This is a genomic window from Vibrio sp. T13N (assembly GCF_032970445.1).
GTDB classification, from domain to species: Bacteria; Pseudomonadota; Gammaproteobacteria; order Enterobacterales; family Vibrionaceae; genus Vibrio; species Vibrio diabolicus.
The window spans coordinates 1-84017 of record NZ_JAWJYE010000016.1; the positions used below are offsets into that span (position 1 = coordinate 1).

The following is an 84017-nucleotide window of genomic DNA, read 5'->3' on the forward strand; positions in this document are numbered from 1 at the left end:
TATCAATCTGTGTGAACACTCATCGCAATAATCATCGTATAAGGAGGTGATCCAGCGCCAGGTTCCCCTAGCGCTACCTTGTTACGACTTCACCCCAGTCATGAACCACAAAGTGGTAAGCGTCCCCCCGAAGGTTAAACTACCTACTTCTTTTGCAGCCCACTCCCATGGTGTGACGGGCGGTGTGTACAAGGCCCGGGAACGTATTCACCGTGGCATTCTGATCCACGATTACTAGCGATTCCGACTTCATGGAGTCGAGTTGCAGACTCCAATCCGGACTACGACGCACTTTTTGGGATTCGCTCACTYTCGCAAGTTGGCCGCCCTCTGTATGCGCCATTGTAGCACGTGTGTAGCCCTACTCGTAAGGGCCATGATGACTTGACGTCGTCCCCACCTTCCTCCGGTTTATCACCGGCAGTCTCCCTGGAGTTCCCGACATTACTCGCTGGCAAACAAGGATAAGGGTTGCGCTCGTTGCGGGACTTAACCCAACATTTCACAACACGAGCTGACGACAGCCATGCAGCACCTGTCTCAGAGTTCCCGAAGGCACCAATCCATCTCTGGAAAGTTCTCTGGATGTCAAGAGTAGGTAAGGTTCTTCGCGTTGCATCGAATTAAACCACATGCTCCACCGCTTGTGCGGGCCCCCGTCAATTCATTTGAGTTTTAATCTTGCGACCGTACTCCCCAGGCGGTCTACTTAACGCGTTAGCTCCGAAAGCCACGGCTCAAGGCCACAACCTCCAAGTAGACATCGTTTACGGCGTGGACTACCAGGGTATCTAATCCTGTTTGCTCCCCACGCTTTCGCATCTGAGTGTCAGTATCTGTCCAGGGGGCCGCCTTCGCCACCGGTATTCCTTCAGATCTCTACGCATTTCACCGCTACACCTGAAATTCTACCCCCCTCTACAGTACTCTAGTCTGCCAGTTTCAAATGCTATTCCGAGGTTGAGCCCCGGGCTTTCACATCTGACTTAACAAACCACCTGCATGCGCTTTACGCCCAGTAATTCCGATTAACGCTCGCACCCTCCGTATTACCGCGGCTGCTGGCACGGAGTTAGCCGGTGCTTCTTCTGTCGCTAACGTCAAACRAYGCCGCTATTAACGACRMCGCCTTCCTCACGACTGAAAGTACTTTACAACCCGAAGGCCTTCTTCATACACGCGGCATGGCTGCATCAGGCTTGCGCCCATTGTGCAATATTCCCCACTGCTGCCTCCCGTAGGAGTCTGGACCGTGTCTCAGTTCCAGTGTGGCTGATCATCCTCTCAGACCAGCTAGGGATCGTYGCCTTGGTGAGCCCTTACCTCACCAACTAGCTAATCCCACCTAGGCATATCCTGACGCGAGAGGCCCGAAGGTCCCCCTCTTTGGCCCGTAGGCATCATGCGGTATTAGCCATCGTTTCCAATGGTTATCCCCCACATCAGGGCAATTTCCTAGGCATTACTCACCCGTCCGCCGCTCGACGCCGTTATCGTTCCCCGAAGGTTCAGATAACTCGTTTCCGCTCGACTTGCATGTGTTAGGCCTGCCGCCAGCGTTCAATCTGAGCCATGATCAAACTCTTCAATTTAAGATTTTGTTCGGCTCAATGAATACTGTTTCATTGAAACCTAATTTGATACCGAGGTATCTAATTGGATTATCATCAACGAGTGCCCACACAGATTGATAGGTCTATATTGTTAAAGAGCTTTCCTGTTGAGCTTTGCTCAAAACAGGACGGCCATTTTAGCGAGTTAAAGTTTAGTGTCAATCACTTTTTTCAAACTTTCTTCAAGCGTTTCCGCTTGGCTAATTTGGCTTGCTAACTTGGCTTCTAACTTTCGAAACTTAAGCTTCGAAGCGTTGCCGTGTCAGCGAGGTGGCATTATAGAGATTGCGATCACATTGGCAAGCCCTTTTTCTCGTTTTTTTTGATTTTTTTATCGTTCGGATAAATTTGCATCAAAAGCAGTCAAAAGAGCACGTTATTTCTACAGTTCTCTGAATTTATCTGCGAAAAGAGCCACTTTTTCCCAATTGGTGTATTCCACTTCTTTGGTCGTATCGGTTTCGCCACCTGTCATCGACATAATGAACCTAATCATAGTTCTGTCGAACCAGCTGTAACGTGGGTAATAAAGTGCACCAGCAAAAACACCGATTAGCGTTGGTTTCCAAGGAGACTTAATTAGAAACTTGCGAATGTAAGCACTACCTTCAGGTGTATCCTTTCCTTGGTCCTCTTTACGAGCGGTTAGGTTTACGCAGAAAAATGCCACTTTATTTTGCTCCAATTGATTGAGGTTTCGCTCAATAAACTGGTATAGCTTTTTATTAAGATGGCCATAGCGAATAGAGGCGCCTATCAATACTCTGTCGTATTGGCTGAAATCAATCGTCTCGACATTATGTAAATCCATCAACTCACAATCGAAGTCTGGAAGTTGTTCATCTATATAGTGGAGAATTTTTTTAGTCTGCCCTTCGCGGGAAGAGTATAGAAATAATGCTTTTGCCACGATTTCCCCTTAGCTACGCCAAAACGTCGGCGTAAGTAGAATAAGTAAGGTAAAGATTTCCAAACGACCAAACAGCATAGAAACTATCAATACCCATTTTGCTTTGTCGTTAACATCACCAAAGTGAAGCGCCACTTCTCCCAAGCCAGGACCGAGGTTGTTCAGAGTCGCAGCCACCGCCGAGAACGCACTGAGCTCATCCATTCCTGTTGCAATTAACCCCAACATACAAACCACAAATACCAATGCGTATGCGGAGAAGAAGCCCCAAACCGCATCGACAACACGTTGCGGTAGGGCACTGCCACCTACTTTGATGGTGTAAACCGCGCGTGGATGGACTAAACGTTTTAGTTCACGCGCACCTTGTAAGGTAAGAAGCAGGATACGGATCACTTTCATGCCGCCGCCTGTTGAACCAGCACAACCACCTATAAAGGAAGAGAACAATAACAGCACAGGTAAGAAGAGCGGCCAATCCGCAAAACCTGTTGTCGTAAAGCCCGCTGTTGTGGATATTGATACGGTTTGGAACAGAGCCTGATCGAAAGCATCGTATGTCGATGTGTAAGAGTGATGTTTCAGTAATAATAGAAAGCAAATGATAAATAGCAGCACTTGAATAAACAAGAAGGCGCGAAACTCAGGATCTTTCCAGTAATACTTGGGATGTACGCCACCTGATGCAAATGCAGCAAAGTGCAGCGTGTAGTTACATGCAGATATAAGCAGAAAAACCACGGTAATCAGGTTAATCGCGTAACTATCAAAGTATCCGATGCTGGCATCGTGGGTAGAGAAGCCACCAATGGCAATGGTGGAAAAGCTGTGACTGATGGCATCAAATGGCGTCATACCAGCTAACCAAAAAGCCGAAGCACAGGCGATAGTCAGGCTCAAATAGATGTACCAAAGCGCCTTAGCAGTTTCTGCTATGCGCGGCGTCACTTTAGTATCCTTGACTGGACCAGGGATCTCGGCGCGGTAAAGCTGCATACCACCGATGCCAAGTACTGGCAAAATCGCCACCGCTAATACGATGATCCCCATACCGCCGAACCACTGCAGTAACTGTCGATAGAATAGAATTGCTTTAGGTAACTCATCCAAACCAACAATAACGGTCGCCCCGGTCGTCGTGAGAGCAGAAAACGATTCAAAAAACGCATCTGTCACTGAGACGTTCGGGTTGTCAGCTATTAGAAAGGGGATCGAGCCTGCGCTGCCAAGTACTGTCCAGAACAGAACGACAATAAGAAAGCCATCTCGAGCTTTAAGCTCGTGCTTATACCTGCGGTTTGGGTACCAACAAACGGCCCCACAAAACAGCAGAACAAAAAATGTCGTGACAAAAGGCACACCTGCACCATCTCGATAGATCAGCGCAACGAGTGCTGGCGCAAGCATAGTGACACTAAAGAGTGCGAGCAGTAGCCCGACGATTCGAATAATTGAACGAAATTGCATGGATAAATTGACTAGCGAAGCTGTCCCTGTTGCTTCCTGTTTTTCATTATTGTCCGTCTAGCGGAGTGACAATTGCCTTTGCCCCGCTTTTATTGATGATTGCTTGGGTAAACGCGCTCACTTCTCGAAGCTCAATTTCCACCACTAATACCACCTGATCGCTGTATTCAGCCTCGACTTCTATCGCACCAAATTGCGGCATGATTGACTGTGCGATCGGCATAAACCCATAGTCTAACGTTAGTCTGAGCTTTGTGGTTATTTTTTTCTCAATAGTTTGAAGCAGCTTGAGCGCTTGTTGTACCCCACCCCCATACGCTTTAACCAAGCCGCCTGTACCTAACTTGATTCCACCAGAGTATCGCGTGACCACTGCCGTGATTTCCCCCACCCCAGAGCCAGACAGCTGCGCCAGGATCGGTTTGCCTGCAGTTCCGGACGGCTCCCCATCATCACTAAAGCCCCATTTCATTGAATCTTCCGGGCGACCAGCAACAAAGCCCCAACAGTTATGTCTGGCATCAGCGTGTTTAGCTTTGATTTGATCAACAAATGCTTTTGCTGCTTCGATACTTGGCGTGTGTGCCAAATAAGTAATGAAGACGCTCTTTTTAATTTCCTCTTCAAATTGAGCGGGCTCTGCTGGAATCAGATAAGGCTTGTCATTCATAGGATTATGGATTCAGGTCTATTTGCCTGAAGTCTATCACGAGTGTGATTTACCCGTCGCATAAGATCTGCCACAGCGCACAATGTTAAACACTTGTTTAAAAAATGTATTGAAATTAGACAATCCACGATCCAAACTAACTTTACTGGTCAAACCAGAACAAAAATAAAACGACTTCCTCGATACCTATTTGCCGAGGTACACGGCGTCGTTGAAATAGGTATACAGACAATCCACGATTGTATGTCATGGAGATAGACAATGATTTACCAAGCCGAAACCCTACAGGTAAAGGAAATACAAGATGGTATTGCAGAGCTAAGCTTCTGCTCTCCAAAATCCGTCAACAAACTCGACCTAGCGACATTGGAATCGCTAGATAAAGCTCTTGATGCGCTCATTGCCCATCAAGGCCTCAAGGGGTTGTTGCTCACTTCAGATAAAGACGCATTCATTGTAGGCGCAGACATTACCGAGTTTTTAGGTCTGTTTGCTAAAACGGATACCGAGCTCGACCAATGGCTGCAATTTGCTAACAGCATCTTTAACAAATTAGAAGACTTACCCGTTCCGACCATCTCAGTGATCAAAGGCCACGCTCTTGGTGGCGGTTGTGAATGTGTACTAGCAACAGACATGCGTATTGGTGACAAAACCACCAGCATCGGCCTACCAGAAACGAAACTGGGAATCATGCCGGGCTTTGGTGGTTGTGTACGCTTACCTCGCGTTATTGGCGCAGACAGCGCAATGGAAATCATCACCCAAGGTAAAGCATGCCGAGCTGATGAAGCATTGAAAATTGGCTTACTCGATGCTGTTGTAGAGACTGATGCTTTATACGAATCGGCACTACAAACTCTTAACTCTGCAATTAATGAGAAACTTGACTGGCAAGCACGCCGAGCACAGAAAACATCTCCTCTAACGCTGAGTAAGCTAGAATCGATGATGAGCTTCACCATGGCGAAAGGTCTAGTGGCACAGAAAGCTGGTCCTCACTACCCTGCCCCAATGACAGCCGTTATCACGATTGAAGAAGGTGCTCGCTTTGCACGTAATGAAGCGTTAGACATTGAACGTAAGCACTTCGTGAAATTGGCTAAATCGGAAGAAGCAAAATCACTGGTTGGCCTATTCCTTAACGATCAATACATCAAAGGCATTGCGAAAAAAGCAGCGAAGTCAGCAAGTAAAGACACGCAACGTGCAGCCGTATTAGGTGCAGGTATCATGGGTGGCGGCATTGCTTACCAATCAGCGCTAAAAGGTGTGCCTGTCTTAATGAAAGACATCGCACAAGCGTCGCTCGACCTAGGCATGACTGAAGCATCTAAGCTGCTGAATAAACGCTTATCTCGCGGTCGCATTGATGGCTTTAAGATGGCGGGTATTTTAGCGTCAATCACACCGAGCCTACATTACGCAGGTATTGAGAACTCTGATGTGATTGTTGAAGCTGTCGTTGAAAATCCGAAAGTAAAAGCAGCAGTTTTGAGTGAAGTTGAATCCCATGTCGGTGACGACACCGTTATCACCTCAAACACCTCGACGATTCCAATCAACCTATTGGCAAAATCACTAAAACGCCCAGAAAACTTCTGTGGTATGCACTTCTTCAACCCAGTGCATCGTATGCCTCTTGTTGAGATTATCCGTGGTGAGCACACCTCTGATGAAACCATCAATCGTGTTGTGGCGTATGCTGCGAAAATGGGCAAATCACCAATTGTCGTTAATGACTGCCCAGGGTTCTTCGTTAACCGCGTATTGTTCCCATACTTTGGCGGCTTCAGCATGCTACTTCGTGATGGTGCTGACTTTACGAAAATCGACAAAGTCATGGAGCGTAAGTTTGGCTGGCCGATGGGACCGGCGTACTTGCTTGACGTAGTCGGCATTGATACCGCGCACCACGCACAAGCTGTGATGGCAGAGGGTTTCCCTGAGCGTATGGGTAAACAAGGTCGTGATGCGATTGATGCACTATTCGAAGCAGACAAATATGGTCAGAAGAATGGTAATGGCTTCTACAGCTACACCATAGATAAAAAAGGTAAGCCGAAGAAAACCTTCTCTGAAGCGATCTTACCAGTACTTGCTGACGTTTGTGCCGATAAGCAGGACTTTGACGATGAGACCATCATTCAACGTATGATGACTCCAATGATCAACGAAGTTGTGCTGTGCCTTCAAGAAGGCATCATCGCTACTCCGCAGGAAGCAGACATGGCATTGGTTTATGGTCTTGGTTTCCCTCCATTCCGCGGTGGCGTATTCCGCTATCTAGACAGCGTGGGTATTGCTGAATACGTTGAAATGGCAAAACAACATGCCGAGCTAGGTGCGATGTACCAAGTACCGCAAATGCTGATTGATATGGCGGCGAAAGGTGAAAGCTTTTACGGTGCACAACAGCAAGGTTCTATCTAAGGAGGGATTCTAAAATGACTAATCAAACAAGAAATGTTGTCGTAGTCGATTGTCTACGTACTCCAATGGGTCGCTCTAAAGGTGGTGCTTTCCGTCATACACGAGCAGAAGATCTATCTGCGCGTCTAATGAAAGGCATTCTTGCACGTAACCCACAAGTGAACCCAAGCGAGATTGAAGACATCTACTGGGGTTGTGTACAGCAAACACTAGAGCAAGGCTTTAACGTTGCACGTAATGCCGCGCTACTCGCGGGCCTGCCGATTGAAATTGGCGCTGTGACGGTTAACCGTTTGTGTGGCTCATCCATGCAAGCGCTGCATGACGGTACACGTGCGATCATGACTGGCGATGCTGAAATCTGCCTAATTGGTGGCGTTGAGCACATGGGGCATGTGCCGATGAACCACGGGGTAGACTTTCACCCTGGTATGTCAAAGAACGTAGCAAAAGCTGCGGGCATGATGGGCTTAACGGCTGAAATGCTTGGTAAATTACATGGCATTAGCCGTGAGCAACAAGACGAGTTTGCCGCGCGCTCTCACGCTCGTGCGCACGCAGCAACCGTAGAGGGTCGCTTTAAAAACGAAATCCTACCAATTGAAGGCCATGCGGCTGACGGTACACTGTTCACTCTGGATTACGACGAAGTGATTCGCCCTGAAACATCCGTTGAAGGTCTGTCTCAGCTTCGTCCTGTGTTTGACCCAGCAAACGGTACAGTAACAGCCGGTACATCATCGGCGCTATCTGATGGCGCATCAGCGATGCTGATCATGAGTGAAGAGAAAGCCAATGAGCTTGGCTTGAAAATTCGCGCACGTATTAAGGGCATGGCGATCGCAGGTTGCGATCCATCCATCATGGGTTACGGCCCTGTACCTGCGACGCAAAAAGCGCTCAAGCGTGCTGGTCTTTCAATTGAAGACATGGATGTGGTTGAGCTAAACGAAGCATTTGCAGCGCAGTCTCTGCCGTGTGCTAAAGACTTAGGTCTGCTTGATGTGATGGATGAGAAGGTCAACCTTAACGGTGGTGCGATAGCATTGGGTCATCCACTAGGCTGTTCTGGTTCCCGCATCTCAACAACGTTGATCAACCTAATGGAAGCGAAAGATGCGAAATATGGTCTAGCCACTATGTGTATCGGTTTGGGTCAGGGTATAGCGACCGTATTTGAGAGGCCTTAACGCTTGGGGTGAAGTAGGCTCAAAACGACGATGGTCGTAGTGATCTACTCAACAACCAGAATGAAATGAATAAATACTAAAATAATTTAGTATTACACTTAAGGGCGACATCAGATGTCGCCCTTTGTTTTACGCCAAACACAGTAAATATGCATACAAAGCATACATGAAATGAGTAACTTTCATTTTATTCATAGATAGAGAAGACATAAACTTATAGACAGTTAATATCTTGCTGTATGTGGCAACTGAGTCACGCTAACGCAATTTCGGAGAACCTTATGTTTAATGCTCTAGTTCTAAACCAAGAAGACAAACGCACTATCGCTAGTATCGAGCAAATCGATGAAACACAACTGCCGGAAGGTGACGTTCTGGTTGAAGTCGATTACTCATCGTTGAATTACAAAGATGGTTTGGCGATCACAGGTAAAGGTAAAATCATCCGTAACTTCCCGATGGTACCTGGCATTGATCTAGCGGGTACGGTTGTAAGTTCTGAAGATTCGCGTTACCAAGCTGGTGACAAAGTGGTCTTAACTGGCTGGGGCGTGGGTGAAAACCATTGGGGTGGCATGGCTCAACGTGCTCGTCTAAAAGCGGATTGGCTAGTGCCACTACCAAAAGGTCTAGACAGCAAAAAAGCAATGATGGTTGGTACTGCTGGCTTCACTGGTATGCTATGTGTTCAAGCACTGCTTGATGCAGGCATCAAACCTGAAGCTGGTGAAATCCTAGTAACGGGCGCAAGTGGCGGCGTAGGCTCGGTAGCAGTAACGCTCCTAGCGCAGCTTGGCTACAAAGTTGCAGCAGTGACAGGACGTGTAGAGAAAAACGGTCCGCTACTTGAAAAACTAGGTGCTAGCCGCATCATTGACCGTACTGAATTTGAAGAACCAGCACGTCCACTTGAAAAGCAAGTATGGGCAGGTGCGGTAGATACCGTCGGCAGCAAAGTACTAGCAAAAGTATTGGCGCAAATGGATTACAACAGTGCAGTCGCCGCTTGTGGTCTTGCAGGTGGTTTTGATCTACCAACTACAGTGATGCCGTTCATCCTACGTAACGTTCGTCTACAAGGTGTGGACTCAGTAATGTGTCCAACAGAGAAACGCATCGCAGCATGGGAAAAACTGGTTGAACTACTACCAGACAGCTATTTCGAGCAAGCATGTACTGAAGTAGAACTAGCAGAAGCACCAAAATACGCAGAAGACATCACCAACGGTCAAGTAACGGGTCGTGTGGTTATCAAGCTGTAAACACTGACTCAGCGTAAACAGACGAAGAGCCGGCATTGCTGGCTCTTTTTGTTAGCAGTTTAGTCCCATATCTTCGATACGCTTAGCTATTAGACGGCTACATTCTTCACGCACAATCGTTCTTAACCATTCTTGAGCAGGAGAATGCTCGCAACGCGCATGCCAAATCATCGAGTATTCAAATGGAGTAAATTGGAATGGTAATGGTTTCACCACCAAGTCATAACGCTCGGCAACCAGATACGCCAAGTCCGCTGGCACTGTGATGATAATTGGCAAGGTATCCATGATCGCCAATGCAGCCTCTAAATGATAAGCCCGCAGAACCATTTTACGCTTAGGTTTCTCCATCAAAGCTTGTTCGATCAGTGCCTTAACACCATCACTGATGGCGATCATAGCATGTGGATGACTCAGATAATCATTCAAGCTCATTTCTTTATCCGCTAATGGATGCTGTTTTGAAAGCATACACAGCACCCCCACTCGCCCCAACACTTCACTGCGTAGCGGCTCCACCGGACCTGTCGGGCGACAAATCGCTAAGTCTGCCCCTTCATAAGTCAACTGATCGGATAAACGGTCATGCTGCAAAGGCAAAAAGTTAAACGACACATTCGGCGCTTCTTGGTAAATTCTCGGCAAAGCGAACGGTAAGATCGTTTGCATGGCATAGTCGGTGGTCACGATGTTGAAAGTCTGTACGCATTGCAATGGGTCAAACTCAACCGGAGATAACAACTGACGTAAAGACTCTAATGGCTCACCTAATGAGCGATCGATCTCTAACGCTTTCTGAGTTGGGATCAAATGCTGTCCCTGACGAGTAAACAGCGGGTCTCCCAATAAGTCACGCAGACGACCAAGCACACGACTCATTGCCGATTGACTCAAATTCAGACGTGTTGCCGCCTTACTGACGCTGTTTTCTTCTATCAGTACTCGCAACGCAACCAGTAAATTTAAATCTCGGCGATAGATGTCTTCCAGTTCCACGAATTAGCCACTTATTTTGTATGTGTTTGGGTAAATTGTACTCTTCAGGCAAAAAAAATCCCGCCTTTCAGCGGGGAAGCCCAAGAAAAATGGGGATAGTGTCGGAATGAAGTGTCGGTAAAAATAGGTGAGCGTTATTAAAGTATTCTGATCGAAGCAAAAAGCGCTAATTTTCTTGCTCAGATGCACCTGACCATTTGCGCATCTCGATCCAAATCCCAATAATAGTGGCAACCATGCCTACAAGAGGCATCAAAGAGGTGTCAGCTGGCGTTCTGAGTACCAAAGCACAAAACGAGATAAAACAAAGTACGGAGTAAATCGTAAGTCTGTCTAACGCTGTTAACATTGCCTCTCCCTTGCTAGTTGTTACCAAATTGTTAATTTAAGGTAAAACAAAAAATTCCGTTTGCCAAGTGGTTATTGAATATTTTTTCAACGAACGTAGAATTCACCGCTAAGTTAGTTACGAGAATCACACTATGAGCTTTAATCCTGAACTGGCAACAAAGACATTAGAGGCGGAAGGACTGCGCTGCCCAGAGCCAGTGATGATGGTCAGGAAGACAATTCGCAACATGCAAGATGGTGAGATTTTGCTGGTCAAAGCAGATGACCCATCCACGACTCGAGACATTCCGAGTTTCTGCCGTTTTATGGACCACCAATTAGTCGCGGCACAAACGGAACAAGTTCCGTATCAGTACCTGATCAAGAAAGGGTTGGAATAATCTGGTCGAATTAAAAACGGCAGCCGATTGGCTGCCGTTTGTTTATTCATCGTATTCGAGTGTGCGAACTTCTGATTGGAGCTTGTTGAGTTGTTTTTTCATTGCCCGCATCTCTTCATGCATAGGAATGATGTGGGCTACGCGAATCCACGCCTCTACTGTTAATCCAGTAAGAACGAACGATCCTGCCACAATCGGCAACCACATATCAGTCAGTACCATCGCTAACAAGCACAGCGCCAAACCAAAGGTGAATAAATAACTCTGACTCTTTGGGGTCATCCCCATGTAACGTGTAAGCATAAACTTGCCCTCTCGCTATCATTCACACCATTAAACTACCATGACAAGTATGACACTAATATGTCATCCGTCACGCTACGGAGCGATTTTAAGTCAGAGTTTGAGCTACGCCACTAATTCGCTAGTTATTGATTATTTGCATCATTTTAACGATTGTTCGCGGATAACATTTTCCATTTTCAGGCTGCGTTATCCGCCTAAAAACATTAAAAGAAGGCCGCACCAATCGCCAACAACACGAACAAAATAGCGGTGACTTTACGAATCAAACCCAGGGGCATCTTGTCTGCTGAAAGCTTACCAATTAACACCACAGGCACGTTAGCCAACAGCATACCAATGGTCGTGCCAAGTATGACCCAACTCAGCGCATCCGCGTATTGCGCGCCTAGGATAGAAGTAGCGATCTGAGTTTTATCGCCAATCTCAGCCACAAAGAAAGCAATAAAGCTGGCAATGAAAGGACCTCGGTTTGAAATCTGTTCGTCATCATCCAACTTATCAGGAATCAACACCCAAGCCGCCATCGCGACAAAACTGACCACCAGCACCCACTTTAAAATATCAGGTGATAAATAATCAGCGACAACCACACCTAACCATGCAGCCAAAGCGTGGTTGGCAATGGTTGCCAAAAAGATTGCTGCAATAATTGGTATTGGTTTGCGGTAACGACTTGCGAGTAATAGAGATAGCAATTGGGTCTTATCGCCAATTTCTGCTAACGCTACAGTAGTAATTGAAATAGCTAAAACGCTCACGACATGCTCATTGGGGCAGGGATTATTATATTTAACCAAAGACAAACCTCACGCCCCTACCCCGGTTCGTGATGATTTGTCTAAGGTCTTGCTAAACTTGAAAGGCTTCAAGTCTCGAACGCCATGGTGATTTTGCACCAATTATGTTGACGGACGAACCAGATGAAACAGAAACTTCATCAGGTAAGCTACTCCCCAAAGACAGGCGCAATTCTAGCCACCTTTGTTGCGCTTCTCAAGAGCCAAAGCAGGCAAAAACTCCCTTTTAAGAAAAATACAGCAGATAACGCGGTAAAAATTCATTAAAGGAGAAAATCGCCCACGAATTAATCAAGATTAGCTCTACTCCCATGCTCAATATCTGGTTATACTAGATTGTTAATTTATTCAACCGTAATTACTCTTTATCGCCGTTGTTAGAGTTGAAAAACTCGGCATAGATGACGAATTAACGAGTAACAAGAGAATCGCGCGAACCTGACTTATGCAAAAATACGATATCAAAACCTTCCAGGGAATGATCCTCGCGCTGCAGGATTATTGGGCTCAAAATGGTTGTACCATTGTTCAACCGCTAGATATGGAAGTGGGTGCGGGTACCTCTCACCCAATGACCTGTCTACGAGCGCTTGGCCCAGAGCCAATGTCGACAGCTTACGTACAACCTTCACGTCGTCCTACTGATGGCCGTTACGGTGAAAACCCTAACCGTCTTCAGCACTACTACCAATTCCAAGTAGCGCTAAAACCATCGCCTGACAATATTCAAGAGTTGTACCTTGGCTCCCTTGAAGTTCTTGGTATTGACCCTCTTGTACACGACATCCGTTTCGTAGAAGACAACTGGGAAAACCCAACACTAGGCGCATGGGGTCTAGGCTGGGAAGTTTGGCTAAACGGTATGGAAGTGACTCAGTTTACTTACTTCCAACAAGTTGGCGGCCTTGAGTGTAAACCAGTCACTGGCGAAATCACTTACGGTATCGAGCGTCTAGCAATGTACATCCAAGAAGTAGACTCGGTTTACGACCTAGTTTGGAACATCGCACCAGACGGCAGCAAAGTGACTTACGGTGATATCTTCCACCAAAACGAAGTAGAGCAATCGACTTACAACTTCGAGCACGCAGACGTTGAATTCCTATTTGGTTTCTTCGAGCAGTGTGAGAAAGAGTGTAAAGAGTTGCTTGAGCTTGAAAAGCCACTGCCATTACCTGCTTACGAGCGTATCCTAAAAGCAGGTCACGCATTCAACCTACTAGACGCGCGTAAAGCGATCTCAGTAACTGAGCGTCAGCGTTACATCCTGCGCATTCGCGATCTGACTAAGTCAGTAGCAGAAGCATACTACGCATCGCGTGAAGCTCTTGGCTTCCCAATGTGTAAGAAAGAACAAGCGTAAGGGGTAGAGAACATGGCAAAAGAATTTCTAATCGAGCTAGGTACAGAAGAGCTACCACCAACGCAACTTCGTACGCTAGCTGAAGCATTCGCAGCAAACTTCGAAGCAGAACTAAAAGGCGCTGAGCTAGCTCACGAAGGCGTAAAATGGTTTGCGGCTCCTCGTCGTCTTGCACTTAAAGTCGCGGCACTAGCAGAAAGCCAGTCTGACAAAGTGGTTGAAAAGCGTGGTCCTGCGGTTTCTGCAGCGTTTGACGCGGAAGGCAACCCAACCAAAGCGGCTCAAGGCTGGGCACGCGGTTGTGGTATTTCTGTTGACCAAGCAGAGCGCATGGTTACAGATAAAGGCGAATGGCTACTGTTCAAACAAGAAGTGAAAGGTCAGCCAACGTCTGAGATCGTTGTTGAACTTGCAGCGAAAGCACTAGCAAACCTACCTATCGCAAAACCAATGCGCTGGGGTAACAAAACGACTCAATTTATCCGCCCAGTGAAAACGCTAACCATGCTGATGGGCAGCGACCTAATCGAAGGCGAGATCCTTGGTGTCGCTTCTGACCGCACTATCCGTGGTCACCGCTTCATGGGTGAGCAAGAGTTCACTATCGATTCTGCTGAGCAATACCCTGCAATCCTAGAAGAGCGCGGTAAAGTTATGGCTGATTACGAAGCACGTAAAGCCATCATCCTAGCTGACGCACAAAAAGCGGCAGCAGAAGTTGGCGGTATCGCTGATCTAGAAGATGACCTAGTAGAAGAAGTCACGTCTCTGGTTGAATGGCCAGTAGTACTTACAGCGAAGTTCGAAGAAGAGTTCCTAAAAGTGCCTTCTGAAGCGTTGGTTTACACCATGAAAGGTGACCAGAAGTACTTCCCTGTTTATGACGAAAACAAGAAGCTACTACCTAACTTCATCTTCGTATCGAACATCGAATCAAAAGAACCTCGTTACGTAATCGAAGGTAACGAGAAAGTGGTTCGTCCTCGTCTTGCTGACGCAGAGTTCTTCTTCAACACAGACCGTAAGCGTCCGCTTATCGACCGTCTGCCTGAACTAGAGCAAGCGATCTTCCAAAAGCAACTGGGTACGATCAAAGACAAAACAGACCGCATCACAGAACTTGCTGGCTACATTGCAGAGCAAATCGGTGCTGACGTTGAGAAATCAAAGCGTGCTGGTCTACTAGCAAAATGTGACCTAATGACCTCAATGGTATTCGAATTCACGGATACTCAAGGTGTTATGGGTATGCACTACGCTCGCCACGACGGTGAAGCAGAAGAAGTTGCAGTCGCACTGAATGAGCAATACATGCCTCGTTTCGCAGGTGATGAACTGCCATCAAACGGCGTTTCAACAGCAGTTGCAATGGCAGACAAGCTAGACACTATCGTAGGTATCTTCGGTATTGGTCAAGCGCCTAAAGGCAGCGACCCATTCGCACTACGCCGCGCATCTCTAGGTGTACTACGTATCATCGTTGAATACGGCTACAACCTAGATCTTGTTGACCTAGTAGCGAAAGCGAAGTCACTGTTTGGCGACCGCCTAACCAACGACAACGTTGAACAAGACGTGATTGAGTTCATGCTTGGTCGTTTCCGTGCTTGGTACCAAGACGAAGGCTTCAGCGTAGACATCATTCAAGCGGTACTGGCTCGTCGTCCGACTAAACCAGCAGACTTTGACCAACGTGTTAAAGCGGTTTCTCACTTCCGTGAACTGGAAGCGGCAGAGTCTCTAGCAGCAGCGAACAAACGTGTTGGTAACATCCTAGCGAAATTCGACGGCGAACTTGCAGAAGAAATTGACCTAGCATTGCTACAAGAAGACGCAGAGAAAGCACTAGCAGAAAACGTTGAAGTCATGACTGAAGCACTAGAGCCTGCATTTGCGACCGGTAACTACCAAGAAGCCCTAAGCAAGCTAGCAGATCTACGTGAGCCAGTGGATGCGTTCTTCGATAACGTAATGGTAATGGCAGACGACGAAGCACTTAAGAAGAACCGTCTGACATTGCTGAACAACCTGCGCAACCTGTTCTTACAGGTCGCAGATATCTCTGTCCTTCAAAAGTAATTCATTACTCTTCGAAGTGATTAAGAAATAAGTAAAAGGGAAGCAGATGCTTCCCTTTTTTGTTGCCTTCAAACCGATGAAGGTGACGCTTATTATTCATTTTGTGAACAAGACTAAAATTTGTAGGGTGAGACGCGTTTAACTTGTTGGTGTAGAGCTCGGATTGTAGAGGCACAGTTTTGCTATAACTGGACTGTTTATTCGGGGGAAGGACACAATGAAAAAAACAATTCTCGCACTCTCTATCGGTCTACTGAGCGCCTGCAGCCAGATTCCAGAAAATGCCATCGTATTAAGCGTTGGTGATGACACCGCAGTTTTTGAGGAAAACTCACAAGGCTTACTTGTCGCCGAGCAAAAACTCGAAAAAGGCAGCTACACCTTTACCATTGCCGACAGTAATCAAAGCTGTGGAAGTAGCTTTGCTTTGGCAGAAGAAAGCCGCATCAAATTCAATCGTCCATTAAAAATGGATAATTGCGCCACAGATGTCCAAATGCCGCTGCGCATCTTCAAAGCCAACACCTATCAATTTACGCTCAACCCAACCACTAACGAGCTAACTGTTAGGCTCAAACCCAAACAGAATCAAGATATTACCTACTCTTGCCCTGTCGCAACCGATACTCCAAAAACCATCAACGTTGCCCAAACCTTCAGTGATGGCACTGTCGTTCGCGATGCCTTAACCGGACAAGCAACTATAGTTACAGATGGCAGCGTAACCATGCAGCCGGGCCCTATGAGCCAAGGTCTGTTGTTACTAGAAGAGGTTGAGCAACAAGCAGAAAAACCTTTCAGTTGGGACAACGCGACGGTGTACTTCGTCATGACTGACCGCTTCTATAACGGCAACCCAGACAACGACAACAGCTACGGTCGCAGCAAAGACGGGAAATACGAGATTGGTACCTTCCATGGTGGTGACTTAGCGGGTCTGACGAAAAAACTCGATTACATCGAATCGCTTGGTGTGAATGCTATCTGGATAACCTCACCACTGGAACAAATCCATGGCTGGGTTGGCGGCGGTGACAAAGGTGACTTTAAACACTACGGCTACCACGGCTACTACCATCAAGATTGGACCAAGCTTGATGCCAACATGGGTACCGAAGATGAACTCAGAACCTTCGTCGATACTGCCCACAAGAAAGGCATCCGCGTGATTTGGGATGTGGTCATGAACCACACTGGCTACGCAACATTAGCAGACATGCAGGAATTCGGATTTGGTCAGCTTTACCTTGATGACCAAGAAGCCAAAGAAGTCCTTGGTGAAAAATGGACCGACTGGCAGCCAAAATCAGGACAAAGCTGGCACAGCTTCAACGACTACATCAAATACAGTGATAGCGAAGCGTGGGATAAATGGTGGGGCAAAGATTGGATCCGCACCGACATTGGTGACTACGATGCTCCGGGCTACAACGACATCACCATGTCTTTGAACTACCTACCGGATCTAAAAACCGAATCGACTCAGAAAACCGGACTACCAAACTTCTTCCGCAATAAAGACACCAATGCGCAAGATGAGCTACAAACCCCACGTGAACATCTGATTACGTGGTTATCCGACTGGGTACGCGACTACGGCATTGATGGCTTCCGCATTGACACGGCCAAACACGTTGAAATGGAAGCGTGGGCAGAGCTGAAAGCCAGCACCACCCAAGCGCTTGCCCAGTGGAAGCAAAACAACCCAGATAAAGCCTTGGATGACCTACCTTTCTGGATGACGGGTGAAGTATGGGCGCACAGCGTGGTGAAAAGCCCGTATTTCGATAACGGCTTCGATTCCATCATCAACTTCGAGTTCCAATCTGATGTAGCACCAAAAGCGCTGAAATGCTTTGCGCAACTCGATAGCGATTATCGCCGCTACGCGGAACGTATTAACTCCGATCCTGAGTTCAACGTGTTGAGTTACCTGTCTTCGCACGATACTCAACTGTTTTGGTCGGCACGCAGCCGCAGCTTCGATGACCAAGCACGCGCTGCCAATGCACTAATGCTGACGCCGGGTGCAGTGCAAATCTATTACGGCGATGAGATTGCTCGTGATTTTGGTATTACCGGTTCCGACCCTACTCAAGGTACTCGCTCTGATATGCCATGGGATAAGATTCATGGCGAACGTGAAGACTTGCTGCAACATTGGCAAAAACTCGGCGAGTTCCGTCAACGCCACCCAGCGGTTGCGCAAGGCAAACACATCACTCGCAATCAAGAAGAGTATTACGCGTTCGAGCGCCAATACCACGACGACAAAGTGCTGATCGTCTACACTGGCGAATAGCCGATTCACTCCACCAGCAAGGGAAGCATTTCGCTTCCCTTTTTTATTCACTGCTCATATCCCCATCATCTGGTCTGATGACAAACTTTTTTCTTCTTCGAGTAAATTCACACTTTGCGTCGTAATAACATTAGGGTAAGGTCAAGTATTACTCTATAAGCTGATGTTTCATCAGCATTCAATACACATAAGCAATCACAATGAATTAGGTATCAGTCAGCATGCAGTTCTCAAAGTTTGGTGAAAAATTTAATCAGTATTCAGGTATCACGCAGTTAATGGACGATTTGAATGATGGTCTACGCACACCAGGTGCCATCATGCTCGGTGGAGGCAACCCAGCCGCCATTCCTGCCATGCTCGATTATTTTCACCAAGCCAGTGAGGAAATGCTCGCCAGTGGAGAGCTCGTCGCCGCCCTAGCCAACTACGATGGCCCACAGGGTAAAGATGCGTTCGTGAAAGCGCTGGCTCAGTTATTCCGTGAAACTTACGGTTGGGACATTTCAGAGAAGAACATCAGCCTAACTAACGGCAGCCAAAGTGGCTTCTTCTACTTGTTCAACTTACTCGCAGGTAAACAGCCTGACGGTTCGCATAAGAAGGTGCTACTGCCTATCGCGCCTGAGTACATCGGCTATGGTGATGCTGGCATTGATGAAGATATTTTTGTCTCTTACCACCCAGAAATCGAGCTGTTAGATAACGGATTGTTTAAATACCACGTCGATTTTGAACAGCTAACCGTCGACGATTCTGTTGCGGCAATCTGCGCATCTCGCCCAACCAACCCAACGGGTAACGTACTGACAGACGAAGAAGTGCGTAAACTGGACAAACTCGCACGTGAAAACAACATCCCACTGATCATCGATAACGCCTACGGCTTGCCGTTCCCGAACATCATCTTTGAAGATGTCGAACCGTTCTGGAATGAAAACACCATCTTGTGCATGAGCCTATCCAAACTTGGCTTGCCTGGCGTGCGTTGCGGGATTGTGATTGCGAGTGAAGAAATCACTCAAGCGTTAACCAATATGAACGGCATCATCAGCCTAGCACCAGGCAGTGTGGGTCCAGCGCTGGCAAACCACATCATCGCTAAAGGCGACCTGCTTAAACTGAGTTCAGAGGTGATTAAGCCGTTTTACAAGCAGAAGTCGCAACGTGCGGTTGAACTGCTGCAAGAAGCGATTACCGATGAGCGCTTCCGTATTCACAAACCTGAAGGGGCGATCTTCTTGTGGTTATGGTTTGATGAGCTGCCAATTACGACAATGGAGTTGTACCAACGCTTGAAAGCGCGTGGCGTATTGATTGTTCCGGGTGAGTACTTCTTTATTGGTCAGAAAGACGAGTGGGACCATGCTCATCAGTGCTTACGCATGAACTACGTTCAAGACGATGAGATGATGCAGAAAGGGATTGCGATTATCGCGGAAGAAGTTGAAAAGGCTTACCAGCAAGGTCAGTAAAGCAAACTCCCACATCAAAGACACAAATTAAAAAGAGCGCCAACTGGCGCTCTTTCTCACTCTATAAGGCAAATAACTTGCTGATTAGTTGCTTTCTAGCAGGTTGTTGCCACCGATAGCAATTTTACGTGGTTGCATTGCTTCTGGGATTTCACGAACCAAATCAATATGTAATAAGCCGTTTTCCATTGATGCGCCAGTCACTTTGACGTAATCCGCTAGCTGGAATTTACGTTCAAAGTCGCGCTCAGCAATGCCTTGGTACACGTAGTTTTTGCCTTCTTCTGCTTTGCGTTCGCCCTTCACAATCAACATGTTTTCGTTTTGAGTCAGATCGAGTTGGTCTTCAGAGAAGCCAGCAACTGCCATAGTAATACGGTAGTTATGCTCGTCTTTTTGCTCAATGTTGTACGGAGGGTAACCGCCAGAAGTATTTTTCGCTGTATTCGCTTCCATCAGGTTTAGCAGACGATCAAAGCCAATTGCATTACGGTATAGTGGTGAGAAATCTACGTTACGCATAAATCTATCCTCTTAATTAAGCAATAGTCTTAGCTCAGATGACGTTCATCTCACAGGCGTGTTTATGCAAAAACCAACGCCGAGCTAAGAGATTCTTATCATTCCGCAGGCCATCATTTGGCTCGGAGACATGATAGGAAGTCTAAAGGTTTAGGTTGTGTGCTAAAACGCCATATCCTCTTTTGAGCGATCTCGTTTTAGCGATTCCAGAGGGCTGTCTTCTAGTCTCTAGCAAGCCAGTCATCCTCTTCACAACTAGATATAAGGTCGTCAAAAATGACTTTCAAGGGAAAAAATAAAAAATTTTAAGTGCGCTTGCTATCTCCCCAGAAAGGTCAGTTTACCCTCGCTTTGCGATCGGTATTAAAAAACCCACCTTTCTGGTGGGCTTAATCTGCACTCTACTTGCGGGAGGATTTACGCGCTTTTACAACGCTCTTTTCTGCCGCTTTTTCCTGTTTTAACTTACGCTTTTCTTTCAGACTCAACTGTGGTTGTTTTTTGTCTTTCTTACTCATGACTTCACCTCTATTTATTGGCACAACAGACAACCACACAGCATTTTCTGAGCTGGTGGCTGCGATTGATGAACAATTTCAGTAATCACAAAGCAGCGTCGCTGATTAAAAATTTCCACTTCGAGCGCATCATTTTTAGCTCGACCTAACAATCGAGACCCCAAATAAGAATCGACCGCGAGCATACCTGTCATCGGTTGCCCCTTGCGCGAGCTGACTAACGTCATGCGATATTGATAGGCGCGTTCAACATCCACTAAGCGAACCGTGTCCCCAACCGCAATACGAGCTCGGTTACGGCAATGGGCTTGTTGCTCGTAAGTTTCAAAGAGTGACAACAACCTTAGTGGTGATTGATAGGTTAAAAAGCGACTGGTTAACCACCAAGTTCGCAGCGCCAAACAGTACGCCGAGAACCAGCGTTCAAACATGATTATTTCCTTCTTAATGCCTTGTCTTACAAATAAATTCAGTGCATTGAACCGGAAGTGCATCACCTCCGGCTTAGTTCAGGAAAGTCATCACCATTTTCTCAACCTCCTTATTCATCAGCTCTTCAGCACTATAGCGAGCAGAAAAAAGAAAGCAAAAGCGCCCAAGCGAACAAAATGGCGAGAAAAAAAGAAAACAGAAATAAAATGGCAAGCTTGATCAGGTTATTGGCAATTAGCACCAGAAAAACCAAAGTCTTGGCAGAAAGTGGCGATTTTCATTGGTGGTTAAAACAAAAAAAGCAGCGATTTCTCGCTGCTTTTTTCTATTAAGACAAGTTGTCGTTACACGTCTAAGTTCGCTACTTTCAGCGCGTTTTCTTCGATGAAGTTACGACGAGGTTCTACTTGGTCACCCATCAGTGTTGTGAACAATTGGTCTGCGCCTACCGCATCCTCAATCGTTACTTGCATCATGCGACGCGTTTCTGGGTCCATAGTCGTTTCCCACAGCTGATCTGGATTCATCTCACCTAGACCTTTGTAACGCTGACGGCTCAGACCACGCATTGACTCTTTAACCAACCAATCAAGCGCTTCTGCAAAGCTTGCTACTGGCATCGTACGCTCACCACGTTTGATGTACGCGCCTTCTTCCAGAAGCCCATCCAGTGCTTCTGATAGATCAGCCAATTTGCCGTACTCTTTCGAGTTTAGGAAATCGATGCTAATTGCATGTTCGTGCGTCACACCGTGAGTACGAACCACGATCTTAGGCAAGTTTAAGCCTAGTTCTTCGTGCTGCTCAACTTCGTAGCTGTATTGGCTCGCGCCCACTTCTTTCGCATTCAGCTGCTCAATAAGCTGCTTCGTCCACGCTTCAACAACTGATGCGTCATGGCATTGCTCAGGCGTTAGACGAGGAGTGTAAATCAACTCGTTTACCAAAGCACTTGGGTAACGACGGCTCATACGTTCCGCCAGTTTAATCCCCGCATTGTACTGTTGAACAAGCTTCTCTAGTGCTTCACCTGCCAATGCTGGTGCTTCTGCGTTTACGTGTAGCGATGCATTATCCAGAGCCAATGATACTTGGTATTGGTTCATCGCTTCTTCGTCTTTGATGTACTGCTCTTGTTTGCCTTTTTTCACTTTGTAAAGTGGTGGCTGAGCGATGTACACGTAACCACGCTCGATAAGCTCTGGCATTTGACGATAGAAGAAGGTCAATAGTAGCGTACGGATGTGCGAACCATCGACATCGGCATCGGTCATGATGATGATGTTGTGGTAACGCAGCTTGTCCGGGTTGTACTCGTCACGACCGATACCACAACCAAGTGCAGTGATCAGCGTTGCTACTTCTTGCGAAGACAGCATCTTGTCGAAACGTGCTTTTTCTACGTTAAGAATCTTACCTTTTAGCGGTAGGATTGCTTGGTTCTTACGGTTACGGCCTTGTTTTGCGGAGCCGCCTGCCGAATCACCCTCCACTATGTATAGTTCAGAGAGTGCCGGATCTTTTTCCTGACAGTCTGCAAGTTTACCTGGAAGGCCAGCTAGATCTAGTGCACCTTTACGGCGCGTCATTTCACGAGCTTTACGCGCTGCTTCACGTGCACGTGCTGCATCGATGATTTTCGAACAAACCATCTTCGCTTCTGTCGGGTTCTCAATCAGGAACTCAGACAGTTTTTCACCCATTGCAGACTCAACAGCTGATTTCACTTCAGAAGAAACCAGTTTGTCTTTTGTTTGGCTTGAGAACTTAGGATCAGGAACTTTCACCGAAACAACCGCAGTTAGACCTTCACGCGCATCGTCGCCTGAAGTCGCTGTTTTTGCTTTCTTAGAGAAACCTTCTTTATCCATAAAGCTGTTCAATGTACGTGTTAACGCAGCACGGAAACCAGCAAGGTGAGTACCACCATCACGCTGTGGGATATTGTTGGTAAAACAGAAGATATTCTCTTGGAAACCATCGTTCCATTGCATCGCCACTTCAACTGAAATGCCGTCTTCACGCTCTGAGTTAAAGTGGAAGATTTTTTCGATGATTGGCGTTTTGTTGGTGTTTAGGTGATCAACGAACGCTTGAATACCACCTTCATACATGAAGTGATCATGTTTGTCCGCTTCACGCTCATCAACCAATTTGATCGATACACCAGAGTTCAGGAATGACAGTTCACGCAGGCGTTTCGCCAGAATGTCATAGTGGAACTCAGTGTTAGAGAAGGTCTCGGCACTTGGCCAGAAACGAATTTGCGTACCGGTTTTATCCGTATCACCCACAACGGCTAGTGGCGCTTGAGGCTCACCATGGCGGTAGGTTTGCGTATGGATATGGCCACCACGATGAATCGTCAGCTCAACTTTCTCAGATAGCGCGTTTACCACTGAAACACCTACCCCGTGAAGACCACCCGATACTTTGTATGAGTTATCGTCGAACTTACCACCCGCGTGAAGTACCGTCATGATTACTTCTGCTGCAGAGACATTTTCCTCTGAGTGGATTTCTGTTGGAATGCCACGACCATCATCGCTAACGGAAACCGAGTTATCCTCATGAATTGTCACAACGATGTCTTTACAGTGACCTGCCAACGCTTCATCAATTGAGTTATCCACCACCTCGAAAACCATGTGGTGAAGGCCGGTGCCGTCGTCCGTATCGCCGATGTACATTCCTGGACGCTTACGTACCGCATCCAGACCCTTCAGTACCTTAATACTCGATGAATCGTAATTTTCAGACATGAGTTTCTCTCTTCTAGTTTGACTCTATCCTGCCATGTTCCACATGAAACAATTTACCGTTATCGTCCAACATATCGGCGATTTGGCTTTCAGTGATAGAGCTTACAAATACTTGTGCGCCCGTCTCTTTTAAGCAGTCAGCAAGACGCTTGCGACGTTGGCTATCTAATTCCGACGCGAAGTCATCAATTAGGTAAATGCATTGTTTACCGGTCATCTCTGTCAGGTGTTGCCCTTGCGCGACACGCAATGCACACACCATGAGTTTTAATTGACCGCGTGACAGAACATCTTCAACGGGCGTTCCGTTCACTTTAATGCGCAAATCAGCTTTGTTTGGGCCACTAAAGGTGTATCCCAATGCCTGATCACGCTCAAAATTCTTTTCTAGTATCTCGTGGTATGGGGTGTCTTTATCCCAGCCACGATAATACTTCAATTGGATCTCAAATTCTGGCAAAAATGTCTGACAGATAGTTTCTGCGACGGTTTTCATCTGCTCGATGTAACTTGCTCGCCATTGGCTGATGTTTTCAGCCAACCCTGCCATTTCCTGATCCCAATAACTGAGCTCACGATAACTATTGGCGGTTTTCAACAGCGCGTTGCGCTGCTTGTTCAGGCGCTTGAACCTTCCCCATGCTTGATAAAAAGCGGGCTCGGTATGAAACACGCCCCAATCAATAAACGCGCGACGATGTTTAGGGCCATCTGTCAGTAAATCAAACCCTTCTGGGTGTATCAACTGCAGAGGCAGAACTTGTGCCAACTGCGCTAATTTTTGTCCAGATTGACCGCCTATTTTAACCTCTGTTGAGCCATCACGCTGCTTATTAATGCCGATAGGTAGCTCAAATTGATCCGAGTTCAAAAAACGACCATGAACAAACAGTTCGTCACACTCATTTTGTATCACTCGTCCGGTGAGAGAGCTCTTGAATGAGCGGCCATGCCCGAGCAGGTAAACCGCTTCTAAGACACTGGTTTTACCGCTGCCGTTCGGCCCGATAAGAAAGTTAAAGCCTGCTGATAACTCAATATCACAGGCTTTAATGTTTCGAAACTGCTGAATGATGAGACGAGAAAGAGGCATTCAGTTGGCTTATAGACGAATTGGCATCACCACGTACATGGCACTGTCATCGTCGGCATTTTCAATCAATGCGCTAGCGTTAGCATCCGACATCGACACACGTACATTTTCACAACGCAACGTGTTCAGAACATCAAGCACATAGCTTACGTTAAAGCCGATTTCGATGGCGTCACCTTCAAAGGTCACATCAAGCATCTCTTCCGCTTCTTCTTGTTCTGGGTTATTCGCGGTTATGCGCATTTCAGTATCAGCCAGATTCACACGCACGCCACGGAATTTTTCGTTGGAAAGAATCGCAGCACGAGAAAAGGCTTGGCGCAACTCGTCACAACTTGCTATTAGGGTCTTATTGGTGCTCTGAGGCAATACGCGGCGGTAGTCAGGGAAACGACCATCAACCAACTTAGAGGTAAAAGTAAAGTTATTCACCTCAGCACGAACATTGGAGCTACCGATCTGAAGTACTACGGGCTGCTCTGGTGCATCCATCAACTTCACTAATTCTTGCACACCTTTGCGTGGCACGATGATTTGCTTCTGCGCAAAATCCGCACCTAGCTGAGTTTGCGATACCGCCATACGGTGGCCGTCCGTCGCCACGCTGCGTAGCGTGGTACCGTCAATTTCAAACAACATACCGTTGAGGTAGTAACGAACGTCTTGATTCGCCATCGAGAACTGAGTTTTGTCGATCAGCGTACGTAGATCGGCTTGGCTCAGTGATACTTCCACTTCACTTTGCCAGTCTTCAATATTGGGGAAATCGTTCGCAGGAAGCGTTGCCAATGAGAAACGGCTGCGACCAGAGCGAACTTGTACGCGATCACCTTCTAAAACAAATGTGATGATCGCATCGTCCGGTAAACCACGGCAGATATCGAGAAACTTACGCGAAGGAACGGTAATGCTGCCCGCTTCAAAATCACCTTCTAGCGTCACTTTGCTTACTAACTCTACTTCAAGATCGGTTGCCGTCATCGACAATACGTTCTCTTCTACTTTAAGAAGTAGGTTACCCAGGATTGGCAGAGTTGGTCGGCCACCTAAAGCGCCCGAAACCTGCTGTAGCGGTTTGATTAAATGACTACGTTCAATGGTAAATTTCATGCTTGGCTCTTTACGCTGTCAGCTCAATAAATGATTTGCTTAGAATACCGTTATTCTAACCGATTACGAGGACAGGGTGCGAATCAAGTTAGAGTAATCTTCTTTAATATCGTGGCTCTCTTCACGCAGCTGCTCAATCTTGCGACACGCATGAAGTACGGTCGTATGGTCACGGCCCCCAAACGCATCACCGATTTCTGGCAAGCTGTGGTTGGTTAGTTCTTTTGCTAACGCCATGGCCAGCTGACGAGGACGCGCTACGGAACGAGAGCGACGTTTGGACAGCAAGTCCGCCACTTTTATCTTGTAGTATTCCGCCACCGTCTTTTGAATGTTGTCGATCGTCACCAGCTTCTCTTGTAGAGCAAGCAGATCGCGCAGCGCTTCACGCACAAAATCAATCGTGATTGGACGACCAGTGAAATTCGCGTTAGCGATAACGCGGTTCAGTGCACCTTCTAGCTCACGGACGTTCGAACGCAGACGCTTGGCAATGAAGAATGCCACTTCATCAGCAAGGTGGATTTGGTGATCTTCGGCTTTTTTCATCAAGATCGCCACACGCGTTTCAAGCTCAGGTGGCTCGATCGCAACAGTAAGACCCCAACCAAAGCGAGATTTAAGACGATCTTCAACGCCATTAATCTCTTTAGGATAACGGTCAGACGTTAAGATGATCTGCTGGTTACCTTCCAATAGTGCGTTGAAGGTATGGAAGAATTCTTCTTGCGAACGTTCTTTATTAGCAAAGAATTGGATGTCATCGATAAGGAGTGCATCCACACTGCGGTAGTAGCGTTTGAATTCTTCAATCGCATTGTTTTGCAGCGCTTTCACCATGTCTTGCACAAAACGCTCTGAGTGCATGTAGACCACTTTCGCGTTCGGGTTATTATCCACAATCGCGTTACCCACCGCATGCAATAAGTGGGTTTTACCCAACCCCGTGCCGCCGTATAGGAATAGTGGGTTGTAAGCTGCACCTGGGTTATCCGATACCTGACGCGCCGCAGCCAAACCCAATTGGTTCGACTTACCTTCAACAAAGTTGTCGAACTTGTGTTTTGGGTTCATGTTTGAGCGGTGATTGATCGCCGCAATCGCTTGAGCGTCGTCATCCCAAGTTTTGTGTACTGGCTTACGCGCCTGTAATTGCGCAGGTGCAGATGACTCCGCAGCCACATCTGCAGGCGTACGTGTCGGCGCAGGTTTTGGAGCAGAGACAGGTCGGCTCCCCACTTCAAAGCGTAAGTTAGGAATGTCGCCACCACAGTATTCCTGCAGTAAGCGAGTAATATTGTTCAGATACTTATCACGCACCCAGTCCAACACAAAGCGGTTTGGCGCGAATAGAGTGAGAGTATTGTCATTGAGCTCCGCTTGTAGCGGACGAACCCACATGCTGAATTCTGTAGCTGGTAGCTCTTCTTGAAGCTGCTGCAAACATTGCAGCCAAAGCGAAGATGACACGGTGCCCCCACTGAGTAATTGAATTATCGGAAAAGACTGGCAATTTTACCTGTTGATAACCAAGATCGCCAGCGATTGATCGACGATCCAGTGAATAAGATCCAAGTTATTCACAATTATTTCTGCAAACTTGATGAGATCAACACACCTTGCCCCAAATTTGCCCACACAACGATCCACAATTGGGCAAAATTCACAAGATCGAGTGATTGGTGATAAGTCTGTGTATTATTTTATTCCCAATGCTGATTTTGTCGATCATTTCCCCTGGTTCAGTTCGCATTTTCGTCACATTTAACATTCTTCTTCTATTATCTAATAACTCACAGGTCTAGGTTATTGCTCTTGGTTATTTATTTAATTGAGCTAACTAACAGTAGTATTTCCAACCATAAAATTATGGAGATGTATTATGAAAAACTGGATTAAGGTTGCCGTTGCAGCCATTGCACTGTCGGCAGCAACCGTACAAGCCGCTACTGAAGTCAAAGTTGGTATGTCAGGTCGCTACTTCCCGTTTACTTTTGTAAAGCAAGATAAGCTACAAGGCTTTGAAGTCGACATGTGGGATGAAATCGGCAAACGCAACGATTACAAAATCGAATACGTAACAGCCAACTTCTCTGGTTTATTTGGTCTGCTAGAAACCGGTCGCATCGATACGATCTCCAACCAAATCACCATGACTGATGAGCGTAAAGCCAAATACCTATTCGCAGACCCTTACGTTGTAGATGGCGCACAAATTACCGTGCGTAAAGGCAACGACAGCATCAAAGGTGTTGACGATCTCGCGGGTAAAACCGTTGCTGTGAACCTAGGATCTAACTTCGAGCAACTGCTTCGTCAGTACGACAAAGATGGCAAGATCAACATCAAAACGTACGACACTGGTATCGAACATGATGTGGCACTCGGTCGTGCAGATGCATTTGTAATGGATCGTCTTTCTGCATTAGAGCTGATTAAGAAAACCGGTCTTCCTCTGGAATTGGCGGGCGAACCGTTTGAGACCATTCAAAACGCATGGCCTTTCGTGGACAACGAGAAAGGTCGTAAGCTGCAAGAAGAAGTAAACAAAGCACTGGCTGAGATGCGCGCAGATGGTACAGTAGAGAAAATTTCCGTGAAGTGGTTTGGCGCTGACATCACGAAATAAGAACTCTTTGTACTTTAGGCCGCAAAGTGGTATCACTCTCGGACTAAAATAAACTTACGTAAAGGTGGAACTTGTTTTCCACCTTTTCTTTTCTCTAGCCTTTAGGTAAGCCGTATGGGATTTGACTTTAATTACATGTTGGAACTGCTGCCGATATTGCTGAAATATCTTGGCACTACCATGGAAATGGCGACGTGGGGATTGGTGTTTTCACTGATTTTATCCGTCATTTTAGCCAATATTCGCGTATTTAAACTGCCAGTTCTGGATCAATTAAGCCAACTGTACATCAGCTTCTTCCGTGGCACCCCACTCTTAGTTCAGCTTTTCCTGCTTTATTATGGCTTACCACAAATCTTCCCATTGATGGTGGGTATTGATGCCTTCTCAGCAGCGGTGATCGGTTTAACGCTGCACTTTGCCGCTTATATGGCGGAAAGTATTCGTGCCGCCATTATTGGTATTGATCGCAGCCAAATGGAAGCGAGCTTATCGGTCGGTATGACGACATCCCAAGCAATGCGCCGAGTGATTTTACCTCAAGCAACGCGTGTCGCACTGCCTTCATTGATGAACTATTTCATCGATATGATCAAGTCAACGTCTCTCGCTTTCACGCTTGGTGTGGCCGAAATCATGGCGAAAGCACAGATGGAAGCCTCATCAAGTTTCCGTTTCTTTGAAGCTTTCCTTGCGGTTGCTCTTATTTACTGGGGCGTGGTGGTGATTCTGACTCGCGTACAAATCTGGGCAGAAGCAAAACTGAATAAGGCGTACGTACGATGATTAAGTTAGAAAATATTCACAAACGTTTTGGTGAGACTGAAGTGCTGAAAGGCATCGACCTCGATATTAAGCAAGGTGAGATCATCGTGATTATCGGCTCAAGTGGCACGGGTAAATCAACCTTGCTGCGTACGGTGAACTTTCTAGAACAAGCAGATGAAGGTCGTATCACGATAGATGACATCTCCGTTGATACTCAAAAACACACTAAAGCCGAAGTATTAGCGCTGCGTCGTCGAACTGGCTTTGTGTTCCAAAACTATGCCCTGTTTGCCCATATGAATGCGCGCCAGAACATTGCCGAAGGTCTAGTGACCGTTCGAGGCTGGAAAAAAGCCGATGCTCTCAAACGAGCTCAACAAATTCTGGATGACATCGGCCTTGGGGATAAAGGCGATAGTTATCCAGCGGCATTGTCTGGCGGCCAACAACAACGTGTGGGTATCGGCCGAGCGATGGCGCTGCAACCAGAACTGCTGTTGTTTGACGAACCAACTTCTGCGCTGGATCCTGAATGGGTCGGTGAAGTTCTCTCATTAATGAAGAAGTTAGCTAATCAGCATCAAACCATGCTGGTGGTGACGCACGAGATGCAATTCGCGAAAGAAGTCGCAGATAGAGTGATCTTCATGGCGGAAGGCAATATCGTAGAGCAAGGTTCTCCACAGGATATCTTCGATAATCCACAAGATCCTCGTTTGAAAAAATTCCTTAACCAAGTAGGAATAGAGTAACGATCAAGTATCAGGATCGATTGATCCTTGAGATTTTACTCACACTACGTATAATCGCCCGGCCGGAATTTCGTACTCATTGAGTCATTGACACATTATGTGAGTGTGATTACAATTCCGCCTCTTTGTTGAGAGGCGTCGGTTGTCCTTCTCTATATAAAGAGCTTCTTTATATAAGAAAGCAAATACCCACGCCGGGTTTAACAAGAACCTAAAACTACTGATCAGTAAAGGTAATTATCATGAAACGCACTTTTCAACCTACAGTTCTAAAGCGCAAGCGTACTCACGGCTTCCGTGCTCGCATGGCAACTAAGAACGGTCGTAAAGTTATCAACGCACGTCGTGCAAAAGGCCGTGCGCGCCTATCAAAATAATCGCTAGTTTATTTTGAACACGTACGCGTTTAATCGGGAGTTACGTTTGTTAACTCCCGAGCATTATCAAAACGTCTTCCAGCAAGCTCATCGAGCTGGCTCGCCTCATTTCACCATCATTGCTCGCAATAACAAACTTTCTCATCCACGATTAGGTTTAGCGGTTCCAAAAAAGCAAATCAAAACGGCTGTCGGTCGTAACCGATTTAAGCGTTTGGCTCGTGAAAGCTTTCGTAACAATCAACATCAGCTTCCAAACAAAGATTTTGTTGTGATTGCGAAGAAAAGCGCGCAAGATTTAAGCAATGAGGAAATTTTTAAGTTGTTTGATAAGCTATGGCAACGCCTGTCTCGCCCTTCACGTGGATAGCCATTGGGCTCGTTTATCTGTATCGCTGGTTTATCAGCCCTTTGATTGGTCCTCGTTGCCGGTTCACACCAACTTGTTCCACTTACGCGCTAGAAGCTTTGAGAGCTCACGGTTTTGTAAAAGGATGTTGGTTATCAGGCAAACGTCTATTAAAATGCCACCCTTTGAATGAAGGGGGGTATGACCCCGTTCCACCAGTCCAAAAACAAGACAGAGATAACTAACGATGGATTCTCAACGTAATATCCTGCTCATCGGTTTGGCCCTGGTTTCTTTTTTGCTGTTTCAACAATGGCAAGTTGCAAAGAATCCAGAACCTCAAGCAGTTGAACAGGCTCAATCAAGCAGCACTCTACCTGCACCATCTTTTGCTGATGAACTTGACCCAGTTCCTGGCCAACAGCAAGCTTCTGCAAAAACTATCACAGTAACGACTGATGTTTTAACTCTGTCGATCGACACCGTTGGTGGCGATGTGGTACATGCCAACCTTAACGAATACTCTGCTGAGTTAGATTCATCAGATTCTTTTGTTCTGCTTAAAGACGCTCAAGGTCACCAATTTATCGCTCAAAGCGGTCTAGTGGGTCCTCAAGGTATCGACTTGAGCAGCACAAATCGCCCTCACTACAACGTAAGTGCAGACAGCTTCACTCTAGCTGACGGTCAAGATGAACTTCGTGTTCCGATGACATTCACTGCAAACGGCATCGAATACACCAAAACTTACATCTTTAAACGCGGCAGCTACGCGCTTAATGTTGAATACGATGTAGTGAACAACTCAGGCAATAACGCAACATTTGGTATGTACGCTCACCTACGTCAAAACCTAATGGACGATGGTGGTAGCATCACAATGCCTACTTACCGTGGTGGCGCATACTCTACAGAAGATACGCGTTACAAGAAGTACAGCTTTGATGATATGCAGGATCGCAACCTGTCTCTAAACCTAGCCGATGGCCAAGGTTGGGCAGCAATGATTCAGCACTACTTTGCCGCAGCTTGGATCCCACGTAACGAACCAGGTACCAACCTATACACTCGTGTAATTGGCAACCTAGGCGACATCGGCGTTCGTATGCCGAACAAAACTATCGCAACAGGCGATCAGGCTAAGTTTGAAGCAACACTTTGGGTTGGTCCAAAACTGCAAGATGAAATGGCAGAAGTGGCACCTAACCTAGACCTAGTAGTGGACTACGGCTGGTTATGGTTCATTGCGAAGCCTCTTCATATGTTGCTTTCATTCATCCAGAGCTTTGTTGGTAACTGGGGTGTGGCAATCATCTGTCTGACCTTCATCGTTCGTGGTGCAATGTACCCACTAACAAAAGCGCAATACACGTCTATGGCGAAAATGCGTATGCTTCAGCCTAAGCTGCAAGCAATGCGTGAGCGTATCGGTGATGACCGCCAACGTATGAGCCAAGAAATGATGGAACTGTACAAGAAAGAGAAAGTGAACCCACTAGGTGGCTGTTTACCTCTTATCCTACAGATGCCTATCTTCATCGCGCTTTACTGGGCACTAATGGAATCGGTTGAGCTACGTCACTCTCCATTCTTCGGTTGGATTCATGACCTTTCAGCGCAGGACCCTTACTACATCCTGCCTCTACTGATGGGTGCGTCAATGTTCCTAATCCAGAAGATGAGCCCGACAACAGTAACGGATCCAATGCAGCAGAAGATCATGACCTTTATGCCGGTTATGTTTACCTTCTTCTTCTTGTTCTTCCCATCAGGTCTCGTTCTGTACTGGTTGGTGTCGAACATCGTAACGCTTATCCAGCAAACTCTGATCTACAAAGGATTAGAGAAAAAAGGCTTACACAGCAAGTAACCTTTTAGGAAATGATTGAGAAAGGCGGCCAAAAGGTCGCCTTTTTGTTTTTGGCTGATTACAATTCAGCTAATTAACTGTGATGGCTCCCTAGGTATCTTCCCTATAGCCCAGCTCAAAAGGCAAAATTATGACTACAGATACGATTGTCGCTCAAGCGACCGCGCCTGGTCGTGGCGGTGTCGGTATTATTCGAGTATCAGGCCCTAAAGCCAACCAAGTGGCGTTAGAAGTCACGGGTAAGACACTAAAGCCCCGCTATGCAGAGTACCTGCCGTTTAAGTCAGAAGATGGCACTGTGCTTGATCAGGGCATCGCTCTGTACTTCCCTAACCCGCACTCATTTACAGGTGAAGACGTACTTGAGCTGCAAGGCCATGGCGGCCCCGTCGTGATGGATATGCTGATAAAACGCATTCTAGGTATTGATGGTATTCGAGCAGCTCGCCCTGGTGAGTTCTCTGAACGTGCGTTCTTGAACGATAAACTCGACCTCGCTCAAGCAGAAGCAATTGCAGACCTCATTGATGCAAGTTCTGAAGAAGCAGCAAAATCGGCGCTGCAATCCTTACAGGGCGCCTTTTCAGGGCGCATTAATACCTTAGTTGAGTCGCTGATTCATTTGCGTATCTATGTTGAGGCAGCCATCGACTTCCCAGAAGAAGAGATCGACTTTCTGGCCGACGGCAAAGTGGCTGGTGACCTACAAGCCATCATCGACAACCTAGATGCGGTGCGCAAAGAAGCCAACCAAGGCGCGATCATGCGTGAAGGGATGAAAGTCGTGATTGCAGGTCGTCCAAATGCGGGCAAATCAAGCCTACTGAACGCGCTATCAGGCAAAGAGTCTGCAATCGTAACCGACATCGCAGGTACCACGCGTGACGTCCTGCGTGAGCATATCCACATTGATGGCATGCCACTGCACATCATTGATACGGCAGGTCTGCGTGATGCCTCCGACGAAGTCGAGAAAATCGGTATCGAGCGCGCGTGGGATGAAATAGCTCAAGCAGACCGCGTCTTGTTCATGGTGGATGGCACCACAACCGATGCCACCGATCCGAAAGATATCTGGCCAGACTTTGTGGATCGCCTACCCGACAATATCGGCATAACCGTGATCCGAAACAAAGCGGATCAAACGGGTGAAGAAATGGGGATCTGCCACGTCAATAACCCTACCCTCATCCGCTTGTCAGCGAAAACTGGTGCAGGGGTTGAAGCTCTGCGTGAACACCTCAAAGAATGCATGGGCTTCTCAGGCAACAGTGAGGGTGGCTTTATGGCTCGTCGCCGTCACCTCGATGCGTTGGAACGCGCCGCACAGCACCTTCAAATAGGCCAGGAACAGCTTGAAGGCTATATGGCTGGTGAGATACTGGCAGAAGAGCTGCGCATCACTCAACAGCATCTCAACGAGATTACCGGCGAGTTCAGTTCTGACGACTTGCTGGGCCGAATCTTCTCTTCATTCTGTATCGGTAAGTAAATAATCGAACGCGCGGTGCTGAGCTTAACTCACACCGCGTTTCTTTTTGTACGGCAAGCCATCCATGAGCTTTAGCCGTCGCATTCAATAAGGAAGAAGTATGATCCACATTATTACAGGCAGCACGCTAGGTGGCGCAGAATATGTAGGGGATCACCTGAGTGATCTACTCAACGAGAATGGATTTGAAACAACGATCCACAATCAGCCATCCCTTGATGAGATCGAAAATCAAGGAACGTGGTTGGTGATCACCTCAACCCATGGGGCTGGTGAGTACCCTGATAATATTCAACCTTTTATCGCGGCATTACAAAATACCCCGCCGAAAATGACCGACGTAAAGTTCGCAGTGATTGCGATTGGTGACTCAAGCTATGATACGTTCTGCGCCGCTGGTCAACACGCTTATGATTTACTAGAGGACATTGGTGCCACACCGCTCGCTGATTGTCTTAAGATTGATGTACTGAGCCATGCAGTACCCGAAGACGCCGCTGAGGCATGGTTAAAAGAGAATATCGAACGCTTTTAAGCTCCCCGCTTTCCCTTCAACAGAGTCGAAATTCGGCTCTGTTTTCCCCAATGTGAATAACTCCCGTCAAATTATTTTGTTTAACTGCTCAAAAACCAACCAAACGAGCTGTGGATAACTACGATAAGATCCAGTTATTTTCCTTTAGTTATCCCAATAACAACTTTGATCAATTTGACCCCCTGTGTATAACTACCACTTTTGATCCCAGGAAATCCTCGATCTGATCCAATCATGATCACAAGATATGATCCAAAGAAGATCCATGATCTTGTTGATCATTTTTAGGTTATCCACAGAAACGGTCGATCCTAATAGTAGATCTAATAAAAGATCATATATATAGATCTTATATATATTTATCTTGAAGCTTAAAACGGATAAAACGAGAAAACGTTTTTCTCTGTGGCATAAAGCAGGTAAAATACTGCTCCTTTATCTGTCCATTAAATCCCTTGAATACCTGAGGTCAGTTCATGCTTTATCACGAAAACTTTGACGTCATTGTTGTCGGTGGCGGACACGCAGGAACGGAAGCCGCGCTCGCATCTGCACGCACAGGACAAAAAACGCTTCTCCTTACCCATAACATCGATACATTAGGCCAGATGTCTTGTAACCCGGCGATTGGTGGTATTGGTAAAGGTCACTTAGTAAAAGAAGTGGATGCTATGGGCGGTTTGATGGCTGAAGCCATCGACCATGCAGGTATTCAATTCCGTACACTAAATGCCTCCAAAGGTCCTGCAGTTCGAGCGACTCGAGCTCAAGCCGATCGCGCTCTGTACAAAGCGTACGTCCGTAACGCATTAGAAAATGCACCTAACTTAACACTGTTCCAGCAGTCAGTGGATGATCTGATTGTTGAGCAAGACCGCGCGGTTGGCGTGGTGACTCAAATGGGACTTCGCTTCCATGCGAAAGCCGTCGTACTAACGGTAGGTACGTTCCTTGGTGGTAAGATCCACATTGGCATGGAGAGCTCTTCAGGCGGACGTGCAGGGGATCCACCGTCGATCGCATTAGCGGATCGATTACGTGAGCTGCCATTCCGTGTGGATCGTTTAAAAACGGGTACCCCACCGCGCATTGATGCTCGCACTGTTGATTTTTCAGTGCTTGAAGCTCAGCACGGTGATAACCCTACCCCTGTATTTTCATTCATGGGTAAACGCGAACAACACCCGCGTCAGATCCCATGTTTTATTACGCACACCAATGAGCAAACGCACGACGTGATCCGTAGCAACTTGGATCGCAGTCCGATGTACGCGGGTGTGATTGAAGGCATTGGTCCGCGTTACTGCCCGTCGATCGAAGACAAAGTGATGCGTTTTGCGGATAAAAATAGCCACCAAATCTTCATTGAGCCAGAAGGTTTAACGACGCACGAGCTATACCCTAACGGTATCTCGACTAGCTTACCATTTGATGTGCAAGTACAAATCGTTCGCTCAATGAAAGGTTTTGAAAATGCGCATATCGTTCGTCCTGGTTATGCGATTGAATACGATTTCTTCGATCCACGTGATTTGAAGCAAACGTACGAAACCAAGTTTATTCATGGTCTGTTCTTTGCTGGTCAGATTAATGGTACGACTGGTTACGAAGAAGCCGCAGCGCAAGGCTTGATGGCCGGTCTAAACGCAAGCTTGTACAGCCAAGACAAAGAAGGCTGGAGCCCACGTCGTGACCAAGCTTACATGGGCGTATTGATTGATGATTTATCGACCATGGGTACCAAAGAACCGTACCGCATGTTCACTTCTCGTGCGGAATACCGCTTGTTGCTACGTGAAGATAACGCCGATTTACGTTTAACGGAAAAAGCACGCGAGTTAGGCTTGATTGACGATGTTCGTTGGGCTCGCTTTAACGAGAAAATCAATAACATGGAAACGGAACGTCAGCGTTTGAAATCAACGTGGATGAATCCGAAATCAGAAGGCGTTGATGAGCTTAACAAGCTGCTGAAAACCCCAATGGCACGTGAAGCGAGTGGTGAGGATCTTCTGCGTCGTCCTGAGATCACTTATTCGCAACTGACGCAACTTGAAGCGTTTGCTCCTGCACTTGAAGATCAGCAAGCGGCTGAGCAAGTTGAAATTCAAGTAAAATACGATGGTTACATCAAGCGTCAGCAGGAAGAGATCGAAAAATCACTACGTCACGAAAATACCAAGTTACCTGCTGATTTGGATTACCGCGATGTAAAAGGTTTATCAAACGAAGTCGTTGCTAAACTGAGTGAAGCCAAACCAGAGAGCATCGGTATTGCATCGCGCATTTCTGGTATTACGCCTGCTGCAATTTCTATTCTACTTGTTCACTTGAAAAAGCATGGTTTGCTGAAGAAAGGTGAGGAAGAATAATGAGCGCATTGCGAACAAAGCTGGATTCACTGATCGCGAAAACCGATTTAGAAGTGTCAGAGCAACAAAGAGAGCAATTGGTCGGTTACGTCGAACTGCTCGATAAGTGGAACAAAGCGTACAACTTAACGTCGGTGCGCGATCCGCTTGATATGTTAGTGAAACATATTCTTGATAGCATCGTGGTGAGCACACACCTGTCCGGTGAGCGATTCATTGATGTTGGTACTGGTCCGGGCTTACCGGGCATACCTTTGGCAATCATGAACCCTGAGAAGACCTTCTTCTTGCTCGACAGTCTTGGCAAACGCATCCGTTTTATCAAGCAAGTCGTGCACACATTAGGGCTGAAAAACGTGACACCAATTCAAAGTCGCGTCGAAGAATTCCAACCTGAAGAAAAATTTGATGGCGTTTTGAGTCGAGCTTTTGCTTCAATGACAGACATGGTGGAATGGTGCCACCATTTGCCGAAACAAGAGCATGGGGTGTTTCTAGCGCTGAAAGGACAGCACCCTAAAGATGAAATGGATCAGCTTCCTGAATGGTGCAGTGTGACAGAGATCATATCTTTAGCTGTTCCTGAGTTGGAAGGTGATCGTCATCTAGTAATCTTATCGCGCAAGGAAAATTAGCGAGGTAATCGTGGGTAAAATTGTAGCAATCGCCAACCAGAAAGGTGGGGTCGGCAAAACAACAACGTGCATTAACTTAGCGGCTTCGATGGCGGCAACAAAGCGCAAGGTTTTGGTGATCGATCTCGACCCGCAAGGCAATGCTACGATGGCCAGTGGCGTGGATAAATATATGGTCGATGCCACCGCATACGATCTTTTGGTCGAAGATACACCGTTCGATCAAGTCGTTTGTACCCAAACCACAGGGAAGTATGATTTGATCGCGGCGAACGGAGACGTAACCGCGGCAGAGATCAAATTGATGGAAGTGTTCGCTCGCGAAGTGCGTTTAAAAAATGCATTGTCGTCAGTTCGCGATAACTATGATTTCATCTTTATTGATTGTCCTCCTTCTCTAAACCTTCTTACAATCAATGCGATGGCGGCAGCTGATTCTGTGCTGGTGCCGATGCAATGTGAATACTTTGCGTTAGAAGGTTTAACTGCTCTTATGGACACAATCAGCAAGTTAGCGGCTGTGGTTAATGAAAACCTCAAAATCGAAGGTTTACTGCGTACTATGTACGACCCGCGCAACCGCCTATCGAATGAAGTGTCCGATCAACTTAAAAAACACTTTGGCAATAAAGTTTACCGTACCGTCATTCCGCGTAATGTGCGTTTGGCCGAAGCGCCAAGTCACGGTAAACCAGCGATGTACTACGATAAGTACTCTGCAGGGGCCAAAGCGTATCTTGCTCTAGCGGGCGAAATGCTCCGCCGCGAAGAAATCCCAGTTTAACTCTAACCTAAGGAATTCAATCCCATGTCTAAGCGTGGTCTCGGAAAAGGACTGGATGCGTTATTGTCGACCAGTTCGTTTGCTCGTGAAAAACAGCATATTGCATCGCATAGCCAAGAATTATCGGCAGACGGTGAGTTAACCGACTTAGCGATTGGTCAATTGCAACCGGGCGTATACCAACCGCGTAAAGATATGGCGCCTGAAGCGCTAGAAGAATTAGCGGCTTCGATTCAGTCACAAGGCATTATTCAGCCAATTGTGGTTCGCCAGGTTGAAAGCGGCCAGTTTGAGATCATCGCAGGTGAGCGCCGCTGGCGTGCGGCAAGGCAGGCTGGTTTAAAACGCGTGCCGTGTTTGGTGAAGAAAGTCGAAGATCGCGCGGCGATTGCCATGGCGTTGATTGAGAACATTCAACGTGAAGACTTGAATGTGATTGAAGAAGCACAAGCGCTTGAGCGCTTACAAGACGAATTTACGCTTACGCATCAACAAGTCGCAGAAGTGATTGGTAAGTCGAGAACGACGGTCAGTAACTTGTTACGTTTAAACCAGCTTGAGTCCGATGTGAAAAGCTTGGTTGCGGATAAATTGCTAGAAATGGGTCATGCGCGAGCGCTATTGGCCTTGCAGGGTGAGAAGCAGGTTGAGGTTGCTCAACAAGTCGCGAAAAAGCAAATGACTGTTCGCCAAACCGAACAGTTAGTAAAAAAGTGCTTAGCCCCACAAAATGAGCAAAAAGGGCAACAAGAAGATACCGAAGCTGAGCAAATGTCGCATAAATTGAGTCAGCTGCTTGATGCAAAAGTTTCTCTGACCCGTTCTGCAAACGGAAAAGCGAAATTGACGATAAGTATTGATGAGCCTCACAAATTGGACCAACTAATTGCCAAGCTTGAGGCCTAGATGAGATAATTGATTTAGGTCAATTAATCTAATTAATCGAATTTTGTGCGAAAGTTGTCGTTTTGTAAACAAAACTGTAAGTTTTTGATGCAATCGAATTGCTTTACGTTGAACTGAACGTATAATTTTCGCCAATTTCCCAGCACAGAGAGTTTAGTGCGAAGTGGATATTACTAGAGGTACGAATACATGGTAGCTGCGTTAGCTAGACCAGGACGAGAGCTCGCAAGGCAATTGTTAATGATCCAGTCTGGCGCGGTTATTTTTGTGGCAGCAGGAATGGCGGTAGCCATAAATCCTGACTGGGGATTTTCAGCGCTGATTGGCGGAGGCATTTTTGTTGTTGCCAATGCAGTATTCGCGCTGTGTGCTTTCATGTTTAGTGGGGCTCGCGCTGCCAAGCGCATCGCGGCTTCCTTCTATACGGGTGAAGTACTGAAAATTCTCATCACGGTTGCACTGTTCTATGTTGCCTACATGTATATGCAGGTGGAACTTGTTCCCCTCAAACTAACCTATTTGCTGGTACTAGGTATTAATATCTGTGCACCAGTGCTATTCATTAACAACAAAAAATAGGATGAGTTATGGCTGCGCCAGGTGAAGCGCTAACATCGTCCGGTTACATTGCCCACCACCTTTCTAACCTATCGCTGTATAAGTTGGGTTTAGTAGGGTCGGAGACAAGTTTCTGGAACGTACATATCGATAGCCTGTTTTTTTCTTGGTTTACTGGTTTAATCTTCCTCGGAATTTTTTACAAAGTAGCGAAGAGAACAACAGCGGGTGTACCGGGTAAGCTTCAGTGTGCTGTAGAAATGATCGTTGAATTTGTCGCCGATAACGTCAAAGACACGTTCCATGGACGCAACCCACTGATCGCGCCTTTAGCACTGACTATCTTTTGTTGGGTATTTTTGATGAACGTGATGGACTTAGTTCCTATCGACTTCTTACCGTACCCAGCAGAACATTGGCTAGGTATCCCTTACCTTAAGGTTGTACCGTCTGCTGATGTGAATATCACCATGGCTATGGCTCTAGGCGTTTTTGCATTGATGATTTACTACAGCATCAAAGTGAAAGGTCTAGGTGGATTCGCAAAAGAACTTGCACTACATCCATTCAATCACCCACTTATGATTCCGTTTAACCTACTGATTGAAGTGGTATCGCTACTGGCGAAACCTCTATCACTTGGTATGCGTTTGTTCGGTAACATGTTCGCGGGTGAGGTTGTATTCATTCTTTGTGCGGCAATGCTACCATGGTACTTACAATGGATGGGTTCACTACCGTGGGCAATCTTCCATATCTTGGTTATTACGATTCAAGCCTTCGTATTCATGATGTTGACAATTGTTTACCTGTCAATGGCACACGAAGATCCTGATCATTAATTTTTTTAAAGCTTTTTATTTGGGCACTAAGCCAACAACTATAAATTGGAGATAGTAATGGAAACTTTACTGAGCTTTTCTGCAATCGCCGTAGGTATTATCGTCGGTCTTGCTTCTCTTGGTACAGCGATTGGTTTCGCACTGCTAGGTGGTAAATTCCTAGAAGGTGCTGCACGTCAACCAGAAATGGCTCCTATGCTACAAGTTAAGATGTTCATCATCGCGGGTCTACTTGATGCGGTTCCAATGATCGGTATCGTAATCGCGCTACTATTCACTTTCGCAAACCCATTCGTTGGTCAACTAGGTTAATCACCTTTAACTCGGGACGAGCGATTAGCGCTTGTCACTGATTAACACTAAGTCCAAATAGAGGGGTAGCTGTTGTGAACATAAACGCAACTCTGCTAGGTCAAGCAATCTCGTTTGCACTATTTGTGTGGTTCTGCATGAAGTATGTATGGCCACCATTGATGAAAGCGATCGAAGAGCGTCAGAAGAAAATTGCTGATGGCCTTCAAGCAGCAGAACGTGCTGCGAAAGACTTGGATCTAGCACAAGCCAACGCTTCTGATCAATTGAAAGAAGCGAAGCGCACAGCAACTGAGATCATCGAACAAGCGAACAAGCGCAAGTCTCAAATTCTTGATGAAGCTCGCGAGGAAGCTCAGGCAGAACGCCAGAAAATCCTAGCGCAAGCAGAAGCAGAACTTGAAGCTGAACGCAATCGTGCGCGCGATGACCTGCGCAAACAAGTTGCTACTCTGGCTGTAGCTGGTGCTGAGAAAATCCTTGAGCGTTCTATCGATAAAGATGCGCAAAAAGATATTCTCGACAACATTACTGCAAAACTTTAAGTCTGGGGGCGCATATGTCTGATTTGACTACTATCGCACGCCCCTATGCTAAAGCAGCCTTCGACTTTGCTTTAGAGAAAGACCAGTTGGACCAATGGGGCCAAATGTTATCTTTTGCTGCTGAAGTGGCCAAAAACGAACAAATGAACGAACTTCTAACCGGTTCGGTTTCTGCTGATAAAATGGCAGAGATTTTTGTTGCAGTTTGCGGCGAACAAGTTGATACGCACGGTCAAAACCTTTTGAAGGTGATGGCTGAGAATGGTCGTTTAGCGGCCCTTCCTGATGTTTGCACAGAGTTTTACACTCTGAAGAAAGAGCATGAGAAAGAAATCGATGTTGAAGTCATTTCAGCTACAGAACTTTCTGATGAGCAACTTGCAAACATTGGCAGCAAACTTGAAAAGCGTCTTGAACGCAAAGTGAAGCTGAATTGCAGTGTAGATGAGACCCTACTTGGTGGGGTTATTATTCGAGCCGGAGACCTAGTCATCGATGACTCAGCGCGTGGTCGTTTGAACCGCCTGAGCGATGCATTGCAGTCTTAATGGGGATTGGAGCATGCAACTTAATTCCACGGAAATTAGCGATCTAATCAAACAACGTATCGAATCTTTCGAAGTTGTTAGTGAAGCTCGCAACGAGGGTACTATCGTATCGGTAAGCGATGGTATCATCCGCATCCACGGCCTAGCGGACGTGATGCAAGGTGAAATGATTGAATTACCGGGTGGCCGTTATGCACTGGCACTTAACCTTGAGCGTGACTCGGTTGGTGCGGTTGTAATGGGCCCATATGCTGACCTTAAGGAAGGCATGAAAGTTACAGGTACTGGCCGCATTCTTGAAGTGCCAGTTGGTCCAGAACTACTAGGCCGCGTAGTAAACACGCTGGGTGAGCCTATCGATGGTAAAGGTCCAATCGAAGCGAAAATGACTTCGCCTGTAGAAGTGATCGCACCAGGTGTAATCGACCGTAAATCGGTAGACCAACCTGTGCAAACTGGTTATAAGTCAGTTGACTCAATGATCCCTATCGGTCGTGGTCAGCGTGAGCTTATCATCGGTGACCGTCAGATTGGTAAAACAGCACTGGCGATCGACGCGATCATCAACCAGAAAGACTCTGGTATTTTCTCTATCTACGTAGCAATTGGTCAGAAAGCATCGACTATCGCTAACGTAGTTCGCAAACTAGAAGAGCACGGCGCACTACAAAACACTATCGTTGTAGTTGCATCAGCTTCTGAATCTGCAGCGCTGCAATACCTAGCGCCATACGCAGGTTGTGCGATGGGTGAATACTTCCGCGATCGCGGTGAAGACGCACTGATTGTTTACGATGACCTATCTAAGCAAGCGGTAGCTTACCGTCAGATCTCTCTACTACTTAAACGTCCACCAGGCCGTGAGGCATTCCCAGGTGACGTATTCTACTTACACTCGCGTCTACTAGAGCGTGCAGCTCGTGTAAACGAAGAGTACGTAGAGCGTTTCACTAACGGTGAAGTGAAAGGTAAGACTGGTTCATTGACTGCTCTTCCTATCATCGAAACTCAAGCAGGTGACGTTTCAGCATTCGTACCGACTAACGTAATCTCGATTACCGATGGTCAGATCTTCCTACAAACTGAGCTATTCAACGCCGGTGTTCGTCCAGCTGTTGACCCAGGTATCTCAGTATCTCGTGTAGGTGGTTCAGCTCAGACGAAAATCATCAAGAAACTATCAGGTGGTATCCGTACAGCACTAGCTGCGTACCGCGAACTAGCTGCATTTGCTCAGTTCTCTTCTGACCTTGATGAAGCAACGAAGAAACAGCTAGACCATGGTCAAAAAGTAACAGAACTAATGAAGCAGAAGCAGTACGCTCCAATGTCTGTATTTGACCAAGCTCTAACTATCTTCGCGGCAGAGCGCGGTTACCTTGATGATGTAGAACTTAATAAAGTTCTAGATTTCGAGGCGGCTCTACTATCGTACGCTCGCGGTCAATACGCTGAACTAGCAGCTGAGATCGACAAGTCTGGCGCTTACAACGATGAAATCGAAGCTCAGTTGAAGAAACTGACTGACGACTTCAAAGCAACCCAAACTTGGTAATTAGGTCGGTGGCAGTTTCTGCCACCAACTAACGGAGAGTAACGATGGCCGGCGCAAAAGAGATACGTAATAAAATCGGTAGTGTTAAAAGCACGCAGAAAATTACGAAAGCGATGGAAATGGTAGCAGCTTCAAAAATGCGTCGTTCTCAAGATGCAATGGAAGCTTCTCGTCCATACGCTGAAACAATGCGTAAAGTGATCGGTCATGTGGCTAACGCAAACCTAGAGTACCGTCATCCGTACCTAGAAGAGCGTGAAGCTAAACGTGTTGGTTACATCATCGTTTCGACAGACCGTGGTCTGTGTGGTGGTTTGAACATTAACGTGTTCAAAAAAGCCGTTACAGACATGCAAACATGGAGAGAGAAAGGTGCTGAGATTGAGCTTGCCGTTGTTGGCTCAAAAGCAACAGCTTTCTTTAAACATGGTGGCGCAAAAGTTGCGGCACAGGTTTCTGGCCTGGGTGATAACCCAAGCTTAGAAGACCTAATCGGTTCTGTTGGCGTAATGCTGAAGAAATACGATGAAGGTGAGCTGGACCGTCTATACGTAGTATTCAACAAGTTTGTTAATACTATGGTTCAGCAACCAACGATCGATCAATTGCTACCTTTGCCTAAATCGGACAGCGAAGAGATGCAGCGTGAGCACTCATGGGACTACATCTATGAGCCTGAGCCAAAACCTCTACTGGATACGCTACTAGTGCGTTACGTAGAGTCTCAGGTATACCAAGGTGTGGTTGAGAACCTTGCTTGTGAACAAGCGGCTCGAATGATTGCGATGAAGGCTGCAACGGATAACGCAACCAACTTGATTGACGATTTGGAACTTGTGTACAACAAAGCCCGTCAGGCTGCGATCACACAAGAACTATCGGAAATCGTTGGTGGTGCTGCTGCGGTTTAAGCTTAGGTAAAACGAAATAGTTTAGAGGATTAACGATGGCTACAGGTAAGATCGTACAGATCATCGGTGCGGTAGTCGACGTAGAGTTCCCACAGAGCAATGTACCTAGTGTATATGACGCTCTAAACGTAACGGACTCAAAAGAGCGTCTAGTTCTTGAAGTTCAACAACAGCTAGGCGGTGGCGTAGTTCGTTGTATCGTAATGGGTAGCTCTGATGGTTTACGTCGTGGAGTTGAAGTGGTTAACACTGGCGCTCCAATTTCAGTACCAGTCGGTACTAAAACTCTAGGTCGTATCATGAACGTCCTAGGTGACGCGATTGATGAGCGTGGTGAAGTGGGCGCGGAAGAGGTTTACTCTATCCACCGCAGCGCACCAAGCTACGAAGAACAATCAAACGAGATCGCACTTCTAGAAACGGGCGTTAAAGTAATCGACCTAATTTGTCCATTCGCTAAGGGTGGTAAAATCGGTCTATTCGGTGGTGCAGGTGTGGGTAAGACCGTTAACATGATGGAACTTATCAACAACATCGCACTACAGCACTCAGGTCTATCCGTATTTGCGGGTGTTGGTGAGCGTACTCGTGAAGGTAACGATTTCTACTACGAGATGCAGGAAGCGGGCGTTGTAAACGTTGAGAAGCCTGAAGAATCGAAAGTAGCGATGGTTTACGGTCAGATGAACGAGCCACCAGGTAACCGTCTACGTGTTGCACTGACTGGTCTAACAATGGCAGAACGTTTCCGTGACGAAGGTCGTGACGTACTACTGTTCATTGATAACATCTACCGTTACACACTGGCAGGTACAGAGGTATCGGCACTGCTAGGTCGTATGCCTTCTGCGGTAGGTTACCAGCCAACTCTTGCAGAAGAGATGGGTGTACTTCAGGAGCGTATCACGTCAACGAAATCAGGTTCTATCACGTCTGTACAGGCGGTATACGTACCTGCGGATGACTTGACTGACCCGTCTCCAGCAACCACGTTCGCGCACTTGGATGCAACGGTTGTACTTAACCGTAACATCGCTGCAATGGGTCTATACCCTGCGATCGACCCACTAGATTCAACATCTCGTATGCTTGATCCACTAGTAGTTGGTCAAGATCACTACGAAGTTGCTCGTGGCGTTCAGCAGACACTTCAGCGCTACAAAGAGCTGAAAGATATCATTGCTATCCTAGGTATGGACGAGCTATCTGAAGAAGATAAGCAAGTTGTATCTCGTGCACGTAAGATTGAGCGTTTCCTAACTCAGCCTTACCACGTAGCAGAAGTATTTACAGGTGACCCTGGTATTTACGTACCTCTAAAAGAGACTCTACGTGGCTTTAAAGGTCTACTAGCTGGTGAATACGACGACATTCCTGAGCAGGCATTCATGTACTGCGGTAGCATCGACGATGCTATTGAGAATGCGAAGAAGCTATAAGGCTAACTAGGAGGCGATATGGCAGCAATAACCTTTCACCTAGACGTAGTAAGCGCTGAGAAGAAAATCTTCTCTGGTCGTGTTGAAACGTTTCAGGTGACCGGTAGCGAAGGTGAACTTGGTATTTTCCATGGTCACACACCGCTGCTGACCGCTATCAAGCCTGGTATGGTGCGTATTGTGAAACAGCACGGCCACGAAGAAATCATTTATGTTTCTGGTGGTATGGTAGAGATTCAGCCTGGTACAGCGACTGTACTGGCTGATACCGCTATCCGTGGTGAAGAGCTAGACGCAGCGAAGGCAGAAGAAGCCAAGCGCCGCGCTGAGGAGCAAATCCAGAATCAGCATGGTGACATGGACTTCGCACAAGCGGCCAGTGAACTGGCTAAAGCCATTGCTCAGCTACGAGTTATCGAGCTGACAAAAAAGCGTCGCTAAGCTCAATTAGCAACGTTGCATGACAAAAGGCGGCCAAATGGTCGCCTTTTTGATTAATTTTAGTTGGAAATTTACCTTACTCCATTAACTATTTTAAAAGAGCTGTTTAAAATAACGGCCAATTAACATAAAACGTCAATAGGTTCTCAATGAAATTCAGTGCTGTGATTCTTGCTGCGGGTAAAGGTACCCGTATGCATTCGAACATGCCTAAAGTGCTACACACTTTGGCAGGGAAGCCAATGGCAAAACATGTGATTGATACATGTACTGGTCTTGGTGCACAAAATATTCACTTAGTATTTGGTCACGGTGGTGATCAAATGCAAACCACTCTTGCTGAAGAACCAGTAAACTGGGTGCTGCAAGCGGATCAGTTGGGAACTGGCCATGCGGTTGACCAAGCATCTCCTCGCTTTGAAGATGATGAGAAAATCCTCGTGCTTTATGGTGATGTGCCATTAATCTCAGCCGAAACCATCGAGAACTTGTTGGATGCTCAACCAACGGGTGGTATTGCACTGCTTACAGTGATGCTTGATAACCCAACAGGTTATGGTCGTATTATTCGTAAAAATGGTCCTGTTGTTGCGATTGTTGAGCAAAAAGACGCAACGGAAGAACAAAAGCAAATTAAAGAGATCAACACTGGTGTGATGGTTGCGACTGGTGGGGATCTTAAGCGTTGGTTGTCTGGCTTAAACAATAACAACGCGCAAGGCGAGTACTACCTAACTGACGTTATTGCAGCCGCACACGATGAAGGTCGCGCCGTCGAGGCAGTACACCCAGTAAACGCGATTGAAGTGGAAGGGGTCAACGACCGTGCTCAACTGGCTCGTCTAGAGCGTGCCTTCCAATCAATGCAAGCTCAGAAGCTACTAGAGCAAGGTGTGATGCTACGCGATCCAGCACGCTTTGATTTGCGTGGTGAGTTGCAGTGCGGTATGGACTGTGAAATTGACGTGAATGTTATCATTGAAGGTAAAGTATCACTCGGTGATAACGTGGTTATCGGTGCTGGCTGTGTACTGAAAGATTGCGAAATCGACGACAACACCATCGTTCGCCCTTACAGTGTGATTGAAGGTGCAACGGTTGGTGAAGAATGTACCGTTGGTCCATTTACTCGCCTTCGTCCTGGTGCTGAGATGCGTAACGATTCCCATGTGGGTAACTTCGTAGAAGTTAAAAATGCGCGTATCGGAGAAGGCTCAAAAGCGAACCACCTAACTTACCTTGGTGATGCTGAAATCGGTCAACGTACGAACATCGGTGCCGGTACGATTACTTGTAACTACGATGGTGCGAACAAGTTTAAAACCATCATCGGTAATGATGTGTTTGTCGGTTCTGATAGTCAGCTGGTGGCGCCTGTCACTATCGCTGATGGCGCAACCATCGGTGCAGGCACGACGCTGACAAAAGATGTTGAAGAAGGCGAGTTAGTGATTACTCGCGTCAAAGAGCGCAAAATTAATGGCTGGCAACGCCCTGTAAAACAGAAATAAGCAGTACCTACACTCTGTAGATATATTGTCAAAGCTGCTCAACAAGAGCGGCTTTGTTGTTTCTAGCTAAAGGCTTCATCGTTAGTAACTAGGAATGGCGATGCGTTTTTCGAGCCAACGAACGGCTTGGGATACGAATAGAATGAGCAACAAGTACTCCAAAACGAGAAAGGTATAAATCTCTAGGGGTAAGTACTCATTCACCACTAGCTCATTGGCACGGCGAGTGAGATCGCTTAAACCAATCACACTAACCAAAGAACTCATCTTCAGGATATACACAAATTGATTTCCCAATGGTGGGAGAATTTGTCGAAACGCTTGGGGAAGAATTACCAAGCGCATCTTTTTCCAATAGCTTAAGCCCAAAGATTCAGCCGCTTCATGCTGGCCACGGCTGATCGCTTGTATCCCACCGCGAAACACCTCCGCCATAAACGCACTCTCAGCAATGGTCAGTGCAATAACACCCGCCCAAAAGTGATTGAGTGAGACATCCAACAGCGTTGGCATGCCGTAATACACCCAAAGTAGTAAGACTAAAACAGGCACTGAACGGACTACCTCGACATAAATGCGGTTGATCCACTTCAAGTAGGGAGAGTTCGACAGAGCCGGTAGGGCGATGATTAAACCTAATGTCATCGCAAATAACATACTGAGGAGTGATACTTGGATGGTGTCACTAAATCCGGCGATTAAAAACTTCAGATTGGTGAGTCCTTGCTCCGTAGAGGGATCGAGCACATACCAGCCCCATTGATAATCTGAGCAACCTGTGAGCAACAGCAGCGAAATCAGCCATAGAGTTCGAAAGGTCACATTTACTCCCTGAATTAACTAAAAAACTTCCATTGTTGCTGCTATGTTATCAATAGAGCTTTAATAAAGGTTAATCATTAAACCGTATAAGGTCATTATTTTTAAGGGAATAAAAATGAAAAAGATTTTACTAGCGCTAGGAATGTGTTTACTTGCTGCAACTCAAATTGCTCATGCTGAAAGCCGTCTTCAATCCATTTTAGACAATGGTGTACTCCGTGTTGGAACGACGGGAGATTGGAATCCGATGACGATGAAAGATCCTGCAACCAACAGTTATCGTGGCTTTGATATCGACGTAACGACAGAGCTTGCTAAAGATCTCGGTGTAAAAGTAGAGTATGTAGCCACGGATTGGAAGACACTAGTCAATGGCATTACCGCCAACAAATATGATATTACTGGCAGCGCGTCCCTGAATATGTCGCGCGCGAAAGTCGCTGGATACAGCCAACCGTATTTCTACCTTGCCTTTGTACCTGTTGTGCAAAAGAAAGATCTCGCCAAATTCTCTGATTGGGCAGATTTTAATACGCCTGATGTGAAAGTCGCGGCGACACTAGGAACGGTGCAAGAAAAAATGGTGAAAGAGTTTTTCCCGCTGGCTCAACACATTGTGATTGAAGCGCCAGCGCGCGACTTCCAAGAATTACTAGCTCGCAGGGCTGATGTATCGGTGACGTCCAATGTGGAAGCAGCGACGTTGGTGGACAAGTTTAAACAACTGGCGATAGTACCAGTGACCGCTCCGCGTAAACCGACACCAATTGCGATGCTGTTGCCGCAAGACGATCAAGTATGGATTAATTACATCAACCATTGGGTTGAGCTGAAAAAGACCCAAGGCTTTTTCAAGCTGACTGCCAAGAAGTGGGGGTTGAAAAGCTTATAAACAAAAAGAGCCGCATTACGCGGCTCTTTTTTATTATCTGAACAATTAAAGTTCGTCTTCACTCACTACACGAGCATTGTCTGGAGTCGTGAAGTGCTGAGACAATTCACGGTTAGATAAGATGTAACCCATCCAAAGACCACCCATACAGATGATGATTGCAACGCCCGTTACCATTTGAGCTTGGCTTGCCATTGCAGCAACTAATGCGCTTGATAGACTGCTCACAGTAATTTGTAAGCTGTTTTGCAGGCCTGCAGCTGTTGCAGGGCTTTGCTTAGCACTTGCCAACGCGCGGTTTACTACGATTGGGTATAGCGCACCATTGGCTACCGCAATTAAACAGAAAGGCGCTAGAATTGGCCAGATAGAAGACAGTTCCCATTGTGAGGCAATGAATATCATTATTGCCGCGACACTAAATAGGCCAATCAACTGACGTAGAACTTTTTCATCACCAAATTTACGAACGCCGACTTTACCCAAGTAACCGCCAGCCATAAACGCGATAGTTTGTGGGATAAAGCTCAAACCAATATCTTTTGCTTCATAGCCTAGTTGCGCCATGATTTCTGGCATACCAGTTAGGTAAGCAAAGAATGCAGCCGAAGCCGTCGCAAACATAAACACGTTGCCAAGGTATTTTTTAGAGCTTAGCAGCGCTTTGATATCGGCAGACATACTGGTTTGTTTGATTTCTGCTTTCTCGTCTTTTTGGGCCATTGTCGCAAAGACCAAGAAGACACCAACTAGTGTTAGCGTAATAAAGATACTGTGCCAGCCGAAGTTATCTGCCAACACTACCCCTAATTGAGGTGCTAGCGCTGGTGATAGCGCGACTAACGGCATGATCGTTGCGAAAATTTGCTGACTGCTGCTTGAGTAGCGTTTAATGACCATGGCTTGCCAGATCACTGCTGGTGCACATACACCGATAGCTTGGATAAAGCGCAGTGTCAGTAGTTGCCATACTTGGTCACAGAAAGCCAAACCGAATGATGCGATAGTAAACAGCACTAACCCGGCCGCGAGTGTATTGCGGTGGCCAAATTTATCGGATGCCAATCCCCACATTAGCTGGCCAACCGCCATACCAACTAGGAATACCGTTAAAGAGAGCGCTATTTGCTCAGGGCCTGTTGCAAAGTCGATTTCCATCGCTTTGAATGCTGGCAGATACATATCGGTAGCAACGAAGCCAAGCATCGATAATGCTGCCAGATAAATGAGCTGTAGTTTTGATATTTTCATGATTCAACCAGTCAAATTATTTAATCATTTTTTAATCAACATCAGTTGGCGCCAACCCTGATTTATTTACCTTATTATTCTATTTTTCGATTTTAAGAAAATAAAACGCTAAAATTGTTGGTTATCAATCAAATTTTTTGAAAGGTTAAATCATGTTCTCTAAAGCGTCTCTGGAAATGCTGGATACGGTTGCTCGTTTAGGCAGTTTCACCGCTGCGGCTGAGGTGCTGCATAAAGTCCCTTCTGCCATCAGCTATGGAGTAAGGCAGGTCGAGCAAGATTTAGATGTGGTGCTGTTTCGACGCTTACCGAGGAAAGTGGAGTTAACTCCGGCAGGTGAACTTTTTATGGCTGAGGCTCGCTCTTTGCTGCGTCAAATGGAAGAGGTGAAAGCACAAACGCGCCGAGCGGCTCAGGGATGGAAGAGCACGTTAAAGCTGACCTTAGATAACGTGGTGAAGTTAGAGAAGCTCAAACCTTTGGTGGAAGATTTTTATCGCGAGTTTGAATTTGCTGAATTGCAGATCAATATGGAAGTATTTAATGGCTCTTGGGAAGCCATAGCACAAGGTAGAGCCGACATTGTCGTTGGCGCGACATCTGCGGTTCCCGTTGGGGGAGACTTTGAAGTCAAAGATATGGGCGTATTAGATTGGGCATTTGTAATGTCACCCGCTCATCCTTGCGTTCGACAACAAGTACTTACTGAAGAGTTTGTGAGTCAATTTCCGGCGATCTGTCTTGATGATACTTCGAACGTGCTGCCAAAACGCCATACTGGCCATTATCCGCAACAGCGCCGATTATTATTGCCCAATTGGTATAGTGCGATTGAATGTTTAAAAAATGGGGTGGGCGTGGGTTACATGCCACGTCATATTGCAACACCCTTAATCAATGATGGTGTGCTGGTGGAGAAGGTCATGCCAGATGATAAGCCGCTCAGTCATTGTTGCTTGGTCTGGCGCAAAGATGATAATCATAAATTGATCCAATGGATGGTGGATTACCTAGGATCGCCTACTCAGCTACATCAAGATTGGTTACAGTCATAAAAAAACACCTCGCAATAGCGAGGTGTTTTATTTGATATGTTTGGAGCGTGGCGTTTTATGACAGGAAGAACTTGTAAGACGGGTTGTCTGTTTCGTCTTTGCATTGATAGCCAAGTTCGCGCAAATGTGCCGAAAACTGAGCTAAATCTCCTTCATCTAACTCGAAACCACATAAAACGCGTCCGTAGTCTGCGCCGTGGTTACGGTAGTTGAACAAGCTAATATTCCAATGGGTACCAAGAGTGCTTAAGAATTTCAGCAAGGCACCTGGGTACTCTGGAAATTCAAAGCTGTAGAGTCGCTCTTTGAGTTGCTTCGATGGCTTCCCGCCGATCATGTAGCGAACGTGTAGCTTCGCCATTTCATCATCAGAAAGGTCAACCACCGGATAGCCACCTTCACGTAGATCGTGAATGATGTTTTCCAACTCTTCTTGACCGCCTTGCAGACGAACACCGACAAAGATATTAGCGAGTTCGTCATCGTTATAACGATAGTTAAACTCCGTAACTGCACGGCCGCCAATCAAGTTACAGAACTCAAAGAACGCTCCTTGGCGTTCAGGGATCGTCACTGCCAATAAACCTTCACGTTTTTCACCTAACTCGCAACGTTCTGACACGTAGCGTAACCCGTGGAAGTTGGTGTTTGCGCCAGACAGTACCGTGCCTAGGTTTTTGTTTTTCAGCTTGTTCTGTTCAGCAAATTTCTTCAGCCCCGCCAGAGCAAGCGCCCCCGAAGGCTCAGCAATGGCGCGAGTATCTTCAAAGATGTCTTTCACAGCTGCGCAGATTTCATCACTAGAGACCGCAATGTGGCCATCAATGTACTTTTGGCACAGACGAAACGTCTCTTCACCAATGCGTTTTACAGCGACGCCATCGGCAAACATGCTGACCTGGTCTAATACTACTGGTTCACCTGCATCCAATGCCGCTTTGAGGCATGAAGAATCTTCTGGCTCGACCGCAATCACTTTGATTTCTGGCATGAGTTGCTTCACAAGTACCGCAACACCAGCGGCCAAACCGCCGCCACCGACAGGAACAAAGATGTAATCAAGGTGACCATTTTGCTGCAGCATTTCCATACCGATGGTGCCTTGACCTGCGATCACCAGTGGGTGATCAAAGGGGGGCACAAAAGTATAGCCATATTGCTCTGACAAACGTTCGGCTTCTGCTTTTGCTTCATCAAAGTTGCTGCCGTGCAGCACCACATTGCCACCAAAGCTGCGTACGGCGTCGACTTTGATATCCGGCGTGGTCTTTGGCATCACGATGGTGGTTTTGATGCCCAGCTTAGTGCCAGACAGTGCCATGCCTTGAGCGTGGTTACCTGCCGATGCAGCGATGACACCAGCGGCTTTTTGTGCTTCAGTTAGGCTTGCCACCATGTTGTACGCACCGCGTAATTTAAATGAGTGCACGGGTTGGCGATCTTCGCGCTTGATTTGCACATTGTTACCAATACGTGCAGACAATCGTGGCATTTCTTGCAGTGGTGTTACTGTTGCGACTTCATACACCGGAGCGCGGAGGATTTGGCGCAGATAGTCTGCGCCAGTTTGATTTACTTTCTTTTCGGGTTGAGATTCCATCATTGCTAGCCCTCTAGCTTCGACTTGTCTCGTACTGCACCCTTGTCAGCACTGGTGGCCATGCTCGCGTACGCTTTAAGTGCAAAGGAAACTTCTCTTTGACGATCAACAGGTTTCCAGCCTAGTTCATCTTGTTTTGCACGGCGCTCTGCAAGTTCTTGTTCAGACACTTCGAGTGAAATTGAACGGTTCGGAATATCAATCGCGATCATATCGCCCGGTTTCACCAGTCCAATAGCACCGCCGTTAGCGGCTTCAGGAGAAGCATGGCCGATAGAGAGTCCTGATGTACCACCAGAGAAACGACCGTCAGTCAGCAGTGCACATTCTTTACCAAGGCCCATCGATTTTAGGTAAGTGGTTGGGTAAAGCATTTCTTGCATGCCTGGGCCACCTTTTGGACCTTCATAACGGATAACAACCACATCACCGGCTTTCACTTTACCTCCTAAGATGCCTTCCACCGCATCTTCTTGGCTTTCAAATACCACAGCCGGACCAGTAAACTTAAGAATGCTTTCATCAACACCGGCTGTCTTAACGATACAGCCATCCAATGCGATGTTGCCTGATAGAACGGCTAGGCCACCTTCTTGGCTGAAGGCGTTGTCTTTCGCGCGAATACAACCTTCTGCACGGTCGTCATCAAGGCGATCCCAACGACAATCTTGCGAAAACGCTTGGGTGGTACGAATACCCGCTGGGCCTGCGCGGTAGAACTTAAGTACCTCTTCGTCTTCCGTTTGGATGATGTCGTATTTTGCCAACTGCTCTTTCATTGAAAGACCCAGTACGGTGCGAGCATCATTGTGCAGTAGACCAGCACGATCCAATTCACCAAGAATCGCCATTACGCCACCAGCGCGGTGTACGTCTTCCATATGATATTTCTGGGTAGATGGTGCCACTTTACATAGGTGTGGTACTTGGCGAGACAGGCGATCGATATCTTCCATATCGAAATCCACTTCACCTTCTTGCGCTGCAGCCAATAGGTGCAAAATGGTGTTGGTCGAGCCGCCCATGGCGATATCCAGTGCCATTGCATTTTCGAAGGCATCATAAGTTGCGATGTTGCGAGGCAGTGCTGATTCGTCATCTTGCTCGTAGTAACGACGAGTCAGTTCAACGATGCGACGACCTGCATTAAGGAACAGCTGTTCACGGTCTGCGTGCGTCGCCAGCATAGAACCGTTGCCCGGCTGAGAAAGACCCAGGGCTTCTGTTAGACAGTTCATCGAGTTTGCGGTGAACATGCCTGAACACGATCCACACGTTGGACATGCGCTACGTTCGATCTGCTCACTTTGCTCATCAGACACTTTTGGATCCGCGCCTTGGATCATCGCATCAACAAGGTCTAGTTTGATGATCTGATCAGAAAGCTTGGTTTTACCCGCTTCCATTGGACCACCAGAAACAAAGATAACAGGGATGTTAAGACGCATAGATGCCATCAACATTCCCGGAGTGATTTTGTCACAGTTAGAGATACACACCATGGCATCGGCACAGTGTGCATTCACCATGTACTCTACTGAGTCTGCAATCAGCTCACGCGATGGCAGTGAATACAGCATGCCGCCGTGACCCATTGCGATACCATCATCGACCGCGATGGTGTTGAACTCTTTCGCGATGCCGCCTGATTTTTCAATTTCACGTGCGACAAGCTGACCCATGTCTTTAAGATGTACGTGACCCGGAACAAATTGAGTAAACGAGTTCACTACGGCGATGATTGGTTTACCGAAGTCTTCTTCTTTCACGCCCGTTGCACGCCACAGCGCGCGTGCCCCCGCCATGTTACGACCATGTGTGGTGGTAGTTGATCTATATTTTGGCATTTCTTAAATCCTTCTTACTTCTTTTCTGGGTACACATAGTCTAACCAGCCCCACTTATCTTCCGTGGTGCCGTCAAATAGGCCAAAGTAGGCTGCTTGTAGTTCTTTAGTGATTGGGCCGCGTTTACCTGTGCCCACTTCAATTTTGTCGATGGTTGCCACTGGCACAATTTCAGCCGCAGTACCTGTCATGAAGACTTCATCGGCAAGGTAAAGGGCTTCACGAGCAATGTTGGCTTCACGTACTTCGTAGCCTTTATCGCGTGCAATCGTCATGATCGAATCACGAGTGATGCCAGGCAGAATCGCGCTGGTTGCTGGTGGTGTGGTGATCACGCCATCTTTGATAACGAAGATGTTTTCGCCAGCCCCTTCAGATAGGTAACCATCAACGCTCAGTGCGATACCTTCGTCGTATCCGTGACGACGGGCTTCACCACCAACCAGTAGTGAAGATAGGTAGTTACCGCCGGCCTTAGCTGCTGTCGGGATGGTGTTTGGTGCCGCGCGGTTCCAGCTTGAAATCATCGCATCCACGCCTTTCTCTAGCGCTTCTTCGCCTAAGTAAGAGCCCCAAGGGAATGCCGCAATGATTAGATCCATTTCAGTGCCAACTGGTGGGCACACGCCCAAACCAACATTACCGACAAAACCTAATGGACGAATGTAAGCGCTATCGAGTTTGTTTTGGCGCAGTGTTTCACGCGTTGCTTCCATGATTTCTTCTACAGAAAAAGGGATCGGGAAACGGTAAATCTTGGCGGAATCTTTTAAACGTTGTGCATGCTCACGGTGACGGAAGACAATTGGGCCTTTTGGTGTGTTGTAACAGCGCACGCCTTCAAACACGGATGTACCATAATGAATTGCGTGAGTCAGAACGTGAACGTTAGCCTCTGCCCATGGAACCATCTCACCATTAAACCAAATGAAATCTGCAGTTTTCGTTGCCATTTGTTGCCTTCCTTATGCACTTACGTGTTGTTGTAAGTTGTGATTTGGCAGTTCATCGTTGCGGATTTTTAGCACCTCAACCTTACGAACGTCCCACAACTTCTCTATTTGATTGATCAAAAACGAGATTGGTCGATCGCTGTCGACGATGATCTCGACGCTGGCTACTTTACTTTCATGGTTTTGCGTAGCAGCGACTTGTTTGATCACGAAGCCTCGGTGACGAATCACACGTAGAACGCGCTCCAACAGTACCGGTTTGTCATCGGCTTTGATGTCGAGTAAATATCTGTCCATGCGATTGTCTCCTATGTATTTTCCAACATATCACTGTTTGATGCGCCAGGTGGCACCAATGGCCACACGTTTTCTTCTTCATCAATCAAAACGTGAAGCATGTAAGAAGTTTCACTCGCTAGCATCTCTTTGAGAGCAGGTTCGACTTCTTCTTTCTTGGTGATGGTTTTGCCCGGGATATCGAACGCTTTGGCAAGCATCACGAAGTCTGGGTTGTCATCAAGAATGGTTTCGCTGTGGCGGCCGTCAAAGAACAATGACTGCCATTGGCGAACCATGCCAAGACGTTGGTTATTAAGAAGGACAATCTTCACTGGAATCTGACGACGCTTCAGCGTGCCCAATTCCTGCACGTTCATCATAAATGAACCGTCACCTGTAATAAGGATAGACTGATCATCAGGACGTGCGACTGCTGCACCCATCGCTGCTGGCAAGCCAAAGCCCATGGTGCCAAGGCCAGCAGAAGTGATGAAATTTTGTGGTTCGCGTGGCTGGATATGTTGCGCTGCCCACATCTGGTGCTGACCGACATCAGTCGAGACAATTGAGCTGTCTGGCATCATGTCTGACAGTTGTTTAAGCAATAGCGGCGCGTAGATTAACTCGCCCGGGTGGTCGTAACGCCACTTAAAGCCGCTGCGCAGACTTTCACTGTGATGTACCCACGGTGAGATATCTTGAGTCAGCTCTAGCTGAGGAAGAATGGTGTTGATGTCGCCACGCAATGGTGCGTTGGCGTGGCGCAGTTTATGAATCTCCGCAGCATCAATGTCGATGTGAATCACTTTCGCATTTGGTGCAAACGTGTCGAGCTTACCCGTCACACGGTCATCAAAGCGCGCGCCAACCACGATCAATAGATCGGCTTCTTGAACCACTAGGTTAGCGGCTTTGGTGCCGTGCATGCCCAACATACCAAGATAGTGAGGGTCATGGCGTTCAATGGTACCGAGGCCTTTTAGTGTGCTAACTGCTGGCATTGGGTTTAAGCGAAGGAATTCGCGTACTGCATCGGTTGCTTTCGCGAGTTGCACGCCACCACCAACATACAACACTGGGCGAGTTGATGCTGCCAGTACATCTTGCGCGCGCTTAATGTCTTCAGCGCTGACGTCTGCGATTGCAGGCGCTACGTATGGAGGCAGTAGATCTGTTGGGGTTTGAGCCAGTTGAACGTCTTTGGCGATATCGACAATGACTGGACCCGGACGACCGGTTTTTGCGACCTCAAAGGCTTCGGCAAGTGTCGGCGCTAGGTCTTCAATTTCGGTCACGAGATAGCTGTGCTTGGTACAGGCTAGGGACATTCCGATCACATCCATTTCTTGGAATGCATCGGTACCGATATGAGAGCTAGCAACCTGGCCTGTGATGGCAACTAGAGGTACGGAGTCAAGGAAAGCGTCGGCAAGGCCGGTAACAAGGTTAGTGGCCCCTGGGCCGGAAGTTGCCATGCATACGGCAACGTCTTGTGTGGAACGAGCCATACCGATGGCGGCCATGGCGGCCCCTTGCTCATGACGGCATAGGATGTGCTCCACCCCTCCGTCATACAAAGCATCGTAGATTGGCATGATGGCCCCGCCAGGGTAGCCAAAAACGGTTTCGATGCCTTGCTGTCTTAAAGCGGCTACGACAAGTTGTGCACCAGTCATCGTAAACCTCCTTTGCTACGTTGTGGCTCGTAGCTATTGCCATATTTATTGCACTTCATGTGCACTCCCATTCTTCCCGTTAAACTGTCCGAGGGTTAGACAGATGACAACTTGTAGTTGTAAAAAAACCCCCGGACTTTTCAGTGCGGGGGTTTTTTGTAATTTGTGGTTACCTTTCGCCCACAATACCCCGCGCGGTGCCAATAATGACCACGATAATCAGGGCTAGCAGTGCGTTGATATGAGCGAAAAGGTTCATCTGTCTGTCGTTCTTTTTTCGTTAAAAAATGTTGTGTAATGTTCTACGAAATTGTTTGCGTCATTAGTGGTATCACACAATTCCGCTGCATGACAAGCAAAAAGTCATTCTTTTTTCACATTAACTCTCAATTGGGACGCGGTATATAACATAACCAACTAGATAAAACATTTGTTTACAGAGTGTTCAATAAATTGAGGAACGTATGGGGCTGGCAATCATTCATAGTCGAGCAAGCGTCGGGGTGCAAGCGCCATCGGTTAGTGTAGAAGTTCATATTAGCAATGGTATGCCCGGGTTTACCTTGGTAGGGCTGCCAGAGACGACGGTAAAAGAGTCCAAAGATCGCGTTCGTAGCGCGATCATTAATTCTAATTTTCAGTTTCCAGCTAAGCGGATCACCGTTAATTTAGCTCCAGCAGATTTGCCCAAAGAGGGAGGGCGTTTTGATCTTCCTATCGCATTGGGGATTTTGGCCGCTTCGGAGCAAATCGCGACAGATAAGCTTAAAAACTACGAATTTGTTGGCGAGTTAGCGCTATCTGGTGGTCTGAGACCTGTAAAAGGTGTGCTGCCTGCTGCGCTGGAAGCCAGTAAGATTCAACGTCATTTAGTGGTCCCACATGTGAATGGCGATCAGGCGGCGCTGGTGGGGAAGGAACAACATAAATCGGCCCAATCATTACTGGAAGTATGTGCTGAGCTTTGTGGTCAACATCGACTGAATCTTTTTCAAACGCCTAAGCGAAAAACGATCGAAAAACATGGTCGAGACTTACAAGATATTATTGGCCAACAACAAGGTAAGCGCGCACTGGAGATTGCTGCCGCTGGAAACCACAACTTACTTTTCCTTGGCCCGCCAGGTACCGGGAAAACCATGTTGGCTTCGCGCTTGTGTGACTTATTACCGGAAATGAGTGACGAAGAAGCAATGGAAACCGCTTCGGTGGCATCGCTGACACAAAGTGAAATTAATGAGCATAATTGGAAGTCGCGTCCGTTTCGCTCTCCGCATCATTCAAGTTCAATGGCTGCATTAGTTGGCGGTGGCTCGGTACCCAGACCCGGGGAGATCTCTTTAGCCCACAACGGCTTGTTGTTTCTCGACGAAATGCCCGAATTTGACCGAAAGGTGCTGGACTCGTTACGCGAACCGCTCGAATCTGGTGAGATCATTATCTCTCGAGCGCAAGGTAAAACACGCTTTCCGGCTCGCTTCCAATTAGTTGGAGCATTGAACCCAAGTCCGACAGGATATTATGAAGGCAATCAAGCGCGCACCAATCCACAAGCCATTTTGCGCTACCTTGGTCGATTATCTGGACCACTGTTAGATCGCTTTGATATGTCTTTAGAAATCCCAGCTTTGCCCAAAGGGACATTAGCAGAAGGTGGTGATCGCGGTGAGCCGACCGCTATCGTTAAAGAACGTGTGAATCATGCGCGTACCAATATGTTGAACCGCAGCGGTAAGGTAAATGCTTTGTTAGGCAGTCGAGAAATCGAGGCGTTTTGCCCCTTACACAAAAGTGATGCGGAGTTTCTTGAAACCGCTTTGCATCGTTTGGGGCTTTCGATTCGCGCGTATCATCGCATTATCAAAGTGGCGCGAACAATCGCCGATCTTGATGGGGCGGAGCAGATTGAACGAGCGCACTTAGCCGAGGCGCTTGGGTATCGAGCGATGGACCGCTTACTGAAACAACTCACGGCGCAAGCGGTATAGAGACGTGCAAATATCACCGCAACAAGTGTTGTAAGTGCCTTGTCGCGATGAAGGACGTTAGAAGGTGTAGTTGAGACCAAGAGACAACAGGTACTCTTTCTCATCATAGAACGTGATATTTGAGTCCGTTTGGCTGTAGCCGGCTAAAGAAATGAACGACCAGTTTTGCCAGTCAAATACGTTTTGATATTCATAGGCTGCAAATAGGCTGACGGTGTCGTCATTTCGTATTTTAGCAAAAGTTTGGCTAGCGGCTTGATAGTCTTTCCATGCATAACCTGCGGTGAGGGCCAACCGATGGCGGTTGATAAATTTAAACCAACTGATGTCAAACCCGTACGAATCAAATGATTCCGCCTTACCGTCGGCATCTTGATTAATGTAGGTAAACGCCGGTTGCAACATGGATGTTTGATTAAGTGAAATCCGATAGTCACCTTTAACGTAGTAAAGGCTCGCATCGCGAGCGAGTGAACGGTCCGTTACTTCTTCTTGCTCAATGTCTTTATCAGCATAAGCGAGATCAAGGTTGAAGTTTTTATCAATCAATCCCTTGATTTGAAAGCGATAGGCATTGCCGTCCACATCCGTTTCTTGACGGGCGATTCCGACTTGATATGGGTTACGCCAAGTTTCGCTTTTGAGCACGGTCGGTAGATAGGAAATATCGAGCACGGTGCCGGATGGCAACTCGTGTTGATAGCCCAGCTGAAAAGCGAGTGTACCAACCGCGACATCGGAACGTGTGGTACCCGCGTACACTTGGTGATTGAGTCGGTTACCAAAAGTGTAAGTAATGCTTCCTAGCGGCGCAGCGATAACGGAGCTGTCACTATCGGCGCGCTTATCGAGAGAATCGATGGTGTTACTATTTTCCGTATTGAAGTTGGATTCTGATGATACAAATCCGGCATTCAGCGAAATTTCACCGCCAAAACCTGCGGTTTCAGCGAGTTGAGCCTGAGCAGAACTGACGACAAAGGCCAAAGGCAAGAGAATTAGCCTTGGTTTCATTCGTTATCTCCTTATTGTCGAATGAGTGGTGCAAATATTGGTTGAGGTAACAAATCTGACCATTCCCACGCATATTCCAATGTGGCAAAGGCGCAGTATAATTACACGCTGTTTTATTCTTCACACATTATCACTGTTGTTTGACTATCATGTTGGCATATTTGTTATTTTTTTTTAACGCTTCTTTTGTGATTATCAATTCTGCGCTGTGTTCACTCGCAATTTGTATTATCGCTGTGTTTAAAGTATTGCTTCCAAGCGTGGAGCTAAAAGCGAAAGCGACCGCTTGTGCCAACAAGGTGATGTGGTTATGGGCTACCGTCAATGCGGGCATTCTGGCGGTTTCTAACCGTGTTGACTGGGATGTTCAGGGCGGTGAGGCGCTGAAAAAAGACGGGTGGTATCTGTTGATCAGTAATCATCTCAGTTGGACCGATATTGTGGTGCTTTGCTGCGTGTTTAAAGACCGCATTCCTATGCCGAAGTTTTTCCTCAAACAACAACTGTTGTATGTGCCTTTCATTGGGATGGCGTGTTGGGCGCTCGACATGCCATTTATGCGTCGTTATTCGCGAGAGTATCTGATCCGCAACCCGCACAAACGAGGTCAAGATTTAGAGACGACACGTCGCTCGTGCGCCAAGTTCAAACATGCACCAACCACAGTGGTTAATTATGTCGAAGGCACTCGATTTACCGAAGAAAAACAGCGTAAGAGTAAGACGAGCTACCAATATTTGCTGCAACCAAAATCGGGCGGGATCGCATACACGTTAGCGGCAATGGGGGAGCAGTTCGAGAACATTATCGATGTGACGCTTGCGTACCCAGAAAATACAAATAAGCCATTCAAGGATTTATTAATGGGCCGAATGGGCAAGGTTGTTGTGCGTGTGAATGTGTTGCCCGTCAATGAACGAGTGCTTGGTGATTACTTTAACGATAAGCCCTATAAGCGACAATTTCAGCAATGGTTGGGTGATGTGTGGCAAGAAAAAGATCGGTTGCTACAAGAGATTTACAAATAAACAAAGGGGAGCGATGAGCTCCCCTTTTGATTGATATCGATGCGCTTATTTTAGTGTCAGCAAGTAGTTCACCAGAGAGAAGTACTCATCCATCGTCTTGATGCTTTGTGCTTGAACTAGGTATTTGTTGTTAACGATAACCGCAGGAACGCCGGTTAGACCGCTGTTTTCAAATTGCTTGTCCATACGGCGAACCATGGAATCAACCGCAAAGCCTTTGAATGCAGAGTCGAATTTCTTCGCGTCTACACCTTCATCAAGGAAGATTTGGCGAAGCTCTTCATCGTTACGTGGCGCCTTCTTTAGATTGTGGATGCGGTTAAACATCACTGGCACCATTTTGTCTTCCACTTTTAGTGCAACCATGGTCGCGTAGGCTTTGCTCATTGATGGGCCCATGTTGCCACCCATGAAAGAAACGTGGTTTTTTAGTAGTTTAGTGCCTTCTGGCAACTGCTTTTTCAGTTGCTGGATAACAGGTTCAAAGCTATTACAGTGCGGGCAGTAGAAAGAGAAAAACTCCGTCACAAGAGGTTTTTTTGATGCCTCAAGATCCAATACTTTGTAATGTTCACCTTCTTTGAATTGCGCTGCATGTGCCGACAGGCTTAGCATCAGCATAGAAAACAGTGCGAACAGTTTTTTCATCGAAATATCTCCATTTTTGAATTTGTGGCCTGACTTACCATTGAGGCATTAAAGACAGCGGTGCTTCTTCTAAAGCGGCGATCTGCTCTTTAAATGCAAGGACCTGACCTTCCCAGTATTTTGGCTCATTAAACCATGGAAAAGCGAGAGGAAACGCAGGGTCATGCCAACGTTTTGCTAGCCATGCCATATAGTGCACCATTCGTAGACCGCGAAGTGGCTCAATTAGTTTCAATTCTGCGGGGTTAAAGTCGCAAAACTCTTGATAAGCTTCTAAAACAATATCCAGCTGCATAAGTTTGTCTTGGCGTTCACCGTTCAGTAGCATCCATAAGTCCTGCACAGCAGGGCCGTTACGAGCGTCATCCAAATCAACAAACATAGGGCCATCTCGCCACAAAATATTGCCTGGGTGGCAATCGCCATGCAAACGAATGATATTGAAGCTTTCTTGCCAGTGGCTTTCAATCGATTTGATCAGCATATCCAAGTTATTGAAGAAGCTGTTCTCCAAGTGCATTGGAATCATGTTGGCGTTTTGCAGAATCTCTCTTGGTTGATACAGGTATTCTTGCAAGCCAATCGTTGGGCGATGTTGGAAGGCTTGGCGGCTGCCGACTTTATGGATTCGGCCAAGGAAACGCCCTACACCTTCGAGCTGATCTAAGTTGTCAACCTCGTACTGGCGACCACCTACGCTCTCAAACAGCGCAAATGCATAGCCTTGATAGTGATGAAGGGTTTCACCGTTGATGCGCACAGGTGGTGCGATGGGGATTTCGTTGCCAATCAGTTCTAAAGTGAAGTCGTGCTCCTCTTGGATCTGTTCGTTGCTCCAACGTTCAGGGCGGTAGAACTTGACGACATAACGACGACGCTCTTCGTCAGTGAATTGATAAACACGGTTTTCGTAGCTATTGAGGGGAAGAAAGCCTGATTCTGCGCGAACGCCGATGCTTTCTAACGCGTACCACATAAAATCTGGGGTAAGGGCGTCAAAGTTAAACATACTTTGGGACATATAAACAAAAAGGCTCATTGCTGAGCCTTTTTCCATTAGTCACTGAAGTAGACGCTATAGTTTTTTTATAAAGCGGCTTTCCACTTCAATGGTGAATTCGTTGCTCTTATCGGTGAGTATAAACTGAATTGTCGTAATCGCAGAGTTTAGCTTGTCAGGATCGGCGCCAAGGCTCATTGGTAAGTTCAATACTTCACCTGGCTGTACCTGAATTGTCTGCTTACCGTACCAGCTTACATCGGATAGCCCTTCAACATCCAACGAGTACTCTTGCACTTGCTGGGTTTTGTTGATCACTTTGAGGGTGTAGGTGTTTTCTACTTCGCCTGAGCTATTTACTCGGAACAGTTGGTTACGGTCGCGAATAACACTCATGCCTGCTGGGTCTACCGCTGCGATTTGAGCAAAGAACAGACCAATCATGACCAGTAGCACAGCTCCATAGCCCAGCAGCTTCGGACGCATGACTTTGGTACTCTTACCCGATAAGCGATGCTCTGTGGTGTAGCTGATTAGTCCTTTCTCGTAACCCATGCGATCCATGGTGTTGTCACACGCATCAATACAGGCACCACAGTTAATACATTCATATTGTAAGCCGTCACGAATATCGATACCTGTTGGGCACACCTGCACACACAAGTCACAATCAATACAATCCCCCAAACCAAGTTGCTTTGGATCGGCTTTGCGCGGACGTGGACCACGTTTTTCACCACGTTTGGCATCATAGCCAACGATGAAGGTGTCTTTATCAAACATGGCAGACTGGAAGCGCGCATAAGGACACATGTGGATACACATGATGGAACGCATCCAACCAGCATTACCATAAGTACAAATGGCAAAGAACATGATCCAAAAGACGGGCCAGAAGGTGGCGTTAAAGGTGAAAAAGTCGATAACCAATTGCTTCATTGGTACGAAGTAGCCAACAAAAGTAAAACCAGTGGCGAGCGCAATGGCAAACCAAGCGATATGTTTGACGGTTTTGCGCATCGCTAAATTTGCCGTCAGCTTATTGGAGTCCTGCTTACGACGCTTATTGGCGCTGCCCTCTAGCTTCTCTTCAAACCAGATATACATGAAGGTCCAGACGGTTTGTGGGCAGAGATAGCCACACCAAACTCGACCTAAGAAGGTGGTAATAAAGAACAACCCAAACGCCGCGATCACAAATAGCAAGGCGAGTAGGGTAAGATCTTGCGGATACAACGTGGTACCGAAAAAGTTGAACTGCTGGTTGCCAATATCGAGCAAGATAGCTTGACGTTCACCGTAAGGGATCCACGGTATCAAAGCGAAGAGAAGCAGTAAGAACCAACCACCGTAACGACGCAGTTTCTGGTAAGTCCCTTTGCTTTCGCGTACATAGATGCGATTACTTGGGTTGAACCGATCCCCATTCCCTTTATGAGTCTTAGGGTTGTAGGTTTTAGGAGTCACATCTTTGATATCGATCTTATCCTGACTCATGCACTCATCCTTCTTAGGCTTTTATAATGTACGGCGTCATTTCTATTGATGTCGCTCGATGACATTGCTACTTCGTCCTTATCATAAATCATGACCGGACATAATTATTTTAGTAAATACTGATGAATGGCGATTATACAATCAATAACAATTCCTTTTCTTTAACGCAGTCAACGTTTAACAACAAAAGTCAGTACAGTTAACCTGATAATTGGCTGAACAGTTATAACCAACTGTGGGACTAAAAATTTTAGTTATAAAAAAGCGACTCATTTGAGGGAGTCGCTTAAAGAATACTGGGTTGTTGAGCCGGTTATTTGATGATGCCACGAGCGCGCAGAATCGCAGTTTTAAAATCATCTTCTTGGTCTTTCTTAAGACCTGGGATCATTTCGTCTTTGCTGCTGTTACGCATTTTAAGGTGGTAGATCAGCACGTCGTCGGTCAGATCTTCTAGCTTGCCTTCGTAGCCTGCTTCTTTCGCTAGCTTCACGATGAACTGCATTAGGTTCATTTCTTGGTCTTTATGCCATTCAGGCTCTAGTAGCTCAAGCAGCTCTTCAATGCGATGACACTTCATTTCTTTCTCCACAGAATTTATAGGTGTAATTAGCTGTAAAGGTACCAAATTGCTTTGCGAAGACCAAATAGGAAAAACTATCTATTTCACTGTGTTTTGTTCTAAGTCGTTGAGGTGGTTTGAGTTGCGTGCAAAGAAAAAAGCGCAGCTGGCGCCGCGCTTTTGATTAAGCTGCTTTGATAACTTTGGCCGGAACACTCGACATCATTGCTGTCTTCTCAACCAATGTCATTGCTGGCGCAACTTGCTTTGCCTTTGGTGCAGTAGTAAAGCCACTGCGGCGGCGCATTGCACTAGTATTAGTGTGTGCGAACCTGACTGTTGTTGGGCGCATTAATTTACCTAACTGTCAGGCATATCCATTGCCGATGTAATGGCCTGAATCATTATGAGCTAGGCTCCAACAAGATTGAAGAATCACTCTTCTGGCTCTCGCCAATCCAGTTAATGAATCAGGAATACCGATATGCATGCATATCACATATAAGATTAGCATCCTTGTAATAATTGGTCGATAGTTGAGCAATTGAATTGTTTAGATTTTGTCATTTTGTCGCGATGATCGAGGCAATTTTTGTTTGATCCCTCGATCAGCAGTAGTAGTATGAGATCTCGACGAAGGAGGTGCCTATGTCATTTTTGAAGAAGACACTTGCCAGTTTTGGGATTGGGAGCGCTAAGGTCGACTCAATCCTAAATCAAGACGTGCTATATCCTGGTCAAAGTGTGGATGTATCTATCCATGTTTATGGTGGTGCCACTGAACAAGCGATCGACAACATCGATTTAAAACTGTGTTGCCGCTATATCGCGGAAGCTCCTGATGACCGTGGTGCGCGAGAAGGACACAGCATGCGCCGAGTACCTCAGACTCATGTGCTTGCTAAGTGGAGCCTCCCTTATGCGTTTACCATCCATTCCGGCGAAGAGCGTACCTTCGATGTTCAGCTCGATGTGCCTTGGAATACGCCTGTCACCATTGGTGACGCCAAAGTGTGGCTCGAAACCGGTTTGGACGTTGCTGCTGCTTTAGACCCGACCGATAAAGACATCCTCACCGTTCGACCTGATCCACTAATGGATGCGGTGTTATCCGCATTTGAAGCGCAAGGTTTGCGTATTCGCCAAGTGGAGTGTGAGGAAGTGAAAGGGTTCGACCTGCCATTTGTGCAAGAATTTGAGATGGTGCCGACTGACGGGCCATACCATGGCGTGTGGCGTGAGTTAGAATTTGTCGCTCATCGTAGCGAGCAAGAACTCAAATTATGGTTTGAAGTTGACCGCACACGCAAGGGCGAGGGTGGCATGCTCGCAAGCTTACTGGGTAGCGGAAAACTCAAACGAGAGTTGACCATTCCAGCCACGACTAAGCTTGATCAAGTGGGCGAGCTTGTACTTAATTATCTCGATCAAACCACGGCCGTTCATGAGTCTTAATTTAAGCTTACACGTGTAAGCCTAATGTGCCATACTAGAGCAAATTTCAAACTCTAGTATAGGCGCATTGATGTCTGAACTGCAGAAACCTCAATACAGTCAACGCGAAGAACTGGCCAATACCATCACTCATGGCATTGGGATGATTTTTGGTATTGTTGGCTTGATACTGCTGCTAATCAAAGCCATAGACCAGCAAGCTGATACGCTGACGCTGGCCAGTATGGCTGTCTATGGTGCGAGTATTATCGTGCTATTTTTGGCTTCGACGCTGTATCACGCAATTCCGCACCCCAACGCCAAACGCTGGCTAAAAACTTTCGATCACTGCGCCATTTATCTGCTCATTGCTGGCAGTTACACGCCTTTTTTGTTGGTGAGTTTACGTACGCCGCTCGCGTTTGGTTTGATGATTGTTATCTGGACCATCGCTCTACTCGGCATCATCATGAAAGTCGCGTTTGTTTACCGATTTAAAAAGCTTTCCTTGATGACGTATTTGGTCATGGGCTGGCTGTCGTTGATTGTGATTTATCAGTTGGCGATCAACTTGGATATTGGCGGACTGACATTACTCGCAGCTGGTGGGATAGTGTATTCACTGGGGGTGATTTTCTACGTTGCGAAGCGTATTCCATTCAATCATGCGATTTGGCACGGCTTCGTTTTAGCGGGTTGTGTGTGTCACTTCTTCGCAATTTATTATTTTGTCGAGCCTATCTAACGGATAGATATGAACTCGACAAAACATGTGTTATCACATTAACGAGTTTTCACTTCTAACACTTTGGCTGAAAACTGGTATTGCTGAGACTGCGGCACTGCCAGTTTGATGCTTTTACCCTGTTCTGCTTGTTGTGGTCGCAGGTAAGTATCCGCCATTCGCTTGATGGATTGCCAAACTGTGACTTTTTCTTTCGCCAGTTGCTGGCCAGACATATCAAATACCAGAACTTCCACTTCAACTTGAATCACCGATTGTGAGCTTTGATTGGTAATGGACGTTGGCAGTACGAGCTCACCATCTTGATAGCTCGCGGAGCCAATCAGTACGTCGACACCAGAGTCAGACAGCTGCATGGTTGGCTTTTTGGCGTTTACCACCACAGTAGTGCCAACAGTTTTCGTCACAACTGGAATTGTCGCAATTGCGGGAGCTGCGATCGTTTCAACCGCGCCTATTGTCGCTTGCGTCTCTGTTGCTTGCTGCGCAGGTTTTTTCATGACGTATTCCCAAGTAAAGTCATCGTTTAACTTCACTTCTCGACCATCGGCTAAAGTGATGACTTCAGCGGCGTATGTGGATGAGGCGGCAAGTAGGGTCGCCAGAGTGATCCATGTTTTCATTGTTATACCTTTTATTTGTGTCTGCTTAACGGCGCCAAAACGCAGGGAAGAACAGTACAAGAATAGTCAGAATTTCCAAGCGGCCCATTAACATGCCAAAGCTCAGGAGCCACTTGGCGGTATCTGGCAGAGGCGCGAAGTTACCCGTCGGTCCAATCACGCTTCCCATACCTGGGCCGACGTTGGCTACCGCAGTGATGGCACCAGAGATGCTAGTGATGGGGTCTAAACCCAGTGCACTCAAGCAACCCGCGATAAAGATGATGGTGATAAAGAACATCAAGCCAAACGCGACCACCGAGCGAACAATGTCATCATTCACTGGGCGTTGGTTGTAGCGCTGTACAAACACACCTGAAGGGTGAATCAATTTCATCATCTGTTTGTTCAGCAGTGTCATTGCGATTTGGAAACGGAAGATTTTTATCCCGCCAGACGTTGATCCTGAGCATGCCCCCGCCATCATTAAGAAGGCAAAAAGAGTTGTGGGTAATGCGCCCCACGCGGTGAAGTCCTCTAAGCCAAAGCCCGTTGTGGTGACGACAGAGACGATATTAAACATCGACACTCGCAGCGCATCCAGAATGGTGTATCCATCTCGAATCACTAACCAGGCTGAAATCACTAAGCTTGAGAAAACGAACAGGTACGCGAATCCTCGAACTTGAGCGTCGTTAACCAATACATCAATACGGCGTTTACGTAACGCGGCGATGAAGAGCAAAAATGGCAAGCCACCTAGGAACATAAAGGTGGTTGCTACCCAATGTGCGCCATTAGAGAAGTGGTTCATCGACCCGTCAGATGTAGAGTATCCGCCCGTTGATAGCGTGGTAAAGGCGTGATTGATAGCTTCAAACAGGTTCATGCCGGTGACCAAGTAGCCCACAATGCATAAGCCAGTAAGCATCAAATAAACCGCTACGATGTTTTTGGCGACCGTTTTCGCTCTCGGGCTACTTTTATCCGACCAATCGGATGATTCGGTTTGGAATAGCTTCATACCACCGACATTGAGCATAGGTAGCACCGCCACCGCCATTACGATAAAACCAATCCCCCCAAGCCACTGCAAAATAGAGCGCCACAGCAAGATGCTCGGCGCCATGTTGTCTAGGCCACTGAGCACCGTTGAGCCCGTCGTGGTGATACCCGACATCGTTTCGAAGTAGGCGTCGGTGAAGCTGATGTGGTTGATGAACACAAACGGCAAGGCGGCAAACGCACTGGCGATGGTCCAAACCAAACTGGTGATGAGGAACATATCGCGTACGCTGAGTTTGAACTTAGCGGTTCGACCGATCGTCAAACAAATGAAAGCGGCAAGGTGCGTGATCACAACGGCTTGGGCGAAATCGAGAAATCCCCCCGTACCAGTGAAGAAAGCGACCAAAGTCGGCACGTACATAAAAAGGGCCAGTTTGGATAAAACCAGCCCGATAACAAATAGTACGGGACGTAAGTTGACCATAGGAAAATCCTAGAGGAAGAATGGACTCGGCTGGAATAGCGCTTCGACGTCTGATACGTATTTTTTGTTGACCAGGAACATCACCACATGGTCATCCTGCTCGATGACCGTACGGTCGTGGGCAATAAGGACTTCTTCGCCACGAACGATAGCACCAATGGTGGTCCCGGGTGGAAGTTTGATGTCGCCAATCGCGCGCCCAACCACTTTCGATGTACTTTCATCACCGTGAGCGACGGCTTCAATGGCTTCCGCAGCGCCGCGACGAAGTGAGGACACGTTTACGATATCAGCGCGACGCACGTGCGTCAGCAAGGCGGAAATGGTCGCTTGCTGTGGTGAGATGGCCACATCAATTACGCCGCCTTGTACCAGATCTACATAAGCGCCACGTTTGATCAGCACCATTACTTTTTTTGCACCCATGCGTTTTGCCAACATCGCAGACATGATGTTGGTTTCATCTTCGTTGGTCAGCGCGATGAAGACGTCGACTTGGTCGATGTTCTCTTCCGAGAGAAGCTCTTGGTCTGCCGCGTCGCCGCAGAACACGATGGTGTTTTCTAGCTCTTCTGACAGTTTTTCTGCACGCTGGTAGTTACGTTCAATCAGCTTCACGCTGTAGTTTTGTTCTAAGCGCTTTGCGAGACTGGCACCAATGTTACCCCCGCCAACAATCATGATGCGGCGGTACGGTTTTTCTAGGCGCTGAAGTTCACTCATCACTGAGCGAATATGATTACTTGCTGCAACGAAGAACACTTCATCGTCGGCTTCAATGATGGTAGTGCCTTGCGGGCGAATCGGACGGCCTTGACGGAAAATCGCTGCCACACGGGTATCGATGTGTGGCATGTGCTCACGCAAAGCAGACAGCGCGTTACCCACCAACGGGCCACCGTAGTAGGCTTTTACTGCGACTAGGCTGACTTTCTGTTCAGCAAAGCTTACCACCTGCAGCGCGCCCGGGTATTGGATCAGACGTTCGATGTAGCTCGTAACGAGTTCTTCTGGTGCGATAAGGTGATCAACAGGAATAGCGCCAGATTTAAACAGTGCTTCTTTTTCGGCCAGATATTCTGGAGAGCGAATACGTGCAACGCGGTTTGGGGTGTTGAATAGAGTGAACGCGACCTGACAGGCGGCCATGTTGGTTTCATCAGTGTTGGTCACCGCGACGAGCATATCGGCGTCTTGCGCACCAGCTTCGTGCAGCACGTCGGGGTGGCTCGCATGGCCATTGACCACACGCAGGTCGTATTTGTCCTGTAATTCGCGCAGTCGGTCGGCATTGTTGTCGACGATGGTGATGTCGTTGTTTTCACCCACTAGGTTTTCTGCCAGTGTGCCGCCAACCTGACCTGCACCAAGAATAATGATCTTCATACTCTTTTCTCGTTATCTGAAAAAGGCGATTGAAATCACTCCAATCGCCCTATTTAGCATGCTGTTACGCGTGTGTTTTGGTTAGCACTGCGTAGTAGAAACCATCCATGTCTTCTTCGCCTGGTAGAATTTGACGACCAGGCTGGTCGGGATCAGAATCCAGCAGTTGCGCATCCGCGGTACGTGCTAAAAACGCTTTTACTTGCTCCACGTTTTCTTGCGGTGTGATTGAACAAGTCGCGTAAACCATTGTGCCGCCGGGTTTCAGTTGCGTCCACATGGCATCAAAAATTTCACTTTGTAGCTCTGCTAATGCGGCAATGTCGTCTGCACGACGTAGCCATTTGATGTCTGGGTGACGACGAATCACGCCAGTCGCAGAACATGGGGCATCCAGCAAAATGCGATCAAATTGCTCGCCTTGCCACCATTCTTGTGGATTACGCGCATCACCGCAAACCACTTTTGCCTGAAGGTTGAGACGCTTCAGGTTTTCATGCACACGTTTCAAGCGTGTGTCGTCGCAGTCAATCGCGACCACTTCACTGCCCGACGTGCGCTCTAGAATGTGCGCCGTCTTGCCACCTGGCGCAGCACAGCAATCTAAAATCAGCTCGCCGTCTTGTGGTTTTAGATAGTTGATCGAGAGCTGCGCTGCCGCATCTTGTACCGAAACCCAACCTTTATCAAAGCCAGGTAGCTTCATCACGTCACATGGTGCGGCCAATTTTATGGCGTCCATTGCTTCTGTGTGTGGCGTGCTATCAATGTTTTCATTTTTGAGCAGCGCAAGGTATTCATCACGAGTGTGGTGTTGATGGTTCACACGCAGCCACATTGGTGCTTTTTGGTTATTCGCTTCAACAATGCTTTCCCATTGCTGTGGGTAGGCCTCTTGCAGCAGTTTTAGTAACCAGCTTGGGTGACCGTACTTGCCAGCGTTGTTGCTGACAGCCATTTGGTCGAGTTCTTCTTGGTTGCGTTGGTAGTTACGCAATACAGCGTTAATCAAACCACGCAGACGAGGACCTTTCAGCTCTTTAGTGCCTTCAACCGTTTCACCGACTGCTGCGTGCGCAGGAATACGCATGAAGCTCAGTTGGTAAATGCCAACCAGAATTAGGTGATGGAATACACGTTGTTTGCCTTTGAGCGGCTTATCCATCAACTGGTTTGCGATCATTTCTAGGCGAGGTAGGTAACGTAGCGCACCGTAACAGATCTCTTGTAGCAGAGCGTGGTCACGAGGTCGTACCGTTTGTTGAGCCGCTGGAAGAGCGCTTGAAAGTGAGTGGCCCTTGTCGACGACAAGATACAGGACGTTAGCAGCCGCAGCGCGAACATTCATGATGAGTACCTTAAAGTAAAGGAGGGCATCTCTGCCCTCTAAAAGTTCGTATTATTGGGGATAATAACCCCTAGTATGGCTTAAACCAGCAGAGTGCCAACTTCAAACCAAGCCGCACGCGAATTCAGAATATCCTGAACTGACATGGCTTTTTTGCCAGGAACTTGCAGTTGCTCTAGCACCAGTACGCCGTTGCCTGTCGCAACATAAATACCGGTTTTATCTGCTTGCACGATAGTGCCGGCTGGCTTGTCACTGGTTTGCTCTGCGACACGGCTTTGCCATACTTTGATGCTGTTTTCTGCCGCCTCAAAGTGGCTCATTGGCCATGGGTTAAATGCACGAACGCAGCGCTCAATGTGCGCCGCATCGTCGTTCCAGTTGATGCGTGCTTCTTCTTTGCTGAGCTTTTTCGCATAGTTCGCGAGCTCATCGTCTTGCTTCACTGGCACTGCTTTACCCGCAGCAATGTCTGCTAGGCAGTCAATCAGGGCTTCTGGACCAAGCTCAGCCAATTTCTCGTACATTGAAGCGCTGGTATCTGTCGCTTCGATTGGCAGAGTTGCAATCTTCAGCATATCACCAGTGTCGAGACCGATGTCCATCTGCATGATGGTCACGCCCGTTTCTGCATCGCCCGCCCAAATAGAGCGTTGGATTGGAGCCGCACCACGCCAACGAGGTAGGATAGAACCATGTACGTTGATACAACCCAGTTTAGGGGTATCAAGAACCGCTTGTGGCAGTAGCATACCGTACGCCACGACAACCATGAGATCGGCGTTCAGATCGGCAAGTTCTTGTTTCGCTTCGTCGGACTTAAAGCTTTCAGGTTGGTAAACCGGGATGTTGTGTTCCAGCGCCAGTTGTTTTACCGGTGGCGCAGCCAATTTCTTGCCACGACCCGCTGGACGATCTGGGTTTGTGTAAACCGCGATGACTTCATGCTCCGAAGACAACAACGCCGCCAAGTGACGGGCGGCGAAATCCGGAGTACCTGCAAAGACAATACGTAAAGACTGACTCAAGGTAGGCTTCCTTCTAATTGGTATGGTTCGAGATTAAGCGTTTTGCTGCTTCTCGTTAAAGCGTTTGATTTTTGCTAGCTTGTCCTGAATGCGTTTGCGTTTCAGTGGCGATAGGTAATCCACGAATAGCTTACCTTGTAGGTGATCAAGCTCGTGTTGAACACAAATCGCTAGCAGGTCGTCGGCTTCAAAGGTGAACTCTTTGCCATCACGATCCAGTGCTTTAACGGTAACTTCTGCAGCGCGAGGCACAAGTGCGCGTGCACCTGGTACCGACAGACAGCCTTCTTCGATGCCATCTTCGCCACGCTTTTCCAGAATCTCAGGGTTGATTAGCACCATCGGCTCATCGCGAGTTTCTGAAATATCAATCACTACGATACGTTTGTGGATATCAACCTGCGTTGCAGCAAGGCCAATACCTTCTTCGTCGTACATGGTTTCAATCATGTCATCGACGATTTTTTGAATCTCAGGCGTCACCGCTTCAACAGGCTTTGCGACTGTGCGCAGGCGATCATCCGGGAATGTTAATACTTGTAATACAGACATATTCACTCGAAATATTGAACTGTGCCGAAACAGCACAAACCTTGTTGGCTCAATTCTAGACATTTTATAGCCTAAATGACAGCATCCTTGCACCAATTTCCATTCTGGTTCCTGCTTAATAGACCAAGGACGAGGGTCATGAATCGAATTTTCCGCAACGTTGCCAGTGTTACGTTGCCGTTACTTTTCTCTTTCAACGCTGTAGCAAATGTGGATGCGAAACCACTGACTGTTAAAGATGATGCGCCACAAACATATGTAGTCGTGAAGGGCGATACGCTATGGGATATTTCGGCCATGTACTTGGATAGCCCGTGGTTGTGGCCTCGTTTATGGCAAGTAAACCCGGAAATCGACAACCCTCATTTAATTTATCCCGGTGACAAGCTGTCTTTGGTGTGGATTAACGGTCAGCCCGTATTGAGCCTAAAGCCGGTTAAGAAGCTGAGCCCGAAAGCACGCATCACAGAAAAGAAAGCGTTGCCAACCGTTGCTGAAGGTTTGGTGATGCCTTACCTCAAATCGGATCGGTTGCTAGATAAAGATTCGTTGAACAGAGCAGCAAAAGTGATGGGCAGCAGCAAAGGCAGTAAGTATCTGACGGCAGAAGATGTGCTGTACATCGATGGCAAGCAGACCGCGACAGGTTGGGCTATTTACCGACCAGTAGAAACGTTCTCGCGTGACGATGTGTCTAAAGAGATCACCGCGCTGCGTTTGATTGCCAAAGGTGAGCTCGTTGAAGCTTCGAGCGATTATTCTGGTTTGAAGATCACTTCTCAATTGCAAGAAATCCTGCGTAACGATATCGCGTTGCCAAATCAATCAGTCGAGAACACTGACTTCACAACAACGTTCTACCCACTGCCGTCGCCACGAGACAGCTCTGCAAAGTTGCTGGGCAATATCGAAGGTATTCGCTTTAGTTCAACTAACCAAGTCGTGGTGATTGATAAAGGCACGTCAGACAGTCTGAAACAAGGCAGTGTGTTTGATTTAAAAGAAGACGCGCACCCAGTTTACAAAGACGGTGATGAGTTCAAGAAAGAGTTTGGCGTGCTTGATAAGAAAATCACTCTGCCACAGAGTAAAGTTGGCGAATTGCTTGTGATTCGTCCTTATGAGTACTTTAGCTTGGCGTTGATCACAACCAGCACTAAACCCATTAATAAAGAGGTCTCTGTGGTTTCGCCTCTGACGCAAGAGCCGACCACCAATGAAACCACGCAATAACGACAGTGACCTTGCTGCCTGGTTAAAACTGAGTTGTTTACCAGGCATTGGCGGGGTCAAAATGAATAAGCTACTGGCAAGAGACACGCCGCGTAACATCGTAAACTTCTCTCCCGAACAGCTACAACAACTTGGGTTAACAACTAAGCAAATTCAAGCTTGGGCTTCAACAGATAAAGAAGTTGATGCCTGTTTAAGTTGGCTTGAGGCTTCTACAAATCATCATATCCTGACACTGACTGACCCGCTTTATCCACCTCAACTCAAACAAATCGTTGCGCCGCCACCTCTGCTTTTTGTTCAAGGAAATTCTACTTGTCTTTCGCAGCCACAAATAGCAATGGTTGGCAGCCGAAATGCGAGTATTGATGGCTTACAGCATGCACGCCACTTTGCAGCAGAATTTGTTCAGCACGATTTTATTGTCACTAGTGGTCTAGCTTTAGGCATTGACGGTCATGCGCATGATGGTGCGTTGCAAGCGGGTGGTAAGACGATTGCGGTGCTGGGATCTGGCTTAGAAAATATTTATCCGGCACGTCATCGTGGTTTAGCGCAACGTGTTATTGAACATGGGGCTTTGGTGTCTGAGTTTCGCCCCAATGCCAAGCCGCGCCCGGAAAACTTCCCGCGTCGAAACCGCATTATTAGCGGATTATCGCTAGGTGTGTTAGTTGTGGAAGCGGCGGAAAGGAGTGGCTCGTTAATTACTGCTCGTTACGCGCTTGATCAAGGTCGAGAAGTATTTGCGCTGCCAGCCTCGATAAATGCCCCTAATGCCAGCGGTGGCAACCAGTTGATACGTCATGGTGCTTGCCTCGTAGAAAAGACGAAAGATGTCTTAGATGAAATACAGTCTTTGCTTGATTGGTCTATTAATCAGAGTACCGATTTATTTTCTACGTTAAATGATGAAGAAGAATTGCCATTTCCTCAGCTGTTAGCTAACGTAGGAAGTGAAGCTACACCGGTTGATATTCTTGCAAACAGGACCAATATACCTGTCCAGGAAGTCATGATGCAGCTCTTAGAGTTAGAACTCTCTGGGCATGTCGTTGCGGTTTCAGGTGGCTATATTCGAAAGGGGAGGGGCTAGCTATGATGATGGATATACTGATGTATCTATTCGAAACCTACATCCATAGCGATGCAGAGTTACAGGTCGAACAAGACGAGTTGGAAGAAGAGTTGCTCCGTGCAGGCTTCCAACAAAAAGATATCTACAAAGCCCTTGTCTGGTTAGAAGAGCTTGCCGCATTGCAGCAAAGTGACACCTCTTCTGCAATCTCGACTTGCATGGCTTCGTCATCAACTCGTATCTACACAGCGAAAGAGATGCAGCGTTTAGACTTGGAATGCCGAGGGTTTTTATTGTTTCTCGAGCAAATCAATGTGTTAACCACAGAAACTCGCGAAATGGTGATTGATCGAGTGATGGGTCTAGAAACGAGCGAGTTTGAGCTTGAAGACCTCAAATGGATCATTTTGATGGTGCTGTTTAATGTGCCTGGTAATGAAAACGCTTATACGCTAATGGAAGAGCTGTTGTACACCAAGGAACAAGGGATTCTTCACTAACCCAATCTAGGCAAGTTCGAGTTTAGCTAGCAAGAACGCGAGCTTGTCTTTTGGTGTGTTTTTCACGAAACGGTAAGTATGAGTAGTAAAATCGACAACACCCTTTTCTCTGCCCATGAACACGCATTGGAACACGAGCCGTGTCCTAAATGTGGCAGTGAATTGATCCTCAAACATGGCAAACACGGTCCCTTTCTTGGCTGTAGCCACTACCCAAGCTGTGATTACATCAAAGCCCTGCACAACAATGATGGACACATTGTCAAAGAGCTTGGCGTTCCTTGTCCAGATTGTGGTAACGAGTTGGTATTACGCCAAGGGCGTTATGGGATGTTTGTTGGTTGCAGTAACTATCCGGCGTGCCATCATATTGAGTCGATTAATCAACCAGAGCCAGAAAAGCAGTCGCAAGAGCACCACGCGTGTCCTGAATGCGGTAAAGGTCATTTAGTTGAGCGTAAGACGCGCTTTGGTAAAACTTTCTACGCATGTGATAACTACCCTAAATGCAAATTTGCAGTGAATCTCCCTCCGGTAAAGGGGAGGTGCGAAGAATGTGGTTTTACTCTGTTGGTGGAGAAGAAACTCGCCAGTGGTGTGAAATTGCAATGTGCCAACCGTAAGTGCCAGCACACTCAGCAAGGGTAAATACATCAAAGGAATTAAAAAGGGTCGCATCGTGCGACCCTTTGTGGTTTTTGGGGCTAGATTTTAGCGTTATGCTTGTTTCGCAAACTCGTGCACGGCTGGGAATGCCATTGGATCTAAGGCATCCGCGAGAGCGCACAACCTACGGTGCAATTCTCCTGGGTAGTCACCACATACGTTGATGTGACCCATTTTTCGCCCTTCACGCTTCTCTTTGCCGTACCAATGGATGTGACAACCATCCATGGCGAGAAGCGCTTCTGGCAACGTATCTTCACCAAGAATATTCACCATCGAGGTTTCGCGAATCAGTTTGGTGCTGCCTAACGGCAAGCCGCATACGGCGCGCAGGTGGTTCTCGAACTGACAGGTTTCTGCACCTTGCTGTGTCCAGTGACCGGAGTTGTGCACTCGTGGGGCAATCTCATTCACTAACAGTGTGCCATCGACATCAAAGAATTCGAGCGCCAATACACCAACGTAATCTAGGCTATCTGCGACGGCCGTGAGCATCTGCTTGGCTTGGGCTTGCAGTTCTGGCGCATCAATTGCGGTGGATAAGCTCAATACGCCATTGATGTGAACGTTTTCTGCTAGAGGGTACACTTCAACGCTGCCATCTTTACCGCGAGCACCTACAAGTGATACTTCGCGGTTAAAAGGAACAAACTCTTCAGCAACAATCGCTTGAGTAGGTGTTGCCGCGATGCACTCTGCCATCTCAGTCCAAATGTCGTCGACTTGAGAAGCGTCTTTTAAGCGCCATTGACCTTTACCATCGTAACCACCCAATGCACTTTTCAGAACCATTGGCATACCAACGTGTTCAATTGCGCGCTCAAAGTCTTCACGAGTTTCAATCACGTAGTATTTCGCGTTGCGCACGCTAGCATCATCAAGCAGTGCTTTTTCAATACGGCGATCACCACCTGCTTTGATGGCTTGCGTACTTGGTAGGAACTTGCCGCTCGCTTCGCAAACCTTGAGCACGTCATGTGGAATATGCTCGAACTCGGCAGTAATCACATCAACTTGCGTAATCGCATTTTCCAAGCCATGGCCAAGTACCTGTTGAGTTAAAGGGTGAACGACATCACCGCTGCTGACATCGTAAGCTGAAATTTGAATATTCAGTGGCGCACCAGCCAGAGACATCATTCGAGCCAATTGACCAGCACCAAGAACCAGTACATGCATCTGATTAATCCTCAGCTGGATTTGGGTTAGCCAGTACGGTTTCCGTCTGTTCATTGCGGAACGCTTCTACCTTCGCCATGATGCTTTCGTCATGAGTGCCTAGGATTTGTGCCGCTAAGATGCCTGCGTTTGCAGCGCCCGCTTCGCCAATCGCTAACGTACCGACGGCAATGCCTTTCGGCATTTGTACAATAGATAGCAGAGAGTCCATGCCTTTTAGTGCGCGAGATTGAACCGGAACGCCAAGTACAGGCAAACTGGTGAAGGCTGCCGCCATTCCCGGTAGGTGAGCTGCACCACCGGCACCTGCGATGATCACTTTGATGCCGCGTTCTTTCGCGCTGCTAGCGTAATCGGCTAATAGTTGAGGAGTACGGTGAGCTGACACCACCTTTGTTTCGTAAGACACGCCAAATTGATCCAGCATGTCTGCTGCTAGTTTCATGGTTGGCCAATCGGATTTAGAACCCATGATGATACCGACTTTCATCTCAAACTCCTTCAAGCTGCAAAATTAGGTGAGCTGATAAATTTGTGCGCATTATACGGGGATTTTTATCTCAAGCAAACGTTTGCGTCTTGTTGTTGACGCTATTGATACATTTTATAAAAAAATTGCTTTAGTGTCTGAGAATGAATATTTGTACACTTAGTGAAAATAATACAGTCAGACAATCAGGAAGTAATCGGTGGATAACTTTGAACAAGTGCTCAACGCACTACAACAAGGCGAAGTGATTGCCTACCCAACAGAAGGGGTTTTTGGTGTCGGATGCGATCCAGATAACCCAGAAGCAATTCAAAAACTGCTGGAGCTCAAGCAGCGCCCGGTGGAAAAAGGGCTGATTCTGATCGCTGCAAGTTATGAGCAGCTCTTGCCGTATATTGATGAATCTCAACTGACTCGAGAACAATTAGCGACCGTTCATGCAACTTGGCCTGGTCCATACACTTGGATCATGCCTGCGAGCGATAAAGTCTCCAACTGGGTTTCAGGGCAGTTTGATTCAATTGCAGTTCGTGTGACTGATCATCCTTTGGTTCAAAAGATGTGTAATGCATTCGGAAAGCCGTTAACCTCTACCAGCGCGAATCTTTCCGGCTTGCCACCGTGTATGACCACGGAAGAAGTCGAAGAGCAATTGGGTGACAAGCTGGTGGCCATTCTTCGTGGTGAAACCAGCGGTCGTGATAAACCCAGCGAGATTCGTGACGCCAAGACTTCACAAATATTAAGACAGGGCTAACCCTGCTTGCCAGTCATCAACCGGTATCACGTAATAGGTAATAACGTATGTCAGCAATCGATAAGCACGCCGTAAAGCAGTTCCTGATGTCACTTCAGGACTCCATTTGTCAGCAGTTAGAACAAGAAGATGGAGAGGCCGTCTTTGTCGAGGATGCATGGCATCGTGAACCGGGCGAACGTCTTGGTGGCGGTGGGCGCTCACGTGTTATGCGTGATGGCCTTGTTTTCGAGCAAGGTGGGGTGAACTTCTCGCATGTAGAAGGGAAAGAAATGCCAGCATCTGCGACGGCACATCGTCCGGAGCTAGCGGGTCGCCGTTTTGAAGCGATGGGGGTCTCTTTGGTTATCCATCCCAAAAACCCTTACGTCCCAACTTCTCATGCTAATGTGCGTTTCTTTATCGCTGAGAAAGAGGGCGAAGAACCAATTTGGTGGTTTGGTGGTGGTTTCGACCTGACTCCTTTCTATCCTTTCGAAGAAGATTGTCAGTCATGGCACGATACAGCTAAGGCAATCTGTGCCCCATTTGGTGAAGAAGTATATGCAGAACACAAAGCGTGGTGTGATAAGTACTTCTTCTTGCCACATCGAAACGAAACTCGTGGTGTCGGTGGTTTGTTCTTTGATGATTTGAACCACTGGGAGTTTGATAAGTGTTTCGATTACATCAAAGCGGTGGGTGAAGGCTATTGCCAAGCTTACTTGCCGATTGTGTCTCGTCGTAAAGACATCGAATATGGCGAGCGCGAACGTGAATTCCAACTTTACCGTCGTGGTCGTTATGTTGAGTTCAACTTAGTCTACGACCGTGGCACCTTATTTGGTTTACAAAGTGGTGGGCGTACCGAGTCGATTCTGATGTCGATGCCGCCGTTAGCGCGATGGGAGTACCGCTACGAACCAGAAGCAGGAACGCCTGAAGCCGAACTTTACGAGCGATACCTGAAACCACGCGAATGGTAAGCACGGAATCTCCTTTTCTATATAGATAGATAGTGATAGGGTCATCTGTAATCAGATGGCCCTGTTTTCTCTATATCTAAGTAAGGAATAAAGGTAAGGACATGACCCCGCAAATCGATCGTTACGCCGTGTTTGGTAACCCTATCGGGCACAGCAAGTCGCCATTTATCCATACACTCTTTGCTCGTCAAACTAATCAGTCCCTAACATACACCGCAGAGTGTGCGCCTGTGGGTGGATTTATCGAGGCGGCGAAAGCATTTTTTGCTGACGGCGGCAAAGGCTGTAACGTGACCTTGCCTTTTAAAGAAGATGCCTATCAATTTGCTAGCCGTTTGACCGAGCGTGCTCAGCTTGCTGGAGCAGTGAATACACTTAAGAAGCTTGATGATGGTGAAATCATTGGTGATAACACTGATGGTGCAGGCTTAGTGCAGGACTTGTTGCAACATCAAGTCGTTTTAGAAGGCGCACGCATCCTGATCATAGGAGCTGGTGGTGCCGCTCGAGGAGTGATTAAACCATTGCTCGATCAAAAACCAATATCTCTAACGATAACTAATCGTACATTTTCCAAAGCCGAAGAATTGGCAGAATTGTTTTCTGCATATGGCCCTGTTACAGCAAACGAGATGAATACCATTGCTGAAGAGTTCGATGTCGTAATCAACTCCACGTCTGCATCATTGAGTGGTGAGTTACCTGCGATCTCTTCCTCGGTGTTCGCCGCCAATAGTACAAGCTACGACATGATGTATGGCAAAGGTGATACCACATTTAACCAATGGGCTAAGCAACACGGTGCGGCACATGCTTATGATGGTTTAGGTATGTTAGTTGGCCAAGCTGCTGAGAGTTTTATGTTATGGCGCGGTCTTCGTCCAGGCGCCAAACAGATTTTGCGTGAATTAAGAAAGAACCTTGAAGGTCAATAAGCGATGAATCAATCCATTTTATTCCCAGACATGCAATCATGGGATGAAGTATCACAATCAGTAAACTTTGCGGCGCAACAATCAGGCGCACTAATAGAATGCTTTGTGACGAAACAAAAGTTAGAAAAGTTATCTGGCTCAGAGTTAGATACGGAGCAGGCCGTGCTCTCTGCTTTTATTGACTACCGATTTGATCTGGAAGAAATAGCAGAAGAGTTAATAGAAGATGAAGCCTTCAACGAAGAAGGCCATATTATCATCGGCTAATAGACCTTTAGTTCAAGTCTTCTACTTCATGTAAGTAGTCGTTTTTGTTTTGAACATAGTTATTGGCAGACTTTTGCAAAAAAGCTCGTTCTGTCTCTGATAGAGGACGAGCTTGTTTAACTGGACTACCGACATAAAGATAGCCGCTTTCTAATCTCTTTCCTGGCGGCACTAAACTGCCCGCTCCAATCATCACCTCTGATTCAATAACGACAGCATCTAAAACAATCGCCCCCATACCAACCAAAACACGATCGTGGATCTCACAACCGTGCAGCATCACTTTGTGGCCAATCGTAACGTCATTGCCAATGATAAGTGGGTAGCCGTTTGGGTTTTCGGCGTTCTTATGGGTGACATGCAAAACACTGCCATCTTGAATATTAGTTCGATCACCAATGTGAATGTGGTTCACATCGCCTCGTGCCGCTACTAATGGCCAAATGCTAGAATCGTCCCCAATACGGATATCTCCGACTAACACTGAGGTTGAGTCAACGTAAACACGCTCACCAAGTTGAGGCTTTATACCTTTGTAGCTTCTAATTAAGCTCATCTTTTCTCCTTATTAGGGGCGAGTACAGAGGACATGGAGGTAGAATAGTAGTGAAAACTCGCCTTTTAGAATAAAAAACACCCAAACGATAAAAAAATCAAAAAAAACGTGAAAAAGGGCTTGCCAATGTGATCGCAATCTCTATAATGCCACCTCGCTGACACGGCAACGCTTCGAAAGAAACGAAGTCGAGGTGAGCAAGCCAAATTAGCCAAGCGGAAACGCTTGAAGAAAGTTTGAAAAAAGTGATTGACACTAAACTTTAACTCGCTAAAATGGCCGTCCTGTTTTGAGCAAAGCTCAACAGGAAAAGCTCTTTAACAATATAGACCTATCAATCTGTGTGGGCACTCGTTGATGATAATCCAATTAGAAACTTCGGTTTCAAATTAGGTTTCAATGAAACGAAGTGACCATTGAATCTTCGGATTCAGCACAGTCAATTCAAACATTACTTTATGTAATGTTCAGTATTCATTGAGCCGAACAAAATCTTAAATTGAAGAGTTTGATCATGGCTCAGATTGAAC

General features: G+C 47.0%; 81 protein-coding genes and 1 rRNA gene. 46 read left to right on the plus strand and 36 right to left on the minus strand.

Features of this window, described 5'->3' with window-relative positions; translation table 11 throughout:
- Window positions 1-39 precede the first annotated feature (39 nt).
- The 4 genes from R2S67_RS19815 to R2S67_RS19830 form a co-directional block, all read right to left on the minus strand.
- A 16S ribosomal RNA gene (locus R2S67_RS19815) occupies window positions 40-1592 on the minus strand.
- Between the two features lie 403 nt (window positions 1593-1995).
- Window positions 1996-2523, minus strand: a complete 528-nt coding sequence (gene hemG / locus R2S67_RS19820; protein WP_104974672.1) for a menaquinone-dependent protoporphyrinogen IX dehydrogenase — start codon at window positions 2521-2523, stop codon at window positions 1996-1998.
- Window positions 2524-2532: 9 nt separating this feature from the next.
- Window positions 2533-3990 carry a TrkH family potassium uptake protein gene (locus R2S67_RS19825; protein WP_005378893.1) on the minus strand — a complete coding sequence of 486 codons (1458 nt, stop codon included), beginning with the start codon at window positions 3988-3990 and terminating at the stop codon, window positions 2533-2535.
- Window positions 3991-4036: 46 nt separating this feature from the next.
- Entirely contained in the window at window positions 4037-4660 is a 624-nt protein-coding gene (locus R2S67_RS19830; protein ID WP_005378891.1) for a YigZ family protein, read from the minus strand.
- A gap of 261 nt (window positions 4661-4921) precedes the next feature.
- On the opposite strand from R2S67_RS19830, the gene fadB reads away from it, so the two are divergent.
- The 3 genes from fadB (at window position 4922) to R2S67_RS19845 (ending at window position 9545) form a co-directional block, all read left to right on the plus strand.
- Window positions 4922-7093, plus strand: a complete 2172-nt coding sequence (gene fadB / locus R2S67_RS19835) for a fatty acid oxidation complex subunit alpha FadB (RefSeq protein WP_317346710.1) — start codon at window positions 4922-4924, stop codon at window positions 7091-7093.
- Between the two features lie 14 nt (window positions 7094-7107).
- The gene (gene fadA, locus R2S67_RS19840) at window positions 7108-8283 is read left to right on the plus strand and encodes an acetyl-CoA C-acyltransferase FadA (RefSeq protein WP_074190071.1); all 1176 of its coding nucleotides are present in this window, start codon (window positions 7108-7110) and stop codon (window positions 8281-8283) included.
- Window positions 8284-8564: 281 nt separating this feature from the next.
- A complete protein-coding gene (locus R2S67_RS19845; protein ID WP_047010269.1) occupies window positions 8565-9545 on the plus strand; it encodes an MDR family oxidoreductase in 981 nt (326 codons plus the stop codon).
- A 51-nt stretch (window positions 9546-9596) separates the two neighbouring features.
- On the opposite strand, the gene R2S67_RS19850 is transcribed toward R2S67_RS19845, so the two are convergent.
- Together R2S67_RS19850 and R2S67_RS19855 are read right to left on the minus strand one after the other, a co-directional pair.
- Window positions 9597-10541 (minus strand): LysR family transcriptional regulator, encoded by a 945-nt coding sequence (locus R2S67_RS19850; protein ID WP_317346711.1) that lies wholly within the window; start codon window positions 10539-10541, stop codon window positions 9597-9599.
- A gap of 166 nt (window positions 10542-10707) precedes the next feature.
- Entirely contained in the window at window positions 10708-10890 is a 183-nt protein-coding gene (locus R2S67_RS19855) for a hypothetical protein (protein ID WP_005394131.1), read from the minus strand.
- Window positions 10891-11023: 133 nt separating this feature from the next.
- On the opposite strand from R2S67_RS19855, the gene tusA reads away from it, so the two are divergent.
- Complete coding sequence (gene tusA / locus R2S67_RS19860; RefSeq protein ID WP_104969977.1) at window positions 11024-11272, plus strand: sulfurtransferase TusA; 249 nt, start codon at window positions 11024-11026, stop codon at window positions 11270-11272.
- Window positions 11273-11314: 42 nt separating this feature from the next.
- On the opposite strand, the gene R2S67_RS19865 is transcribed toward tusA, so the two are convergent.
- Both R2S67_RS19865 and R2S67_RS19870 read right to left on the minus strand, forming a co-directional pair.
- Window positions 11315-11575, minus strand: a complete 261-nt coding sequence (locus R2S67_RS19865; protein ID WP_031780377.1) for a hypothetical protein — start codon at window positions 11573-11575, stop codon at window positions 11315-11317.
- A gap of 206 nt (window positions 11576-11781) precedes the next feature.
- The gene (locus R2S67_RS19870) at window positions 11782-12336 is read right to left on the minus strand and encodes a TMEM165/GDT1 family protein (RefSeq protein ID WP_012841256.1); all 555 of its coding nucleotides are present in this window, start codon (window positions 12334-12336) and stop codon (window positions 11782-11784) included.
- Window positions 12337-12820: 484 nt separating this feature from the next.
- Here R2S67_RS19870 and glyQ point away from each other — a divergent pair, with 484 nt between their 5' ends.
- From glyQ to R2S67_RS19890, 4 genes are all read left to right on the plus strand, one after another.
- Window positions 12821-13738 carry a glycine--tRNA ligase subunit alpha gene (gene glyQ, locus R2S67_RS19875; protein ID WP_048625586.1) on the plus strand — a complete coding sequence of 306 codons (918 nt, stop codon included), beginning with the start codon at window positions 12821-12823 and terminating at the stop codon, window positions 13736-13738.
- 12 nt (window positions 13739-13750) lie between these two features.
- The gene (gene glyS, locus R2S67_RS19880; RefSeq protein WP_317346712.1) at window positions 13751-15817 is read left to right on the plus strand and encodes a glycine--tRNA ligase subunit beta; all 2067 of its coding nucleotides are present in this window, start codon (window positions 13751-13753) and stop codon (window positions 15815-15817) included.
- A 217-nt stretch (window positions 15818-16034) separates the two neighbouring features.
- Window positions 16035-18119, plus strand: a complete 2085-nt coding sequence (locus tag R2S67_RS19885; protein ID WP_317346713.1) for an alpha-amylase — start codon at window positions 16035-16037, stop codon at window positions 18117-18119.
- 221 nt (window positions 18120-18340) lie between these two features.
- Window positions 18341-19594 carry a valine--pyruvate transaminase gene (locus R2S67_RS19890; RefSeq protein ID WP_114324064.1) on the plus strand — a complete coding sequence of 418 codons (1254 nt, stop codon included), beginning with the start codon at window positions 18341-18343 and terminating at the stop codon, window positions 19592-19594.
- An 84-nt stretch (window positions 19595-19678) separates the two neighbouring features.
- Here the strand turns inward: R2S67_RS19890 and R2S67_RS19895 are convergent, their stop codons facing one another.
- Both R2S67_RS19895 and R2S67_RS19900 read right to left on the minus strand, forming a co-directional pair.
- Window positions 19679-20116, minus strand: a complete 438-nt coding sequence (locus R2S67_RS19895; RefSeq protein ID WP_005458680.1) for an Hsp20 family protein — start codon at window positions 20114-20116, stop codon at window positions 19679-19681.
- Window positions 20117-20648: 532 nt separating this feature from the next.
- Window positions 20649-21065, minus strand: coding sequence for a GreA/GreB family elongation factor (locus R2S67_RS19900; RefSeq protein WP_225462342.1), 417 nt, complete (start codon window positions 21063-21065; stop codon window positions 20649-20651).
- Window positions 21066-21122: 57 nt separating this feature from the next.
- Here R2S67_RS19900 and R2S67_RS19905 point away from each other — a divergent pair, with 57 nt between their 5' ends.
- The gene (locus R2S67_RS19905) at window positions 21123-21398 is read left to right on the plus strand and encodes a hypothetical protein (RefSeq protein ID WP_301572338.1); all 276 of its coding nucleotides are present in this window, start codon (window positions 21123-21125) and stop codon (window positions 21396-21398) included.
- 12 nt (window positions 21399-21410) lie between these two features.
- On the opposite strand, the gene gyrB is transcribed toward R2S67_RS19905, so the two are convergent.
- From gyrB to dnaA, 4 genes are all read right to left on the minus strand, one after another.
- Window positions 21411-23828 carry a DNA topoisomerase (ATP-hydrolyzing) subunit B gene (gyrB, locus tag R2S67_RS19910; RefSeq protein WP_005394109.1) on the minus strand — a complete coding sequence of 806 codons (2418 nt, stop codon included), beginning with the start codon at window positions 23826-23828 and terminating at the stop codon, window positions 21411-21413.
- Between the two features lie 13 nt (window positions 23829-23841).
- Complete coding sequence (recF, locus tag R2S67_RS19915) at window positions 23842-24921, minus strand: DNA replication/repair protein RecF (RefSeq protein ID WP_005394107.1); 1080 nt, start codon at window positions 24919-24921, stop codon at window positions 23842-23844.
- A gap of 9 nt (window positions 24922-24930) precedes the next feature.
- The gene (gene dnaN / locus R2S67_RS19920; RefSeq protein WP_005394106.1) at window positions 24931-26031 is read right to left on the minus strand and encodes a DNA polymerase III subunit beta; all 1101 of its coding nucleotides are present in this window, start codon (window positions 26029-26031) and stop codon (window positions 24931-24933) included.
- A gap of 63 nt (window positions 26032-26094) precedes the next feature.
- Entirely contained in the window at window positions 26095-27501 is a 1407-nt protein-coding gene (dnaA, locus tag R2S67_RS19925; RefSeq protein WP_005378835.1) for a chromosomal replication initiator protein DnaA, read from the minus strand.
- A 412-nt stretch (window positions 27502-27913) separates the two neighbouring features.
- Between dnaA and R2S67_RS19930 the strand changes: the two genes are divergently transcribed.
- The 23 genes from R2S67_RS19930 to glmU all read left to right on the plus strand — a co-directional run bounded on the left by R2S67_RS19930 (window position 27914) and on the right by glmU (window position 48162).
- Window positions 27914-28660, plus strand: coding sequence for an amino acid ABC transporter substrate-binding protein (locus R2S67_RS19930; RefSeq protein WP_005378831.1), 747 nt, complete (start codon window positions 27914-27916; stop codon window positions 28658-28660).
- 114 nt (window positions 28661-28774) lie between these two features.
- Window positions 28775-29446, plus strand: a complete 672-nt coding sequence (locus tag R2S67_RS19935) for an amino acid ABC transporter permease (RefSeq protein ID WP_005378829.1) — start codon at window positions 28775-28777, stop codon at window positions 29444-29446.
- Entirely contained in the window at window positions 29443-30180 is a 738-nt protein-coding gene (locus R2S67_RS19940; RefSeq protein WP_005378827.1) for an amino acid ABC transporter ATP-binding protein, read from the plus strand. The genes R2S67_RS19935 and R2S67_RS19940 overlap by 4 nt, the downstream gene beginning before the upstream one ends.
- 242 nt (window positions 30181-30422) lie before the next feature.
- Window positions 30423-30557, plus strand: a complete 135-nt coding sequence (rpmH, locus tag R2S67_RS19945; RefSeq protein ID WP_005378825.1) for a 50S ribosomal protein L34 — start codon at window positions 30423-30425, stop codon at window positions 30555-30557.
- Window positions 30558-30603: 46 nt separating this feature from the next.
- Window positions 30604-30927 (plus strand): ribonuclease P protein component, encoded by a 324-nt coding sequence (rnpA, locus tag R2S67_RS19950; RefSeq protein ID WP_005394102.1) that lies wholly within the window; start codon window positions 30604-30606, stop codon window positions 30925-30927.
- A complete protein-coding gene (gene yidD, locus R2S67_RS19955; protein WP_005378822.1) occupies window positions 30894-31151 on the plus strand; it encodes a membrane protein insertion efficiency factor YidD in 258 nt (85 codons plus the stop codon). Before rnpA ends, yidD begins: the two co-directional genes overlap by 34 nt.
- Window positions 31152-31153: 2 nt before the next feature.
- On the plus strand, window positions 31154-32776 hold the full coding sequence (gene yidC / locus R2S67_RS19960; protein ID WP_005394100.1) for a membrane protein insertase YidC: 1623 nt from the start codon (window positions 31154-31156) through the stop codon (window positions 32774-32776).
- A 130-nt stretch (window positions 32777-32906) separates the two neighbouring features.
- Window positions 32907-34268, plus strand: a complete 1362-nt coding sequence (gene mnmE / locus R2S67_RS19965) for a tRNA uridine-5-carboxymethylaminomethyl(34) synthesis GTPase MnmE (RefSeq protein WP_012841264.1) — start codon at window positions 32907-32909, stop codon at window positions 34266-34268.
- Window positions 34269-34368: 100 nt separating this feature from the next.
- Window positions 34369-34803 (plus strand): FMN-binding protein MioC, encoded by a 435-nt coding sequence (mioC, locus tag R2S67_RS19970; RefSeq protein WP_005394096.1) that lies wholly within the window; start codon window positions 34369-34371, stop codon window positions 34801-34803.
- A 476-nt stretch (window positions 34804-35279) separates the two neighbouring features.
- Window positions 35280-37175: a tRNA uridine-5-carboxymethylaminomethyl(34) synthesis enzyme MnmG gene (gene mnmG, locus R2S67_RS19975; RefSeq protein ID WP_005394094.1), complete on the plus strand. Its 1896-nt coding sequence runs from the start codon at window positions 35280-35282 to the stop codon at window positions 37173-37175.
- The gene (rsmG, locus tag R2S67_RS19980; RefSeq protein ID WP_317346714.1) at window positions 37175-37810 is read left to right on the plus strand and encodes a 16S rRNA (guanine(527)-N(7))-methyltransferase RsmG; all 636 of its coding nucleotides are present in this window, start codon (window positions 37175-37177) and stop codon (window positions 37808-37810) included. The genes mnmG and rsmG overlap by 1 nt, the downstream gene beginning before the upstream one ends.
- A 10-nt stretch (window positions 37811-37820) precedes the next feature.
- Complete coding sequence (locus R2S67_RS19985) at window positions 37821-38594, plus strand: ParA family protein (RefSeq protein WP_005383838.1); 774 nt, start codon at window positions 37821-37823, stop codon at window positions 38592-38594.
- A gap of 24 nt (window positions 38595-38618) precedes the next feature.
- On the plus strand, window positions 38619-39500 hold the full coding sequence (locus R2S67_RS19990) for a ParB/RepB/Spo0J family partition protein (protein WP_046874588.1): 882 nt from the start codon (window positions 38619-38621) through the stop codon (window positions 39498-39500).
- 189 nt (window positions 39501-39689) lie between these two features.
- Entirely contained in the window at window positions 39690-40079 is a 390-nt protein-coding gene (locus R2S67_RS19995) for a F0F1 ATP synthase subunit I (protein WP_005378921.1), read from the plus strand.
- 8 nt (window positions 40080-40087) lie between these two features.
- The gene (atpB, locus tag R2S67_RS20000) at window positions 40088-40900 is read left to right on the plus strand and encodes a F0F1 ATP synthase subunit A (RefSeq protein WP_005378922.1); all 813 of its coding nucleotides are present in this window, start codon (window positions 40088-40090) and stop codon (window positions 40898-40900) included.
- A 57-nt stretch (window positions 40901-40957) separates the two neighbouring features.
- Complete coding sequence (gene atpE / locus R2S67_RS20005; protein WP_002540812.1) at window positions 40958-41212, plus strand: F0F1 ATP synthase subunit C; 255 nt, start codon at window positions 40958-40960, stop codon at window positions 41210-41212.
- A gap of 74 nt (window positions 41213-41286) precedes the next feature.
- On the plus strand, window positions 41287-41757 hold the full coding sequence (atpF, locus tag R2S67_RS20010) for a F0F1 ATP synthase subunit B (protein WP_031780375.1): 471 nt from the start codon (window positions 41287-41289) through the stop codon (window positions 41755-41757).
- A gap of 14 nt (window positions 41758-41771) precedes the next feature.
- Window positions 41772-42305, plus strand: a complete 534-nt coding sequence (gene atpH, locus R2S67_RS20015; protein ID WP_005394085.1) for a F0F1 ATP synthase subunit delta — start codon at window positions 41772-41774, stop codon at window positions 42303-42305.
- Window positions 42306-42318: 13 nt separating this feature from the next.
- Window positions 42319-43860: a F0F1 ATP synthase subunit alpha gene (gene atpA, locus R2S67_RS20020; RefSeq protein WP_005394084.1), complete on the plus strand. Its 1542-nt coding sequence runs from the start codon at window positions 42319-42321 to the stop codon at window positions 43858-43860.
- Window positions 43861-43904: 44 nt separating this feature from the next.
- Window positions 43905-44771, plus strand: coding sequence for a F0F1 ATP synthase subunit gamma (gene atpG, locus R2S67_RS20025; protein WP_150916029.1), 867 nt, complete (start codon window positions 43905-43907; stop codon window positions 44769-44771).
- A gap of 35 nt (window positions 44772-44806) precedes the next feature.
- Window positions 44807-46210, plus strand: a complete 1404-nt coding sequence (atpD, locus tag R2S67_RS20030) for a F0F1 ATP synthase subunit beta (protein ID WP_005383849.1) — start codon at window positions 44807-44809, stop codon at window positions 46208-46210.
- Between the two features lie 18 nt (window positions 46211-46228).
- Window positions 46229-46651 (plus strand): F0F1 ATP synthase subunit epsilon, encoded by a 423-nt coding sequence (locus R2S67_RS20035; RefSeq protein WP_005378937.1) that lies wholly within the window; start codon window positions 46229-46231, stop codon window positions 46649-46651.
- 149 nt (window positions 46652-46800) lie between these two features.
- Complete coding sequence (gene glmU / locus R2S67_RS20040; RefSeq protein ID WP_005394079.1) at window positions 46801-48162, plus strand: bifunctional UDP-N-acetylglucosamine diphosphorylase/glucosamine-1-phosphate N-acetyltransferase GlmU; 1362 nt, start codon at window positions 46801-46803, stop codon at window positions 48160-48162.
- Window positions 48163-48243: 81 nt separating this feature from the next.
- Here the strand turns inward: glmU and R2S67_RS20045 are convergent, their stop codons facing one another.
- A complete protein-coding gene (locus R2S67_RS20045; RefSeq protein ID WP_301615955.1) occupies window positions 48244-48984 on the minus strand; it encodes an amino acid ABC transporter permease in 741 nt (246 codons plus the stop codon).
- A 115-nt stretch (window positions 48985-49099) separates the two neighbouring features.
- Here R2S67_RS20045 and R2S67_RS20050 point away from each other — a divergent pair, with 115 nt between their 5' ends.
- Window positions 49100-49876 carry a transporter substrate-binding domain-containing protein gene (locus R2S67_RS20050; RefSeq protein ID WP_104970000.1) on the plus strand — a complete coding sequence of 259 codons (777 nt, stop codon included), beginning with the start codon at window positions 49100-49102 and terminating at the stop codon, window positions 49874-49876.
- Between the two features lie 45 nt (window positions 49877-49921).
- Here R2S67_RS20050 and punC read toward each other — a convergent pair whose 3' ends face one another.
- Complete coding sequence (gene punC, locus R2S67_RS20055; RefSeq protein ID WP_031780373.1) at window positions 49922-51127, minus strand: purine nucleoside transporter PunC; 1206 nt, start codon at window positions 51125-51127, stop codon at window positions 49922-49924.
- Between the two features lie 152 nt (window positions 51128-51279).
- Between punC and punR the strand changes: the two genes are divergently transcribed.
- Window positions 51280-52182 carry a DNA-binding transcriptional activator PunR gene (punR, locus tag R2S67_RS20060; protein ID WP_317346741.1) on the plus strand — a complete coding sequence of 301 codons (903 nt, stop codon included), beginning with the start codon at window positions 51280-51282 and terminating at the stop codon, window positions 52180-52182.
- Window positions 52183-52237: 55 nt separating this feature from the next.
- Here the strand turns inward: punR and ilvA are convergent, their stop codons facing one another.
- Genes ilvA through ilvG form a run of 5 tightly spaced genes read right to left on the minus strand, consistent with a single transcriptional unit; the run spans window position 52238 to window position 58537 of the window.
- Window positions 52238-53785 (minus strand): threonine ammonia-lyase, biosynthetic, encoded by a 1548-nt coding sequence (ilvA, locus tag R2S67_RS20065; protein ID WP_317346742.1) that lies wholly within the window; start codon window positions 53783-53785, stop codon window positions 52238-52240.
- 2 nt (window positions 53786-53787) lie between these two features.
- A complete protein-coding gene (gene ilvD / locus R2S67_RS20070; RefSeq protein ID WP_317346743.1) occupies window positions 53788-55629 on the minus strand; it encodes a dihydroxy-acid dehydratase in 1842 nt (613 codons plus the stop codon).
- A gap of 14 nt (window positions 55630-55643) precedes the next feature.
- Window positions 55644-56582: a branched-chain-amino-acid transaminase gene (gene ilvE / locus R2S67_RS20075; protein WP_317346744.1), complete on the minus strand. Its 939-nt coding sequence runs from the start codon at window positions 56580-56582 to the stop codon at window positions 55644-55646.
- A gap of 12 nt (window positions 56583-56594) precedes the next feature.
- Window positions 56595-56879, minus strand: a complete 285-nt coding sequence (gene ilvM / locus R2S67_RS20080; protein ID WP_005378958.1) for an acetolactate synthase 2 small subunit — start codon at window positions 56877-56879, stop codon at window positions 56595-56597.
- Between the two features lie 11 nt (window positions 56880-56890).
- The gene (gene ilvG / locus R2S67_RS20085) at window positions 56891-58537 is read right to left on the minus strand and encodes an acetolactate synthase 2 catalytic subunit (RefSeq protein WP_065646619.1); all 1647 of its coding nucleotides are present in this window, start codon (window positions 58535-58537) and stop codon (window positions 56891-56893) included.
- Between the two features lie 464 nt (window positions 58538-59001).
- Here ilvG and R2S67_RS20090 point away from each other — a divergent pair, with 464 nt between their 5' ends.
- On the plus strand, window positions 59002-60525 hold the full coding sequence (locus tag R2S67_RS20090) for a YifB family Mg chelatase-like AAA ATPase (protein ID WP_145533242.1): 1524 nt from the start codon (window positions 59002-59004) through the stop codon (window positions 60523-60525).
- Between the two features lie 57 nt (window positions 60526-60582).
- Here the strand turns inward: R2S67_RS20090 and R2S67_RS20095 are convergent, their stop codons facing one another.
- Window positions 60583-61539 carry a DUF2860 domain-containing protein gene (locus tag R2S67_RS20095; protein ID WP_193448148.1) on the minus strand — a complete coding sequence of 319 codons (957 nt, stop codon included), beginning with the start codon at window positions 61537-61539 and terminating at the stop codon, window positions 60583-60585.
- Between the two features lie 149 nt (window positions 61540-61688).
- On the opposite strand from R2S67_RS20095, the gene R2S67_RS20100 reads away from it, so the two are divergent.
- Window positions 61689-62567, plus strand: a complete 879-nt coding sequence (locus tag R2S67_RS20100) for an acyltransferase (protein WP_317346746.1) — start codon at window positions 61689-61691, stop codon at window positions 62565-62567.
- A 45-nt stretch (window positions 62568-62612) separates the two neighbouring features.
- On the opposite strand, the gene R2S67_RS20105 is transcribed toward R2S67_RS20100, so the two are convergent.
- The 5 genes from R2S67_RS20105 to R2S67_RS20125 all read right to left on the minus strand — a co-directional run bounded on the left by R2S67_RS20105 (window position 62613) and on the right by R2S67_RS20125 (window position 66626).
- Window positions 62613-63215: a thiol:disulfide interchange protein DsbA/DsbL gene (locus R2S67_RS20105; protein ID WP_005379036.1), complete on the minus strand. Its 603-nt coding sequence runs from the start codon at window positions 63213-63215 to the stop codon at window positions 62613-62615.
- Window positions 63216-63249: 34 nt separating this feature from the next.
- The gene (locus R2S67_RS20110) at window positions 63250-64236 is read right to left on the minus strand and encodes a serine/threonine protein kinase (protein WP_317346764.1); all 987 of its coding nucleotides are present in this window, start codon (window positions 64234-64236) and stop codon (window positions 63250-63252) included.
- Window positions 64237-64290: 54 nt separating this feature from the next.
- A complete protein-coding gene (gene ccoG, locus R2S67_RS20115) occupies window positions 64291-65712 on the minus strand; it encodes a cytochrome c oxidase accessory protein CcoG (RefSeq protein ID WP_046874594.1) in 1422 nt (473 codons plus the stop codon).
- Window positions 65713-66025: 313 nt separating this feature from the next.
- Window positions 66026-66292, minus strand: a complete 267-nt coding sequence (locus R2S67_RS20120; protein ID WP_046874595.1) for a YihD family protein — start codon at window positions 66290-66292, stop codon at window positions 66026-66028.
- A 166-nt stretch (window positions 66293-66458) separates the two neighbouring features.
- On the minus strand, window positions 66459-66626 hold the full coding sequence (locus R2S67_RS20125; RefSeq protein WP_005379043.1) for a hypothetical protein: 168 nt from the start codon (window positions 66624-66626) through the stop codon (window positions 66459-66461).
- A 296-nt stretch (window positions 66627-66922) separates the two neighbouring features.
- Here R2S67_RS20125 and R2S67_RS20130 point away from each other — a divergent pair, with 296 nt between their 5' ends.
- Window positions 66923-67729: a sporulation protein gene (locus tag R2S67_RS20130; protein ID WP_005394045.1), complete on the plus strand. Its 807-nt coding sequence runs from the start codon at window positions 66923-66925 to the stop codon at window positions 67727-67729.
- 70 nt (window positions 67730-67799) lie between these two features.
- Entirely contained in the window at window positions 67800-68453 is a 654-nt protein-coding gene (gene trhA, locus R2S67_RS20135; protein WP_005394044.1) for a PAQR family membrane homeostasis protein TrhA, read from the plus strand.
- Between the two features lie 38 nt (window positions 68454-68491).
- Here trhA and R2S67_RS20140 read toward each other — a convergent pair whose 3' ends face one another.
- The 6 genes from R2S67_RS20140 to def all read right to left on the minus strand — a co-directional run bounded on the left by R2S67_RS20140 (window position 68492) and on the right by def (window position 74861).
- Window positions 68492-69076: a DUF3157 family protein gene (locus tag R2S67_RS20140; RefSeq protein ID WP_006742924.1), complete on the minus strand. Its 585-nt coding sequence runs from the start codon at window positions 69074-69076 to the stop codon at window positions 68492-68494.
- 25 nt (window positions 69077-69101) lie between these two features.
- Window positions 69102-70547, minus strand: a complete 1446-nt coding sequence (locus R2S67_RS20145; RefSeq protein WP_006742925.1) for a TrkH family potassium uptake protein — start codon at window positions 70545-70547, stop codon at window positions 69102-69104.
- 9 nt (window positions 70548-70556) lie between these two features.
- Complete coding sequence (trkA, locus tag R2S67_RS20150) at window positions 70557-71933, minus strand: Trk system potassium transporter TrkA (RefSeq protein WP_317346748.1); 1377 nt, start codon at window positions 71931-71933, stop codon at window positions 70557-70559.
- 64 nt (window positions 71934-71997) lie between these two features.
- On the minus strand, window positions 71998-73281 hold the full coding sequence (rsmB, locus tag R2S67_RS20155) for a 16S rRNA (cytosine(967)-C(5))-methyltransferase RsmB (RefSeq protein ID WP_005394040.1): 1284 nt from the start codon (window positions 73279-73281) through the stop codon (window positions 71998-72000).
- A gap of 80 nt (window positions 73282-73361) precedes the next feature.
- Window positions 73362-74309, minus strand: a complete 948-nt coding sequence (fmt, locus tag R2S67_RS20160; protein ID WP_005461453.1) for a methionyl-tRNA formyltransferase — start codon at window positions 74307-74309, stop codon at window positions 73362-73364.
- A gap of 33 nt (window positions 74310-74342) precedes the next feature.
- A complete protein-coding gene (gene def / locus R2S67_RS20165; RefSeq protein ID WP_005379068.1) occupies window positions 74343-74861 on the minus strand; it encodes a peptide deformylase in 519 nt (172 codons plus the stop codon).
- A 138-nt stretch (window positions 74862-74999) separates the two neighbouring features.
- Here def and R2S67_RS20170 point away from each other — a divergent pair, with 138 nt between their 5' ends.
- The 4 genes from R2S67_RS20170 (at window position 75000) to R2S67_RS20185 (ending at window position 78320) form a co-directional block, all read left to right on the plus strand.
- Complete coding sequence (locus tag R2S67_RS20170) at window positions 75000-76094, plus strand: LysM peptidoglycan-binding domain-containing protein (protein WP_317346754.1); 1095 nt, start codon at window positions 75000-75002, stop codon at window positions 76092-76094.
- Entirely contained in the window at window positions 76078-77190 is a 1113-nt protein-coding gene (gene dprA, locus R2S67_RS20175) for a DNA-processing protein DprA (protein ID WP_317346756.1), read from the plus strand. The genes R2S67_RS20170 and dprA overlap by 17 nt, the downstream gene beginning before the upstream one ends.
- Window positions 77191-77192: 2 nt before the next feature.
- Complete coding sequence (locus R2S67_RS20180) at window positions 77193-77672, plus strand: DUF494 family protein (protein WP_005379074.1); 480 nt, start codon at window positions 77193-77195, stop codon at window positions 77670-77672.
- Window positions 77673-77750: 78 nt separating this feature from the next.
- Complete coding sequence (locus R2S67_RS20185) at window positions 77751-78320, plus strand: type I DNA topoisomerase (protein WP_054868149.1); 570 nt, start codon at window positions 77751-77753, stop codon at window positions 78318-78320.
- Window positions 78321-78389: 69 nt separating this feature from the next.
- Here R2S67_RS20185 and R2S67_RS20190 read toward each other — a convergent pair whose 3' ends face one another.
- Together R2S67_RS20190 and purE are read right to left on the minus strand one after the other, a co-directional pair.
- Entirely contained in the window at window positions 78390-79517 is a 1128-nt protein-coding gene (locus tag R2S67_RS20190) for a 5-(carboxyamino)imidazole ribonucleotide synthase (RefSeq protein WP_104971081.1), read from the minus strand.
- Between the two features lie 4 nt (window positions 79518-79521).
- Window positions 79522-80007: a 5-(carboxyamino)imidazole ribonucleotide mutase gene (gene purE / locus R2S67_RS20195; protein WP_005394016.1), complete on the minus strand. Its 486-nt coding sequence runs from the start codon at window positions 80005-80007 to the stop codon at window positions 79522-79524.
- A gap of 199 nt (window positions 80008-80206) precedes the next feature.
- On the opposite strand from purE, the gene R2S67_RS20200 reads away from it, so the two are divergent.
- The 4 genes from R2S67_RS20200 to R2S67_RS20215 all read left to right on the plus strand — a co-directional run bounded on the left by R2S67_RS20200 (window position 80207) and on the right by R2S67_RS20215 (window position 82931).
- Window positions 80207-80764, plus strand: a complete 558-nt coding sequence (locus R2S67_RS20200) for an L-threonylcarbamoyladenylate synthase (protein ID WP_046874602.1) — start codon at window positions 80207-80209, stop codon at window positions 80762-80764.
- A 47-nt stretch (window positions 80765-80811) separates the two neighbouring features.
- Complete coding sequence (gene hemF / locus R2S67_RS20205; protein WP_005394013.1) at window positions 80812-81729, plus strand: oxygen-dependent coproporphyrinogen oxidase; 918 nt, start codon at window positions 80812-80814, stop codon at window positions 81727-81729.
- A 101-nt stretch (window positions 81730-81830) separates the two neighbouring features.
- A complete protein-coding gene (aroE, locus tag R2S67_RS20210; protein ID WP_317346762.1) occupies window positions 81831-82664 on the plus strand; it encodes a shikimate dehydrogenase in 834 nt (277 codons plus the stop codon).
- A gap of 3 nt (window positions 82665-82667) precedes the next feature.
- Entirely contained in the window at window positions 82668-82931 is a 264-nt protein-coding gene (locus R2S67_RS20215) for a DUF1488 domain-containing protein (protein WP_012841273.1), read from the plus strand.
- Window positions 82932-82938: 7 nt separating this feature from the next.
- On the opposite strand, the gene R2S67_RS20220 is transcribed toward R2S67_RS20215, so the two are convergent.
- Entirely contained in the window at window positions 82939-83487 is a 549-nt protein-coding gene (locus R2S67_RS20220; protein WP_074190038.1) for a gamma carbonic anhydrase family protein, read from the minus strand.
- Window positions 83488-84017: the final 530 nt, after the last annotated feature.

Coding starts and splice junctions, on each gene's coding strand:
- R2S67_RS19825 (WP_005378893.1), bottom strand. CDS start 3,990: ATGCAATTTCGTTCAATTATTCGAATCGTCGGGCTACTGCTCGCACTC.
- R2S67_RS19830 (WP_005378891.1), bottom strand. CDS start 4,660: ATGAATGACAAGCCTTATCTGATTCCAGCAGAGCCCGCTCAATTTGAA.
- fadB (WP_317346710.1), top strand. CDS start 4,922: ATGATTTACCAAGCCGAAACCCTACAGGTAAAGGAAATACAAGATGGT.
- fadA (WP_074190071.1), top strand. CDS start 7,108: ATGACTAATCAAACAAGAAATGTTGTCGTAGTCGATTGTCTACGTACT.
- R2S67_RS19845 (WP_047010269.1), top strand. CDS start 8,565: ATGTTTAATGCTCTAGTTCTAAACCAAGAAGACAAACGCACTATCGCT.
- R2S67_RS19855 (WP_005394131.1), bottom strand. CDS start 10,890: ATGTTAACAGCGTTAGACAGACTTACGATTTACTCCGTACTTTGTTTT.
- tusA (WP_104969977.1), top strand. CDS start 11,024: ATGAGCTTTAATCCTGAACTGGCAACAAAGACATTAGAGGCGGAAGGA.
- R2S67_RS19865 (WP_031780377.1), bottom strand. CDS start 11,575: ATGCTTACACGTTACATGGGGATGACCCCAAAGAGTCAGAGTTATTTA.
- glyQ (WP_048625586.1), top strand. CDS start 12,821: ATGCAAAAATACGATATCAAAACCTTCCAGGGAATGATCCTCGCGCTG.
- glyS (WP_317346712.1), top strand. CDS start 13,751: ATGGCAAAAGAATTTCTAATCGAGCTAGGTACAGAAGAGCTACCACCA.
- R2S67_RS19885 (WP_317346713.1), top strand. CDS start 16,035: ATGAAAAAAACAATTCTCGCACTCTCTATCGGTCTACTGAGCGCCTGC.
- R2S67_RS19890 (WP_114324064.1), top strand. CDS start 18,341: ATGCAGTTCTCAAAGTTTGGTGAAAAATTTAATCAGTATTCAGGTATC.
- R2S67_RS19895 (WP_005458680.1), bottom strand. CDS start 20,116: ATGCGTAACGTAGATTTCTCACCACTATACCGTAATGCAATTGGCTTT.
- R2S67_RS19900 (WP_225462342.1), bottom strand. CDS start 21,065: ATGTTTGAACGCTGGTTCTCGGCGTACTGTTTGGCGCTGCGAACTTGG.
- gyrB (WP_005394109.1), bottom strand. CDS start 23,828: ATGTCTGAAAATTACGATTCATCGAGTATTAAGGTACTGAAGGGTCTG.
- recF (WP_005394107.1), bottom strand. CDS start 24,921: ATGCCTCTTTCTCGTCTCATCATTCAGCAGTTTCGAAACATTAAAGCC.
- dnaN (WP_005394106.1), bottom strand. CDS start 26,031: ATGAAATTTACCATTGAACGTAGTCATTTAATCAAACCGCTACAGCAG.
- R2S67_RS19930 (WP_005378831.1), top strand. CDS start 27,914: ATGAAAAACTGGATTAAGGTTGCCGTTGCAGCCATTGCACTGTCGGCA.
- R2S67_RS19935 (WP_005378829.1), top strand. CDS start 28,775: ATGGGATTTGACTTTAATTACATGTTGGAACTGCTGCCGATATTGCTG.
- R2S67_RS19940 (WP_005378827.1), top strand. CDS start 29,443: ATGATTAAGTTAGAAAATATTCACAAACGTTTTGGTGAGACTGAAGTG.
- rpmH (WP_005378825.1), top strand. CDS start 30,423: ATGAAACGCACTTTTCAACCTACAGTTCTAAAGCGCAAGCGTACTCAC.
- yidD (WP_005378822.1), top strand. CDS start 30,894: ATGGCAACGCCTGTCTCGCCCTTCACGTGGATAGCCATTGGGCTCGTT.
- yidC (WP_005394100.1), top strand. CDS start 31,154: ATGGATTCTCAACGTAATATCCTGCTCATCGGTTTGGCCCTGGTTTCT.
- mnmE (WP_012841264.1), top strand. CDS start 32,907: ATGACTACAGATACGATTGTCGCTCAAGCGACCGCGCCTGGTCGTGGC.
- mioC (WP_005394096.1), top strand. CDS start 34,369: ATGATCCACATTATTACAGGCAGCACGCTAGGTGGCGCAGAATATGTA.
- mnmG (WP_005394094.1), top strand. CDS start 35,280: ATGCTTTATCACGAAAACTTTGACGTCATTGTTGTCGGTGGCGGACAC.
- rsmG (WP_317346714.1), top strand. CDS start 37,175: ATGAGCGCATTGCGAACAAAGCTGGATTCACTGATCGCGAAAACCGAT.
- R2S67_RS19990 (WP_046874588.1), top strand. CDS start 38,619: ATGTCTAAGCGTGGTCTCGGAAAAGGACTGGATGCGTTATTGTCGACC.
- R2S67_RS19995 (WP_005378921.1), top strand. CDS start 39,690: ATGGTAGCTGCGTTAGCTAGACCAGGACGAGAGCTCGCAAGGCAATTG.
- atpB (WP_005378922.1), top strand. CDS start 40,088: ATGGCTGCGCCAGGTGAAGCGCTAACATCGTCCGGTTACATTGCCCAC.
- atpE (WP_002540812.1), top strand. CDS start 40,958: ATGGAAACTTTACTGAGCTTTTCTGCAATCGCCGTAGGTATTATCGTC.
- atpH (WP_005394085.1), top strand. CDS start 41,772: ATGTCTGATTTGACTACTATCGCACGCCCCTATGCTAAAGCAGCCTTC.
- atpA (WP_005394084.1), top strand. CDS start 42,319: ATGCAACTTAATTCCACGGAAATTAGCGATCTAATCAAACAACGTATC.
- atpG (WP_150916029.1), top strand. CDS start 43,905: ATGGCCGGCGCAAAAGAGATACGTAATAAAATCGGTAGTGTTAAAAGC.
- atpD (WP_005383849.1), top strand. CDS start 44,807: ATGGCTACAGGTAAGATCGTACAGATCATCGGTGCGGTAGTCGACGTA.
- R2S67_RS20035 (WP_005378937.1), top strand. CDS start 46,229: ATGGCAGCAATAACCTTTCACCTAGACGTAGTAAGCGCTGAGAAGAAA.
- glmU (WP_005394079.1), top strand. CDS start 46,801: ATGAAATTCAGTGCTGTGATTCTTGCTGCGGGTAAAGGTACCCGTATG.
- R2S67_RS20050 (WP_104970000.1), top strand. CDS start 49,100: ATGAAAAAGATTTTACTAGCGCTAGGAATGTGTTTACTTGCTGCAACT.
- punC (WP_031780373.1), bottom strand. CDS start 51,127: ATGAAAATATCAAAACTACAGCTCATTTATCTGGCAGCATTATCGATG.
- punR (WP_317346741.1), top strand. CDS start 51,280: ATGTTCTCTAAAGCGTCTCTGGAAATGCTGGATACGGTTGCTCGTTTA.
- ilvA (WP_317346742.1), bottom strand. CDS start 53,785: ATGATGGAATCTCAACCCGAAAAGAAAGTAAATCAAACTGGCGCAGAC.
- ilvD (WP_317346743.1), bottom strand. CDS start 55,629: ATGCCAAAATATAGATCAACTACCACCACACATGGTCGTAACATGGCG.
- ilvE (WP_317346744.1), bottom strand. CDS start 56,582: ATGGCAACGAAAACTGCAGATTTCATTTGGTTTAATGGTGAGATGGTT.
- ilvM (WP_005378958.1), bottom strand. CDS start 56,879: ATGGACAGATATTTACTCGACATCAAAGCCGATGACAAACCGGTACTG.
- ilvG (WP_065646619.1), bottom strand. CDS start 58,537: ATGACTGGTGCACAACTTGTCGTAGCCGCTTTAAGACAGCAAGGCATC.
- R2S67_RS20090 (WP_145533242.1), top strand. CDS start 59,002: ATGGGGCTGGCAATCATTCATAGTCGAGCAAGCGTCGGGGTGCAAGCG.
- R2S67_RS20095 (WP_193448148.1), bottom strand. CDS start 61,539: ATGAAACCAAGGCTAATTCTCTTGCCTTTGGCCTTTGTCGTCAGTTCT.
- R2S67_RS20100 (WP_317346746.1), top strand. CDS start 61,689: ATGTTGGCATATTTGTTATTTTTTTTTAACGCTTCTTTTGTGATTATC.
- R2S67_RS20105 (WP_005379036.1), bottom strand. CDS start 63,215: ATGAAAAAACTGTTCGCACTGTTTTCTATGCTGATGCTAAGCCTGTCG.
- R2S67_RS20110 (WP_317346764.1), bottom strand. CDS start 64,236: ATGTCCCAAAGTATGTTTAACTTTGACGCCCTTACCCCAGATTTTATG.
- ccoG (WP_046874594.1), bottom strand. CDS start 65,712: ATGAGTCAGGATAAGATCGATATCAAAGATGTGACTCCTAAAACCTAC.
- R2S67_RS20120 (WP_046874595.1), bottom strand. CDS start 66,292: ATGAAGTGTCATCGCATTGAAGAGCTGCTTGAGCTACTAGAGCCTGAA.
- R2S67_RS20125 (WP_005379043.1), bottom strand. CDS start 66,626: ATGCGCCCAACAACAGTCAGGTTCGCACACACTAATACTAGTGCAATG.
- R2S67_RS20130 (WP_005394045.1), top strand. CDS start 66,923: ATGTCATTTTTGAAGAAGACACTTGCCAGTTTTGGGATTGGGAGCGCT.
- trhA (WP_005394044.1), top strand. CDS start 67,800: ATGTCTGAACTGCAGAAACCTCAATACAGTCAACGCGAAGAACTGGCC.
- R2S67_RS20140 (WP_006742924.1), bottom strand. CDS start 69,076: ATGAAAACATGGATCACTCTGGCGACCCTACTTGCCGCCTCATCCACA.
- R2S67_RS20145 (WP_006742925.1), bottom strand. CDS start 70,547: ATGGTCAACTTACGTCCCGTACTATTTGTTATCGGGCTGGTTTTATCC.
- trkA (WP_317346748.1), bottom strand. CDS start 71,933: ATGAAGATCATTATTCTTGGTGCAGGTCAGGTTGGCGGCACACTGGCA.
- rsmB (WP_005394040.1), bottom strand. CDS start 73,281: ATGAATGTTCGCGCTGCGGCTGCTAACGTCCTGTATCTTGTCGTCGAC.
- def (WP_005379068.1), bottom strand. CDS start 74,861: ATGTCTGTATTACAAGTATTAACATTCCCGGATGATCGCCTGCGCACA.
- R2S67_RS20170 (WP_317346754.1), top strand. CDS start 75,000: ATGAATCGAATTTTCCGCAACGTTGCCAGTGTTACGTTGCCGTTACTT.
- dprA (WP_317346756.1), top strand. CDS start 76,078: ATGAAACCACGCAATAACGACAGTGACCTTGCTGCCTGGTTAAAACTG.
- R2S67_RS20180 (WP_005379074.1), top strand. CDS start 77,193: ATGATGATGGATATACTGATGTATCTATTCGAAACCTACATCCATAGC.
- R2S67_RS20185 (WP_054868149.1), top strand. CDS start 77,751: ATGAGTAGTAAAATCGACAACACCCTTTTCTCTGCCCATGAACACGCA.
- R2S67_RS20190 (WP_104971081.1), bottom strand. CDS start 79,517: ATGCATGTACTGGTTCTTGGTGCTGGTCAATTGGCTCGAATGATGTCT.
- purE (WP_005394016.1), bottom strand. CDS start 80,007: ATGAAAGTCGGTATCATCATGGGTTCTAAATCCGATTGGCCAACCATG.
- hemF (WP_005394013.1), top strand. CDS start 80,812: ATGTCAGCAATCGATAAGCACGCCGTAAAGCAGTTCCTGATGTCACTT.
- aroE (WP_317346762.1), top strand. CDS start 81,831: ATGACCCCGCAAATCGATCGTTACGCCGTGTTTGGTAACCCTATCGGG.
- R2S67_RS20215 (WP_012841273.1), top strand. CDS start 82,668: ATGAATCAATCCATTTTATTCCCAGACATGCAATCATGGGATGAAGTA.
- R2S67_RS20220 (WP_074190038.1), bottom strand. CDS start 83,487: ATGAGCTTAATTAGAAGCTACAAAGGTATAAAGCCTCAACTTGGTGAG.